Origin of the sequence: Anaerococcus sp. Marseille-Q5996, from assembly GCF_946893725.1 — a bacterium.
In the GTDB taxonomy this organism is placed as follows: Bacteria; Bacillota; Clostridia; order Tissierellales; family Peptoniphilaceae; genus Anaerococcus; species Anaerococcus martiniensis.
Map to the genome: position 1 here is coordinate 400,931 of NZ_CAMPPE010000001.1, position 94,912 is coordinate 495,842.

94 protein-coding genes, 2 tRNA genes, 1 rRNA gene, 1 riboswitch and 1 other annotated feature (1 of these 99 only partly in view) are annotated in these 94,912 nt (G+C 32.4%); of the genes, 81 read left to right on the top strand and 16 right to left on the bottom strand.

Annotated elements, in window-relative coordinates; genetic code table 11:
* The 5 genes from OC526_RS01875 to OC526_RS01895 form a co-directional block, all read left to right on the top strand.
* A protein-coding gene (locus tag OC526_RS01875) for a hypothetical protein (protein WP_262121753.1) crosses the window boundary here: on the top strand, positions 1-633 show its 3' portion. It extends 2,124 nt beyond the left edge of the window; only the last 633 of its 2,757 coding nucleotides appear in the window; its start codon lies off the left edge, out of view; the stop codon is at positions 631-633.
* On the top strand, positions 620-1,138 hold the full coding sequence (locus OC526_RS01880) for a hypothetical protein (protein ID WP_262121755.1): 519 nt from the start codon (positions 620-622) through the stop codon (positions 1,136-1,138). Before OC526_RS01875 ends, OC526_RS01880 begins: the two co-directional genes overlap by 14 nt.
* A 100-nt stretch (positions 1,139-1,238) precedes the next feature.
* Positions 1,239-2,288, top strand: coding sequence for a hypothetical protein (locus OC526_RS01885; protein ID WP_262121756.1), 1,050 nt, complete (start codon positions 1,239-1,241; stop codon positions 2,286-2,288).
* Positions 2,289-2,310: 22 nt separating this feature from the next.
* Positions 2,311-2,886, top strand: coding sequence for a hypothetical protein (locus OC526_RS01890; RefSeq protein ID WP_262121758.1), 576 nt, complete (start codon positions 2,311-2,313; stop codon positions 2,884-2,886).
* 116 nt (positions 2,887-3,002) lie between these two features.
* The gene (locus OC526_RS01895) at positions 3,003-4,124 is read left to right on the top strand and encodes a transglutaminase domain-containing protein (protein ID WP_262121759.1); all 1,122 of its coding nucleotides are present in this window, start codon (positions 3,003-3,005) and stop codon (positions 4,122-4,124) included.
* 75 nt (positions 4,125-4,199) lie between these two features.
* On the opposite strand, the gene murJ (OC526_RS01900) is transcribed toward OC526_RS01895, so the two are convergent.
* The 4 genes from murJ (OC526_RS01900) to OC526_RS01915 are packed head-to-tail and all read right to left on the bottom strand — an operon-like array spanning position 4,200 to position 8,533.
* The gene (gene murJ / locus OC526_RS01900; protein ID WP_262121761.1) at positions 4,200-5,708 is read right to left on the bottom strand and encodes a murein biosynthesis integral membrane protein MurJ; all 1,509 of its coding nucleotides are present in this window, start codon (positions 5,706-5,708) and stop codon (positions 4,200-4,202) included.
* A complete protein-coding gene (locus tag OC526_RS01905; protein WP_262121764.1) occupies positions 5,705-6,217 on the bottom strand; it encodes a hypothetical protein in 513 nt (170 codons plus the stop codon). Before OC526_RS01905 ends, murJ (OC526_RS01900) begins: the two co-directional genes overlap by 4 nt.
* Before the next feature lie 8 nt (positions 6,218-6,225).
* The gene (locus tag OC526_RS01910) at positions 6,226-6,960 is read right to left on the bottom strand and encodes an amino acid ABC transporter ATP-binding protein (protein ID WP_316043764.1); all 735 of its coding nucleotides are present in this window, start codon (positions 6,958-6,960) and stop codon (positions 6,226-6,228) included.
* On the bottom strand, positions 6,947-8,533 hold the full coding sequence (locus OC526_RS01915) for an ABC transporter substrate-binding protein/permease (protein ID WP_262121767.1): 1,587 nt from the start codon (positions 8,531-8,533) through the stop codon (positions 6,947-6,949). Before OC526_RS01915 ends, OC526_RS01910 begins: the two co-directional genes overlap by 14 nt.
* A 58-nt stretch (positions 8,534-8,591) precedes the next feature.
* Positions 8,592-8,818 (bottom strand) — a binding site (T-box leader).
* 67 nt (positions 8,819-8,885) lie between these two features.
* Here OC526_RS01915 and OC526_RS01920 point away from each other — a divergent pair.
* The 4 genes from OC526_RS01920 to OC526_RS01935 all read left to right on the top strand — a co-directional run bounded on the left by OC526_RS01920 (position 8,886) and on the right by OC526_RS01935 (position 12,356).
* A complete protein-coding gene (locus OC526_RS01920) occupies positions 8,886-9,383 on the top strand; it encodes a transcription repressor NadR (RefSeq protein WP_262121769.1) in 498 nt (165 codons plus the stop codon).
* Between the two features lie 70 nt (positions 9,384-9,453).
* Positions 9,454-10,473 (top strand): PTS transporter subunit IIC, encoded by a 1,020-nt coding sequence (locus OC526_RS01925; protein WP_262121771.1) that lies wholly within the window; start codon positions 9,454-9,456, stop codon positions 10,471-10,473.
* A 114-nt stretch (positions 10,474-10,587) separates the two neighbouring features.
* The gene (locus OC526_RS01930; RefSeq protein ID WP_262121773.1) at positions 10,588-11,373 is read left to right on the top strand and encodes an Mrp/NBP35 family ATP-binding protein; all 786 of its coding nucleotides are present in this window, start codon (positions 10,588-10,590) and stop codon (positions 11,371-11,373) included.
* Positions 11,374-11,381: 8 nt separating this feature from the next.
* Entirely contained in the window at positions 11,382-12,356 is a 975-nt protein-coding gene (locus tag OC526_RS01935) for a DUF1002 domain-containing protein (protein WP_262121775.1), read from the top strand.
* A gap of 38 nt (positions 12,357-12,394) precedes the next feature.
* Here the strand turns inward: OC526_RS01935 and OC526_RS01940 are convergent, their stop codons facing one another.
* Positions 12,395-13,678: a C40 family peptidase gene (locus tag OC526_RS01940; RefSeq protein ID WP_262121778.1), complete on the bottom strand. Its 1,284-nt coding sequence runs from the start codon at positions 13,676-13,678 to the stop codon at positions 12,395-12,397.
* 134 nt (positions 13,679-13,812) lie between these two features.
* On the opposite strand from OC526_RS01940, the gene glsA reads away from it, so the two are divergent.
* Entirely contained in the window at positions 13,813-14,745 is a 933-nt protein-coding gene (gene glsA, locus OC526_RS01945; protein ID WP_262121781.1) for a glutaminase A, read from the top strand.
* Positions 14,746-14,768: 23 nt separating this feature from the next.
* On the opposite strand, the gene OC526_RS01950 is transcribed toward glsA, so the two are convergent.
* Together OC526_RS01950 and OC526_RS01955 are read right to left on the bottom strand one after the other, a co-directional pair.
* The gene (locus OC526_RS01950; RefSeq protein ID WP_262121782.1) at positions 14,769-15,911 is read right to left on the bottom strand and encodes an MFS transporter; all 1,143 of its coding nucleotides are present in this window, start codon (positions 15,909-15,911) and stop codon (positions 14,769-14,771) included.
* Between the two features lie 130 nt (positions 15,912-16,041).
* Entirely contained in the window at positions 16,042-16,326 is a 285-nt protein-coding gene (locus tag OC526_RS01955) for a GNAT family N-acetyltransferase (protein WP_262121783.1), read from the bottom strand.
* Between the two features lie 79 nt (positions 16,327-16,405).
* Between OC526_RS01955 and OC526_RS01960 the strand changes: the two genes are divergently transcribed.
* From OC526_RS01960 to OC526_RS02040, 17 genes are all read left to right on the top strand, one after another.
* Entirely contained in the window at positions 16,406-17,176 is a 771-nt protein-coding gene (locus OC526_RS01960) for a hypothetical protein (RefSeq protein WP_262121785.1), read from the top strand.
* A gap of 8 nt (positions 17,177-17,184) precedes the next feature.
* Positions 17,185-17,958 carry a hypothetical protein gene (locus tag OC526_RS01965; protein WP_262121787.1) on the top strand — a complete coding sequence of 258 codons (774 nt, stop codon included), beginning with the start codon at positions 17,185-17,187 and terminating at the stop codon, positions 17,956-17,958.
* A 35-nt stretch (positions 17,959-17,993) separates the two neighbouring features.
* Entirely contained in the window at positions 17,994-19,193 is a 1,200-nt protein-coding gene (locus OC526_RS01970; RefSeq protein WP_262121788.1) for a M20 family metallopeptidase, read from the top strand.
* Positions 19,194-19,358: 165 nt separating this feature from the next.
* A complete protein-coding gene (gene trkA / locus OC526_RS01975; RefSeq protein WP_262121790.1) occupies positions 19,359-20,729 on the top strand; it encodes a Trk system potassium transporter TrkA in 1,371 nt (456 codons plus the stop codon).
* Positions 20,730-20,731: 2 nt separating this feature from the next.
* Positions 20,732-22,192 carry a TrkH family potassium uptake protein gene (locus tag OC526_RS01980; RefSeq protein WP_262121793.1) on the top strand — a complete coding sequence of 487 codons (1,461 nt, stop codon included), beginning with the start codon at positions 20,732-20,734 and terminating at the stop codon, positions 22,190-22,192.
* 41 nt (positions 22,193-22,233) lie between these two features.
* A riboswitch (TPP riboswitch) is annotated at positions 22,234-22,337 on the top strand.
* A 50-nt stretch (positions 22,338-22,387) separates the two neighbouring features.
* Positions 22,388-23,191: a bifunctional hydroxymethylpyrimidine kinase/phosphomethylpyrimidine kinase gene (gene thiD / locus OC526_RS01985; protein ID WP_262121797.1), complete on the top strand. Its 804-nt coding sequence runs from the start codon at positions 22,388-22,390 to the stop codon at positions 23,189-23,191.
* 369 nt (positions 23,192-23,560) lie between these two features.
* Complete coding sequence (locus tag OC526_RS01990; RefSeq protein ID WP_262121801.1) at positions 23,561-24,595, top strand: PotD/PotF family extracellular solute-binding protein; 1,035 nt, start codon at positions 23,561-23,563, stop codon at positions 24,593-24,595.
* A gap of 9 nt (positions 24,596-24,604) precedes the next feature.
* Entirely contained in the window at positions 24,605-25,672 is a 1,068-nt protein-coding gene (locus OC526_RS01995; RefSeq protein WP_262121804.1) for an ABC transporter ATP-binding protein, read from the top strand.
* On the top strand, positions 25,669-26,493 hold the full coding sequence (locus OC526_RS02000) for an ABC transporter permease (protein WP_262121807.1): 825 nt from the start codon (positions 25,669-25,671) through the stop codon (positions 26,491-26,493). The genes OC526_RS01995 and OC526_RS02000 overlap by 4 nt, the downstream gene beginning before the upstream one ends.
* A complete protein-coding gene (locus tag OC526_RS02005) occupies positions 26,490-27,284 on the top strand; it encodes an ABC transporter permease (RefSeq protein ID WP_262121810.1) in 795 nt (264 codons plus the stop codon). The genes OC526_RS02000 and OC526_RS02005 overlap by 4 nt, the downstream gene beginning before the upstream one ends.
* A 190-nt stretch (positions 27,285-27,474) precedes the next feature.
* Positions 27,475-27,915 (top strand): 50S ribosomal protein L13, encoded by a 441-nt coding sequence (gene rplM / locus OC526_RS02010; RefSeq protein WP_262121812.1) that lies wholly within the window; start codon positions 27,475-27,477, stop codon positions 27,913-27,915.
* Between the two features lie 10 nt (positions 27,916-27,925).
* Positions 27,926-28,318 carry a 30S ribosomal protein S9 gene (gene rpsI / locus OC526_RS02015; RefSeq protein ID WP_262121815.1) on the top strand — a complete coding sequence of 131 codons (393 nt, stop codon included), beginning with the start codon at positions 27,926-27,928 and terminating at the stop codon, positions 28,316-28,318.
* A 73-nt stretch (positions 28,319-28,391) separates the two neighbouring features.
* A complete protein-coding gene (locus OC526_RS02020) occupies positions 28,392-29,042 on the top strand; it encodes an epoxyqueuosine reductase QueH (RefSeq protein WP_262121817.1) in 651 nt (216 codons plus the stop codon).
* Between the two features lie 60 nt (positions 29,043-29,102).
* Entirely contained in the window at positions 29,103-29,402 is a 300-nt protein-coding gene (locus tag OC526_RS02025; RefSeq protein ID WP_262121819.1) for a hypothetical protein, read from the top strand.
* Positions 29,403-29,405: 3 nt separating this feature from the next.
* On the top strand, positions 29,406-29,921 hold the full coding sequence (locus OC526_RS02030) for a ferritin (RefSeq protein WP_262121821.1): 516 nt from the start codon (positions 29,406-29,408) through the stop codon (positions 29,919-29,921).
* Entirely contained in the window at positions 29,918-30,625 is a 708-nt protein-coding gene (locus OC526_RS02035; RefSeq protein ID WP_262121824.1) for an aldose epimerase, read from the top strand. The genes OC526_RS02030 and OC526_RS02035 overlap by 4 nt, the downstream gene beginning before the upstream one ends.
* A gap of 115 nt (positions 30,626-30,740) precedes the next feature.
* Positions 30,741-31,019, top strand: coding sequence for a hypothetical protein (locus OC526_RS02040; protein WP_262121827.1), 279 nt, complete (start codon positions 30,741-30,743; stop codon positions 31,017-31,019).
* A gap of 31 nt (positions 31,020-31,050) precedes the next feature.
* Here the strand turns inward: OC526_RS02040 and OC526_RS02045 are convergent, their stop codons facing one another.
* Together OC526_RS02045 and OC526_RS02050 are read right to left on the bottom strand one after the other, a co-directional pair.
* Positions 31,051-31,872, bottom strand: a complete 822-nt coding sequence (locus OC526_RS02045; protein WP_262121829.1) for an HAD family hydrolase — start codon at positions 31,870-31,872, stop codon at positions 31,051-31,053.
* 48 nt (positions 31,873-31,920) lie between these two features.
* Positions 31,921-32,154: a glutaredoxin family protein gene (locus OC526_RS02050; protein WP_262121831.1), complete on the bottom strand. Its 234-nt coding sequence runs from the start codon at positions 32,152-32,154 to the stop codon at positions 31,921-31,923.
* An 84-nt stretch (positions 32,155-32,238) separates the two neighbouring features.
* On the opposite strand from OC526_RS02050, the gene srtB reads away from it, so the two are divergent.
* The 14 genes from srtB (at position 32,239) to recQ (ending at position 46,070) form a co-directional block, all read left to right on the top strand.
* On the top strand, positions 32,239-33,027 hold the full coding sequence (srtB, locus tag OC526_RS02055; RefSeq protein ID WP_262121833.1) for a class B sortase: 789 nt from the start codon (positions 32,239-32,241) through the stop codon (positions 33,025-33,027).
* Complete coding sequence (locus OC526_RS02060; protein ID WP_410050264.1) at positions 33,024-33,929, top strand: DNA-3-methyladenine glycosylase family protein; 906 nt, start codon at positions 33,024-33,026, stop codon at positions 33,927-33,929. The genes srtB and OC526_RS02060 overlap by 4 nt, the downstream gene beginning before the upstream one ends.
* A gap of 72 nt (positions 33,930-34,001) precedes the next feature.
* Complete coding sequence (locus OC526_RS02065) at positions 34,002-34,547, top strand: TIGR01440 family protein (RefSeq protein ID WP_262121838.1); 546 nt, start codon at positions 34,002-34,004, stop codon at positions 34,545-34,547.
* Between the two features lie 67 nt (positions 34,548-34,614).
* Positions 34,615-35,991, top strand: coding sequence for an NAD(P)/FAD-dependent oxidoreductase (locus OC526_RS02070; RefSeq protein WP_262121972.1), 1,377 nt, complete (start codon positions 34,615-34,617; stop codon positions 35,989-35,991).
* A 1-nt stretch (position 35,992) separates the two neighbouring features.
* Positions 35,993-36,811 carry an alpha/beta hydrolase family protein gene (locus OC526_RS02075; RefSeq protein WP_262121840.1) on the top strand — a complete coding sequence of 273 codons (819 nt, stop codon included), beginning with the start codon at positions 35,993-35,995 and terminating at the stop codon, positions 36,809-36,811.
* Between the two features lie 91 nt (positions 36,812-36,902).
* Positions 36,903-38,042: a class I SAM-dependent RNA methyltransferase gene (locus tag OC526_RS02080; RefSeq protein WP_262121842.1), complete on the top strand. Its 1,140-nt coding sequence runs from the start codon at positions 36,903-36,905 to the stop codon at positions 38,040-38,042.
* Complete coding sequence (locus OC526_RS02085) at positions 38,039-39,457, top strand: L,D-transpeptidase/peptidoglycan binding protein (RefSeq protein WP_262121844.1); 1,419 nt, start codon at positions 38,039-38,041, stop codon at positions 39,455-39,457. The genes OC526_RS02080 and OC526_RS02085 overlap by 4 nt, the downstream gene beginning before the upstream one ends.
* Positions 39,458-39,465: 8 nt before the next feature.
* Positions 39,466-40,287, top strand: coding sequence for an energy-coupling factor transporter ATPase (locus OC526_RS02090; protein WP_262121845.1), 822 nt, complete (start codon positions 39,466-39,468; stop codon positions 40,285-40,287).
* Positions 40,284-41,141 (top strand): energy-coupling factor transporter ATPase, encoded by an 858-nt coding sequence (locus tag OC526_RS02095; protein ID WP_262121848.1) that lies wholly within the window; start codon positions 40,284-40,286, stop codon positions 41,139-41,141. The genes OC526_RS02090 and OC526_RS02095 overlap by 4 nt, the downstream gene beginning before the upstream one ends.
* A complete protein-coding gene (locus OC526_RS02100) occupies positions 41,134-41,931 on the top strand; it encodes an energy-coupling factor transporter transmembrane component T family protein (protein WP_262121850.1) in 798 nt (265 codons plus the stop codon). The genes OC526_RS02095 and OC526_RS02100 overlap by 8 nt, the downstream gene beginning before the upstream one ends.
* Positions 41,925-42,668, top strand: a complete 744-nt coding sequence (gene truA / locus OC526_RS02105; protein ID WP_262121851.1) for a tRNA pseudouridine(38-40) synthase TruA — start codon at positions 41,925-41,927, stop codon at positions 42,666-42,668. The genes OC526_RS02100 and truA overlap by 7 nt, the downstream gene beginning before the upstream one ends.
* The gene (locus OC526_RS02110) at positions 42,661-43,083 is read left to right on the top strand and encodes a hypothetical protein (RefSeq protein WP_262121853.1); all 423 of its coding nucleotides are present in this window, start codon (positions 42,661-42,663) and stop codon (positions 43,081-43,083) included. Before truA ends, OC526_RS02110 begins: the two co-directional genes overlap by 8 nt.
* Positions 43,073-44,224: a DUF4097 domain-containing protein gene (locus tag OC526_RS02115; RefSeq protein ID WP_262121854.1), complete on the top strand. Its 1,152-nt coding sequence runs from the start codon at positions 43,073-43,075 to the stop codon at positions 44,222-44,224. The genes OC526_RS02110 and OC526_RS02115 overlap by 11 nt, the downstream gene beginning before the upstream one ends.
* Positions 44,225-44,261: 37 nt before the next feature.
* Positions 44,262-46,070 carry a DNA helicase RecQ gene (gene recQ, locus OC526_RS02120; protein WP_262121855.1) on the top strand — a complete coding sequence of 603 codons (1,809 nt, stop codon included), beginning with the start codon at positions 44,262-44,264 and terminating at the stop codon, positions 46,068-46,070.
* Positions 46,071-46,107: 37 nt separating this feature from the next.
* On the opposite strand, the gene asnA is transcribed toward recQ, so the two are convergent.
* Complete coding sequence (asnA, locus tag OC526_RS02125) at positions 46,108-47,121, bottom strand: aspartate--ammonia ligase (protein ID WP_262121856.1); 1,014 nt, start codon at positions 47,119-47,121, stop codon at positions 46,108-46,110.
* Between the two features lie 227 nt (positions 47,122-47,348).
* On the opposite strand from asnA, the gene OC526_RS02130 reads away from it, so the two are divergent.
* The 14 genes from OC526_RS02130 to murJ (OC526_RS02195) all read left to right on the top strand — a co-directional run bounded on the left by OC526_RS02130 (position 47,349) and on the right by murJ (OC526_RS02195) (position 61,449).
* Complete coding sequence (locus tag OC526_RS02130) at positions 47,349-48,710, top strand: uracil-xanthine permease family protein (RefSeq protein WP_262121857.1); 1,362 nt, start codon at positions 47,349-47,351, stop codon at positions 48,708-48,710.
* 145 nt (positions 48,711-48,855) lie between these two features.
* Complete coding sequence (locus OC526_RS02135) at positions 48,856-49,884, top strand: substrate-binding domain-containing protein (RefSeq protein ID WP_262121858.1); 1,029 nt, start codon at positions 48,856-48,858, stop codon at positions 49,882-49,884.
* Positions 49,885-49,888: 4 nt separating this feature from the next.
* Positions 49,889-50,749, top strand: a complete 861-nt coding sequence (gene pstC / locus OC526_RS02140) for a phosphate ABC transporter permease subunit PstC (protein WP_262121861.1) — start codon at positions 49,889-49,891, stop codon at positions 50,747-50,749.
* Between the two features lie 19 nt (positions 50,750-50,768).
* Entirely contained in the window at positions 50,769-51,581 is an 813-nt protein-coding gene (gene pstA, locus OC526_RS02145) for a phosphate ABC transporter permease PstA (RefSeq protein WP_262121863.1), read from the top strand.
* A 153-nt stretch (positions 51,582-51,734) separates the two neighbouring features.
* Positions 51,735-52,574 (top strand): phosphate ABC transporter ATP-binding protein PstB, encoded by an 840-nt coding sequence (pstB, locus tag OC526_RS02150; protein WP_410050265.1) that lies wholly within the window; start codon positions 51,735-51,737, stop codon positions 52,572-52,574.
* A gap of 3 nt (positions 52,575-52,577) precedes the next feature.
* Positions 52,578-53,195: a phosphate signaling complex PhoU family protein gene (locus OC526_RS02155; protein ID WP_262121865.1), complete on the top strand. Its 618-nt coding sequence runs from the start codon at positions 52,578-52,580 to the stop codon at positions 53,193-53,195.
* 2 nt (positions 53,196-53,197) lie between these two features.
* The gene (locus OC526_RS02160) at positions 53,198-53,857 is read left to right on the top strand and encodes a response regulator transcription factor (protein WP_262121867.1); all 660 of its coding nucleotides are present in this window, start codon (positions 53,198-53,200) and stop codon (positions 53,855-53,857) included.
* Complete coding sequence (locus OC526_RS02165; RefSeq protein WP_262121871.1) at positions 53,854-55,506, top strand: sensor histidine kinase; 1,653 nt, start codon at positions 53,854-53,856, stop codon at positions 55,504-55,506. The genes OC526_RS02160 and OC526_RS02165 overlap by 4 nt, the downstream gene beginning before the upstream one ends.
* A gap of 75 nt (positions 55,507-55,581) precedes the next feature.
* Complete coding sequence (locus tag OC526_RS02170; RefSeq protein ID WP_262121872.1) at positions 55,582-55,872, top strand: hypothetical protein; 291 nt, start codon at positions 55,582-55,584, stop codon at positions 55,870-55,872.
* Positions 55,872-57,395: a 4Fe-4S dicluster domain-containing protein gene (locus OC526_RS02175; RefSeq protein WP_262121874.1), complete on the top strand. Its 1,524-nt coding sequence runs from the start codon at positions 55,872-55,874 to the stop codon at positions 57,393-57,395. Before OC526_RS02170 ends, OC526_RS02175 begins: the two co-directional genes overlap by 1 nt.
* 16 nt (positions 57,396-57,411) lie before the next feature.
* A complete protein-coding gene (locus tag OC526_RS02180; RefSeq protein ID WP_262121875.1) occupies positions 57,412-58,485 on the top strand; it encodes an ABC transporter substrate-binding protein in 1,074 nt (357 codons plus the stop codon).
* A complete protein-coding gene (locus OC526_RS02185) occupies positions 58,463-59,212 on the top strand; it encodes an ABC transporter permease (protein ID WP_262121879.1) in 750 nt (249 codons plus the stop codon). The genes OC526_RS02180 and OC526_RS02185 overlap by 23 nt, the downstream gene beginning before the upstream one ends.
* Entirely contained in the window at positions 59,199-59,759 is a 561-nt protein-coding gene (locus OC526_RS02190) for an ATP-binding cassette domain-containing protein (protein WP_262121882.1), read from the top strand. The genes OC526_RS02185 and OC526_RS02190 overlap by 14 nt, the downstream gene beginning before the upstream one ends.
* Before the next feature lie 58 nt (positions 59,760-59,817).
* On the top strand, positions 59,818-61,449 hold the full coding sequence (murJ, locus tag OC526_RS02195) for a murein biosynthesis integral membrane protein MurJ (protein WP_262121885.1): 1,632 nt from the start codon (positions 59,818-59,820) through the stop codon (positions 61,447-61,449).
* A gap of 19 nt (positions 61,450-61,468) precedes the next feature.
* Here murJ (OC526_RS02195) and OC526_RS02200 read toward each other — a convergent pair whose 3' ends face one another.
* Entirely contained in the window at positions 61,469-63,187 is a 1,719-nt protein-coding gene (locus tag OC526_RS02200) for a hypothetical protein (protein ID WP_262121888.1), read from the bottom strand.
* Positions 63,180-64,085, bottom strand: coding sequence for an AAA family ATPase (locus OC526_RS02205; protein WP_262121891.1), 906 nt, complete (start codon positions 64,083-64,085; stop codon positions 63,180-63,182). Before OC526_RS02205 ends, OC526_RS02200 begins: the two co-directional genes overlap by 8 nt.
* 106 nt (positions 64,086-64,191) lie before the next feature.
* On the opposite strand from OC526_RS02205, the gene OC526_RS02210 reads away from it, so the two are divergent.
* From OC526_RS02210 to OC526_RS02220, 3 genes are read left to right on the top strand one after another with little or no spacing between them, the layout of a single operon-like run.
* Positions 64,192-64,623: a MarR family winged helix-turn-helix transcriptional regulator gene (locus tag OC526_RS02210; RefSeq protein WP_262121893.1), complete on the top strand. Its 432-nt coding sequence runs from the start codon at positions 64,192-64,194 to the stop codon at positions 64,621-64,623.
* Positions 64,624-64,631: 8 nt separating this feature from the next.
* Complete coding sequence (locus OC526_RS02215) at positions 64,632-66,392, top strand: ABC transporter ATP-binding protein (RefSeq protein WP_262121896.1); 1,761 nt, start codon at positions 64,632-64,634, stop codon at positions 66,390-66,392.
* Entirely contained in the window at positions 66,385-68,274 is a 1,890-nt protein-coding gene (locus tag OC526_RS02220) for an ABC transporter ATP-binding protein (protein WP_262121899.1), read from the top strand. The genes OC526_RS02215 and OC526_RS02220 overlap by 8 nt, the downstream gene beginning before the upstream one ends.
* 165 nt (positions 68,275-68,439) lie before the next feature.
* Here OC526_RS02220 and OC526_RS02225 read toward each other — a convergent pair whose 3' ends face one another.
* Both OC526_RS02225 and OC526_RS02230 read right to left on the bottom strand, forming a co-directional pair.
* Entirely contained in the window at positions 68,440-69,231 is a 792-nt protein-coding gene (locus tag OC526_RS02225) for an ABC transporter permease (RefSeq protein WP_262121902.1), read from the bottom strand.
* Positions 69,224-69,853, bottom strand: a complete 630-nt coding sequence (locus OC526_RS02230; protein WP_262121904.1) for an ATP-binding cassette domain-containing protein — start codon at positions 69,851-69,853, stop codon at positions 69,224-69,226. Before OC526_RS02230 ends, OC526_RS02225 begins: the two co-directional genes overlap by 8 nt.
* Before the next feature lie 202 nt (positions 69,854-70,055).
* On the opposite strand from OC526_RS02230, the gene OC526_RS02235 reads away from it, so the two are divergent.
* The 6 genes from OC526_RS02235 to OC526_RS02260 all read left to right on the top strand — a co-directional run bounded on the left by OC526_RS02235 (position 70,056) and on the right by OC526_RS02260 (position 74,375).
* Positions 70,056-70,130, top strand: a tRNA-Gly gene (locus tag OC526_RS02235).
* 323 nt (positions 70,131-70,453) lie between these two features.
* Positions 70,454-70,527: transfer RNA gene (locus OC526_RS02240), tRNA-Cys, on the top strand.
* 50 nt (positions 70,528-70,577) lie between these two features.
* Complete coding sequence (locus OC526_RS02245) at positions 70,578-71,255, top strand: DUF6873 family GME fold protein (protein ID WP_262121906.1); 678 nt, start codon at positions 70,578-70,580, stop codon at positions 71,253-71,255.
* Positions 71,256-71,319: 64 nt separating this feature from the next.
* The gene (brnQ, locus tag OC526_RS02250; protein WP_262121907.1) at positions 71,320-72,603 is read left to right on the top strand and encodes a branched-chain amino acid transport system II carrier protein; all 1,284 of its coding nucleotides are present in this window, start codon (positions 71,320-71,322) and stop codon (positions 72,601-72,603) included.
* Between the two features lie 44 nt (positions 72,604-72,647).
* Complete coding sequence (gene hisS, locus OC526_RS02255) at positions 72,648-73,940, top strand: histidine--tRNA ligase (RefSeq protein WP_262121910.1); 1,293 nt, start codon at positions 72,648-72,650, stop codon at positions 73,938-73,940.
* Between the two features lie 72 nt (positions 73,941-74,012).
* On the top strand, positions 74,013-74,375 hold the full coding sequence (locus tag OC526_RS02260) for a class II SORL domain-containing protein (RefSeq protein WP_262121912.1): 363 nt from the start codon (positions 74,013-74,015) through the stop codon (positions 74,373-74,375).
* Between the two features lie 64 nt (positions 74,376-74,439).
* Here OC526_RS02260 and OC526_RS02265 read toward each other — a convergent pair whose 3' ends face one another.
* Together OC526_RS02265 and OC526_RS02270 are read right to left on the bottom strand one after the other, a co-directional pair.
* A complete protein-coding gene (locus OC526_RS02265; protein ID WP_262121915.1) occupies positions 74,440-75,057 on the bottom strand; it encodes a hypothetical protein in 618 nt (205 codons plus the stop codon).
* Positions 75,050-75,538 (bottom strand): aminoacyl-tRNA deacylase, encoded by a 489-nt coding sequence (locus tag OC526_RS02270; RefSeq protein WP_262121918.1) that lies wholly within the window; start codon positions 75,536-75,538, stop codon positions 75,050-75,052. The genes OC526_RS02265 and OC526_RS02270 overlap by 8 nt, the downstream gene beginning before the upstream one ends.
* Positions 75,539-75,615: 77 nt before the next feature.
* Between OC526_RS02270 and OC526_RS02275 the strand changes: the two genes are divergently transcribed.
* The 17 genes from OC526_RS02275 to OC526_RS02355 form a co-directional block, all read left to right on the top strand.
* On the top strand, positions 75,616-76,395 hold the full coding sequence (locus OC526_RS02275; RefSeq protein WP_262121920.1) for an MBL fold metallo-hydrolase: 780 nt from the start codon (positions 75,616-75,618) through the stop codon (positions 76,393-76,395).
* A gap of 37 nt (positions 76,396-76,432) precedes the next feature.
* Positions 76,433-77,287, top strand: a complete 855-nt coding sequence (locus tag OC526_RS02280) for a DegV family protein (RefSeq protein ID WP_262121922.1) — start codon at positions 76,433-76,435, stop codon at positions 77,285-77,287.
* 221 nt (positions 77,288-77,508) lie between these two features.
* Positions 77,509-78,366 carry a DegV family protein gene (locus tag OC526_RS02285; protein ID WP_262121923.1) on the top strand — a complete coding sequence of 286 codons (858 nt, stop codon included), beginning with the start codon at positions 77,509-77,511 and terminating at the stop codon, positions 78,364-78,366.
* Between the two features lie 166 nt (positions 78,367-78,532).
* Positions 78,533-79,069 carry a translation initiation factor IF-3 gene (infC, locus tag OC526_RS02290; RefSeq protein ID WP_262121977.1) on the top strand — a complete coding sequence of 179 codons (537 nt, stop codon included), beginning with the start codon at positions 78,533-78,535 and terminating at the stop codon, positions 79,067-79,069.
* Entirely contained in the window at positions 79,059-79,256 is a 198-nt protein-coding gene (gene rpmI / locus OC526_RS02295) for a 50S ribosomal protein L35 (RefSeq protein ID WP_262121924.1), read from the top strand. The genes infC and rpmI overlap by 11 nt, the downstream gene beginning before the upstream one ends.
* Positions 79,257-79,274: 18 nt before the next feature.
* The gene (rplT, locus tag OC526_RS02300; RefSeq protein WP_262121926.1) at positions 79,275-79,628 is read left to right on the top strand and encodes a 50S ribosomal protein L20; all 354 of its coding nucleotides are present in this window, start codon (positions 79,275-79,277) and stop codon (positions 79,626-79,628) included.
* Positions 79,628-80,350, top strand: a complete 723-nt coding sequence (locus tag OC526_RS02305; protein ID WP_262121928.1) for a TrmH family RNA methyltransferase — start codon at positions 79,628-79,630, stop codon at positions 80,348-80,350. The genes rplT and OC526_RS02305 overlap by 1 nt, the downstream gene beginning before the upstream one ends.
* Positions 80,351-80,584: 234 nt before the next feature.
* A complete protein-coding gene (gene pheS, locus OC526_RS02310) occupies positions 80,585-81,607 on the top strand; it encodes a phenylalanine--tRNA ligase subunit alpha (protein ID WP_262121930.1) in 1,023 nt (340 codons plus the stop codon).
* Between the two features lie 8 nt (positions 81,608-81,615).
* Positions 81,616-84,003 (top strand): phenylalanine--tRNA ligase subunit beta, encoded by a 2,388-nt coding sequence (gene pheT / locus OC526_RS02315; RefSeq protein WP_262121931.1) that lies wholly within the window; start codon positions 81,616-81,618, stop codon positions 84,001-84,003.
* Positions 84,004-84,011: 8 nt separating this feature from the next.
* Complete coding sequence (gene zapA, locus OC526_RS02320; RefSeq protein WP_262121934.1) at positions 84,012-84,503, top strand: cell division protein ZapA; 492 nt, start codon at positions 84,012-84,014, stop codon at positions 84,501-84,503.
* Positions 84,503-86,707, top strand: a complete 2,205-nt coding sequence (locus tag OC526_RS02325; protein ID WP_262121936.1) for a peptidase U32 family protein — start codon at positions 84,503-84,505, stop codon at positions 86,705-86,707. The genes zapA and OC526_RS02325 overlap by 1 nt, the downstream gene beginning before the upstream one ends.
* Positions 86,707-89,052 carry an endonuclease MutS2 gene (locus OC526_RS02330; protein WP_262121939.1) on the top strand — a complete coding sequence of 782 codons (2,346 nt, stop codon included), beginning with the start codon at positions 86,707-86,709 and terminating at the stop codon, positions 89,050-89,052. Before OC526_RS02325 ends, OC526_RS02330 begins: the two co-directional genes overlap by 1 nt.
* Before the next feature lie 9 nt (positions 89,053-89,061).
* Positions 89,062-90,759 (top strand): arginine--tRNA ligase, encoded by a 1,698-nt coding sequence (argS, locus tag OC526_RS02335; protein WP_262121941.1) that lies wholly within the window; start codon positions 89,062-89,064, stop codon positions 90,757-90,759.
* Positions 90,759-91,445 carry a hypothetical protein gene (locus tag OC526_RS02340; protein WP_262121943.1) on the top strand — a complete coding sequence of 229 codons (687 nt, stop codon included), beginning with the start codon at positions 90,759-90,761 and terminating at the stop codon, positions 91,443-91,445. The genes argS and OC526_RS02340 overlap by 1 nt, the downstream gene beginning before the upstream one ends.
* 1 nt (position 91,446) lies before the next feature.
* Positions 91,447-92,544 carry a tetratricopeptide repeat protein gene (locus OC526_RS02345; protein WP_262121946.1) on the top strand — a complete coding sequence of 366 codons (1,098 nt, stop codon included), beginning with the start codon at positions 91,447-91,449 and terminating at the stop codon, positions 92,542-92,544.
* A gap of 45 nt (positions 92,545-92,589) precedes the next feature.
* Complete coding sequence (locus OC526_RS02350) at positions 92,590-94,140, top strand: NAD(P)/FAD-dependent oxidoreductase (RefSeq protein ID WP_262121949.1); 1,551 nt, start codon at positions 92,590-92,592, stop codon at positions 94,138-94,140.
* A 540-nt stretch (positions 94,141-94,680) separates the two neighbouring features.
* Positions 94,681-94,912, top strand: a 16S ribosomal RNA gene (locus OC526_RS02355); the annotation flags it as partial.

Genomic DNA, 94,912 nt, shown 5'->3' on the forward strand with positions numbered 1-94,912 from the left:
CAAAATATTGAAGATTTTATCAAAGGTGACAAAAGCTTAAGAGATTCTTTAAATTATAAAAAGGCACAAAAAACACTTAGGGATGCCTACGATAAAGCTATCGAAGAAGGTAAAGAAATTCTTAAAAAAGAAGACGCAAGTGAAGAAGAATTAACAGCTGTTGCAAATAAAATTATGGAAGCTATAAATGCTCTCGATGGAAATAAATTTGCAGCCAGAGTTGATCAACTTAAAGAAAATTATAAAAATAAAGGCGGTCAAATTACAGACGCAAATAAGAAAGCAGCTGTGGAAGCAAAATTAAAGGCATTAGAAGATGAAAATGCAACTATGGATGAATTGATAGCTGCAGAAACTGAACTTACAAATGCCTTAAAATTAAATGGAACCAGCACTCCAATTGCAACAACCACCACAACAACACAAGTTCCAACTACAACTACGACACCAGTTACAACAACTAGACAAGTTCCTGCAACAATTAATCCAGGATCTATTGTAAGAACGGGTATAAAGTCTTTAATAGGGGTTGCAGCACTATTAGTAGTGGCCCTTGGAGCCTTTGCTCTAACTAGCAAAAATAAAGATAAGAATGAAAAAACAAAAAGGAGAAAAGACAATGAAATTAAATAAAACACTAGCATCAGCACTATTATTATCAGTAGTATTAACAGGATGCGACAACATGGTAAAAAATGAAAACAATGATGCAAATGCACCAGTTGTAGAAGAAAACACTGCTGAAAACGCAAACGAAGCTCAAAACACAGATGATAATGCACAAGCACCAGCTGAAACAACAGAAAATACAGCTGAAAATGAAAATGCAGAAGAAAACAATGCAGGAGAAGAAGCTACAGAAAATGCTGAGCAAGCAAATACTGAAGAAGATTCAGATGAAGCTAACAATGAATCTGCTTCAACTTCTACAGAAGGCATGACAACAGAACAAAAAGTAGAAGCTTTAGAACAAGCAATTTTTGATAACAGATCAAGTGCACGTGCAGTAGAAATCTTATTTGAACTTTCACCAGAAACTGCAAATGCTCACGCTGACCAACTAAACGAATTATTAGACAATTCAAACTCACTTTTAGAAAGAGCTCAATCAGCTCTAGACCAACTAAAAGCACAATAATCAAAAGACCCTTTGGGGTCTTTTTTACTTGGATTTTAAAAATGCTTCATTAGGGTATAATTAAAGCAAGCAATAATTCTAAAAACTTAAGGAGTTATATATGACAAATAAAATTTTAAAAGCAAGTGCAGCCCTTGCAATAGGTACACTTTTACTAGTACCAAGTACAAAAGAAGTTTATGCTGCTAGCACAGATACAGCTGTCAGCACAGAACTTTCAACAGCTGAAAAAGAATTTAAAGAGGCATTGGATAAGGTAAATACAAAAATTGTAGAATATGAATCATATCTATTAGGTTATGAATTTTTAAATTCAGACGAAAAATTTCAAATGCAATATACCTATGCTCTAAATGGTCTTCAAGCTACATATGAAGAATTAAAAAATACCAAAACTGATAATGCTAGTTTTTATAGACTCTATATCAAAAAACTGAATAACGGAGTACAAATAGTTGAAAATGCTAAGGAAAATCTAAATGGTAGGGAAGTTGACAAAACAGAAATTATCAAGTTAACAACCGAACAATCACAATTTAGGGCAAGCGATGCATACAAAAATGCACCAAAAGAATTAAAAGATAAATATGATTCAGCGGTAGACTATGCTTGGAAAACTCTAGGAGAAAATGGACTTAACCTAACAAACCTACAAAATGAACTAGCTATAAGTGCATTAGAGGAAGCAAAAAAAGAAATAATCACAAATGATCAAAGAACAAAGGCACTAGCAAGCCTTAGAGAAGAAATTGCAAAAATAAATGCAATTAATAATGACAAAAATCTTTATACAGAAAGCTCATATAATAATTATAATAACGCAGCAATCCTTGCAAAATCCACAATAGAAAACCCAAATTCTACATTAGATGAAATCAAATCAGCGAAAGACCTAGTAGAAACTGCAAGAAATAATCTTGTAAAAAGACAAACTGCAAGCGATATAAGCAGAGAAGAACAAATTAAAAGATTAGAAGAAGCTATCAAGGAAAACAATGAAACAAGAAGGGCAGCTGAACTAGTTAAAGAATTATCTCCAAATATTGCAGCAAAAAATATTGATTACCTAAATAAATTAATCAATAATTCTAAAAATATTGTAAGTCGATCAACAAAAGTTTTAAACCAACTAAAGGGAATTAGAGGATAAAACTAATCTCTAAGGAGCTAATATGAATTTTAAGAAAAACATTTTAAAAACATTTTTAATAGCAAATATTGCTTTTTTAGGACTTGGTGGACAAAATGCTTATGCAGCAGAAGCAAATGAAGTCCCAAATGTAGCAGAAAATGCACAAACCTTAACTAGAGACCAAAACTTTACTAACCAAGCCAAACAATTGCAATTGGCAGTTGATGATGTTGTAAATGTAGTAAACTCAAATGCTTATTACAATTATGCTAGCCAAGAAGTAAAGGCAGAGTACGAAGCTGCGATTGCTGAAGCTAAATCTGTACTGGCTAGACTAGATACTGCAAGTTATGAAGAACTAAGAAATGCAATGAATAGAATAAATGTTGCAAAAAACAATGTCAAAACTGAAGTTAACCAAAAAGTAAAAAACCAAAGCAAAAAAAGCAAATTAAATGAAGCTATAAAAAGAAACCAAACTACACTAGCTGCAGCTAGACAACTTAAACAATTAATGCCAAACTATGCCAAAAAATTTGAAAGACAATTAAATGGCCTGATGGCCCAATCAGAAGCTCTAATTGCTAGAGCAAATAAAATGTTAGCAAGCTTATAAAATAATCCCCTACAAGCAAGTCTTGTAGGGATTTTTTTGTCCATAGACCTTTAAAATGTGTAAAAAAAATGTATATTATATAGTGATACAATTTTAAATTAGAGAGGGTTTGCATTTTGAAAAAAAATTTTTTGGGTTTATCTTTGGGCATTATTTTGGCCATAAATCCTATTTTAAATACAAATTTTACGCCAAATATTGCCTATGCAGCAATTGATCAGGCAAAACTGGATAGACTTGACACCAGTGTTTTGGAACGAGAAATCAAGGCTGCAAAATATCTCATAGATAATATGCCAAATATTATCAGTGGAGATAGAAAAAAACGCCTAGAAGATTTGATAAAAAATAGCGAAAATTTAATTGTTAGGATAAATAATTACAAGGCAAGTCTAGCAGTAAATGACAATCTAAATATCAGAGTAAAAAATATTATTAGAGAAAATTTAGATAAGAGAAATACTAGTTTTACTGTAAGTATAAATGCTTACACAACAAATCAACAAATTCAATCTTGGTTTTTGGAAACAGCAAAAGAAGATTGGTATTTTTTCTATAGTATGTATGGCAAAACAAATGTAAAAACCAAGTACGACCCTAAAAAAACCAAGGGAGACAAGATTTACATAGATTCTGCGACTTTTACAGTAAGCTATAGGGAAGACCCAATGATTGATGATCAGATAGAATCATTTGCCAATCAATGGGTAAATCAAAATATAGGTGCTAGTGATAGCGACTATGAAAAAACAAAAAAAATCCATGATTTTATCGTAAAGAAAAATCAATATAATAGAGGCGATAGCTATGATAAAAGCGGTGGATTTTCAATCTATCACCCATCTTCAATTCTTTATGGAAATGGTGGGGTGTGCAATGCTTATGCAACACTTTTTGATAAACTAGCCACAAAATCAGGTCTGGATGTAAGATATGCTACCGGACATTCCAAAAAAAATGGTGAGCCTCACATTTGGAATATGGTAAAGATTGATGGAACTTGGTACAATATTGATGCGACATGGGATGATCCTACCATTACTTTCAATGAAGGTTATGTTCAAAATTTGGGAGATTTTGTAATCTATGATTATTTCCTAAAAAGTGATACAGATATTCAAAAATCTAGAACAATAGATGACAATCCAGACAGGCCAAAAAGCTATTCTACATTAAATACTGGTTTGACTAATACTACAATCCAAAAGATTGATGGAGAATATAGGGTTGTAAATTAAGAAAAATAGACCTTTTTTGGTCTTTTTTTTTGGTCATTAATAAGTTTTTTATAATAAAAAAGAGTAGCTTGCTAACTACTCTTTCTTAATATTCTTTCTTTTCAAAAATGCATTTTTTATATCATCAAATTCATCTACTTTTAAAACATAAATAATTCCAACATATATGATTGCAGAAAAAGCTATAGTTACTAGTAACCAAAGATTTGACGGTCTTAGCTGGTAGAAATATTTTGCAAATACTCCAAGTGCTGCTCCTGCTATTAAGATTTTGCCTATATTTTTAATGATGTATTTATTTTCAAGACTTCCATAGGTTTTTTTGTACATTACAAAAGCCATAAGTACTGATGACAATTGGCTAATTGTTGTGGCCATTGCTAATCCTACTAGGCCATATCTCATTGATAGGGCATAGTCGAGGAAAATATTTATCCCTAGTTGGATAAAGGAAATAACTGTTGGAATTTTTGTATTTTGATTTGAAAAAAATGACAAATACAGCAAATCAACTATGGCTGGCCCCAGTAAATACAAGGTATAGGTAAATAGGACTTGGCTGGTTGCTATCATATCATTGTAGGTAAATTCGCCACGGTAATAAACAAATGAAATTATTGGCTCAGATAAAACCATCATCCCAATTATAGATGGGATAAATAATATCATTATTTTTACCAAGGTCTTGCTTGTTAAGTTTTTCATTCCCTTTATGTCATTATCAGCAACTAATTTTCCTATTATTGGATAAGCTGTGATTTGAAATGGCACAATAAATGTTGAGCTTACAATTCTTAGGATTTTTAAGGCGTAATTTATAATTGACACCCCACCATCAGTTGCAACTAGAGAAGCAAATGATTGGTCGACAATGGTTGAAATATAAACTGCAGCCATGGAAAATGTTGTAGGTAGGGATAGGATTATAATTTTTTTGACATTTTCATCAAAAGAAAATTTTATTTTGCTACGCTTAAAACCAGTTTTTTGTATAGCCCTTGGAAATATTATAAATTGTAGAAAATACGCCCAAAATATTCCAATAGTCATTATCCATACATTGCCATTTGAAATTGCAACTGTAATTGCAAGAATTGTATTTAATATTATTAGAGGCAAGGCAGGAGTCAAGAAATCTCCTTTTATTTGCAAGTATGCAGAAAAAATAGCTGCATAGATATTTGGATAAATGGTTAAAATTATGGCACGCATAAAACTTGATGCAATTTTTAATTTTTCTCCGCTATATCCTGCTGCAAATAGTTTTACGATGGCTGGTGCAAAAGCAAAGCCCAGTATCATAATCGCAGTGGTCAAAAATAGGGAGAAGTTTAAAAGATTATTTGTAAATTTGTCTCCCGACTCTTCTCCGCCCTTTTTTAAAACTTCATTGTAGGTTGGTATGTAAGTTTTGCTTAGGGCATAGGTGATTACAGAAAAAATTAAAGTAGCAGCGGTTGTCGATGTGTTAAAGGCATCTGTGATTGGCCCGGTTCCATAAAAGAAAGAAAAAATCATCTCACGAATAAATGAGAAGATTTTTCCTACTAAATTTAATATTATAAGTATTAGTGTATTGTTCATGATTTTTTGTTGGCATAACCCAATAGGAAATTGTCAATTGATTCAATTTCTAGGGTTATTAGCTCGTCTATTTTTATTTCAAATTGATCAAATACTTGGGCATTTGCCTTATTTATTGCATCTATAATTACGACTTCATCATTGAAATCTCTAACGAAACCTGTTGATACATCATAGTAATTAAAACTTGTTGCAAGAGTTATGATTTTGTTGTGGTCTTTGGCATATTTTATCAAATCCCTAAAGTCAGGTTTTGATTGGTAGATTGCATTGTCGCTATCTCCAATGGAAATATTGCCCCAAAATCCCATGTATTTTTCAATTTTTTTAAGGTATTCTGTATTTCTTTCGATTCCATCTATAGTTGATTTATCAAACAATAGATATCCATCAAATTTGCCTTGGTCATCTACCAAGTGGGTAAATAATCTCTCTGTGTTTTGGTAAATGATGTATCCAACAGCAAAGGAATCTTCGTCTGATGAATAAATTTCTACTAAATCTTTCATTTATTCTCCTAGTTATTTAAAAATCTTGATAAGAATGTTCTAGTCCTGTTATGGGTAGGATTTTCAAAAATTTCTTTTGGAGATCCATCCTCTAAAATTATACCTTTATCCATAAATAAAACTCTAGTAGAAACATCACGGGCAAAGTCCATTTCGTGAGTTACCACAATCATGGTTATACCAGTTTTAGCAAGTTTGGTCATTACTTCCAAAACTTCACCAACCATTTCTGGGTCAAGGGCACTTGTTGGTTCATCAAAAAGCAGCACTTTTGGATTCATACAAAGTGCACGAGCTATTGCTACTCTTTGTTTTTGTCCACCAGATAATTGGGAAGGTCTTGCGTGGATGAAATTTTGCATGCCTACATCTGACAAAAAGCTTATGGCAAGTTCTTCTGCCTCTTTTTTATTTTTGCCAAGAACTAGCTCTTGGCCCAGAGTACAGTTTTCTAAAACATTTTTATTTTCAAAGAGGTTAAAGTTTTGGAAAACCATTCCTACTTGTGAACGATAGTGTCTTTCATCAAATTCATTTTCCAAGATATTCTTACCTTCATATAAGATTTCCCCACTTGTTGGTGTTTCAAGTAGATTTAGACATCTTAAGAGGGTAGATTTTCCAGATCCTGAGGAACCAATTATGGAGACAACTTCATTTTTTTCTACACTAAAATTTATATCTTTTAGGACCTTTAGGTCGCCAAAGCTTTTTTCTAGGTTATTTACATTAATTATTGACATTTTTTGCTCCTGTACTTGATTCTTTGATATATTCTCTGCCCATCATTCTGCGTTCAACTACTAAAAGGATTCTAGTAATTACAAATGTTAGGATGAAATATATTAGGGCTGTTATTAGGTAGGTTGGGAAATATTGGTAGGTAGATCCTGCTACTGACTTACTCATAAAGAATAATTCTGTCACTGATATTACGTTAAGTACTGATGTATCCTTAATGTTTATAACAAATTCGTTACCTAATGATGGCAAGATTGTTCTTACAGTTTGTGGAATTATTACATTTTTCATAGTTTGCCAGTGGGTCATTCCTAAGGCCTTACAAGCTTCAAATTGTCCCTTATTAATTGAATTTATACCGCCGCGGACAACTTCAGATAAATACGCACCTGTATTAATTGATACGATTAAGATTGCCGCAAACATTGTGGATAGGTCTATGCCAAAATATTGTTTTAATCCATAAAAAATAATTACTGATTGAACCATCATTGGTGTACCACGGAAAATTTCTACATAGGCTCCTAAGATAAAGTTAACTATTTTATAGATGGCGTTGCCTATAGGATTTTTTTCTTTATTGACTTCTGTTTTTCTAATAACTGCAACAAGTAATCCGATTAAAAATCCTAATAGAGTAGAAACTATTGCTATGAATAGAGTATTTACAATTCCTTTTAAAAATAGGGAGGAATATCTAGACCAAATGGATTGCATTTCTTGAAAAAATGTTAAATTATCCTTGCTTTGATCTTCGCCAAAGCTTGCGATTTTTATCATATGATCCATAATATCGTCTTGTTCATCTTGAGAAATATTTTTCAAAGCATTATTTATATTATTTTTTAGAGGAGATCCTTTTTTTACACCTACGGCTATAGTTGTAAGCATAGGATCGATATCAAATCCTTCTTCAGGATTAAAATCTCTATAAGATAAATCTGTATTTGCATAAATGGCTATCATTGCACCGGACTTATCAGATACATAGCCATCTATGGTTCCTGCCTTTGTTGCAGCAATCATAGTTGGAAAGGAGTCTAGGGCTTGTTGCTTATTTACTCCATCCATTTGATCGATTAGATCAAGGTGGAAAGTACCAAGCTGTGCAGTGATTTTTGCATCTTTATAGTCGTTGATATCTTTTGCATCGGCATAGGCTGAGTCTTTTCTTGTTACAATACCAATACTTGCATCGTAGTAGCTATCTGTAAAGTCTATTTGTTTTAGACGCTCTTCTGTAGGGCTCATACCAGCAACAATTGCATCAATTTTGCCAGAAGTTAGGGCTGGTATTAGCCCATCCCAGTCTATTTTATAAATTTCTAGTTCTTTGCCTAATTCATCGGCAATTTTTTTTGCAACAGCTACATCATAACCATTGGCATATTCGCCAGGGGAGTTTGCTACTGGGACACCCTCGTTATCCTCATTTACTTCAGAGAAGTTAAAGGGAGCGTAGTTTACTTCCATACCAACTCTTAAAACATCACCTTCCTCACTAGCAAAACTTAAATTTGTAAAGCTTGCTAGGAGAAGGATTAAGCTTAACAAAATTTTTCTTAGTCTTTTCATAATTTTTCCTTCCTTGGGCTTAAAATTTTGTAAAAAAAATACACGCACACTTTCGCATTCTTGGGACGAAAGGCCGTGTTACCACCCAAATTCATGTACTTTTCGCAAAGTACATCTCATTAAGTACCATCATACTCGTTTGCTGTAACGTGCATCACGTCTTTGAATCAAATATCCTCAAAGAAACTCAAAGGCTTTTTTCACTAATCTTCCAAATGTCCCTTTCCACCAGCCGGGACTCTCTAGATTTTTCCAAGTAGCTACTCTTCTTCTCATCGTTGTTTAGGATATAATACAAGATTTTGATAAAAAAGTCAAGCCTTAATGGTATAGTTAAGAAAAGAGGTAAAGTATGAAACTTAGTGAAAGACAAAAAGAAATCATAAATATTCTACAAACTAGCAAAAATCCAATATCTGGAGAGGCTTTGGGAGATAGGTTTGGAGTATCCAGACAAATAATCGTAAAAGACATTGGAGTTTTAAAGGCCTTTGGCATAGAAATAATTTCTACCAATAAGGGATATAAAATAGATAATAGTAAAAAACTAACTCGCATTATCGAATCAAAACATGAGGACTCAGCCATCAAAGATGAATTAAATACAATTGTGGATAATGGTGGAGTGATCATAGATGTATTTATAAATCACCCTGTCTATGGAGTAATCAGAAAAGATTTGAATATCCACTCCCGCAATGGAGTCAGTAATTTTGTAAAAAACATGACAATATCAACACCCCTTAAAAATTTGACGGATAATGTTCATTACCACACCATAAGTGCAAAAAATAGTGAAAGTTTAGAAAGTATTGAAAAGGCATTAAGGGAAAAAGGCTATTTAAATTAATTTTCCCACTGTATATACAATAAATATTTTTTATGTTATACTTTAGCTAAGAAAAATCTAAGGAGAAGACATGAAAAAATATTTACAAGAGCAGGGAATTAATATTTCAGCTAGGGTCTACTTTATAGATGCCCTAGGTGCCATGGCCTTTGGACTTTTTGCCTCCTTACTTGTGGGGACAATTTTAAATTCAATTGGCAATTCTTTTAATATTTTATTTTTAACAGAACGCATTTGGCCATTGGTAACTCAAGCTACTGGAGCTGCAATTGCAGTTTCGATAGCCTATGCCCTAAAAGCACCAAACTTAGTTTTATTTGCATCGACCATTGTAGGTCTAGGAGCCTATGAATTAGGCGGTCCAGTGGGAGTTTATATTGCGACAATTTTTGGAGTGGAATTTGGAAAGCTAGTCTCAAAACGAACAAAATTAGACATAATCATTACACCTGCCATCACGATTTTAATTGGAGTTTTAGTTGGAGATTTGATAGGACCAGGTGTATCAACCTTTATGACAGGTCTTGGAAATATTATTATGCGAGCAACAGAACTACAACCATTTTTAATGGGGATAATTGTTTCGGTTTTGGTCGGCATGGCCTTAACTTTGCCAATTTCATCAGCTGCAATTTGTATGATGCTTTCATTATCAGGACTTGCAGGTGGGGCAGCAACGGTTGGTTGTGCTGCACAAATGATTGGATTTGCAGTTATTTCTTATAAGGATAATGGTCTGGAGGGTTTACTTGCCCAAGGACTAGGTACATCGATGTTTCAAGTGCCAAACATTATCAAAAATCCATGGATATGGATCCCACCAACACTTGCAGGAGCTATTTTAGGACCTATCTCTACTTTAGTTTTTAAAATGGAAAATACTCCCCTAGGATCTGGCATGGGAACAAGTGGCCTTGTAGGACAAATTTCAACACTAAATGCCATGGCAGATGGCAGAAGTATTTCACTTTTACTGATCCAAATTTTATTTTTACACTTCATACTGCCAGCTGTTCTTTCTTTTATAATTTATAAGATAATGTATAAGCAAGGATTAATAAAAGATAATGATATGAAAATTAATTTCTAATGGCTAAATATAGCGGTATTGCTATAAGTTTATGGCAATTTAATAAAAAATAGATATAATTAAGGAAGAAGCATTAAATAAATAATGCTTTTTTCTTTTATAAAGGAGAGTTCAATGGAAAAACAAAGAAATTTTGACCAATTTAAAGTAAACCTAAACGAAGGTTCTTCAGTTGGTAAAGTTATAGCAGTAATGAGTGGTAAGGGTGGAGTAGGAAAATCATCTGTAACCAGCATGCTAGCTAATAAATTAAATAAAAAAGGCTACAAGGTAGCAGTTTTTGATGCCGACATTACAGGTCCATCAATCCCACAAGCTTTTGGCATTGATGAAAGTGTAACCGGTACCAAAGAAGGAATCATGTATCCAGGTGTGACCCGTGATGGAATTAAAATCATATCTGTAAATATGATTTTACCAAATAAAACTGACCCAGTAGTTTGGAGATCATCTATTGTAACTGGTGTTATCAAACAATTCTACACAGACGTAGACTGGGGAGAAATCGACTACATGCTTATCGATATGCCACCGGGAACAAGTGATGTGCCACTTACAGTTTTCCAATCATTACCAATAGATGGAATTGTCGCAGTAGCAACTCCACAAGATTTAGTGGGTATGGTTGTAGAAAAATCATTAAAAATGTCAAAAATGATGGGTAAAAAGGTAATAGGAATAGTAGAAAATATGTCATATTTTAAATGCCCAGATTGTGGATCAGATCACAAAATTTTTGGAGATAGCCATGTTGAAGAAGTAGCAAGCAAATACGATATTCAGACAATTGCAAAACTACCAATCAACCCAAAAATTGCAAGCAAAATTGATGCTGGTCTTGTAGAAGATGTAAACTTAGAAGAGCTAAATCCAATAATCGAGAAAATCGAATCATTATAGGAGGGTTTATGAAAAAAAGACTCTTAGCACTCTTATGTGCCTTAAGTATTTTTGTACCATCGCTAGCATTTGCAGCAAATGATGCAAATAAGGATGCTGTAGTATATGGTGCAGCCTTAAATAATGAACAAATTAGTCAAATGAACCAAGCCTTTGGTGTAAATAGCAATGATCCAAACCTAGCTTATAAAACAGCTACTGGAGAGGACCTAGAAAAATATTTAGGATACTATACTGATAACACAAATATGATTTCATCAGTATATATCAAAAAACTACCAGAAAATTCTGGAATTAAGGTAAATATAGTAACACCTGCAAATATCACATCTATTACCCAAGGCCAATACACAAATGCGGCCATTACAGCAGGGATTTCAGATGCAGATATTTATGTAGCAAGTCCAAAACCAGTAACCGGTGAGTCAGCCCTAGTTGGTGTTTATGCAGCACTTGCAGATTCTGGAAAAGATATAGATCCAGAAAGAGCAAAGGTTGCCCAAGAAGAGTTAGAAACTGTAAATGAAATTGCAGTAGAAAACAAAGATAAGGCAAATTTTGACCCAGCAGAATTAGATAAGGTTGTAATTGAAGTTAAGCAAAAACTTGCTGAACACAAGGAAGAAACAGGTCAGGCAGCAGATGCAAATCAAATTGCAATTTATATTCAAGATGCCCTAAAAAATGTAAATCTTGAAAATGTTTTAAGTGATAACAACATAAATATTTTGATTAATTTCTTTGATAAATATCAAAATTCATCTGCAATTGATAGCAAGGAAGTAAGAGAAAATCTTATCAAATTTGGAAATGAACTAGCAGATAATGCTGGCAAATTTTACAATGAAAACAAAGAATCTATTGATAATATAGCTAAAGAAGCCCAAGATAGTGGACTTTTGGATTCTATTATTAATTTCTTACAATCAATTGTAAATTCGTTTTTAAATATTTTTGCTAATTCATCAAATGAAAACCAATAATTAGATAAAAAAGAGGAGCATCTTTGTATGCTCCTTTTTTAATATACAATTCTTCTAATTGAGATAGGATTTCTTATAGGTCCTATTATAATGCCGTAGCGTGGGCTTGATGCGTGGATCATATTTCCATTTCCATCTGCCATTCCTACGTGGGTTATATTATTTAAACTAGTTCCAAAAAATACTAAATCTCCAGCTTTTTCTTGGCCAAATGGGATTTCTACCCCATATCTTTGCTGGCTTTGAGCAAAGTGTGGGAGATTGATGCCAATTTGACGGTAGGCTTGCATGGTAAAACCAGAACAATCTATACCACGGACTGGATCAATACCGCCCCAAACATAAGGATTTCCTAGATATTGAGTAGCCCATTTGTAAAGCTTATTGCCAGTTTCAGTACCAGTAACTGGGACCATAACTGAGTTTGGACTTTGATTTTGACTAGTATTTAAAACTTGATCTTGGTATGTAGTTGTGCTTACATATGAAACTTCTGTTATCTGTCTAACTGCATTTCTAGCTTCTTCTTCACGGGCCAATTGGTCCTTGATGAAAGTATTCATTTCATTATAAGACTCAGTCATATTTTCCAAATCACTAGGGTCTTTTTTTGAAATTGCAAGGTCTTCTAGTTTTACATAGCCTTCTTTTATTGTAGGTTCATTGGAAGACCCGCTTTCATCTTCTCCGCTCGGAGTAGTTCTATCCAAAGCTACAGTTTCAGGAGTTTCGTTTTCATTTAAGGTTACTACACTTGGAATTTCTGGATTTTCATCTCCGAGCGTTACAGTTTTAACCTCAACCTGCTCATTTGTATCTGCTAGATCATAAAGCAGTGAGCTATTTTCAAGCTCTTTTATGTCAATAGTATTTAGTTTTTTATTATCTTTAAAATCTTCATCATAGGAAACTTTTACGAAATCACTGTCAGGGTCAAATTCTAAAATTGTGACCTTAGTTTTTTCTTTTAGTTTTTGATTAGTAAGATTATTTGAATTGCTATCGGCTTTTTCTTTTAGGTTTGTTTCTGCTAAAAGGCTGGTGTGATTTATTTTATAAAACCATTGTTTAGCTACATAAGCTTTTTTGCCTTCAAATTCTATTTCATACCAATCATCAGTTTCACTTTTTATTTCATAAGGTGTAAAGTCCTCAATCCCACCTAGGATTTCGCTATTTACATCCTCTTTTATACGCACATTTACCCCGTCAGTTGTATTTTTGTTTAAAATAATGGAATCTGCTTGGGAAATAGCGGGATTTATAAAAATTTGAGAAAATATCAATGAAGTAATAAAGGCTTTTTGAAATCTTTTTGCCACATTAATCTCCCGTATATATTATTCTAATATAATTCTAAAAGAAATTGCTGGCAATGTCAATTTTTAAGGGATATTTGCATATTTTCATAAAAAGAAAATAAAATTTGGGTATATTTTAAAAACGAGGTGGAATTATGTTATATAACAGAGATTTTATTGATGAAAAAATAAAAACGGCTATAAAGTCCAGTGAAAATTTGATTGGAGAAGGAAAACTTGCAAATTACATACCGGAACTTGCAAATGTAGATCCAGATAACTTTGCCCTTAGCATCATGTCAGTGACAGGAGATTGCTTTAATTATGGCAATTACAATTACGAATTTTCCCTCCAATCTATTTCAAAGGTCTTGCTACTAATTATGGCCCTTCACGATAATGACCCGGAAGCAGTATTTGAAAAAGTAGGGACAGAGCCAACCAGATACGAATTTAATTCCCTGGTACCCATAGATGAAAAGGCAGCAAATCCCTTTATAAATGCCGGAGCTATGACAACAAGCTCAATGATTTTGGGCAATGATGTTGATGAAAAATTTGCTAGAATTCTAGAGTATTATCAAAAAATGTCCCAATACGAAAAAGCAGCACTTATGAGTGAAGTTTATAAATCAGAAATGGATACAACCGTTAGAAACAAGGCCATTGCTTATTATCTTAAAAGCAAGGAAATTTTTACCGATGATCCAGAAAAAGTTTTGGATTTATATATCAGAGCCTGCTCCATTTCTACAAATGTAGGTGCCCTTGCTAGAATGGGGGCAGTTCTTGCAAATAAAGGCATTGATTTAGATAGCCATTACAATTTATTATCCAAATCTGAAGTACAAATTGTAGTCAGCCAAATGGCAACTTGCGGAATGTATGAAAATTCTGGAAAGTATTTAATGAATGTAGGCATTCCATCAAAATCTGGAGTATCTGGCGGAATTTTGGGAGTTGTACCTGGGGTTTGCGGAATAGGAGTCTATTCTCCAAGGCTTGATGCAACTGGAAATAGCGTTCGTGGTAAGGAAATTTTTAATATACTAGGTCAAGAACTGGATTTAAGTATTTTTATCCACTAAAAAAGAGCAGTCATTCTGCTCTTTTAGTTTGCAATTGATTTTTTATATTCATAAGTATTTATGATTAGCATTATGGCATAAATCAAGCTAAATGCTGTAAAGGCTAGGGTAAGTGAATCTGTATTTAAAATATCATTTACTCCCTTAAGGAAAAAGGGAGCAACAAATCCACCGACATTACAACCTATAAAAATTAAATTATTTGCAATTCTAGCATGGGATCCTTTTACAAATCTAGATACTTCTGCAAAAAGATATGGAATACACAGGGATTGAGAAAAGGCAACAATAACCATGCAAAGCAAAAATATATACATATCATTGCCAAAAAAAGCCAGGATAAGATTTACGATTACATAAAGGCCAAGGCCAAGTAAAATAGTCTTTTGACGCAAGATACGGTTGATAATACCAAATAAAAATCCAAAAATCATCCCTGACATTGGCAGGATTATCATGTATAAATTTGCATCAACGCCTATACCTTTTTGAATAGTAGCAATAGTTGGAAAACGTACGCTAAGTGCTGTTACATTCATAATCATGACTGCAGCAAAAAATACATAGAAAAATATTTGCCTATTTATAGTAAATTTTCCAAGGTCTGATCTATCCTTTATGTCTACTTCTGGAATTATTTTATTGAAGTATCCCATTATAAAAAAGGCAAAAAAGTAAACTAAAAAGGCATATTTCCAATGGATCTTAATCAAAATACCTGCTATAAATAAAAATACCATTTGGGAAATAAATTCTGTGGAGTTTCTTATACCATGAAGCTTATAAGCCTTATCACCCTCATAGAAAACATTTATATAATTTGCACTGTGGCCATTAAACAGACCAACTCCAGCACCCATTATCAGACGGCTGATAAAAACTGAAGGATAAGTGGTATTTATAATTGGCAAAATAGAAGAAATTCCAACTAAAAAAAGCCCAATCAAAACACATTTTTTCATGCCGATTTTCTGAGTGATTTTTTCGCTAAGAAAAATTGTTACAATGGTAGCTATGGATGAAATTGTTATTAAGGATTCTGCGTTTGTTATAGAAATCCCAAAGTCCCTTTGCATAAAAACAAGGGTACCTGAGACTACACTGTTGCTGGCTACATAAAGAGCAATGGTTAGGATTGCTATTTGTATTTTTAAATCTTTTTTCAAAATATTCCCTCAATCATATTTTCTTTTAAAATATGATACCAAATAGAAAGATTTTGGTAAAGATTTATTTTTTGTTTGCAATTAAAAAAGGACAAAGAAAAACTGAGGAAAATCCTCAGCTTAATAAAATTTATGCTCTTGCATCAACATCGCCATATTTTTCTGGCTCTTCGTCAAATTTTTTGACAGCGTATGAACAAATTGGAAGAATTTTTTTATAATTTCCACGAGCTTGCTCACAGACTTTATCAATTAAATCTTCGGCAATTCCTTGTCCCCTATATTCTTCATCAACAACTGTATGTGTAATTGCCCATGTGCTATCAATTTTTTCTTCTACTTCGCAATAACCAACTTGGTCATCTCCATCAAAAGCTAATGCCTTTAATTGGTCTTCATCAAATCTAATAATCATATTTATCACCTCTTATTATATAAGTACCCAGATTTGGGTAAATTAATAATGGAAGCAGAATCTTTTTTAGGAGGTGGATATGAAAAGAGAATATAAATTATGGCCGCTTATTGGTGTTTCGTTAATAGCAATAGTAATTAGTATATTATTAATTTTTTTAAATGATGCTGTTGGGCATAACCCTGTCTCTAATTTGATCTTTACCTTTTTATCAACACTGGTAACAATTTCGACAAATTATATGATTGCTTATGGTCTTATAAATAATAGGATGGGAGATTTAAAAGATTATTTACATAATATAAAGTACATAACATTTAAAACCATGGGAGCATTTCTCTTATTAGAATTGATTGAGGCAGTCATTGCTTTTTTTGCTGATAGTGATAATACACTTGAATTTTTATATAGGATGTTTACAGAGTCAAGTTTATTAAATGGGGTTGGTCTACTGGTTTACTTACTTATTTTAATCCTATTTTTAATTTTTAAAATTTTTACAAATTACAGATTTTTTGTAGTTGCCCACAGAGACGATTTAACATTTACCCAGCTTATTGGCAAAATTTTCAAAACCGGTAAAGATTTGACTTCTAAGACTATAAAAATATTTATGATATATATTTTCTTACCTGCCGTTTTCATAGGATTATTTTTCCTACCAAACATATTAAGCACCACTGTCTTGGATGTTGGCGGAGTACCGTTACTTTCATTAATTATTGTAATAGCAGCTGGAATTTGGGGATTAATTATTATTATAAAATATTCTGACATATATTTAGATTACATAGAAGATGAATCTACTGGAGTCAAAGAAGATATATTACCGAAAGAGGAAAAAGTCTAGGAGAAACAATGCAAAGAGATTATAAATTTTCATCAGTATTTATAATACAAGTAATATCTGCCGTTCTTATTTTTTTAATAACTCTATTTTTGGCAGGCAATACTTCAGATACAGGAGCCTTGGTTCAAACAGGAGGCAATATTTTATTAAATATTATAATCACAAGTCTTATAATTATTTTCCAATTTATTATTGCCAGAGGCTTGATTTTTAATAGGATGGGCAGCTTAGGAGAATATTTTGATAATATAAATCATTTAAATTTTAAGGCCTTCTTACTTTGCTTTTTAATTTTATTTATACCATCTATAGTGGTATTTATTTTATCAGCGGGAGTAGTAGTTTCAATTATGTTTATCCTAGCCAGTGGAGGTATAGGAGAGGCCATAAAAATGGGACTTGGATTTCTTCTTATAGGAGGATTATTTACCCTAATTTATGGAGCCCTTACTAATTATCAATATTTTGTAGTAGCAGATTATCCAGACCTAGTTTTTGGAGATCTTTTCAAAAAAACCCTTAAAACTGGTAAGGATTTATTTGGTAAAACCGTATTAACGTATGTAAAATGGTATGTGTTGCCATTAATTATATTTATTTTAATAGTTTATGGAATTTTTTCTTATGGAGAAGGTATGCTTGTTTTTGCTACTATGCTGGTATTGGCTATAGCATTTATTCTTTATGTTATTATCTCATCAATATTGGTAATTGGGGAGCTTTCCAACAATTATTTGAATTATAAAGCTCAAACAATAAGCAAAGAAGAAAAAGATTATTAAAACTAGGGGTAATAATAATCTAAAGGAGAGAAAAAATGGTAAATGAAAAACTTAAAGAATTGATATATAAAGACGAAGAAAAAATAATTGAACAAAGACGTAAGCTTCACCAAAATCCAGAATTATCCATGGAAGAAAAACAAACAAATGACTTTATCAAAAAAGAATTGGAGTCTTATGGACTAGAAGTAAAACAACTTGAACCAACTGGATTAGTTGCAGAAATAAATCCAAATAGTGATGGCAAAATAGTTTTATTGCGTGCTGACTTTGACGCTTTGCCAATCGAGGAAACAAATGATTTTGATTTTAAATCCAAAAATCCAGGCAAATCTCACGCTTGCGGCCACGATACCCATACTGCCATGCTTTTGGCAGCAACTCGTGCACTTTTGGAAATAAAAGATGAATTAAATGGTACAGTTAGACTTTTATTTCAACCAGGAGAAGAAACTGGTGATGGAGGAAAGGCAGTTGTAAAACAAGGAGTTACCAAGGATGTGGATAGTGGATTTGCAATTCATATTTTCACAAACATTCCGCTTGGATACGCAGCTACTGGATATGACCAAGTAATGGCTGGAAATTACTTTTTTGAAGCAAATTTCAAGGGAAAATCTGCCCACGGATCCACCCCATTTGAAGGTCACGATGCAATTATGATGCTTAACACCTTTATGAATGCTGCTAATGGAGCAGTTGCTAGAAAAGTTGATGCCTTAAATGAGCCAATAGTTTTAAATTATGGTATTATTTCAGGTGGATCGGTTGCAAATGCAGTTGCAAGCCAAGCAAAATTGGTTGGTAGTTTCAGGTTTTTCACTAATGAATCTGCTGATAAATTTTTAAATGACCTAAAGGAAATAGCAGAATCATCAGCAAAACTTTATGGGGGAAGTGCAGGATTTACCTTTAACCAAGGAGCAGGTCCGGTTATAAATGAAAAAACTTCTACAGACATAGCTGTAAAAGTTGCCAGAGATTTATTTGGAGATGACCATGTCAAAACTGACATGAAGGTAGCAGGATCCGAAGATTTTGGATTTTTACTTGCAGGCTATGAAGATTTTGCCGGCATGCCAGGAGCTTATATGTGCATAGGTGCAAAAAATCCAGAAGACCCATCTACATTTCCTATCAACCACGCCCAAAATTTTAACCCAGATGAAAGTGTCTTTAAAGATGGGGCATTATTATTAGCCCAATATGCCTACGAATTTTTGAATCAAGATTAGAAATAAAAAAACAAAGAGGCCTTGTGCCTCTTTTTGTGTTGCAAAATCTAGAAAACATAATCATCGACATATAAATAAGTTAGGGTATAAAAAGACTAATTGCATAATATATTAATTTGATTTTATAGGCAAGAGTGCTATACTTATTAGGCCTAGGAGGACTTTATGAATATTATAATTTTGGGAGCAGGTAAGGTGGGCTCTCATCTAACAAATGAATTATCTTTGCAAGATCATAATATTTTGGTAATTGATAAAAACAAAGAAGTTTTAAATAGATTATTAGAACAAAATGATGTTATGGCCTTGGTTGGAGATGGTCGTGATGTTGATGTTTTGGAAGAGGCTGACGTTGCTAACTGTGATTTATTTATAGCACTTACCATGAGTGATGATGTAAATTTGATAGCTTCATCTCTAGCAAAATCCCTTGGAGCTAGCAATATTATTATCAGACTAAGGGATCCCAAATATGTAAATCATTTTGACCGTATCCAAGATGTGACAAATTCAAACTTAATCATAAATCCTGAGTACTTGGCAGCAAAAGAAATTCAAAGGTCTATTAAGTATTCCCATGCCAGAAATGTACAGGGTTTTGTGGATGAGAAAGCACTTATGATAGAGATTTCCATCGGTGAGAATTCAAAATTAGCAGGTAAAAGTCTAATGGAGGCAAATTCTTATCTTAGACAATTTGACATTATAATTGGAATTGTAGTTGATAATGGAGAAATCACTATCCCTAAGGGAAACTTTATCATAAAAAGTGGACAAAAAATATATATTATGGGCACAAAAGAGGGGATAGACAAGTTTTACAAGTCAGAAATTCCTGAAAGTGTCAGGATAAAGGACATTTTAATAATAGGAGCTAGTTCCATAACCCTCCAATTAACAGCCTTACTTTTGGAAAGAAACTTCAATGTAACCATAATTGAAATAAATAAAGAAAAAGCAATGGCAATCCAAGAGCAATTTGGTGATGCTGTTGTTATTAATGCTGATGGTTCAGATCCAGATATACTAGAAGAAGTACGTATAGATTCTTTTGATGCCCTAGTTTCATTAACAGGAATTGATGAAGAAAATATACTTATTGCTCTGATGGCAGAACATTATGGCATTGAAAAAATAATTGCAAAGGTAAATAGAACAAATCTTTTAAAAATCACAGGGATTTTGGATATAGACGCTACCTTTACTCCAAAAACAGCAGCAAGTAATTATATTAATAGGCTAATAAGATCAAAAGAAAATGCCAAGGATCTTTCTACTTTAAATAACTTATATAAACTCGAAGAAGACCAGGTTGAAGTTTTAGAATTTGAAGTAAATGAACATTCAAATTTATTTAATCATAAATTAAAAGATTTAAATGTGAAACCGGATACACTAGTGGCTATTATTGAGCATCATGAATATGGAGGAGCAATCGAAGTTGCAACTGGTAACTCAATGATAGATAGGGGAGATAGAGTATTGATAATTACAAAAAGCAAAAACATCACCCAAATAGATGATATATTGGTGTAAAAATGAATTTAAAAATAGTTAACAATGCTATAGGTAGGCTATTACAGGTATTAGCCTTATTAATGCTTGTACCATTAATCGTAGCCTTTATCTATAATGAAACATTAAATGACAAACTAAATTTTATAATACCTATTATAATAGCGGTAATATTAGGATCTGTAATGGTAAAATTTGGATCTGAAAAGGGTCATATCTATACCAGAGAAGCTATGTTTACAACAGCATTTTGCTGGGTGCTTTACTCTGTTATAGGTGCAATTCCACTTTTTTTGACAGGATCAAATTTTCCAAGATTTATAGACGCATTTTTTGAAATGGCAAGTGGATTTACTACTTGTGGGGCATCTGTTGCGGCTGATGTAGAATTGCTGCCACATTCAATTATTTTTTGGAGATCATTTTCACATTTGATTGGGGGAATGGGGATTTTGGTTTTTACCCTTGCAATTTTACCAAAGGCCCATAACGAGTCGACAAATTTGATGCAGGCAGAAGTTCCAGGACCGACTTTTGGCAAAATTATGCCAAGGCTTTCACAAACTGCTAGAGTCTTATATATTATTTACTTATCAATGACTGCGATAACCACAATTTTTCTACTTTTTGGTGGCATGAACTTATTTGATAGTTTGATTTTTGCCTTTGGAACAGCTGGAACAGGTGGATTTGCAAATTATGGTCTATCAGTTGGACACTATGATTCTAGATATATAGAAATAGTCCTAGGGATAGCAATGCTTATGTTTGGAATTAACTTTAACTTATATTATTTTGCTATTTTCAAATCCATAAAAGAAAGTTTCAAATCTGAGGAATTGTATTGGTATTTGGGGATTATTGGTCTATCATCCTTACTTATTTTTATAAACATAGCACCAATGTCAGATGATCTGTATTATTCTGGAGTAAACTCGTTTTTTACAGTTTCTTCCATAATTACAACTACAGGCTATGTCACTGCAGATTTTGGGCAGTGGCCAATGTTTGCTAGAAATATTTTGATACTACTCATGTTTATAGGTGGTTGTGCAGGATCAACTGGTGGAGGCATAAAAGTTTCTAGAATAGTTATACTTATAAAATCAGCAATAAATCACATAAAACAAACCATAAATCCAATGAGGGTAACAGTTACTAAGCTTGACCATAAAAAAATTGATGATGAAGTTGAAGAATCAGTTTTAAAATACCTAGTAATTTATATAATTTTATTTATCATTTTTATGCTATTTATAACTTTAGACACCCACGATTTAGAATCAGCCTTTGTAGCGGTAGCCACAACATTTAATAACATTGGACCAGGACTTGGAGTATTAGGACCTATGAATAACTTTATGGATATGACCTATCTTTCAAAATTTGTCCTAACACTGGCAATGCTATTTGGTAGACTTGAATTGTACCCAATGATATTATTATTTTCACCTGCAACCTACAAAAACCTTAAAAACAAATAGATTGACAAAAATTAGTGGATTTTATACAATGAAAATATAAATAAAATCTCATAGGGAGTTCTAATTTAGGGGCTGAGAGGATGGTAGACCATCGACCTTACCTGATTTGGGTAATGCCAACGTAGGAAAATTAATTTTTGATCTTTAGAATACCCCTTGTGGTATTCTTTTTTTATAAAATTTTAGGAGGAAAATATGAAAACAGCATTAACAATTGCAGGATCAGATTCATCTGGAGGAGCAGGCATACAAGCTGATTTAAAGGCTATGACACTTAATGGAGTTTTTGCAATGTCTGCCATAACAGCGCTAACTGCCCAAAACACAACAGGCGTTACAGACATCATGGATGTAAGTCCAGAATTTTTGAAATCTCAATTAGATGCAGTATTTACTGACATTTATCCAGATGCAATCAAAATAGGAATGGTATCTGATAAAGATTTAATCATAGCAATTGCAGAAAAATTAGAAGAATATCAAGCAAAAAACATAGTTCTTGATCCAGTTATGGTTGCAACAAGTGGGTCAAAACTTTTAAAAGATGATGCAATTGATACTTTAAAAGAAAGATTAATTCCTCTAGCTGATCTTATTACACCAAATATTCCAGAAGCAGAAATTTTAGCGAATATGCAAATTAAAAATGAAATAGATATGGAAGTGGCTGCAGAAAAGATGGCTAATGAACTGGGAGTAAGTGTGCTTGTAAAGGGTGGACACTCAATAAATGATGCAAATGATGTATTATTTGAAATTGATTCACTAAATATTACATGGATTAATGGAAAACGTATAAAAAACGAAAATACCCATGGTACTGGGTGTACACTTTCATCAGCAATTGCTGCAAATCTTGCAAAAGATAAGAGCCTAGAAGAATCTGTTAGAAATGCGAAAAAATATCTAGAAGGCGCCTTAAATGATGGTCTAGATTTAGGAAAAGGTAGTGGACCAATGAACCATGCCTTTGATATAAAAGAAGCCTATAAAAGTTGATTTTAGAATTAAGTTTAAATATTAAAATTGCAATGATTATCACTATCATTTTCATTTGATAAACCAAAAAAATAGTTTGACATTTGAAATATTTAACCTTATAATTGGGGTAGTTACAATATAATAAATTTAAAAATACATTAAGAACACCTGTGGGGTAAGAACTGGTGGGGCAACTCACATTTAGCCATACTTTAGACTCATTTATATGGTTAAAACTCACAACCACAGGGGGCAAATTGCCAAATCCTGATAATAAACTTCATACCTAGAGGGTTTAAATAATGAGTAAATAGGTATGATTATAAAATCCTTGTTCAAAATAATGTGCAAGGACTTTTTTTGTCTATTTTTAAAAAAGGAGGAATTATGAAAAAGAAAATTTTTTTGATGGGCTTTATTTTACTAGTCCTAACATCATGTTCCAGCAAAGATAAAAATCAAGTTGTTGTTTTTAACGCTGGTGAATACCTGGATATGGATCTGATACCAGAATTTGAAAAAGAAACTGGCATTGATGTAGTATATGAAACTTTTACATCTGATGAGGAAATGTTTATAAAACTTTCCCAATCATCAAATAATTATGATGTGATAGTTCCAAGTGATTATATGGTGGAAAGACTACTTAAAAATGATATGCTTGAAAAAATTGATTTTTCAAATGTTCCTAATTTTAAATACATAGAAGATCAGTACAAGGGATTGCCATTTGATTCTAAAAATGAATACACAGTTCCATATTTCACTTCACATTTTGGTATAGTTTATAATACAGACATTATCAAAGAGCCAATTACAAAATGGGCAGATCTTTGGGATCCAAAATACAAGGGTGAGATTATAATGTATGATTTGCCAAGGCTATCAATGTCAGTTGCCTTGCAAAAATTGGGATATTCTATAAATACTCAAGACATGGACCAACTAACTCAAGCAAAAAATGAATTAATTAAACAAAAACCCTTGGTTTATGCTTATCTTACAGACGAAGCTCGTGATTTGGTTATCCAAGGTGATGCAGCAATAACTGTTATGTATTCTGGTGATGCACTTTTGATGAGAAACCAAAACCCAAATCTAAAATTTGTTATTCCAGAAGAGGGAATGAATCTTCAAGTAGATTCATTGGCTATCCCAAAGGGGGCTAAAAATAAAAAGAATGCTGAAATATTTATAAATTATTTTACAAATCCAGAAATTGCTGCAGCAAATGCAGAATGGATGGAGGGTTTTACCTGCGTTGTTGAAGGTGTTCGTGAACAATTACCTGATTATATTAGATATGCAGAGGAAGCCTATCCGGATTTTTCAAAGCTACCAGAACCTGAAATGTTTAAGGATTTGGAAGACTATATGCAGGTTTACAATGATTCTTGGGTGGAAGTCCTAGCGGCTTATTAGGAGGAGATAATGAGCGAAGTTTTACAATTAAGAAACATAGATAAATTTTACGATGAAAAACAAATACTAAAATCTATTAATTTAGATGTAGAAAGAGGCGAGTTTTTAACCCTAATTGGTCCATCTGGTTGCGGAAAAACAACTACATTAAGAATCATAGGCGGATTTGAAAAACCTGATAGTGGAGAAGTGATTTTTGAGGGCAAGGATATATCAAACATTCCACCGAATGAAAGAAATATCAATACAGTTTTTCAAAATTATGCACTTTTTCCTCATTTAAATGTTTTTGATAATGTAGCCTTTGGTTTAAGAATCAAAAAGACCAAGGAAAGTGAAATCAAGAAAAAAGTAGAAAAAGCCTTAGACTTAGTTGATCTTGCAAAATATGGCAATAGAGATATTTCAAGATTATCTGGTGGGCAAAAACAAAGGGTTGCTATTGCAAGAGCCTTAGTTAATGAGCCAGAAATAATTTTATTTGATGAGCCTCTTGGTGCCCTTGACTTAAAGCTAAGAAAAAGAATGCAAATAGAACTTAAAAATATACAAAAAGAAGTGGGTATCACATTTATCTATGTAACCCACGACCAAGAAGAAGCCCTTTCCATGTCAGATAAAATAGCAGTTATGAATAAGGGAATCATAGAGCAATTTGGAACTCCTCAGTATATTTACGAAGAACCAGTAAATGCCTTTGTTGCAAACTTCTTGGGTGATTCAAATATTTTCCATGGCAAAATGGTCGACCGTTCCAAGGTAAATTTCCTAGGCCATGATTATCCGTGCGTGGATAAGGTAAAACCAGGAAAAAATGTTAGTGTTATGCTTCGCCCAGAGTATTTATATCTGGCTGAAGATGCTAGTTTAAAAGGAAGCGTTCAAAATTCAATGTTTAAGGGGACTTACTATGATATAAGAGTTTGTGGTAAAGATTTTGCCATAAATGTTCACAATCCCGAAGATGTTGCAATTGGAACAAATGTAAGCGTTGCCATAGATCCAGATGCCATCCACGTAATGGAAGAAAGATCAGATTCACAAACAAATATTGAGCCTGGGGGGATAAGAGTATGAAAAAATATTTAAATATTTACCTGGTATGGGCTGGAGTTTTCATAATTTTGCCCCTAGTACTGATACTTTTATATTCATTTAACGGGTCAGGATCTATTGCCTTTGATAATTTTAGCTTTAGTTTAAAAAATTATTCCAGATTTTTTGAACCTATTTATTTAAAAATGCTTGGGATTACCCTTCTTATTTCATTTTTAGCAACTCTAGGTTGCTTAATAATTGGATACCCTGTGGCTTATATTATTTCAAGAATGGATGAGGCAGTAGCATCTTCATTAATTTTTGTTTTTATAATGCCAATGTGGATTAATCTTTTGCTTAGAACCTACGGTTGGATTACTCTTTTAGGTAGAAATGGGGTTTTAAATAGGTTTTTGGGCTCAATGGGGGCTGAGACATTGGGAATAATGTACACACCAACTGCCGTAATACTAGGTATGATTTATGAATTTTTGCCATTTATGGTTATACAAATTTATAATGCCCTTAAAAAAGTTGACAAAAATCTGATAGATGCTGCCCTAGATTTGGGAGCAGATATGAAAACAGTTTTTAAAAAAGTAATATTTCCTCTATCATTGCCGGGAGTTTATACTGGTATAATTATGGTTTTTATTCCTGCCATATCTACCTTTGTAGTTTCAAACCTGCTTGGTGGACAAAAAGTATATATGATAGGAAACTTGATTGACCAACAATTTACCTTTACAGGAGATTGGGGATTTGGTTCAGCAACAGCAATTATTCTTATGCTAATTTTATTCCTAGCCTTATTTATCCAAAGAAGATTTGGCCGTGATTTGGAAGGGGATATTGTATGAGAAAATTTTTAGAACGCCTTTATACAATCATAGTTTTTTTGTTTTTGTATGCTCCAATTGTGGTGATGATAGTTTTTTCATTTAATGATAGTAAACTTCGTGGCCGTTGGGTAGGTTTTACAACTGACTGGTATACAGAACTTTTTTCAAATCCTGAGATAATTTCTGCAGTAAAAACAACTTTGATAGTGGCCGTTGTAGCGACTATTGTTGCGACAATTATCGGTACACTTTCAGCAATCGGTATTTCAGAACTACGTGGCAGAAAGAAAAATGCAATTTTAAATATAAATTATCTGCCAGTCTTAAATCCAGATATAATTACAGCTATATCTTTGATGGGTCTTTATGGATTTTTGAAGTTAAATTTGGGCTATTTAACTATGATTTTATCCCATGTTATGTTCTGCATTCCCTATGTAGTTTTGACAGTACTTCCTGCAGTAGAAGCCATGGATAAGAATATTATAGAAGCTGCCCTAGACCTTGGTGCAACACCTTCATATGCTGTTAGGAAAGTATTAATACCAAATATCAAAAATGGGATTTTTGCGGGGGCCTTGATTTCTTTTACCCTTTCCTTAGATGATTTTGCAATTTCATACTTTACATCGGGAAATGGGGTTTCAAACCTATCAATGACTATTTATTCCATGGCCCGCAGGGGGATAAATCCATCTATAAATGCACTTTCTGCAATAATATTTGTAGTGGTATTTATTTTCTTACTAATCCAAAACAGAAAAGTAATATTTGGCAAGGAGAAAAATCCAACAACTTTTATGCATTAAACCTTGACAAGGTCAAGAATTTATAGTAATATATAGCAGTCGACTATGAAGTTTCTTTTATGAAACTTTTCGATCAAATCGCGCTTCCTGTAAGCGATTTTAAAAATAAATGTCAGGACGAGTACAGCCGCCACCTATCAGCTGCGGTGTCTAAATATGATAGGCGAAAATTTTTATAGGAGGAATATTGATGAAATATCAAAAAACTTACACTCCAAGTGCAAGCGACATCGAAAGAAAATGGTATGTTGTTGATGCAGAAGGAGCTGTATTAGGACGTCTTGCTACACAAGTAGCAGCAATTTTAAGAGGAAAACACAAAGCTACATTTACTCCAAATATGGATATGGGAGATTATGTAATTGTTGTTAACGCTGATAAAGTTAGACTTACAGGTAACAAAGAAAACCAAAAAGAATACAAAAGATATTCAGGTTATACAGGTGGTTTAAAAATCACATCTTACAAAGATATGATGAACAAACACCCAGAAAGAATCGTTGAACATGCAGTTATCGGTATGCTTCCACACAACAAACTAGGTCGCCAAATGGCTAAAAAACTTAGAGTTGTAGCAGGCCCTGACCACAATCACGAAGCTCAAATGCCTGAAAAATTGGAATTACAGTAAGGAGACTTAAATGGCAGATACAATTATTCAATCAACAGGACGTAGAAAATCCGCAGTTGCCAGAGTTACAATGAGACCAGGTAGCGGAAATATTGTAGTAAATGGTAGAAATATCGAAGAATATTTTGATTTTGAAACTTTAAGAATCGTTGCAAAATCACCACTTGCACTAACAGAAAATGAAAATAGCTTTGACATCAAAGTAAACGTAAACGGTGGTGGATACAACGGACAAGCAGGAGCTATCAGACACGCTATTGCTAGAGCCCTTCTTGAAGTAAACCCTGATTACAGACAAGCTCTAAAAAGAGCAGGATTTCTTACACGTGACCCACGTAAAAAAGAAAGATACAAACCAGGTCAAAAGAAAGCAAGAAAATCTTCACAATTCTCAAAGAGATAATATTACAGAAATTACAAGCACATATATTATATGTGCTTTTTTTATTTGAAATTTTAAAGGTATAATCATTTTTATGAATAATATAAACTACAATCTAGAAATGGAAAAAATAATAGATAAAAATCGAAAAGAAGGATTAAAACCAAAACTTTTAATGCAAGTATGCTGTGCTCCGTGCTCGACAACAGTTATGCATAGAATAAAAGATGATTTTGATATAGATATGTATTTTTACAATCCTATGATATATCCAAGGACAGAATTAGAAAAAAGAAGTGATTATGTTGGTGTCTTGGCCAAAAGAATCGGCATAGATGGCAAAGTAATTGTCCCAGAAAATGATGTAAGAGACTTTTATGATGTAGCAAAAAAAAGAAAAGACTCAGCTGAAGGTAGCGAGGCTTGCTATGATTGCTACAAGCTAAGGCTTAGAGAAACTGCGAAATATGCAAAAGAGCACGGCTATGATTATTTTTGTACAACACTTTCAATTTCTCCATACAAAAAATCTAAATGGATAAATGAAATTGGCAGGGAATTAGAAGAAGAATATGGAGTAAAATACTTATACTCCGACTTTAAAAAACGAAATGGCTACCAAATGTCCATTGAATTATCAAAAAAATATCAATTATATAGGCAGTCATACTGCGGTTGCGTATTTTCTTATAATGAAATGAAAGAACACAATGAAAAAATGAAAAATGATGACACAGGATTATAATCCTGTGTTTTTTTGTAAGAATTGGGTAATTGTATAATAGAAAAAATATGAGGCTTGTTTATGAATAATGTATCTTTAATCAAAAAAATAGAATATGAAGATGATTTATCAAAAACATATCCGGTGACCTTTGCTTTGGATCATGATTTTGATAGGTCAAAGGCAAAAAAATTTTTTAATGAAATTAAAGAACAATCATTACTTGCCCACGATAAAATAAATGTGGGCAATAATTCATTTACAGTCGAGATTTCACTAAAGAACATAGGCCAGATTACTAAAATCTTATTAAAAAATAATTTAGATTTTTATGGGGTATATGTTTTATATGACAATTTTTTAGAAATGAAAGAGGTATAAGAAATGAGCAATGTATTAGATTTACTAAATGAACAAATGAACTTTGAATATGAATCAGCTTATATTTATAAAGCAATGAGTGCATATACTGATGACCTAGACCTAGATGGTTTTACAAAATGGTTAGATATTCAAGTAGAAGAAGAAATCATGCATGGTGAAGGTATGAGAAAGTTCCTTCAATCTGTAGGTTACAAACCACACTATAAAGCAATTGCAGAACCAAAAGATGATTACTCCTCAGTACTTGAAGTATTAAAAACAGCCCTAGATCATGAAAAAGAAGTAACTAGAAGAATTATAGAAATTTCAAATGCAGCTCGTGAAGAAGATGCAAGAGTATTTTCATTTATCCAATGGTATATCGATGAGCAAGTAGAAGAAGAAGAAAACTTCACAAAAATGATTACAAGAATGGAAAGAGTTGGAGATGACTGGCACTCAATCTATATGCTTGACCAAGAATTAGGTCAAAGAGGACCAGCGGAATCACCAGATATTCCAAATGTAAATCTATGAAAGTAAAGCTTGAAAACTCAATTGCTAGATTAGAAGTAAATACAAATGGTGCCTACATCGACAATTTTGAAGTAAAAGGCAATCCAATATTTTTTCCAAAAGTAATGGTAAAAATTGGGGAACAATTAAAAATTCGCGGTGGAATGCATATTTGTGCTCCTAATTTTGGCCTTGATAATACATTAAAATCCCTTCCCTCTCATGGATTTGGAAGGGATTTGTTGTGGGAAGTTTTGGAGCAGAGGGAAGATTTTATAAAATTATCCCTAGATGGAGTCGATACTTATAAAGAGGTCAGATTTATTGTAAGCTATAAGCTAGATGGCCCAAATCTATTATTAAATTTAGAAATAGAAAATAATTCTAACGAAGAAAAACTAATTGCTCCAGGTTTTCACCCATATTTTTACGCTGATCATAGGCCGGTTACCATAAATGATAAAAATATAGATAAGGCTGATTTGCCAAAAAGTATTTATGAAAGGGGCCAAAATCAAAAATTTACTATAAATTCTAATGATGTTGAAATCTTAGGCTTAAAAAATATTAATAGATACGTCTTTTGGTCTGATTTTAAGGGAGATTATATTTGTATTGAGCCAACCTATAATGGCAATGCCTTTGAGGATGAAAAAAAAGAAATATATCAGTTAAAATCTAAAGAAATTTTTGAAATGGCTTGTGAAATTAAAGTACACTTTTAATATATTTAAAAGCTAAGTTAAATATACAATAGAATTGTTGATTTATTTAAAATTGTGGTATAATATTATTAGGATATTGAAATAGGATTTTAACTTATTTCGAAAGGGGAAAGATATGTTAACTACAATTTTTACATTTGCACTAGGTGCTTTTATATTTTCACTAGTCTTTAAAATTATTTTTGCTGTTATTGGCCTAGTAATAAAGATAGTTGGAAAAGCCTTATTATTGCCATTTTTATTAATTGGCGGCATACTTTTCCTACCACTAATTATTTTTGGACTAGGGATTGGACTTATAGTTCAGTTTTTACCAGTAATTTTAGCTGGTGGAGTTATCTATTTGGTCTACAAAAAGTTTTTTAATGATAAAGAGAAATATTGGTACAATTAAAAAGAACTGACTTTATTAGTCAGCTCTTTTTTTATTTCTTATTAAAGGCGTATTTTTCGATTGCTTCTGCAACTGCACCCTCTTCATTGTTTGATTTTGTTACAAAATCTGCCACTTCTTTTACCTGCAAGTGGGCATTTGCTACTGCTACACCAATACCTGCAGCCTCTATCATTGCTACATCATTATAATTATCACCAATTACTAAAGTATTTTCCATATCTATGCCATAATGGTCGCAAACTTTTCTTAAGGCTGTGGCCTTATTTACATTTTTTGCGTTTATTTCCATATACATATCAGAAGAATAAGCTATTTCACAACTATAATCTGTGATTGCTGCTACATCTACCTCTAATGAATGGAGGAAGTCTATATCATTATTTTTTATTAAGGCCTTTAATATGATTTTATCTTTTAAAAAATCGATATTTGTACCTTGGATTTCCTCAATACAGGTATCATTTGTGTAGGCGTTTGATTTTTCAATTGGGTCTAGATTTATAGCATACTTGCAATCTAAGGTGTATACAAAAAATTCTAAATTATTTTTGTAAGCATATTCAAAGACGTTTTTGGCATATTCAAATTCTAGTGGCAATGAGTCAACTATTTGTCTATCTTCTGCCTTTAGAGTGATTGCACCATTACAACAGATTATAAATCTATCTTCTTTTATGACTCCAGCTTGATCTGGAATTTCATTTAGTTCGTAAGGGCCTCTGCCTGTTGCAAGAATTACTTTCATGCCATTGTCTTCTGCTTTGGCAATTGCTTTTGTATTGATTTCTGGGACATTTTTTAAATTGTCCACCAAAGTTTCATCAATATCAGATGTTATCAGTTTTATCATAAATGCTCCTTATACAAATTATTCCCATTTGAGCAAAATTTATGACAATTATTTATTTTCTCTCAAAAATTCGATTATATCATCTGATTCGTATAGATATTCGCCATCGTGGTATAGGCATGGAATTTGTCTTTTTCCACCATTATCTATTAATTCACGCATTGCTTCGCGGTCTTGGTCTATATTTACAATTTCAATTTCTATATCATTTTCTTTCATAAAATTTTCTACTTTTTGGCAATAAGGGCAAATTGTCCCTACAAATAATTTATAATCATTCATTATTTTTTCTCCTTAAATTTATTTTCATATTATCTTCATTATGGTATATTATACTAATAGTAACAAAATTTTAAAGGTGGTAAGATGAAATCTAAAGTAATGAGTGTCATTAGGTTTTTCCTAATTCTTATAATCCTTGCTTGTATTGCGATTTTAGGAAAAAGACTACTAGATTACAGAACTAATGCAAATAATAACAAAGAACTAGCAAATGTGGTTAAAGAAGTTGAGTCAGAAATGCAGCATGAAAGCGATGATAATCCTGATCAAAACTCAAATATTGATCCATGGGAGCAAAAACGCCAACACTATTTAAAAGTAATGGATGCTCTTGCTCAAAAATATAACAATGATGACATAATTGGCTTTATAGATATTCCGGATGTGGGTATTTCCTATCCAATAGTTCAAGGACCTGATAATGATTTTTACCTTCGCCGTGGAATAAATAAAGAATATGACATTGCTGGGTCTATATTCATTGACATGAATAATAAACCAGATTTTAACGATGATAATACTGTAATTTATGGTCACCATTTGGAGATAAACTCAATGTTTACTCCACTTGACCAATATAGAAAACAAGAATTTGCAGAAAATCACACAACTATATATCTTGCAACAAAAACAGAATTACGTGAGTACCAAATATTCTCAGCATACGGAATTCCTGCAGACTATGCATACAGGACTCTTTATTTTACAAATAGAGATGATGTTGTTCCTTACTTTAATCAATTAAGAAGCAATTCTGAGGTAGTTATGCCAGATGTAACATTTAAGCCAGATGATCAAATCATCACACTTTCTACCTGCCAATACGATTATGCTGACCAAAGACTAGCTATCCATGCAGTTAGGGTTAAATAATGAGATATATTTTTGAAGAAAAAAACCAAATTGATATAAGTGAAGTTAGTGGAGGATTAGTTTTAAGACACGAATCATTCAACCCAACCCATATTTTTGAATGTGGCCAATGTTTTAATTTTAATATCGAAGAAGACGGCTCATATACGGCTGTTCACCTAGGAAGAATTATAAATGTCCTTCAAAAAGAAGACCATGTTCTAATTAGAAATGTTTCCCTAGATGAGTTTTATGAAATTTTTTATGATTACTTTGATCTTGGCACTGATTACAGTGCGATAAGAGAAAAATTATCAGAAAATGAAATTTTAAAAACAGCATCCGATTATGGCTATGGAATCAGGATTTTAAACCAAGAAATGTTTGAAACAGTTATTTCATTTATAATTTCAGCAAATAATGGAATCACTAGGATAAAAAATTCTATAAAAATCATTAGTGAAAGATATGGTGACTATATTGGCGAATATATGGGACGCAAATACTATGCATTTCCAAGACCAGAAGTTTTAGCAAAGGTAGACCCTTTAGAACTACGTGAATTTGCCAGAGTTGGTTTTCGTGATGTAAGAATAGTTGAAGCTAGCAAGATGGTTGCTGATGGATATTTAGATTTTGATATTGATCAGACATTATCAACTGAGGATTTAAAAGAAAAACTAATGCAAATGCCAGGAATTGGTCCAAAGGTTGCTGATTGCATTTTACTTTTTACCTACCATAGAAGAGAAACTTTCCCGGTAGATGTTTGGATAAAACGTGTAATGGAAACTCTTTTTATAGGCCATGAAGTGCCAAAAAAACTGGTGGATGACTATGCAAGAGAATATTTTGGAAAGCTAGCTGGCTATGCTCAACAATATTTATTTTATTACGGACGAGAAGAAAAAATAGGAAAATAACCTTAAGTAAAGCTTAGGGTTATTTTTTTGGATATATTTAAAGTTGTATAATATATTTAAGGAGCTTTATATATGGAAAATTTAGAGAAAATTAAAGATCAAACTAGAAATGCTATCGATGAATTTATTATAGAGGCAGATTTAGAAGAAAATGACATCCTAGTTTTAGGTGGATCAACTAGTGAAATTAATGGCGGATCTATAGGAAAAGATTCTAGCTTAGAAATCGGAAATGCAGTAATAGAAACGGTATTAGAAATTCTAGATGAAAAAAATATAAAACTTGCTGTCCAATGCTGCGAGCATATAAATCGTGCCATAGTCATTGAAAAAGAAGTAGCTTTAAAAAACAACTTTGAAATTGTATCGGTAGTTCCTGCCCTAAATGCAGGTGGGGCAATGAGTGTGGCTGCCTTTAGTCAAATGAAAAATCCAGTTGTAATTGAACATGTAATAGCAAAAGCAGGCATTGACATTGGTGATACAGAAATCGGTATGCATGTAAAATTTGTCCAAGTACCTCTTAGACTAGCAGAAAAGTACATAGGCAAGGCAAGAGTAACAGCCTTAAAATCTCGTTCAAAATTAATTGGAGGTGCCCGTGCTATATATGAATAATATCCTTGTTATTTATAATTAATCTTGTATAGTACTTTAGGCTAAAATAGAGAAAAGAGGGTTAATGATGGAAAATTATGATGTTATAGTAGTTGGCGCTGGAGCCGCTGGGGCTTTTATGGCCTACGAATTTAAAAAACTAAATACTGACAAAAAAGTTTTGGTAATAGATGGGGGTAGACAAGTAGCAAATAGATCTTGTCCAATCACAGAAGGAAAAGTTGACCACTGCATCCACTGCAATCCTTGCAATATTATGTATGGTTTTGGAGGAGCAGGTACACTTTCCGACGGAAAATACAATATTACAACCAATTTTGGCGGAGATTTACACGAGTACATAGGCGAAAAAAAGGCCATGGATCTAATGGAATATGTGGATTCAGTTTTGATGGATTTTGATGGTGGAGAATTAGAATTATATTCTACAGACAAGAATGATTTGAAAACCAAGTGTCTCCAACACGATTTGCACCTATTAGATGCAAAAGTTCGTCACTTTGGTACTGAAAGAAATAAAATCATTCTTCAAAAAATCTATGACTACGTAAAAGATGAAATAGACTTTAAATTTAAAACTATGGTTACTGAAGTTTCTTATGAAAATGAGATTTATACTTTAAAAACAAATGATGGAGAAACTTATACCTGCAAGGACTTGGTGCTTGCAGCGGGTCGTTCAGGGTCAAAATGGATTTCAAAAATTTGCGACCAATTTGAAGTCCCTACTCGCAAAAACCGTGTAGACATTGGTGTGCGTGTTGAAGTTCCAGCAGAAGTTTTTAAACACATCACAGATGATGTTTATGAAGCAAAAATAATGTATCAAACCAAACAATATAACGATGTAGTTCGTACATTTTGTATGAATCCTTATGGCCAAGTAGTTGTTGAAAATACAAATGGAATCCAAACTGTAAATGGTCACTCATTTACAGATCCTAATCTTCAATCACCAAACACAAACTTCGCACTTTTAGTAACCAACAAATTTACAGAACCATTTGAAGATTCAAATGAATATGGTGAATCAATTGCTAGACTTTCAAATATGCTAGGTGGTGGAGTATTGATGCAAAGATTTGGAGATTTAGTAAAAGGGCGTCGTTCATCAGAAAGACGCATGGCAAAATCATTTACAAAACCAACCTTAAATGCAACTGCTGGTGATCTTTCACTAGTAATGCCAAAAAGACAGCTAGATGATATTATCGAAATGATTTATCAATTAGATAAGATTGCCCCAGGTATGGCAAATGATGACACACTTTTATATGGTATAGAAGTTAAATTCTACAATTCAGTTGTGGATGTGGACAGCAATTTTGAAACAAGCCAAGAAGGCCTTTACTGCCTAGGAGATGGTTCAGGAGTGACCCACTCACTTTCTCAAGCATCAGCTTCTGGCGTAGAAATGGCTAGGATTTTAAATTCTAGGGCTTAAAATGAAATATTTTTACGAACAAATTTCAAAAAAAGATGGCATAATTTTAAGGGGAGTAATAAACACTCCTGATGACTTTGACCCGACCAAAAAATACGCAACGGTAATTTTCTACCACGGTTTTGGTGGCGACCGCAATGGAAGCGCTTGGTTTCGCGGGCAAAATTCAAAATATTTAACTGATAGGGGATATATAACATTTCGCTTTGATTTTTCTGGAACAAATGAATCCGACGGCGACTTTTATGACATGACAGTAAGCCGTAAAGAAGAAGAAGCTATAATGATTTATGATTTTACAAGGCTACGTAAATTTGTAGATAGAAGCAGAATTTACCTAGTAGGGCATTCGTTGGGTGGAGTTATTTCTACCCTGATTGCCCCAAAAGTAAATCCAAAAGCCATGGTACTTTTAGCTCCTGCCAGCGATATGAATAATCCTGAGTACCTAAAAATAGCAGGAATGACCTATTTTGATCCAAAAACTGATAAGCAAAATTTGGATAAAATCGAAATGGCAAAAAAACTAAGAGAAACCCAGGATGTAGATATAGGCGGAGTAAAACTTCACAAAGGATTTTTGCTAGACTTTTTGCCAAAGGATATTTATGGCGAGGCCAGCAAATATAAGGGCAATGTTTTGATTTTGCGTGGGACCCAGGATGATTTGGTATTTAATGATGCCAATGAAAAACTTCAAAAAGCCTATAATCATGCAAAATATGAGCAGATAATAGATGCTGATCATTCCTTTAAAAACTTTGACCATAGGCAGATAGTTTTTGAAAAAATGTATAATTTTTTAGAAGAGAACCAATAATTTACCACCTAAGGGTGGTTTTTTATTGTTAATGACCAAAATACCTTAAAAATCAAGATGAAATATTAGTTTTTAAAGTTATAATAAAAGTATGACTAAATTTTTGATTACAACTAGTTTCGGTCTTGAAGCCCTTGTTAAAAGACAACTTTTGGACATGGGATATGAAGATTTTGAAGTTAGTGATGGGATGATTAGCTTAAATGCTAATTTATCTGATATTTCAAAACTAAATATAAATTTACGACAGGCAGATAGGGTATATCTTGTTGTTGATGAATTTATGGCAAATGACTTTGACCAGCTTTTTGAAGGGGTGAAGAAAATCTCTTGGCCTGATTACTTGGCTAAGGATAGCAATTTTATGGTGGCTGCTAGGACTCATAAGTCAAAATTATTTTCTGTTCCTAGCATTCAATCTGTCACAGAAAAAGCTATTGTCGATTCAATGAGAAAAAGATTCAATATCAAGCACTTTGATAAATCTGGCCATAGGGTTCAAATTGAGGTAATGCTTAAAAATGACATTGCTACAATTGCAATTGATACTTCTGGAGAAGGTCTTCATAAGCGTGGTTACCGCGAAGAAAGTGTAAAAGCACCGCTTCGTGAAAACTTGGCAGCAGCCCTTGTGGACTTATCTTTTTATAATCCTGATAGGTTTTTGTTTGATGGGTTTTGCGGCTCTGGAACTATTTTGATAGAAGCTGCTAGAAAGGCTCGCAATATTGCTCCTGGCATAGACCGTAATTTTGATTTTGAAAACTTTATTTTCATTGACAAAGACCAACATAAACTGACCAAAAAACAAGCCTTGGAAGTAATTGATTATGACAAAAAATTAAACTTGCTAGGTTCAGATATTTCTGGTAGAGCAATTTCCCTTGCCAAAAACAATGCCATAAATGCTGGTGTTGGTGAGGATATTTCATTTCTGACTCGAGATTTTTCAAATGTTGCTATTAAGGATGATTTTGGGATTATGATTTCAAATCCTCCTTATGGAGAGAGATTATCTAACATTGATACAGATGAGATTTATGCAAAAATAAATGACAAATTTAAAAACAAAGACACTTGGTCCTTGTATTTTATTAGCAGTGATGAAAAATTTGATCAAAAATTTAAGAGAAAACTTTCAAAAAAGAGAAAATTATATAACGGTGGAGAAAAAGTAGATTTTTACCAATATTACGGAAAGAAACCTGATAAAAATGGAGGAAATAATTGACTGCAAGGAAAGAAAACACTGACGGGAAAAGAATAGCTATTCTGATTCTATCTGTTATTGTGGCTATTTATCTAATTGGAACTGTAATTTTTTCATATATTGCCCTGCCAGGGACAATTTTAAATGGCAAGGACATCTCATATGCTTCTAAAAAAGAAGCTTTGGCAGCAGCGCCGGATGATTTTGGATTAAAAGTTACAGGACGTGATGGCAGAGAACTAACTATAAATCCTAAAGACATTGACTACACTGCTGAGTTGCCTAAAGATGCAAAAATAGATCAAAATCCATTTGCATGGCCAGGTGCAGTGATGAATAAAAAAGAGCAAGATTATAACTTTGACTACAAAGTTCACTATAATCAAGAAAAACTAAATAAAAAAATTGATGATTCAAATTTAATGAATGGTATTACTGAGCCTCAAGATGCAAAAATTGCCATAAAAAATGGTGAATTTGTAATTGATAAAGAGGTTGAGGGTAACAAAATCGATAAGGAAAAACTTAAAAAATCAATTATCGATAGTATAAATACCAAAAATAAAGAAGTAACTTTGGATAATAACTATTACTTTGCACCTGAAGTAAAAAGCAATGATCCTGAATTACAAAAAATTATAGAAGATGCTGACCATATCAAGGATATGACAATTTCATTTAACTTTAATGGCTTTGATTTCAAACTAGAAGGTGATTCTTTATTAGAATTATTTGATATGAATGAACATGGTCTTGAATTAAACTATGACAAAGTCCATGAATACGTAAAATATCTAGCAAGTGAAACTGATACTTATGGGAAAAATCGTAAATTTAATGCTACTGGCATTGGTGAAATAGTTGTTGGACCTGGAGTTTATGGTTTTAGATTAGATATTGATGGAATGATTGATAAAATTTATGAACAAATTAATTCTAGAAAAAGTGGAGATATAGAGCCAGTTTATGCAAATATTGCTTATGTAAGAACAGAAACTGGTGAAGATATTGGTGATACTTATGTAGAAGTAGATATTTCTCGCCAACATATGTGGTTTTACAAAAATGGTGAGTTAATTTTAGAATCTGATTTAGTATCAGGAAGACCGGTTGATGGCTGGGCAAGTAATGTTGGTGTAGGACAAATTTTAAATAAGGCTGCAAATACCAAGCTAAAAGGATTAAACTTTGACGGAGTAACAGAATATGAAACTCCGGTTGACTATTGGATGCCAATTGGATGGGATGGAGAAGGATTCCATGATGCACCATGGCGTGGAGCCTTTGGTGGAGAACTTTATGTGCAAAATGGATCTCATGGTTGCTACAACCTACCACCATCAGTTGCAAAAGCTTTATTTGAAAATGTTGATTATGTAACACCAGTTATAGTTTACGAATCAAGCACTAACAATTCGCCAGCTATGGCTTATTAAGAGAGAATATGATAAAAATTGAAAATCTAAGTTATGCTTATTCAACAAGTGAGGATGAACAAAGCCATTTTGCTCTAAGAGGACTTGATCTTGACATAAATAAAGGAGATTTTGTTGCCGTACTAGGACACAATGGCTCTGGTAAATCCACTCTGGGAAAACTTATGAATGCGCAAATTTTCCCGACAGAGGGTAATATTTGGATAGACGACTTAAATACAAATGATGAAAATTTAATATGGGATGTAAGGGGCAAATGCTCCATGGTTTTCCAAAACCCTGATAACCAGATGGTTGCAACTACTGTTGAAGAAGAAGTGGCCTTTGGTGTAGAAAATTTACGAATCCCAAACCCAGAGCTGCGTGAAAGAGTCGATAATGCCATAGAATTAGTTGGCATGAGTGATTTTAAGACTAGAAACCCAGCTTCTCTTTCAGGTGGGCAAAAACAAAGAGTTTCCATAGCTGGTGTTATTGCAATGATGAGTGATTATATCATCTTTGATGAACCAACAGCTATGCTTGATCCTCAGGGTAGAAAAGATGTTATAAAACTTGTTGAAGACCTAAATAAAAATTATGGCAAGACAATTATTTATATAACCCATTATATGGAAGAGGCTATAATTGCTGATAAAATAGTGGTTTTGGACAAGGGTCAAAAAGCCCTTGAGGGTTCAGCGCGTGAGGTCTTTTCTAAGGTAGATCAAATGAAATACCTAGGTCTTTCTGTACCCCAAGTAACAGAGGTAGCCTACGAACTTAGACAAAAAGGTGTAAAGTTTGATAGACTACCATTGAGTATTGATGAATTTTTGGAGAGCATATGAACTTAGATATAAAAAATGTTGATTTTATTTACAATCAAGAGTTACCGTCTGAAGTATATGCTCTAAAAGATATCAATCTTCATATAGGAAACCATGAGATAATAGGCCTAATAGGGCAAACAGGATCGGGAAAATCAACCCTGGTCCAATTATTAAATGGACTTCTAATTCCAACAAATGGAGATGTTATTGTTGATGGTATTAGTACAAAAGATAAGGAAAAACGTAGGGACATTAGATTTAAGGTGGGTCTAGTATTTCAATATCCAGAACACCAACTTTTTGAAGAATCTATTGCAAAAGACATTGCCTTTGGTCCTACAAATATGAAATTAACTGAAGAAGAGGTTGATATAAGGGTGAAAGAGGCAATGGCAAAAGTTGGCCTTGATTATGAAAAATATAAGGACGTATCGCCTTTTGAAATCTCTGGAGGCCAGCAAAGAAGAGTTGCAGTTGCAGGTATTATTTCAATGAATCCTAAGGTTTTGGTTTTAGATGAGCTGACAGCAGGGCTTGATCCAGTGGGTCGTGAAGAAATTTTTGAAGAAATTATTAATATTTATAATAATGACCCAGAACTGACAATCGTCTTAGTAAGCCATTCCATGGAAGATGTGGCAGAGTATGTAGATAGGGTTATTGTTATGAACAAGGGACAAATATATAGCGATGCTTCAACTTATGATACATTTACCAAGGTGGATTTAGAAAAAATTGGCCTAGATGTTCCTCAAATTTCAAAATTTATGAAAGCTTATAAGGAAAAGGGCCATGATGTACGTGATGACATCTACACAATAGAAGATGCAGTAAAGGAACTTAGCAGATATTTAGGAGCAGCCAATGAATAGAGTAACAATTGGTCAATATTTACCCTTTGATACCTTTATACATAGGCTAGATCCTAGGGTAAAGCTTATTGGAGTATTTGCATATATAATTACAGTATTTTTTGTAGAAGATTTTGTAAGTTTCATTCCCTTTGCCTTATTACTTGTGGCCATGCTTTTTATTGCCAAAATCCCTATTAAATCTGTTTTTAAATCCCTAAAACCCCTACTATTTATTATCATAGTAACTGCGCTTATAAATTTATTTACAGCTCCGGGCAATGTGATTTTTAATATTGGTCCACTAACTATTACTGATGAAGGGGTCTATAGAACTCTTTTTACAGTTATCAGACTAATATTAATTATTCTTACAACATCTATTTTAACTTACACAACAAGTCCCATGGAACTTACAGATGGTTTAGAAAAATTATTTTCACCCCTAAAAAGATTTGGTTTTCCGGCAGGAGAACTTGCTATGATGATTAGTATCTCTCTAAGATTTATCCCAACCTTATTTGAAGAAGCAAATAAAATTAGAATGGCTCAAATGGCTAGAGGGGCAGATTTTGAATCGGGAAATATTATAAATCGTGCTACAGCTATGATTCCACTTCTAGTACCACTTTTTATAAATTCCTTTAAAAGATCGGATGAATTAGCAACAGCCATGGAAGCTAGGATGTATAGGATAGGGGAAGAACGCACAAAATTAAATGAGATTTTTATGGATAAAACAGACTATATTACCTTATTCTCGTTTTTAGGATTTTGTGCACTGATAATACTTAAAAAATATTTATGGTAAAAAATATACTTTTAAAAATTGGCTATGATGGGACAAATTTTCATGGTTTTCAGTACCAAGAAGATCTTAGAAATATAGAAACTGAAGTAAAAAAAGCCGTTCACAAAGTAACAAATGAAAATAATCGCATAATTGCAGCGGGCAGGACTGATGCAGGAGTCCATGCCTATGCTCAATATGTAAATTTTCTTACAGCAACAAATATAAATCCAAAGGCCTTTAAATTTCATATTGAACCTCACTTGCCAGATGATATAATTTCTATAGAATCAAAAGAAGTAGACTTGGGTTTTCATGCTAGATTTGCTGCAAAAACAAAAACCTACCAGTACCTTATTTGTAGGGATAAAATGATGCATCCTATTTATAGAAATTATATGGAGCAAGTTACATATCCCTTGGATTTGGAAAAACTTCAAAAGGGACTTGGTATATTAAAAGGCGAACATGATTTTAAGGCCTTTATGCGAGTGGATAAGGACTTAGAAATCAATACAGTCCGTACAATAGATGATGCTTACTTTGTAGAAAATGAAAATAAAGTAGAAATTTATTTTAAGGCCAATAGTTTTTTGCACAATCAAGTAAGGATAATGTCCGGGGCTCTGATTGAGCTAGCCCGTGGCAAAATATCCCTTGAAGAATTTGAAAGTTTTTTTGATCCAGCAAATACAAAAAAGGCAAATCCAGCCCTTTCTGCAAGTGGACTATATTTATGGAGTATAGATTATGAGTAAAACAAAGACAAAAAAATCTGATTTTATAAAAGAATTTAAGGCCTTTGTCTTAATTTTTATGGTAGTATTTGGTTTTTTTAATATAGGCTATGAAAAATTAATATACTTTATGATTGTAGCAAGTGTTTTGCTTTTTGCAGCAGTGATTTATATAAAGGAAAATGATTTGACCTTTACCAAAAACTTGCTCAATATAATTATAGCTTTCTATAATATAATTACTTTATTTTTTATGGTACAATATTTTATAGGCGGCATAGAGGAAAATAGAGTTTTTGAAGTATTATTAAAACCATTTTATGATGGAGAAATATTTAATATTGCTTCTATTATTTGGGTTTTTATCCTGACTTTATTTTTACAAATGCTACAATTCAACTCAAATAGACCTAGTGGGGAAAACTATGGAAGATAATAATCAAAAAATAAAAGATGAAGAGCTTTATGATCCTGAGCTTGAAGAAATTTTAGATGAAGAAAATAAAAGACCGGGAAAAAGAAAAAAAAGATATAAGAGACTAAATCCAAAAAAATTATTAATAGCTTTGCTTTTAGTAATCTTGCTAGCAGGAGCTCTTTACTATATAAATAAAAATCAAAATACAGCTAACAAGGAAATACAAACAGCAGAATCTATTGACCAAAATTCTTACAATGGATCTACAATCATGAGAGTAGATTTAAATCAAATTAACAAAATCAATATTGATTTAAAAACTGCTGATGTTCGTATTCAACGTTCAAATACCAATCCTTATATCGAATACACCCGCCTTTATAGGGGAGATGAGGATGAATACACTATCGACGTTTCCTACGAAAATGGTGTTTTAAATCTAAAATCAAACATCAAGGGTAGGGAATTAAATATGAAAAATAAGGTACAAATCCTTAGAATTTTCTTACCGATGGATAAAAATCTTGAAGAAATCAAAGCAAATATCGATGCTGGAGATGTAAAAATAACTGACCTTGAGGTTAGAAATCTAGATTTAAATGTTAGATCAGGTCATATTAGCTTTGAAAATTCATTTTTCGGTGGAAGTGTGACAAATGAAGCTGGTGACATCAAACTAGATAAGTCTGAACTATTAAATACAAAACTTACAACAAATGCTGGTGATATTATCATTAATGAAAGTAAGCTAGGTAACAGATCAGACTTTACAACCCAAACTGGCGATATAATTATAGGATCCCAAGACAGCGTTGATAATTACAATGTCAAAGCAAATCTTGAAGTTGGAAACTTTGTTCTAGGCAATATATCTTATAGAAATATAAAAGATGGTTTTAGCAAAAATAATAAGGCCCAAAAAGACATTAGCCTAAAAACAAAAGTTGGAGATATAACCTTCAATAAGGGAGAAGGGGCAATTCTTGAAGAAGAAGAATATATCACCAATCAAACACCAACTGATGATGATGAAGAAGACCAAACAAATACAGAAGAAGATGAAAATGAGGATGAGCCTACTGAGGAAACTGATGCTGAAGTTTCTGAGGAAAATCTAGAAGGAGAAACGGCTGATCCAAACCAAGGAAATAATAATTAAGTTCATTTGAGCTTAATTATTTTTTTTAGGATTTAAAATGACAGAAAATTTACTAATTGAAAAATTAAAAAAATATTTTGGCTATGAGACCTTTAGGCCTGGCCAAGAGGAAATAATAAAGAATATTTTGGATGGCAAGGATGTTTTAGGAGTCTTGCCAACTGGTGGTGGAAAATCAATTTGCTATCAATTGCCAGCACTTATAATGGAAGGAATTACCCTTGTGATTTCGCCATTAATATCACTAATGAAAGACCAAGTCGATGCCCTAAAGGAAAATGGTATTAGTGCAAGTTTTATAAATTCTTCTATGACTAGCCAAGAATACAAAGATAGCCTTAGTGAAATTAGCCGAGGTAGGGTAAAACTTTTATATATTTCCCCAGAAAGACTTGAAAATGATTTTTTTATGGATTTTATCAAGGGGCTAAATATTAATTTTCTAGCCATAGATGAGGCACACTGTATAAGCCAATGGGGACATGATTTTAGGCCAGCCTATAAGTTAATACCAAATATTTATGATGCCTTAGGAGATATACCAGTTGCAGCCTTTACAGCAACAGCAACCAAGGAAGTACGAGATGATATAATAAACAATCTTCAGTTAAAAAATCCCTTTGTAAAAGTAACTGGTTTTGATAGGGAAAACCTAACTTATATTGTAGAAAAACCAAATGATAAACTAAAATTTTTAAAAGGATTTCTAAAAGACCATGATAATGAATCAGGAATCATCTACGCATCAACACGTAAAAAAGTAGATGAAGTTCATAAGTCTCTCAAAAAAATGGGGATGGATGTTGCAAAATACCATGCAGGCATTGCTGAAAAAACTAGAATAAAAAACCAAGATGACTTTATATATGATAGGAAAAAAATAATCGTTGCAACCAATGCCTTTGGTATGGGCATTGATAAAAGTAATGTCCGTTTTGTAATTCACTATAATATGCCAAAGGATATGGAGTCCTACTATCAAGAAGCCGGACGTGCTGGTCGTGATGGTGAAGATGCCGATTGTATTTTACTTTATAATGCCCAAGACATAATTATCAACAAGTTTTTAATAAATCAAAGCCACAATTTTACTTTTAAGAAATACCAGCTAGAAAAACTTCAAATTATAATAAATTATGTAAATACCAGTAATTGCTTGAGGGCTTTTATACTGGATTATTTTGGAAGTGAATCCATGGACTCTTGTGATAATTGCTCAAATTGTCTAAGTGATTCTAAAAAAACTGATGCAACAGTAGACAGTCAAAAAATTCTATCTTGTATTTATAGGCTGGACCAAAGATATGGGTCAAAAACAGTTGTGGATTGCCTAAAGGGTTCACAAAATAAAAATGCCCGCGATAAAAATTTGTCTGAACTTTCTACCTTCGGTATTATGAAGGCCAATGATGAAAAATATATAAAGGATTTGATAGGAACATTAATTGCAGATGGCTATATTAGAGTAAGTGGTGGACAGTATCCTATTTTAAAATTAACAGAAAAATCAAAGCAAGTCCTTTTTCACAATGAAAAAGTATTTGTCATTGAAAATAAAAAAGATCCTGTCAAGAAAAAAGAAAAAAAATCTAGGTCTATTGACCCATTTGACTATGATGATAAATTATTTAATCACCTGAAAAAAGTAAGATTAGACTTATCAAAGGATAGGAATATTCCTCCCTTTATCATTTTTTCAGATGCATCCTTAAAAGACATGGCAACCCTAAAACCTCAAAGTGAGGAGAAATTTTTAGAAGTCAAGGGTGTGGGGGACAAAAAATTAGTCCAATATGGGGACATATTTATAGCTGAAATATCAGAATTTTTGGCAGCAAGTAAGTAAATAAAAAATCTCACAATTAAGTGAGATTTTTTTATTTCTATAATAAGTTTATTCCTTTATTTTCTAGGGCCATCCTATAATCATCTGGCCAGTAAGAAACTTGAACTTCGCCAATATGGGCTTTTTGCAAGAAGAACATACAAATTCTAGATTGGCCTATACCTCCACCAACAGTTTGTGGTAGCTTGCCATCAATTAATAATTTGTGATATTCAAATTTTAAGCGGTCAAGATTATCTGATTGCTTTAGTTGTTCGTTTAATCTATCAGGGTTTACACGAATACCCATAGAAGATAATTCCAATTGGTCATCTAAAACTGGATTGTAAACGATGATGTCACCATTTAGTAGCCAATCATCATAGTCAGGGGCTCTGTTATCGTGTTTTTGACCATTTGAAAGTGTTGTTCCAATTTGCATTAAAAATATTGCCCCATATTCTTTTACTGCAAGTCTTTCACGTTCTGTGCTATCTTCTACATCTGGATATTTATCTAAGAGCTCTTGGCTGGTTATAAATGTGATTTGATCTTTTAATAGCTTGTGTCTTTGTGGAATTAAGCTACAAAGATATTCATCAAGAGACTTTAGGGTGCGGTAGATTACATTTACTACTCTTTTTAAATATTCGACACTTCGCTCTTCTTCGTCCATTATTAATTCCCAGTCCCATTGGTCAACATAAAATGAATGAGTATTATCTGGAACTTCGCAGCGGCGAATAGCGTTCATATCTGTATATAAGCCCTCGTGGGATTTAAAATTGTATTTTTTTAGGGCGTAGCGTTTCCATTTTGCAAGGGAGTGTACTATTTCTAATTCCTCATTATTTGCTTCTGGTACGTCAAAAACAACTGGTCCTTCAAAACCATTTAAGTTATCATTTAAACCTGAATCTGTAGAAACAAAAAGTGGGGCTGAAACCCTTTTTAAATTTAAATTATTTGCTAAATTTATTTGAAAATAATCTTTTATTTCTTTTATTAATAGTTGTGTAGTGTATAAATCTGGATCTGATGTGTACCCTTCAGGCACGATAATTTTGCTCATGTAATACCTCTTTTTTCTATAATTACTTAATAATTATAATTTTTTAAGATTTGTTGTCAAGGATAACGTTTTTGGCTAATTTATTTTAAGAAAATTTTTAATTTTGCCAATTAACTTAAAATAATTATTGCAAAATTGTTATAAAATTAAAACATCATTTATTAATCGTCCTATATGAGGAGGTTAATTGGGTCGGTTGTTTCTTATTTTTATGTTAAGGAGAGAAGATGGATAAAAATTATTCTAATTTATTTACTGTTGATGGACCAGTGAGTCTAAAACAATCATTGCCTTTAGCTTTTGAACATCTTATTGCAATGATTGCAGGATGTATCGCTCCAACTTTAATTTTTGCTGGAGCGGCAGGACTTGACTATGCAGATTCCATACTTTTGGTTCAAATGTCACTTATTGGTTCTGCACTTACTACCCTTTTAATTATATTAGCACCTGTGCATCTGATAGGTAATAAGCTTCCTATGATATATGGGGTTAGTTTTTCCTATGTGCCAACCATGATTGCACTTTCAAACCAATTTCAAAGTTTGGGAGCTAAAAATATTGTGGCCATAGTCTTAGGTGCCCAATTAATAGCAGCTATTGTTTCATTTATATTTGGTTATGCTCTAAAATTCGTATTGCCTTATTTTCCGCCTCTTGTAGCAGGTACTGTTGTTTTATCAATAGGACTTTCACTTTATCCTGTTGCTCTTAATTATATGGGTGGGGGTGGAGACCTCTCCATGCCAGGATGGGGAGCTTGGCAATATTGGTTTATTGCAGGGGTAACTCTCCTTGCAAATATAATTTTCACTCACTTTGGCAAGGGGATGTTTTCTCTAGCTTCAGTTTTGCTTTCTATGATTGTAGGTTATATTTTAGCTTATTTTATGGGATATGTTGATTTAAACCCAGTAAGTGAAGCTACTTGGTTTTCTGTAATAAGACCTATGTATTTTGGAATTAGCTTTGAACCTTCAGCAATTGCAGCTTTTATAATAATTTTCATAGTTACTTGTATTGAGGGAATAGGTGATATGAATTCTGCTACAATCGGAGGTCTAGATAGACCAGCAACAGAAGATGAGCTACGTGGGGGCATCATGGGATTCTCATTTGCCAACATAATCGGTTCATTTTTAGGAACTTTGCCTACATCAACTTTTTCACAAAATGCGGGCATTGTTTCTATTAATAAAGTAATTAATAAAAAAGTATTTATTACATCAGCTATGATGATTCTAATTGCAGGGCTGGTTCCAAAGTTTTCTTCCCTATTGCTTACAATTCCGTTTCCAGTCATAGGTGGAGCTACAATTTCAGTTTTTGCAGCTATTACTATGAATGGTATTAGAATGATAACCAGTCAGCCATTGTCAATGAGAAATACTTATATAGTCGGTGTTTCGGTAGCAATTGGTTTTGGATTTACGCAAGTGGTAACTGCAGCAAATAATGCAGGAGTTACTTTCATGCCACAAAGCTTAGAAGTAGCCATAGGATCATCTCCAGTGGTACTAACAACCATATTTGCATTTTTAATGAACTTACTAATACCAGAAAAAGAAGAAGATAAGGCTAAATCTTGATGTTTAAATATATTTAAGTGGGTATAATGATAATGTAGGAGAAGCAAATTTTACATAAACTTTACAATTATTTAAAATAATCTAAATAATGTTTATGTAGAATGAACAAGAAAACAAATATATGAAAACTATAAGGAGATTTTTCATGACACTTAAAAATTCAAAAATTATCGCAGCAGCACTATCATTAGGATTAGTATTAACAGCATGTGGTAACGATAACGCGACAACTACAGAAGAAAAACCAGCTGAAACAGCTCAAACTGAAACAGCTGAAACTACTGAAGAAGAAGCAACAGAAGAAGAAAAACCAGAAGAAGAAGCGGCTCCAGAAGCTGAAGAAGCAACAGAAGAAGAAAATGCAGAAGAAGCTGATACAGCTAACGCTGAAGACTATGACTTCACAGTAGTATCAAGAGAAGACGGTTCTGGTACTAGAGGGGCTTTCATCGAAATCGTTGGACTTGAAGAAAAAAATGACGCTGGTGAAAAAGAAGACAAAACAACAGTTGACGCTGTAGTTCAAAACTCAACAAACGGGGTTATGACATCAGTAGCACAAGATCCATCGGCTATTGGATACATCTCACTTGGTTCTCTAAACGACACAGTTAAAGCAGTCAAAGTTGAAGGTGCAGAAGCAACAGAAGAAAACATCGAATCAGGAGATTACAAAATCTCAAGACCATTCAACCTTGCATACAAAGAAGAAGGTCTAGATGAAATTTCAGAAGACTTCTTAAAATTCGCTCTTTCTAAACAAGCTCAAGACATAGTAGTGGAAGAAGGATATGTACCTTTAAAAGATACTGAAGAATACACAGCTGCAGAAGGACTTAGCGGATCAATCACAGTTGCTGGTTCTACATCAGTAACACCTCTAATGGAAAAATTCATCGAAGCATACCAAGAACTTAACCCAGAAGTAAGAATTGAACTTCAATCAAACGGTTCATCAGCTGGTATCGAAGCAGTAATCGACGGAGCAGCTCAAATCGCTATGGCTTCAAGAGAACTTAAAGATGAAGAAAAAGAACAACTTAAACCAGAAGTTATCGCAACAGACGGAATCGCTGTTATCGTAAACAAAGACAGCAAAGTTGAAGATTTAACAGTTGAACAATTAAAACAAATCTTCGCTGGTGAAATCAAAAACACCGGAGAATTAAACTAGAAAAATGAAGAATACTAAGGAAAGATTTGGAGAAATCTTATTCCTTATATCAGCAGCAATGTCCGTAGTACTTATACTATTAATTATATTCTTTATCTTTAGATCAGGAATAGGTTTCGTAAGTAAATACGGACTTGTTCCGTTTTTAACGGGTCAAAAATGGGCGCCTACAGCAAAACCAGCAAGCTTTGGAATCTTGCCTATGATTGTAGGCTCTCTTATTGTAACCGCAGTATCTACACTTATAGCCCTACCTTTTGGGCTAGCGGTGTCAATATTTATGGCTTACTATGCTGATAAAAGTTATAACTTTCTTAAATCATTAATAAATTTATTGGCAGCTATCCCTTCAGTTGTATATGGTTTCTTTGCCATGGTTGTACTTGCGCCAAGGATTGGTAAAATTTTCCATACACAACAATATAATATGCTTACAGCATCTATATTACTTAGTATTATGATATTGCCTACTATGGTAAATATCTCAGAAAACTCTCTTCGCCAAGTACCAAAAGTATTTTATACTGGATCATTAGCACTTGGAGCTACAAAAGAAGAAACTATTCATCATGTTATGATTCCTTACGCTAAAAGCGGTATCTTTTCTTCAATTATCCTTGCTATAGGTCGTGCAATTGGTGAGACAATGGCAGTTTACCTAGTAGTTGGTAACCAACCTAGAATGCCAGAATCTATCTTAAAGGGTGCTCGTACTCTTACTACAAACATCGTTCTTGAGATGGGTTATGCATCCGGAATGCATAGAGAGTCACTTATAGCCACAGGTATGGTTCTATTCTTCTTTATTTTGATTATTAACATACTTTTCAATATTATAAGAAGTAAAAGTGAATCGAAATATTAATTATTGACTAGGAGTATATATGACTACAGCTTATAAAATTTTTGTATGGCTATTTACTGTGTTGGCATATGCTTTTGGTGGAATAATTATTTTATATATCCTTTTTCAGGGTATACCAAACATATCACCTTCACTTTTTGAATGGAATTATACATCAACAAACGTTTCAATAATGCCGGCTTTAATATCGACATTATTTACAATTATATTAACATTATTAATCACACTACCAGTAGGAATTTTTACAGCAATTTATTTATCAAATTATGCTGAAAATAAATATTTTATAAAAGCAGTAAGATTTGCTACAGAAATCCTATCATCAATCCCATCAATTGTTTATGGTCTTTTCGGTTACTTATTCTTTGTAACTAACGTAAACATGGGACTTGGTATGGGCTATTCGCTAATAGCAGGTTGTTTAACAGTTGCTATTATGATTTTACCAACTATTATCAGAACTACTGAAGAAGCTATTCTTACAGTAAATCCACTTCAGGCCCATGCTTCTTTAGCCCTAGGTGCAACTAAAATTCAAACTATATTTAAAGTTGTTATCCCAGAGGCTATGGATGGTATTCTAGGTGGTATTTTCCTTGCTACAGGAAGAATCGTTGGAGAATCAGCAGCATTAATTTATACAATGGGTACTCAACCTTCTATCCCAAAAAGCCTTGGAAACTCAGCTAGAACATTAGCTGTACACATGTATATGCTGTCATCTGAAGGTTTCCACGTAGCCGAAGCTTATGCTACTGCCGTATTACTATTGATATTTGTTATCTTAATTAACTGGATATCAGCAAAAATTACTAAAACCTTAGTTAACTAAGAGGAGAAATAAATGGATAAAAAAACATTTGAGTCTTCTGACAACAGCAAGACTAATGCAAATGAAAATCTATCTACAAAAGAAGTTTCTAGCCAAGATATAAAAACAGAAGCATCAGAAGCTGAAGTAAAAGATGCTAGCAAAACAAATGAGATGGATTATAGCATAGATTATGATCACAGAGATGACAGTAATCACGAGGTTCATACTCTTGATCGTAAAAATAAATATTCTGATCTAGAAACAGCAATTTTAGTTAAAGACCTTGATTTATATTACGGAGATTTCCAAGCTCTTAAAGGCGTGAATATGGATATCAAAAAAGGTCAAGTAACAGCATTTATCGGACCATCAGGCTGTGGTAAATCTACAACACTAAAATGCTTTAATAGAATGAATGACCTCGTAAAATCATGTAAAATCGATGGACTTATTGAGATAAATGGTAGAGATATTTACAAACCAGATGTTGACGTTGTAAATTTACGTCGTAATGTCGGCATGGTTTTTCAAACACCTAACCCATTCTCAAAATCAGTTTACGATAACTTAACTTATGGACCAAAACTTGATGGTATCAAAGATAAAGATGCCCTAGATGAAATAGTAGAAACATCTTTAAAGCAAGCTGCAATATGGGATGAAGTTAAAGATAAACTTGACCAAAACGCACTTTCATTTTCAGGTGGACAACAGCAAAGAATTTGTATTGCAAGAACTCTTTCTGTCAAACCAGAAATAGTACTAATGGATGAGCCTACATCAGCTCTTGACCCTATTTCTACATCATCTATCGAAGATTTAATGCAAGACTTAAAGGAACAATACACAATAGTAATCGTAACTCACAATATGCAGCAAGCTGCTCGTATCTCTGACCAAACAGCTTTCTTCCTTACAGGAGAAGTTATTGAAATGGATGATACAACAAAAATCTTTGAAGATCCAAGAGATAAGAGAACAGAAGATTACATTACAGGAAGGTTTGGTTAGACTATGAGAACTAGGTATAGACAAGATCTTGATTCTGTAAGAAATATGAGTAATGAGCTTATGGAACTTGTCATCCTATGTTACGATAAGCTCGACTTATACTTAGAAAATCATAATAACAAAAATCTTGAAGAAGTAATTGAACTTAACGATGATATTAGACGCAATGCTGCAGATGTAGAAAGATTTTGCTTTGAGCTACTAGCCTTACAACAACCAGTTGCTAAAGACTTAAGATTTTTACAAATGAGCATAAAACTTGCTTCAACATATAAGAGAATAGCTAGCCACTTAGCCCAAGCGTCAATGATTATGATTGAATATTCTTTAAATGATGAAGAAGTTGATTTTGTAAAAAGATTCATTGCTAATCAAAAACAAATGTCAGCAGATAGTATAGCTGCCTTCATTCACAATGATAATGACTTGGGACTAAAAACTATCGAAGATGACGAAGTAAATAATAAATTATTTGAAGAAGCAGTAAATTATATTGCAGACTTAAATAAAAATAATAGCATAGGTGCTATCGAGCTTTCTGAAAAAGTTCTACTTTATAAATATTTTGAAAGACTAGGTGATCGTCTAGCAAGAGTAGGCGATCTAGCTACGAGGCTTTAGGAATGATTTATGTAGTTGAAGATGATAAGTCTATAAGAAATTTAGTAGACTATGCTTTAACTGAAAAAGGATACAAGGTAGCCACTTTTGAAGATGGCTTAGATATAGTAGAACTAATAAAAAATAAAGGCGGCCAACTTTTAATACTTGATATAATGCTTCCTGAAAAAGATGGTATAGAAATTCTAGAAGAAATCAGAGAATTTTCTGATATTCCAGTCATACTATTAACAGCTAGGACTGACGAGTTCGACAAAGTTTTAGGCCTAGAATCAGGGGCAGATGATTATATTACAAAACCATTTTCTATCCTAGAACTAATTTCAAGGGTAAAGGCGGTTTTAAGAAGGTCTGTAAAAAAAGATAGTGACCATATCAACTATGAGGATATATCTATAAATACCAGAAAAAGAACCGTTAAAGTATCTGGCCAACTAATCGATTTAACCTTTAAAGAATTTGAAATGCTATTATTATTTATGAATAATATAGGCAATGTAATAACTAGAGAAGACTTTCTTTTAAAAATATGGGGCTATGATTATGAAGGAGAAACTAGAACAGTAGATGTTCATATAGCATCCCTGCGTAACAAACTCCTTAGCGAAGGAAAGCATATAAAAACTGTAAGAAACTTAGGATATAAGTTTGGAGAAATATGAAACAACTTGCAAGATACTCCATGAAAAGATTGGCATTTATACTTTTAATCCTATCTTTTCTAATCAGCAACAGTATTTCTTATAAAACAAGGGAAAAAGCTCAAAGTGATTTTGCGAAAAATGCTTTGGGCTTTCTTTTAATGGAAGAAGAAGACGCTGATTTTTTTGATACTCTAGAAAAATTTAATAGTAGCCATAAGGACTTATCTCTTGTTTACTTGGATAATAATCGACAAACCTTGTTTAATCCAGATAGGATAAAAATAAAAAATTATGATGACTTCAATTTTAATAAAGAATCCTATAATAAAAATACTAGCTCATATGAGGCCTTTACCAAGCAAACTGTTTATGGGGCAAGGGGTGAAAATATTTTGCTAATTTCCTATGTTCACAATTTAGGATTTTATATCAATATATTTTTGCTTATATTACATATTGGACTAGCTCTGCTTTTAAATTATCTGATAAATAAATTTGTAAGTGAAAATGTCGATCATTATATCAAAAAAATATCCTATACAAATTATGACAGGCTTATAAAAGATAGTCGCTATGAAGATCTTAAAGTACCCTTAAAAACTTATGCTGATAGGATTGATGAGTTGACTATTGCATCAGAAAATCTAAAGTCAAGGCTCGCTGAGTTTACAAATATTACCAGCAATATGAAAGAAGGTTTTATCCTCTTTGATGGAGATGGTAATGTGGAGCTGATGAATAATTCTGCTAAAAATTATTTGGGAGCTGATGAAAAATCTCACATTAATAATCTAATAGACGATAGGGAATATAATTTGGCCCTAAGAGAAGCTTCCATTCTAAAACGTAGCAAGATTTTGGATATAAAATTAAACGGCTATTATCTAAGAATCTTTATCGATCCATTATCAACTAGCACCCAAAAGGCCTATGCGATGATTATAATCGATAATTCTGAAGATATGCAGGCAGAAAAAATGCGTCGTGAGTTTTCTGCAAATGTCACCCACGAACTTAAAAGTCCACTAACATCCATAAACGGTTATGCAGAACTTATAGCGACAGGCATTGCAAAAGAAGATGATGTAAATAAATTTGCTAAAATCATCTACAAAGAGGGCAATAGACTCTTGGAAATAATTGATGATATACTTAAAATTTCAAGACTAGATGAGAATAACTTTGACAAGGACTTTGTAGAAGTAGACATAGGTGAAGTTGTAAATGCTACTGTCGAAAAATACTTAAGGCTAACTGACAATAAAGAAATAAAAGTTATCAATAATATTAAGCCTTATAAAATCAAGACTTCAAAATCCTTATTTTATGACTTAGTTTCAAATATTTATGAAAATGCTATAAAATATAATAAAGTTGGCGGGACTATTACAGTATCATATGATTTGGGAGAAAATTCGTATTTTCTATCAATAGCTGATACGGGAGTAGGAATTGCTCCAGCAGATACAAAAAGAATATTTGAGAGATTTTATGTGGTAGATAAGTCTAGAAAAAGAAATCAAAAATCTACTGGCCTTGGCCTATCTATTGTAAAACACATAGTTAGTTACCTAGGTTACAATATAAAAGTTGAATCAAAAATTAATGAAGGTACAAAATTTATAATAGAAATACCCCTAGGCCTTGATCGAAAAGATAGTTTATAGGTACTGATAATTTTTTATCATTGCTTATAAACTTTTTCTTTGTTATAATTTATATAGAACCAGTAAGGAGGTTTTATGAAAATTGTAATATGTTCGTGTGCAAGATGCACCGCAGCAGGCAATGAATTTCTTCTTGATGCTGTAGATGAAGTGAAAGCTGACTTAATAAAAGCTTATTCCTTCGATAAGATAGAAAAAAAACCGGAAATAGAAGTTGAGTACATAAATATAATGGATGATATAGAAGATTCAGATAATATCGCACCACTAGCAAAAGTAGATGATACATATTTAGAAAAAGTTATGCCAGAAGAATTAATGGAGCATATCTTTAATGCACATTCACCAATAGAAGAGGCCAACTAATGAAAGAAACATACATAGACATATTAAACATAAGAAGAATGGCCTTTGAACATATAGCAAAAATTGCTTATGAAAATAGACCAATAACAGACATAGGCCTAGAAGTATATGACATATTGCCAGGAGAAGAGGCAAAATACAGAGAATCCATATTCCTAGATAGGGCAGTAATGGGTGAAAGACTTAGAATGGGTATAGGTCTTGATGCAAGAACTGCAGATAAAACTGATGCTATTACTGAAGGTCTTGATAAAATGGATGTAAGCCACAGAATCTACAATCCACCTTTAGTAAGTGTAATAAAAATTGCCTGCCATGCTTGTGCAGAAAATAAAGTTACAGTAACAGACCAATGTATGGCATGTATTGGCCATCCATGTGTGAATGTTTGTCCAAAAAATGCTGTTTCTTACACAAGAGAAGGATCGGTAATTGATCAAGAAAAATGTATTAAATGCGGTAAATGTGTTGAAGCTTGCCCATATAATGCAATCAACCACCAAAAAAGACCATGTGCAGCTAGCTGTGGGGTAAATGCTATCCATTCTGATGAACTTGGCCGTGCAGAAATTGATGCTGAAACTTGTGTAGCTTGTGGAAAATGTATTTCTACATGTCCATTTGGCGCTATTTCTGATAAATCTGAGATTTACCAGTTAGTAAAATCTATCCAATCAAAAAAGAAAACCTATGCTATAGTAGCTCCATCTTTTGTGGGTCAATTTGGTCCAGATGTTAGCCCAGAACAAACAAGAGAAGCTATCAAACAATTAGGTTTTGATGAAGTAATAGAAGTTGGATTAGGGGCTGACCTTACAACTATGAATGAAGCTCACGAGTACTTAGAAAAAGTTCCTACTGGAGAATTTCCATTTATGGGAACATCTTGCTGCTTCTCATGGAAGATGATGGTAAGAAAGAAATTCCCAGATATCAATGAATACATATCAGAATCATCTACACCAATGATTTATACAGGATTACAACTTAAGAAAAAAGATCCAAACTGCGAAATAACCTTTATAGGACCATGTATTTCTAAAAAATTAGAAGCTTTAGAGCCACAAGTAGCAGAAATAATAGACTTTGTAATAACCTATGAAGAACTTCTAGGAATGTTCCTCGCAAAAGGTATAGAACCATCAGAAATCGAAGTAGATGAAGTTATGATGGATGCTTCAGAAACAGGTAGATACTACGCAGTAGGTGGTGGAGTAGCTGAAGCAGTTGTAAGACGTGCTAAAGAAATAAGACCAGGCATAGAAATAGATGTAGAAGCTGCAGATGGACTAGCAAATTGTGTAAAACTTGCACAAATGGCAAAACTTGGCCGTATGGATGGTAAACTTATCGAAGGTATGGCTTGCCAAGGCGGATGTGTTGGTGGTCCTGGAGTAGTAATAGCTGATAACAAAACTGCCAAAGCTGTAAAAGCATTTTCAAAAGCATCAGACTTTAAATCTCCAGCTGATAATATCAATATTCCAGCAGAAGATAGACCAAATGATGAATTATTAAAATAAGACAAGGAATTAGTAATTGAAATTAAAATCTAAATCATTAGTTATCCTATTAGCTCTTGGGCTAATAGGATGTTCTAATAATACAGCAAATCAAAATACTGAGAAAACACAAACAACAAAAGTAGAAGAAGCAGAAACTAATAAGCAAGCTCAAAAGCCTGAGCAAATAAAAAAAGAAGAGACTGATGATAGCAGTAAGGCCCACTATGATGTAAATATTGCCATGCTAAAAGGACCTACAAGTGCTGGAGCTATAAATATGCTAGATTCATCTAAAAATGATGGGTCAAACTTTAGCTTTAACGAGTCAGTAGAAGGAGCTCCAGATGCAGTAGTTCCACAACTAGTTTCAGGAGAGACCGATATTGCAATCATTCCTCCAAATCTTGCTGCTACAGTTTATAATAAAACTGGTGGCAAGATAAAAGTATTGGCTATAAATAATCTTGGAGTTTTATATTTAGTTGAAAATGGAGACCTTAATATAAACTCTATAGAAGATTTAGTAAATAGTGGAGAAACTATATATACAGCAGCTAAGGGCGCAACTCCAGATTTGGCTATAAATGAAGTTATAAAAAATGCTGGATTTAATCAAGGTGATGTAAAAATAGAATATCTAGCAGAAGCCAGTGAAGTAGCTCAAAAAATGATAGCAGGAGAAGCAAAGCTTGCCCTTCTTCCAGAGCCAATGGTAACAAATGTTTTGATGAAAAATGAAAATGCAAAAGTTGCCATTGATGTAAATAAACTTTACGAACAAGCAACATCTAGCCCACTAATTTCAGCTGTACTTGTTGGAAGAAGTGAGTATCTAGATGAAATAGATGTTCCACTTCTACTAGATTCCTATAAGGATTCAATTGATCAAGCAAAGCAAAATGTAGATGATACAGCAGCTCTTTTAGGTCAGTATGACATTATGCCAGAGCCAGTAGCTAAAAAAGCATTACCAAATCTTGCTTTAAAATATATTGATGGCCAAGAGATGAAATCTATGCTCGAAAAACACCTAGATTATCTTTACCAAAGTAATCCCCAACTAGTGGGTGGGTCCCTACCAGAAGATGACTTCTACTACAAAAAATAGATTTAGAAAAATAATTATAGCTATAATTTGGCTTATGCTATGGCAAATTATGGCAAGTCTTATAAAAGAGGAGATACTATTACCATCTCCTCTTCTTGTATTTAAAAGTTTTATATCACTTTTAGGGCAAGCAGCATTTTATAAGACGATACTTACTTCTACAATAAAAATACTAGTAGGATTTATAATATCTATTGCAATTGGGACGATTTTTGCCTATCTATCCTATAGATACAAATTATTTTATGATTTTATAAGTCCTATTATTCGTGTATTTAGGTCTATACCCTTGGCAAGTATAGTTATATTTTTATTGTTTTGGGCAGATAAATCACTCCTTTCTATATATGTTAGTTTTATAATGGCTATGCCTTTAATCTTTCAAAATTTATATGATGGACTAGAAAGTATTGATAGAAAAATTTTAGAAATGGCTGATGTGTATAAGGTAAGTGAAATTAAGAAAATAAGATATATTTATAAAGTAAAGGCAAAATATTTTCTGTATTCCTCTATCATTAGTGTATCAGGCTTGGTTTTTAAGGCTGGGATAGCTGCAGAAGTAATAGGACTGCCACAAAACTCTATCGGTAATAATCTCTATAATGCTAAAGTTTACCTAGATATGCCAAATTTATTTGCTTGGACTATATCAATATTATTAATATCATCTATTTTTGAATACATGCTTAAAAGATTTTTAGGAGTAGATTATGCTAGAATTTAAAGGTGTTTATAAATCCTATAATCATCCTATCTTAGAGAATCTTTCTTTTATACTTAAAGATGGAGAAAATTTAGGGATTTTTGGTAAATCTGGTATTGGTAAAACGACTATTATAAACCTTATCTTAGGTTTAGAAAAACCTGACCATGGATTTATAAAAAGAGACTTTAAAAAAGCTTCTGTAGTTTTTCAAGAAAACAGACTTATAGATGAAATATCAGCCCTGGATAATTTGAAGATACTTTCAGATAATATAGATTTAGCTAAATCAATTCTAAATAAATTTGGAATTTTTGATGTAGATAAAAGTGTAAATCTATTTAGTGGGGGCATGCAACGAAGAGTAGCCCTTGCCCGTGCTTATTTATTTGATGGAGATATCTTAATAATGGATGAGCCTTTTACAGGTCTTGATTTTAATAGCAAAAAAGATTTGGCTAGGTTAATAAAGCAAAAGTTTAAAGATAAATCTATAATAATAGTTTCCCACAATCTTGATGATTACAAGCTTTTTGATATAAGCAATGAAAATATAATCTTTTTATAGTTGTATTTAATTTTTATTATAGATATAATAAATAGATGAATTAATAAGAGAGGTTATTATGGGTCAAACGGCATTTATGCTCATGTTCATAACCATTATCTCAAAAATCTTTGGATTTATAAGAGAAGCGGTTATGGCAAATTATATTGGGGCAGGTGAACTAAAATCCATCTACACAACAGCAAACACACTTCCAGTGGTGGTTGCAAACTTTGTAGCAGTGGGTATTATTTCTGGTTTTATCCCAATTTATAATAGGGCAAAAAACGAAGAGGGTCAGGCTTCTGCTGAGAAGTTTACCTCAAATATATTTAATATTTTAATGGTATTTGCCACTGTTGCCCTAATTTTGGGCCTGATTTTTGCAAAACCATTTTCAAAGATACTCTCTCCAGACTTAGATGGCCAGTGGCTAGATTTAGCAGCTAATTATACTAGGATAATGATGTTTGCAGTTTATGCTTATCTTTATTCAGCAGTATTTAGGGGCTATTTAAATATTAAGGGAGATTTCTTCAATCCTGCAATAACTGGGATAATTATGAATATAATAATCATAATATTTACAGTACTTACCGGAAAAACTGGTAATGTCTATTTACTAATCATTGGGGCTCTTTTAGGGAACATCTTCCAATATATACTATTTCCAAGGGCGACAAAAAAGGCTGGCTACCATCATGAAAAGGTTATTGATCTATCGAACAAATATGTAAGGCAGCTGATGATTATCGCTATACCGGTAATTGTGTCATCTGCAGCTGGTGAGATTTCAATAATAGTAGACAACTCTATGGCTTCAGCATTTTTTGGTAAAGCCGCTATTTCTAAACTATTTTATGCAAAAACAATGCTAACATTGATTACAGGGGTAATTACAGTTTCAGTAACAACAGCACTTTTCCCACAAATTGCAGAGCTGGGACAATCTGGCAAGATAAATGCTATGAAAAAATCTATTTCATCATCAGTTGTAACAACACTATTGCTAGTTGTACCAGCAACTATTGGTATGTCAGTGCTTTCACAGCCAATTATCGAGTTAGTTTTCCAAAGAAATGCTTTCACTCAAGAAGATACAATAATAGTAGCAAGTTTATTATCATCCTACGCACCATATATAATTTTCCAATCTATATCTGATGTAGTTGACCGAGGATTTTATGCCGTGGGAGATTCCAAAACTCCAGTTATAATTGTGGTTATCCAACAAGTTATAAATGTTATTTTCAATGTGATTTTGATTAATTTCTTTGCTATAAATGGTCTTGCATTATCGACAGTTGTTTCAACAATAGTTGGTTCAGCCCTTATGATTTATAAATTTAGGGCTAATTTTGGGGCCTTTAACTTTAAAACCGCCCTTATATCTATAATAAAAATTACAATTGCAACATCCCTAATGGCTCTAACTGCAAGGGGTATTTATGGTTTAACAAGTGGAAATATGCCACATATCTTGGCTTTATTTATAGCAATAATAGTGGCAGCTATTGTTTATGGATTTTTAATTTTAATTGCAAGAATACCAGAAGTAATGAATTTGGTAAATATTATTTACCACAAGGTCTTTAAGAAAAAAAAGGCTCAAAAACATATCCAAGCACCAAATCAAAAAGGTGACACACTTGGAGAATTTAATAGACGCAAGTCTTCTAAAAGACAATCTAGGACAAAAATTAAGCAGTAGGTAAAAAACCTCCTGCTTTTTAATTTAATATTTGATTTTTCATAAAGATTGAAACGATTTTACTAAAGTTTTCTAAATTTGTAATCCTAACAAAATCCCTATTATAAATTAGTTTTGCATTTTCCACATCTTCGTCCTCTCCGGTAAATACTCCTAGGACTGAGACATTATCATTTCTTAAATTACGAACCTCAAAGGCAGTATCATCAACGGCTATTTGGTCCTTATACTGGTCTTTTTCTTTAACTTTTATAGTATTAATATTGGCTCTCTCATCATTTGGTTTTCCATCCGAAAGGACAATTACAATGTGTCTTACATCTTCTTGGGTGTCTATTATGTGGTGGAGGGTTTTAAAGGCAAGTCCATCACGGTTGGATCCAGCTGCAAAATATTTGTAAATCTCAGTATTCTTATGTTTTTCATTATAGTCACGAAAAACATTAAAAATTGTATGGTCACGTAGGGTAGAAAAGCTTGTTACTCTTATAGGAATGCCTGCTTCATCCATTGATTTTTCTATGATATAGGCTTGATTTGCAACTATATGCTGGCGCTCTATTTGGCTTGCTGATGCATCAAGGATTAAGTCTACCTTAAATTTGGTAATATCATCATTTTCTTGGTTTAAAAACACGTCATAATCATGAATTACAGGTGCCTTCCAAACTTTAGATGGATCTATTATCCCGTAATCTTTACTTACATCTACAAAATCTTCAAAGGTTGCTAATGAGTTTTTAATTGCTAGGGATAGTTCATTTATATTCCTATGATTGATTGCAAAATTATTTTCTATATAACGCTTATTTCTTTCGTATTGCTCGCGTCTATTTTCTTTATAGAACCTTGCATTTGGTTTTTGGCTGTATTCACCCTTGGTAAAGTAAAGTTTTTTGTGGGCATGGATGCCAGTTGCTACTTCTTTTTCGATTTTTTCTATCTGCCCTAGTGGTAAAATTGGTTTTCCGAAAAAATCTTCGATAAATTCGCTAGATGAATGGTAGTCATCTTGGGAAGAATTCATAAACATTAAGTTTTTATTTAAGTCTTCTTTTCTATCTTCATAGTAGATTAGGCCGGTAAATTCTGCAGCCCCTATGCCAAATTGCTCATCTATATTCTCATCGCTATATTCTTTTGGGCTATCCTCATCAGTTTTAAATTCTTGTGGTTGATTTTCCTCAACCATTTTTTCAAAAAGTTCTTCGTCTTCCTTTGCTCTTTCAAAATTGAAAAAAGTTTTAAAAACGTCATTAAGTTCATCTATTAAAACATTTGTATCTGTAGTGTAGATCTTAAAAATTGCTTCATAAATTGACCTAAAAACTGGCCCTTCTACTATTGGTTTATTAAAAACTTTGCCATAATATGCTTTTTCCATTTGCTCTATAAGATTATCTGGCTGGTGGTAGTTGTACCTGTGGAGTTTTTTTCTAGCATACTCTTTTTGCAAGTCGCCTATGACTAAATTTTGTTTGCTAATCTCTTTAAAAGAAATTTCTTCTATTAATAGATTTGTTATGAATTTGAATTCTTCATAAAAAGGATTTTCCCTATTTAAATAAGCAAAAAATGAATTTAGCATCCTGGTATCAAAAGTTTTATAGGTATATCCAAATATTATATTTTTGTAGACCTCATCCATGGGATAGGATTTATTAGGTGTGAACCTATAATTTTTTGCAAAATCCCAAATAATATTATATTCGCGGATTTTATCAAGGGATTCAGTCATTAAATACACTCTCTTCTATGCTTGGTGGTACTTTTGTTTTTATGGTGTCGATTACAATTTGTCTTTCAAATTCATCAAAAGATTTATTGGCAAGCCCCATAAGAATAGCATCAAATGGATTTAATCCCACTTGCATGGTTTCAATTGCAGAAATCAATCCACGAAGGTCTACGGATTTGGTAGAAATTTCATTGTTCTCACTTTTAAATTGAAGGGAGATAAACATATCCAAAAATGCATTTCTATATTTTTCTTTTAGTTTTGGGAAAGTATCCATTAATAATTGATTTAAGTTCTCGCGAGTAATATTTGGCATATTTATAATCATAAATCTTGAGGCAAGAGCTTCGTTTACCTCACGAGTGCCCACATATCCGTAGTTCATTGTTGCAATAAATCTGGTGTTTGGATCTAGATTTATTTTTTCATAACCAGGTAAATCTATAATTCTTCTGTGGTCTAGGGTTGCGTGCAAAACAGAAATTGCTTCGTTTTTTGCCATATTTATCTCATCAAGTACTGCAAAGCCACCCTTTGTTGCTGCTTCATAGATAGGTCCTTTTCTAAAAACAACTTCTCCATCCTTAAAAGTATCAGAACCAATAAGTGAGTTAAAATCAGTATTTACGTGGAAGGAAACATTCCAAGATGGTCTGGCAAATAAATATGCTAGATTTGATGAAAGTACGTTTTTACCTGTAGCTTTTGCACCTGTTAGCAAAATATTTTTGCCTGCTAGGATGGCTGAAATCGCTTGTTCTAGTACTTCCTTACCATAATATTTGAATTCTGGTTCGCTCACTCTTGGATCATCCAACAAACCGTTTTTTTCTCTATATATTTCAACTTGTTTTATAAGATTTTTATCAACATTTTGTTTCTCTAAATATTCAATCATTTTTACTCCTTTTAACCATAATATTATACAATTTATTTGCAAAAATTCACTTGACAAAGTCCATTTATAGACTATATTATATTAGTATTTATGAGGAGGTCTCAAATTGGACGAAAAATCATGCGAAATATTTAATATTTTCTCAATGCTTAGGAAGATTAATGTACTAAATAAGCAGAGAGTAGAGAGATTTGGATTGAATAATCTTGAAAGTATTATCTTATTTCATATAGACAAAATCGAAAACTTAACCCAAAAGGATTTGGTAAATAAACTTCAAATGCCCAAGCAAACTATAAATAGTATAATTTTAAATTTAAAAGAACATGATCTTATTACTATGGAGGGGTCAGAATTTGATAAGCGTGTAAAAACATTGGTTTTGACAAAAAAAGGAGAAGATGAAGTAAGAAAAATAAATGAAGCCTTATCCTTATCCAACCAAAAAATATATGATGACTTGGGAGAAACAGATATAAAATTAATCAAAGAAAATCTAAATCAATTAATAGCAACTTTAGAAAATAATATAAATTAGGAGGTAATATGAACAGCTTAAAAGAATTTAATGATGCTTATTCCTATCTAAAGCAGTATTTAAATCAATATAGGAAAAACAGAATAATTTCTATGCTTATGACAGTTTTAGAAACTATTTTTGAACTTTTAATTCCTGCTGTAATGGGGATTATTTTAAATGAAGTAATTTATCAAAAAGATCCAAGCCAGGCTTTAAAATATGGTCTTATAATTATTGTTTTATCCCTATTATCTATGTTTACAGGTACAAAAGCTTCAAAAAATGCAGGTCTTACATCTACTGGACTTTCTAATAATGTTAGAAAGGCACAATTTAGACAAATTCAAGATTTTGCTTTTGAGGATTTTGAATATTTTGGAGTACCATCACTTTTAACAAGATTAACAACAGATATGCAGTCCCTATCCCAATCAACCTTTATGACAACAAGATTTATTATAAAAACTATAGTAATGGCGATAGTTTCCTTTATACTTGCCTTTAATACTAGCTCAAAGTTATCAATTATATTTTTGATATTAATGCCTATATTAGTACTTATTTTATTAAGTATCACGTCAAGGGCTATACCAAAGTTTAGGCAAACTCGTAAGCAATATGACAAATTAAACCAGGTTATTGAAGAAAACTTAAGCAATATGAGGGTTGTAAAAGCCTTTGTTAGAAAAAAATATGAAATAGAAAAATTTGCCGGGGCAAATGAAGAAATGTTTAAATTAGCTGATAGCTCTGAGGGATCAGTTTCTTATGTTTTCCCAACAGCAAATGCAATTTTATATGCAGCTTTTGTTGCCTTAACTTGGTTTGGTGGGATTGAAATTATAAATGGAAGACTTGGAGTAGGAGACCTTGTTTCGTTTAATATGTATGCCATGATGCTATTAGGTTCCCTAATTGGTTTATCAATGGTAGTCACCATGTTAATGGCAGCCTCTCCATCAGTTACCCGTGTAAAAGAAGTATTGACCCGTGAAATTTCTATGGATAATAGAGACAAGGTAGAAGGCCTAAGCTTAGAGGATGGATCAATTGATTTTGACAATGTAAGTTTTAAATACGAAGAAGATTCTGAAAACTATCAGCTAAAAAATATCGATTTGCATATAAAATCAGGCGAGGTAATCGGGATTTTAGGTCCAACTGGTTCAGCCAAATCAACTCTTGTCCAATTAATTCCTAGACTTTATGACATCACAGAAGGTAGCCTGAGGGTAGGTGGTTGTGACATTAAAGACTATGACTTAAAAACTTTAAGAGATGCTGTAACCATAGTTTTACAAAAAAATACCTTATTTTCTGGAACAATTATCGACAACTTAAAATGGGGAGACCCAGATGCTAGTTTTGATGAAGTAGTAGCAATGGGGCAAATTGCCCAAGCAGATGAATTTATCAAGGAAAGAAATGATGGATACGAATCAGAACTTGGCCAAGGTGGTACAGGAGTATCAGGTGGTCAAAAACAAAGACTAACCATTGCAAGATCTCTACTTAAAAAACCGAAAGTATTAATCCTTGATAACTCAACAAGTGCAGTTGATACTAAAACAGAAGCTAAACTGCTAGATGGATTTAATAAACTAAATCAGGATATGACACAAATTATCATTTCTCAAAGACTTTCATCATTTGACCATGCAGATAGGATTGTTATCATGGATAATGGCCAAATATCTGATATTGGAACTGCTGATGAGCTTTATCATAGAAATGAAATTTATAGAATGACTTATGATATACAACAAAAAGGAGGGGAAGATGAGTAAAGAAAATTTAGAAAACAAAACAAAAGAATTTGAAATGTCTACCGACAAAAAATCTCATGGTTTCGATTGGACTTCCCTAAAAAAACTTTTTGCTTACCTATTTGAACAAAAGTGGCAATTAGTAGTTGTTTTTGTATGTGTAATATTATCTGCAATCACCCAAGTTTGGGGCATTTCTATGTTGCAACCTATCATAGACAATAGCATTTTAAAGGGGGATATAGACGGGCTAAAAGCTGGCGTAATAAAAATGGCCATTATTTATCTGGTTTCAGTAATAACTACATTTATTTACAATAGGCTAATGATCCGCATAGGTCAAAGATCAATTAGAAATCTAAGAAATGATTTATTTATCAAAATCCAAAAGATGCCTATAAACTTTTTTGATACAAACCAACATGGCCAAATAATGAGTAGGTTTACAAATGATACTGACATACTTTCTCAGTCACTATCATCAACATTACCAACACTTATAAGATCGATTTTGATGATTATCGGTACAGTTGTGGTTATGATTAGCCTTTCTCCAATACTTACCCTCATAATGTTTGTAGGACTTATTATTATGGTTTTGGTCTTAAAAAATATTGTAAGCAAGACTGGAAGATTATTTAAAGAATCACAAAAAAATGTATCAATACTCCATGGCTTTGATGAAGAAATGCTGTCTGGTCAAAAAGTTATCAAAGTTTTTAATAAGGAAAATGACATAATTAATGAATTTGACCAAAAATCAGAAAACCTAAGATCATCAATGGCAGAAGCAATGGTAAATGCAGGAAAAATGATGCCATTTTTAGTAAACTCAATAAATATTATGTATGCAATACTTGCGGTAAGTGGGGTTATTCTCACTATAAATGGAAATATTACAGTTGGTATTTTAGCAACATTTTTAACAACAGCTAGACAACTTCAAGCACCTATTTCAAATATTTCCCAACAAGCAAATGCAGTATTTTCTGCAATGGCTGGAGCAAGTCGTATATTTGAAATAATCGATATGCCAATTGAAGAAGACACTGGTTATATAGAACTAGTAAATGCACGTATAGATGAAAATGGCAATGCTATTGAGTGTACAGGAGACAGATGCTATTCTTGGACATGGCTTGAAGATGGAAAGAGAGTTTATAAACAACTTGAGGGTAGAATTGACTTTGAAAATGTAGATTTTTCTTATAATGGAAAAGATAAAATCCTTAAAGATGTAACATTTTATGCAAATCCAGGTGAAAAAATCGCCTTTGTAGGCTCAACTGGAGCTGGAAAAACTACCATAACCAATGTAATAACTAGATTTTACGAAATCGATGAGGGTTCAATTAAGATTGATGGCATTGATACAAGAAATATTAAAAAAGACCATCTAAGAAAAGCCTTTGGTATGGTGCTTCAAGATGTCAATTTATTTACAGAAAATGTTAATGAAAATATCAGATACGGAAAATTAGATGCAAGCCAAGAAGAAATCTTAGAAGCAGCTAAACTTGCAGGAGCAAATGGATTTATAAGTAGACTGCCAGAGGGATATGAAACAGAAATTAATGGAGATGGATCATCACTTTCAGATGGACAAAACCAGTTAATATCTATATCAAGAGCAGCGGTTGCAAATCCTCCAATGCTTATTTTGGATGAGGCGACAAGCTCAATTGACACAACAACTGAAATAAAAGTTACAAAAGCTATGGACAAACTTATGGAAGGATCTACTTCTATAGTTATAGCCCACAGACTTTCTACAATTCAAAATGCTGATGTAATCATGGTTATGGAGCAAGGTAGAATTATAGAAAGAGGTAGCCACGATGAATTAATCAAAAAACGCGGCACATATTATCAATTATATACTGGTGCTTTGGAACTTGACTAAAAAATCGCTCATTTTTGGGCGATTTTTTACATAAGTTTTATATTGTTTTTACCATAATTTTACTTATTAAGTGTGTAATTCGGATATATAAATAATGTAAGGACAAAGAATTTCGCAACCCTATGACTTACATAAAAAGAGCACCCTTAGGTGCTCTTTTGTGTTTTATTTTTCATTTGCCACTAATTGGCATTGGTTGTTAAAGAATCTTTTATAACCAAAACGTAAGAAAAAGAATACGCAAATTGTTACAGAACTTAAAATCGCAGTCATAATTGCAATTTGGTATCTTATGGCGATTAGGGGAGAAACACCACCTAAAATCTGACCGGTCATCATACCAGGTAGAGTAATAATTCCCATATTCTTTATCCCATTTAGGCTTGGAGTAATAGCCGTATCAAAAGCATCTTGGATAATCTTATCCATAGCCATGCGAGGAGATGCTCCAAGCATCAAAGCTCCTTCTATATTTACTCTTTTATTTTCAATTGATTTTAACATTTGATTTAGGGCAAGATTTATACCAGTCATTGAGTTTCCGATAATCATTCCCCCAAGTGGTATTAAATATTGTGGGTCATAAATTGGATTTGGTCTTACAACAAGTATTAGGAAAAATATTAGGGTAAAAATTGTACCTATAAGTTGGGCAATAACTATTGATCCGATTAAGCCTTTTGATAATTGGCCCTTTTTAGTTGAAACAATATTAAAGATTGCAAAAAATTCCATTAAAAGAATCATCAGTGTTGATAAAACAATAGATGAGCTATCAAAAATATAAACTAAAACAAAACCAGCTATAAAAAGCTGTACGGTCATCCTAATAGTGCCTATTATAAATTCTTTATTTCTATTTAGCCCATTAAAGGATGTAATAACCATGGCTATAATTACAAATACATAGGTTAAAAGCATTTGGCTATTGGTCAAATTTATTACTGACTTATCCATTATAAACCCTCCCATCAACAATTTTTATAATTCTATCGCTATATTTATCTGCCATAGAGTTTGAGTGTGTGACATAGATAATAGTTTTATTTTGAGATTTAGCCATGTCGACCATTGATTTTATAACAAAATCTTCGGTGATATCATCGAGGGCAGATGAAGGCTCATCTAGCAAATAAATATCAGAATCTAAAAGCATTAGCCTTGCAATAGAAACCCTTTGTTGCTCACCACCAGATAAATTTTCGATATTTTTATCAAGGGGTTCATCAAGACTAACTTTATCCAAGGCTTTTTCAAGCTCACTATCAGCCAGATCATCTTTACCTTGAAATTTTCTACCCATTAGTAGATTTTCACGAATGCTTCCAGGAAAGCTTACAGGACTTTGGGAAAGCATAGGAATTTTTCTCCTATATTCAACCGAGTTCATATGTGCAATATTTTCCCCATTTAGACTGATAGTCCCTGATGTTGGAGAAATTAATTTATTTATAAGTCTAAGCAAAGTTGACTTGCCAGACCCACTGGGTCCTATGATACAAGTAACCTCACCGAGATTGATAGTCAGATCATCAATATCGATGATGTCCTTATATTTAACATGTTCAAATTTAAACATAATATCCTCAATTCATTTATAATATTTATCTAATATATTGTATAATAATCAGGGTAAATTGCAAGAATAGAATTTGACAAATAAACTTATAAAGCTTAGAATAAATAGGTATTCAAATTTAAGAAAACATCAAATTTAAATTAAGAAAAAATCAAAAAAACTTTACAAAAGCGAATTTTAGTTGTATACTATATTAGTACATGCGGATGTGGCTCAGTGGTAGAGCATCGCCTTGCCAAGGCGAGGGTCGCGAGTTCGAATCTCGTCATCCGCTCCATTTCACGCCAAATGGCGGTCGATATTTTATTATAATAGTAGAATATCAATTAATCGAAAATACCAGGTGGCGTTAATTGTTCTTATGATAGAATAATTGCTCGTTTCTTGGTTGTTTTTGTTTTTAAAAGAAGATAGTCCTTAACTAGGTAAATGGACTTTCGTGCTTTGCACGACCATTCCATGGAGGGTCCTCAACTAGCCGGACGGGCTTCGAGCTTTGCACGACCATTCCATGGAGGGTCCTCACCTAGCCGGACGGGCTTCGTGCTTTGCACGACCATTCCATGGAGGGTCCTCATTTAGCCGGACGGGCTTTTTTATGGCGCCATAGCCAAGTGGTAAGGCAGAGGTCTGCAACACCTTTATCCCCAGTTCAAATCTGGGTGGCGCCTCCAAATTTCAACTCTCATTTTGAATAATGAGAGTTTTTTTATTGAGGAGCTTTATGTTTATTATCAGTCACAAATCTACAAATGAATTTAAAGAATTTTTACAAAAAAATAATTTTGACTTTATTGAAACAATAGACAATCCAAATCTTGATCCTAGGATTGCTGACCATCCTGATTTGTCGATTTTTAGACTTGATGGTGAAAATATGATTGTTGATAAGAATGTTTTTAACTACTATCAAGATAAAATTTCTCATATAAATCTTATAGCTGGAGAGAGTGTGGCATGTAAATATCCCTATGATTCTATCTATAATATTTATAAGGGATCTGACTTTTATATACATAATGATATTAGCGAAAAAAACATATTAGCTTTTCTAAGAGATAATAGTTTTAAACATTATTTTGTAAAACAAGCTTATAGTCGTTGCTCAATAGTTCCTATGGGGGATAAAGTTTTGACAAGTGATTTTGGAATCTATAAGGCTCTTAAAGATAAAATCGACCTTGTCCTGCTAAAAAAAGAAAATATTCCCCTTGATGGATTTGATAATGGATTTTTGGGTGGGACCTGTGGATTTTTTGATAATACTTTGATTTTTAATGGAAATATAGAAAAATTAAATAGTTATGAAATAATTAGAGATGAAGCTAGCAAATCTGGTATTGATCTTTTATATCCAAAAAACTGCGACTTAATTGATACTGGATCAATTTTATTTTGCTAACAATAGATAATTATAAAAATAAAAGTATAATTATAAATATTTTTATAATTGTAGGAGTTTTATTTTGGATATTTTATTTATAGGATTTGCATTATTTTCTTTATTTTTTGGAGCAGGAAACCTAATTTTCCCGCCATTTTTGGGTAGGACTTACGGGTCAAATTGGCTTATTGCGAGCATTGGATTTATATTAACAGGAGTAGGGCTTGCTTCAGTTGCTGTTTACTCCATGGCAAAGAAAAATGGAAATATAAAAGAATTTACAAAGATTGGTGGAGAAAAATTAGGCAATCTTATTTTATTAATAATTGCTGTTGTTATTGGACCTCTTGGGGCGATTCCACGTACCGGGGCCACTAGTGGTGAGGTTATGATGGCCTCAGGAATAAATATTTCCTATAATTTATTTATAATTTTATTTTTTTCTCTAACGTTAATATTTATACTAACTGATAACAAGGTAATTGATGTAATTGGAAAATATCTGACACCACTTTTACTAATAGTTTTATTTTTTATGATTATTTCTGGGATTTTGAATCCTATTGGAAAGCCTGAGATGAGCTCACTAACTAAGCCATTTACTTTTACAAAATCAATTATAGAAGGCTATAACACTATGGATGCCTTGGCTGCAATTGTATTTGCTCCAATCATAATTAAATCGCTAGTTGAAAAAGGATATGGAAACAACTTAAAGAAAAAATCTATCCAGGTAATCTTAATTGCGGCAGCAGGTCTGATTTTAGTTTATCTATCACTTACATACCTTGGGGCAACTAGTACTGAATATCATCCAGAAATTAATTCTCGTGTTGAACTTTTAATTGTAATTGCAAATACAATAATGGGTTCTTTTGGAAAATATGTCTTGGCTGCAATTATAGTTTTGGCCTGTTTTACAACTTCTGTAGGACTTACTAGTTCAATTTCAGATATGTTTATCAAAATTTTTAATGATAAAATTTCCTACAATATTACAGCGATAATAATAACAATTTGTTCAATAATTCTTTCAATGGTTGGGGTTGATGGGATAATTAATTTTACACTGCCACTTTTAACCTTTGTTTATCCCTTAGTTTTGCTAATGATTATATTTAATTTGCTAAATTATGATTTTAATAAAAATCTAAGAAAAATTATATTTACTGTAACAGGAATTATTTCTTTTCTTCAGACTTTTATCATGTATGTATCAATGTTAGATCAAAACTTAGGAATTAGTATGGAAAATAATTTAGCTTGGCTACCACTGTACGATTATGGTTTTCCTTGGTTGTTGCCATTTATAATTTTATTTATAATAGGGATTTTTAAAAGAGAAAAAAGTCAAACTTTAGTCTAATATTTATTTATGTTATAATTGAAAAAAAGCCTAGGAGAGAATAGATGGATATTATTAAACCTTCAACAATTGCTGGTGTAATGGAGCTACTTCCAGATAGCCAAGCAGTTTTTGACAGGATGAAAAATACAATTGAAGATACTTTTAAAGATTATGGATTTTTAGCAATAGATACACCTGTAATAGAAAAAAATGAAATTTTATTTGCAAAAGGTGGTGGAGAAACTGAAAAGCAAATTTTTGAAATAGCAAGTGATTCAAAAGATATGAGCTTACGTTTTGACCTTACAGTTCCACTTGCAAGATATGTTTCAGAACACTTATCAGACCTAAATTTCCCTTTTAAACGCTATCAAATTGGCAAAGTTTACCGTGGGGAGCGTAATCAAAAGGGTAGGTACAAGGAATTTTACCAAGCTGATATTGATATTATTGGTCACAATGACCTAGCTATCTATAATGATGCATTGCTTGCTAGGGTAATCTTTGAAGCCTTTAATAGAATAAATTTTCCAAATATTACGTTTCACATCAATAATAGAAAATTATTAAATGGATTTTTCAAATCTCTTGAAATTGAGGATAGCACTGAGGTTTTAAGAACTATTGATAAAAAAGATAAGATTGGAATAGATAAAACCAAGACACTTCTTACAGAAATAATTGGCGAAGATAAGGCTAATAAAACCCTAGAATTTATAAATGCAGATAATCAAAATACTGAGATTTTAGATAATTTAGCAGGTTTTGCTGATAATGATTTATTTAAAGAAGGCCTGGAAGAATTAAAAACCCTTTATGATTACATGATCAAATTTGGAATAGATGATAAAAATATCAAAATCGATTTAGCCATTACTCGTGGTCTTGATTATTACACATCTACAGTTTATGAAACCTTTATAAATGGTTACGAATCAATAGGTTCAGTATGTTCAGGTGGTAGATATGAAAATCTTGCTAGCAACTTTACCAAACAAAACTTACCAGGAGTTGGAATGTCAATAGGACTTACAAGATTATTTTACCAACTTCAAGAACTTGGATTGGTTGAAGAAGAAAAATCATCAAAAATTGATTTTCTTATCCTACCAATGGATAAGGAATATCATTTTTATGCAATAGATGTTCTAAAGAAGCTGAAAGACCAAGGCAAAAAGGCAGATATTTTCTTAGAAGATGGTAAATTTAAGAAAAAAATAAATTATGCAGATAAAATAAATGCAAAATATGCCGTAATAATTGGTGAAGAAGAAGTATCCAAAAATCAAGTATCCATCAAAAATATGGAAAGTGGAGAACAGTTTAATAAAAATATAGAGGAATTGGATTTTTAGGATTGATTTTATTTCCAATTCCTGATATATTGGTAATGGATAATAATTTATCAAAAATTTTTGGAGGTACATATGAGTAAATTAACAGAAACAGTACAAACTGGTGATTGGGCAAGCGAAAAACACGTACCAGAAATTGATTTTGAAAGTGTTGACAACGGCAAAGTAAGAATAAGAGCATCAGTTGGTAGTGAAATCGAACACCCAAATACTTTTGAACACCACATTGCATGGATTAAAGTTTTCTTCAAACCAGAAGGATCACAATTCCCAGTTGAAATTGCATCATCTGAATTTACAGCTCACGGCGAAGAAGATTTATTTACAGTTCCATGTGCAACAGGATACATAAAAGCAGATAAAAAAGGTACAATCTACGCTCTAAGCTACTGCAATATTCACGGCTTATGGGAAAATTCTGCAGAATTAAACTAATTTAGTTTTTAAAGTCAGGCAAGAAATTCTTGTCTGATTTTTTAATGCAAAAAATCTCCCAAAACTAATTTACTGGGAGATTTATATTGCTATCTTTAATTGTCTTCAAATTGCTTGAAAGTTCATAAATAGGGATAAGATTTTGATAATATTCTGGATTATTTATTTTTATATAGTCGCACAAGTCTATCATCCAAACCAAAACGTATTTGTTTAAGTAAAATCCTTGGATACCATTTGCAAGAATTGATCTTCTGCCATTAATTACAATATCATTGCGGATTTTTTTAAAAAACTCTGTCCAATATTTATTTGATTTTTCGTTTATAATTAATGATTCAATTAGAGTTTTCAGGGCAACTATATATTTTTCATCCATGGGATTTATATAAAAATCTATAAATCCATCAGGATTTAAAATTATATCTTCATTTGGACTTAGTTTACTATAGTCTTCGAAATATTTTTTCTTAGAAAATTCTTCAAAAAAATTCGGATAAAGTCCGTAGGTAAAATTTGAATTTTTAATTGTATCTTTTAAAAACTCCAATTCTTCATTGCCATTATCAAAGCAAGCTATAAATATCGGGGATAGGGTAACTAAAAGCCTTAACCTAAAATTATTTTCATCATTATTAAAAGAAAATTTTATATAGTCTTTATGTTTTTTTATATCAATCATTATTTTGTATTACATCAAAAAATTTTCCGCCATTTGCCTTGGCCAAATCATCTGCTTTTATTTTTATACTATGGCCAACTTTTCCAGCAGAAACTTTTATGAATTCGTGGTATTTGGCGCTTTCATCAATTACAACTTCATATTCTTTTTTCATTGCAAGACTTGTTGTCGCTCCTCTTTCATAGCCGATTTTAGATTTAAGATCTTTTAGTGGTAGCATTTCAAGAGATTTTACTCCTACACATTTGCTGGCCTTTTTAAAATCTATATTTTCAGCTCCTGGTATTACAAAAATATAAATATCTTTAGTATTTGAAATTGTAGCTAGAGTTTTATAAACCAAACTGATGTCTTGGTGGGTTTCTTCTGTAAGCTCAACGGTAGATTTAAATTCTCCTTCAAAACCATAATCTATGTGTTCATAGGGAATATCTAAATTATCCAAGGTACGCATTGCATTTGTTTTTACTTCTTTTTTCATAAAAATCACTTCCTTTTTCACATTATACTCGAATATTAATCTCTTTATGGGTATAAATTTTTAAAGAATGGAGAGATATGATGAATAACGGAATTATAATTACCTATGTTTACCACTCTTGCTATACTGTGGAAACTAAAGATTTATTTATTATTTTTGATTATTACAAGGGTCTTTTAGATATTCCTGAAAATAAGCAAGTGGTATTTGTTTCAACCCACGCCCATAGCGACCACTACACATCTGAAATCCTAAAAGTACCAAATATGGAGAACAAAACTTATATTTTAAGCTCAGATATTGGTAAATTGCCTTCCAATGAAAATATTATATATATAAGGGACAACAAGCTTTCTATGGACCAGTTAAAAAGCTTGTATAATTCTAAAAATGTACACTTTGTAAACAAAAATAAGACCTTTAATATAAAATTAAATAATGGAGAAAAACTAAAAATTAAAACTTTTGGTTCAACCGATAGAGGTATCTCTATTTTACTTTATGTAGATGATATGAGTATTTTCCATGCTGGTGACTTAAATTTTTGGGCTTGGCCACGCAATGACAAAGAAACTATGCAAAAAGAACATGATGATTTTATGATAGAAGTAGAAAAAATCAAAAATCAACCAGTTGATATTGCATTTTTCCCAGTAGATCCGAGGCTTGAAGAAAATTACTTTAAAGGTGGAGATATATTTATAAAAGAAGTAGAACCTCAAATATTTTTTCCGATGCATTTTGCTGACAATTTTGAAATTAGCAAGAAATTTAAAGGAGATTTTTCTTATGAAAACACTGATGTTAGGGAGATAACTAAGGAAAATCAAAAATTTGTTATAGACACAGATAACTAGGAATAATATGATATAGTTATTGAACTTAAGGAGTATTATGGAAAAGATAGCAATATTAACAGATACTGCATCTGATATAGATATAAAATTAGCAGAAGAAATGGGGATTTATCTTTTGCCTTTGTATGTAAATCTGGATAGCAAGTACTATAAAGATAGAAAAGAAATTAGCCCAGATGAATTTTATACTTGGATGAAAGAGTCCGACTCTATTCCAAAAACAAGTACGGCATCACCTGGAGATTTACATGAAATTTTAGAACAAATTAAAAATGATGGCTATGAAAAAGTGATAGCAATCAGTATTGGTGCGAATTTTTCATCAACCTACAATTTATTTAATATGATGAAAATGGATGGGCTTGAAATCTATGTTTTTGATAGCGGAAACCTAACCTTATCTGAGGGAATTTTTGCAATTTATGCAAAAGAACTTGTAGATGAGGGTTATGGATTTGAGCAAATAATAGAAAAGCTCAATGCAAAAAAAGAAGATTCTAAAGTATTTTTTGCCCTAGACACTTTCAAATATTTAGTAGCTGGGGGACGTGTGCCAAGATCTTTTGGTAAAATTGGAGACGCCTTATCAGTAAAGCCAATCATATGTATAAATCCAGAAGAAAGTCATTTTAAACTTTTTAAAATAACTAGAGGTGAGAAAAAAGTTTTAAATGAATTTAAAAAAATAGCGGCAAGAGAGTTAGAAAATGTAAAAGACTATTACTTTTATATAGGCCATGGTGGTTATGAAGAAGGAATGGAAAAGTTAGAAGACATATTTTCAGATGTAATAGCTAGCGCAAGAAGAACATATAGGATTCAAATCTCACCAACCCTAGGAGCCAATACCGGACCAGGACTTTTTGGTTTTGGATTATTCAAATTAGATTAATTAAAAATACAAGTTAACTATTATGAAAAAATTGTATTAATTATTAATTGACAGGAATTAATAAAAATTAGTATAATAATATAAAGTAATGCAATAGTTGATTGTAAGACTAAAAAATAAAATATACTTTGAAATATTCATGGCCATGGCCATGAGTATTTTTGTATACAGAGAAATATCATAATTTAGATTAAATGTATTTCATAATCAAAGGAGGGTTTATGGAAAAGATAGCTCTTATTACTGACTCGGGAGCAGATTTATCAGAGACATTTATAAAAGAAAATAATATATATGTAGCAAATTTATATGTAATAGTAGATGATCAATACTACGAAGATAGGGTGGAAATTAGTCCTGCTGACCTAGATAGAAGAAATAAAGAAAATTCATCTTTCACAGCAAAAACAACCTCGCCTGCACCGGCAGATTTTTCTAAGGTTTTTAAAAAGGTTGCTGAAGACGGTTATAAAAAAGCAATTTATGTTGGTTTAAACCCACGACTATCTTCTACTTTTTCAAATGCTGAGTTAGCTGAAAAACATGGGCTAGAAATAGCCATGGTAAATAGCGGCTCGGTTACTCTTTTAGAAGGGTTGATGGTAATCTATGCAAATGACCTTATAAAAGAGGGATTTGATTTTGAAAAAATAGTAGCAAAGCTAAATAAGAATGTTGGTAACCAAAAGGCCTATGTTTGGTTTGATACTCTAAAATACTTAAAAGCAGGTGGTAGACTTGGTAAAGTTGCTAAAAGAGCCTCATCCATTTTAAATTTTAAACCAGTATTGTCTTTAGACGGCAAGGGGGATTTTGACCTTATAAAACTAAAAGTTAAAAAGGAAAAATCCTATGCTATTATAGAAGAAAAAATCAGAGAAGATTTAGCAAATGTTAAAAAATATTATATGACCTATATTTCGGGAACAGACAATAGTCTACTTGAAGAAATAAAAAATAGATTAGATAATATAGAACAAAATGCAGAACTTGCCCTAACAAGCCAATTTGGCTCTGCAATTTCTGCCCATGCAGGTAGTAAGGCCTATTCTGTAGGGTATTTAAAAATTGATGAATAAAATATTTGACAAAATCAAATAAAGATAGTATTATATACGACATAGACAACAAAGAAGTACCCAGATACTCACCTGCCGATATAAATTTGTAGGTTAATAATTTTTAAAGATAAGATTTAAAAATTGGAACGGGTACTTTGTGCCCGCTTTTTTTATGTAATTATACATTGGAGGTATAACTATAAAAGATTTAAGAATAAATAATGAAATTAGAGCTGACCAAGTAAGATTAATCGATGAAAATGGTAACCAAGTTGGTATTACAACTTTAAAAGATGCACAAAATCGTGCAGATGATGCAAAACTTGACCTAGTTTTGATGAGTCCAAATGCAAAACCACCTGTTACAAGAATCATGGATTATGGTAAGTACAAATACGATCAAGAAAAAAAGGAAAAAGAAAATAAGAAAAAACAAAAAAATGCTCAATTAAAAGAGACAAGATTTTCCTTAAATATCGAAGACAATGATTTACAAACCAAGGCAAATCAAACCATTAAATTCTTAAACAACGGGGATAAGGTAAAAGTTTCTATAAGATTTAGAGGTCGTGAACTTGGCCGTAAAGAACCAGGTTATGAATTGATGGATAAATTTAAAGAAATGCTAGGAGATAGCGCCGTGGTTGATAAAAAACCAAAAATGGAAGGCAGATCCCTAGTAATGTTTCTAGAACCAAAAGGAGAAGAAAATGGCAAATAAAAATAAAACAAGAAGAGCTGCTGCAAAAAGATTTAAAGTAACAGGTAGCGGAAAAATCGTAAGAAGAAAAGCATACAAAGGTCACTTAACAGCTAAAAAATCACCAGCTAGAAAAAGAAACCTTAGAAAAGCAACATTAGTTTCAAAAGCTGATGAAAGAAATGTTAAACAATTATTAGGAATGTAATTAGGAGGCAGATAGAAAATGGCAAGAGTAAAAAGAGCAATCAACGCTAAGAAAAAACACAAAAAAGTATTAAGACAAGCAAAAGGATACTACGGTTCAAAAAGCCTTCTATATAGAACAGCCAACCAAGCTGTAATGAAATCTTTAAACTATGCTTATATTGGACGTAAACATAGAAAAAGAGACTTCAGAAAATTATGGATTGCAAGAATCAACGCTGCAGCTAGACTTAACGGTACAACATACTCAAAACTTATGGGTAACCTTAAAAAAGCAAACATTGATATCAACAGAAAAATGCTTGCAGAAATTGCTGTAGAAAATCCAGCAGAATTTAGCAAAATTGTAGAATTAGCTAACCAAAACGCTTAATGGTAATAAATTCTACATCCAATCAAAAATACAAATATATATCAAAACTAAAAAATAAAAAGTATAGGGATATAGAAGATAAATTCATTATAGAATCTAAAAAATTAGTAGAAGAGGCCATCTCTTCTGCTGATGTAGATTTTATTTTTTTATCAGAATCTAAAAAGGATTATCAAACTAATTTTGAAAAAATAATTTTTGATGACAAGCTATTTAACAAACTGTCAAACCTTAAATCTCCAGATGGATTTGCAGCAGTGGTTAAAAAGAAAAAGGAAAATGAAATCTCATCAAAAAGAGTATTACTTTTAGATGGCCTAAATGATCCAGGCAATATGGGAACTATTATCCGTTCTGCAGAAGCTTTTGGTTTTAATGACATTCTTCTAGGACCAAATACTGTTGATATATATAATGAAAAAACTTTAAGAGCCTCAATGGGCTCAATTTTTAGATTAAATATAAAACAAACAAGCTATGAAGATCTTGATTTGTTAAAAAAATCTTACAAATTGGTAGCAGCCGACATGAGCGGGTATGATATTAATAAATGTAAGATAGAGGACGATATTGTCCTTGTTATAGGAAATGAAGCAAATGGTCTATCTGATACCATAAGGTCAATGACAGATATATATGTGAAAATTCCTATGAAAGGGCAAATAGAATCCTTAAATGCAGCTATTGCAGCTAGCATTTTGATGAATAATCTTAGCTTATGATTCGGAAAAAACTTTAGTTATTCTTTACCAGCAAGAGGAGATGATGGAAGCCCTCAAAGTTCCGGCTAAATATATTCACCGATGAAGCTTGATATGAAATTAGTAATTGATACGATTTGCTGCGTTATAAGCTATTAAGTGGGTTAATATTAACCAATTAAGGTGGTACCGCAGGTAAATTCTGTCCTTTTATAGGGCAGGATTTTTTTATTACAAAAATTGAAAGGGAAAACAATGGAAGAAAATTTAAAGCAAAGCTTAACCAAGGCCCAAAATGAAATTGAAGCTGCAAAAAGTTTAGATGAGCTTGAGAAAATAAGAATTACATACCTTGGTAAAAAAGGTGTGATGACAGATTTAAAGAAAAATATTTCAAAACTGCCAAATGAAGAAAAGCCAATGGCAGGAAAACTTATAAATGAAACTAGTACTCAAATTGAAACTGCCCTTGCTGAAAAATCTGATTCGCTTAAAAAAGAACTATTAAAAGAAAAAATAGCAGAAGAAACAATCGATGTTACTGCTCATTTTGAAAAACATGATAGCGGACACTTAGCATTAATAAATCAAACACTAGAAGAACTTGAAACTATTTTCCAAAATATGGGCTTTGATGTTGTGGAAGGACCAGAAATAGATACTGTTAAAAATGTTTTTGATGATCTTAATTCACCAGCAGACCACCCAGCAAGGTCAACTTCCGATACTTTTTATATAACAGATGATATTCTACTTCGCCCGCACACATCATCCATGCAAATTAGAGTTATGGAAGAAGGAAAATTACCAATCAAAATGGTATCAGCAGGAAGAGTATTTAGAAATGATGAGGTAGATGCTACTCACTCGCCAATGTTCCACCAATTAGAATGCTTGGTTGTAGATGAAAATGTATCAATGGCAAATTTAAAAGCAACACTCGAAACATTCATAAAAGAAATGTTTGGAGATGACATGGAGCTTAGATACCGTCCTCACCATTTTCCATTTACAGAACCATCTTTAGAAGTAGATGCAACTTGTCCTATTTGCCGTGGCGAAGGGTGCCCAGCTTGTGGAAATACAGGTTGGTCAATGGAGCTTTTAGGTGGGGGAATGGTACATCCAAATGTACTAGAAGCTTGTGGAATCGATAGCGAAAAATATACTGGATTTGCTTTTGGTCTGGGAGTTGATAGGATTGCCATGGTTAAATATGGCCTAGATGATATCAGATTACTTTATGACAACGACAAAAGATTTTTAGAAGAATTTTAGGAGAAATAATGTTAGTACCTTTAGTTTGGCAAGATAATTACGTAAAAATAGATAAAGATTTAAAAACTATTACAGATAGACTTTCAGAAACTGGTTCCCATGTTGAAGAAGTGACAATTACAACCAGTGCACTAGAAAGTGTAGTTGTAGGTCATGTTCTAGAACAAGAAAAGCATCCAGATGCTGATAGGCTAAAAGTTTTAAAAATAGATATAGGACGTGAAAAACCCGCAACAATTATAACTGCAGCAGAAAATACAAAAAAAGGTGATTACTTATTTGTAATCACTTCTGGTACAAAGATGGATAATGGTGATTTTATTGGTGATCATGAATTTTTCGGTATAAATTCTGAAGGTATGCTTACATCGTACGCAGAGCTAGGCTATCCTGATAATGTAATTCCAAAAGAATTTAAAGATGGTGTTATTATTTTAAATGAAGAATACAAACCAGGAACACCAGTAAGTGAAGTTTTATCTTCAAACACTCCAGTAATTGAATATGAAATCACACCAAATAGACCAGATTGTCTATCAATCATTGGTATGGCAAGAGAAACGGCTGCAAGTTTTGGCGAAAAAATAACTATGCCATCAATAGATTTTAAAGAAAGTAATGAAGACATAAGTGATTACTTTAATGGCGTTAGCATTGAAAGTGATAAATGTGATAAATTTACAGCTAGACTAGTAAGAAATGTTACTATAGGCAAGTCACCTCAATGGCTACAAAATTATTTGATTTTTGCAGGTATGCGTCCAATAAATAATATTGTAGATATAACAAATTTTGTAATGCTTGAAACAGGTCAACCACTCCATGCCTATGATTTGGACAAATTAGCTGATAAAAAATTGATAGCGCGTCAAGCCAAAGATGGTGAAGTTTTAAAAACTCTGGATGGAGAGGAAAGAAAGCTTGATTCTGAAATGCTAGTTATCGCCGATGGAGCAAATCCAGTTGGCATAGCAGGGGTAATGGGAGGATTTGATACAGAAGTTACTGATGAAACTACAAATATAGTCCTTGAAGCAGCAAATTTTGATGGAGTGAGTATTAGAGAAACATCAAAAAAATTAGGTCTAAGAAGTGAAGCATCAACACGTTTTGAAAAAGGACTTCCACTTGAGATGGCAGATTTTGCAAGCCGACGTGCTATGAAATTAATATCTGATTTAGGAATTGGAGAAATTGTTGGTGGCTATATAGAAGAAGGTAAAGAAAATTCTAATGAAAAAACAGTAGATCTTCGTATTTCCAGATTAAACTCTCTAACAGGAGTAGAATTTAGCAAAAAAGAAGCTATCAAAAACTTAGAGCTTTTAGAGTTTGAAATAGAAGATATAGATGAAGATACAATCCGTGCCAAGGTTCCATTTTTTAGAACCGATGTTGCAATCGAAGCAGATTTAATAGAAGAAATTGTAAGACTTTATGGTATGGGGAATATTAAACCAAAACCACTTTATTCAAGCCTACAAAGAGGACTTAGATCAGATGCTAGAATTTTAAGAGATGATTTAAAAAGAGAACTAGCTGGTCAAAAATTTTCTGAACTAACTACTTATTCTTTCATTTCTCCTAGAGAATTTGACAGAATGGGAGTTTTAAAAGATTCACACCTAAGAAAATATATAAAATTAACAAACCCGCTAGGTGAAGATTTCTCTGTAATGAGAACCACACAAATTTCTAATATGCTAGATGTTATTTCGAAAAATATCAATCGTGGTCAAAAAGACTTAAAATTATTCGAACTTGGAAAGACCTTTGAAAAAACAGAGTTAGATTTACCAAATGAAAATGATACATTGACCATGGGACTTTATGGTTCATATAATTTCTATGATTTAAAAGATATATTTGAAGTAGCTATGGACCGTGTTGGATTTGTTGGATTTACTTATAAGACTCAAAAAGAAAATCCTATTTTCCATGCGGGAAGATGTGCTGACATTTATTATGGTGATGAATTTATCGGTACTATGGGAAAAATTTCCTATGAAGTGCGTGATGAATACGACATTAAAAAAGGAGCCTTAATTTTAGAAATTAATATATCTCAGATAGGAGATCAAAGGATAAAAGATAGAAAATATATGGCTCTTCCAAAATACCCAGCAATCACCCGAGATTACTCATTTGTAACAGATAGAAATCTTGAATCTAAATTTATAGAAGATACAATTATAAATAATGGGGGAGAACTTGTTAAAAATATCGATTTATTTGATATTTACACAGGTGACCAAATTCAAAATGACAAAAAATCTATATCCTACAAGGTAGAGTTTAGATCAGATGATAAGACCCTAAAAGAAGAAGATATAAAAGATATTGAAGAAAATATCTTAAATGATTTGGAAAAATCAAACATAGTTTTACGTAGTTAGGAGTAAAAGTGAGCGAGAAAAAGGTTCAGGTAGAAATTGACGGGGCAACATATACCCTATTAACTGACGAAAATGAAGAACAAATAAGAGATATTGCTGATTATGTAAGTGGGAAAATCGCAGAAGTAAAATCAAATAAACTAAGCTATGACAGAGAATTGGTTTTAGCAAGTGTAAATATTGCCAATGATTTATATAATGTAGGCAATAGATATAAAAGACTAAAAGAAGAATCAAGTGAGGCTATGGAAAAATTCCCTGGCCTTGTAGAAAATTACAAAAAATCCGTAGCCCACAATGATGAATTGATAGAAAAAATTGACCAACTTTCTGAAGAAAATAATGAACTTAAAGCAGAAAATGAGTCATTAAACAAAAAAATAATTGTTAATGAACAAAGCGATAAAACTATTGAAAAATTGAGAGCTGAACTTGAAAGACTACAAAAAGAAGTTGTAAGCCTTAAATCAGAAAATGACCAATTGAAAGGGTCTATTTAATGAAAAAACCTGAAATATTAGCTCCTGTCGGTAATTCAGATATGCTTTTTGCAGGAATTGCCGCTGGAGCTGATAGTTTTTACTTAGCTCTAGATGATTTTGGGGCTCGTGCTTATGCGGAAAATTTTACTTTAGAAAACATAAAAGAAACCATCGATTACATTCATCTTTTTGGAAGACGTGTCTTCATTACAATGAATACGCTTATAAAAGATCACGAAATGGCAAAAGCTATTTCCTATGTAGAGAAACTTTATGAGTATGGAGTAGATGGTCTTATCATCCAAGATTTAGGATTTTTTTCTATTATTAAAAATCAAGTCCCAGGCATGGAATTACACGCATCAACCCAAATGGCCGTAAGAGAATATTTTGGAGCAAAATACCTTGCTGACATTGGTTTTGATAGAATTGTCATAGCCCGCGAAACTCCAATAGAAGAAATAGGAAAAATCGCAAGCTTACCCGTAGAAACAGAAGTATTTGTTCACGGGTCACTTTGCGTGAGTTTTTCAGGTGAATGCTTGATGAGTTCTTATTACGGAGGTAGATCTGCAAACAGAGGTAGGTGTGCTGGACCATGTAGGCAAAAATATAAATTAATCTCTGACGGTAAAATTTTAGGAGATGATTACTATCTAAATATGAAAGACCTAAACGCCATTGATAATTTAGATGAACTTTTAGAAATAGGTGTAGATTGCCTAAAAATTGAAGGTCGAATGAAAACTCCAGAATATGTATTCTCAGCAGTTTCCAATTACAAAAGTAAAATAGAAAATAACTCTTATGACAAAAACGAAATGCTAGATAGCTCAAATAGAGGATACACAAAAGGATTTATTTTTGGTCAAAACAAAGATTATATTAGCCTAAGAGATGATAATAAACATAGAAGTATCGGTAAGGTAGAAAATAGTAAAAATAAAAAATATTTTATTACTAATTCAGATTTATATCTGGGTGATAATCTTGAGATTACAACAGAAAAGGGCAAAAAACTTCCATTTACCACTACTAGGGATTACATAGTAGGAGAGAAAATTTTCCTAGAAAAATATCCTGATGCAAAAGTTTTATCTGATGTTCTAATTGTAAATTCTAGCAAAGTAGCAAAAAACAAAGAACGATCACTTAGTAATTATCGTAATCTTCCGGTTAATATTTATTTTAAGGCTAGACTTGGAGAAAATCCTCAAATAACACTTGAATACAGAAATGTTTCATCAACTTATAATCATAATGCAATTGTTGAACAAGCAAAAAATATTGCGATTTCTGAAGCTGATATTAGAGAAAATCTATCAAAATTTAATGACGAAATATTTACTCCAGACCAAATAAATATTGAAATGGATGATGGGATTTTTCTTAGGAAAAAAGATATAAATGAATGCCGCCGCATGGGAGTGGCTGCTTTAAAAGAAGAGATTTTAAATAATTATTACAGAAAAGAAATAAAAATCAATTTGCCAGAATTAGAAAAAAATCAAGATCATATTGTAGAAAAAAATGTTGAACTTCTAAGCAACAATATATCCCCTGAGCTTTTAGAAGATTTTGATAATGTTTATATTAGAAATTTTGATCCAAAATATAGTGGCCATAATTTATATTTAAATTTGGATGCCCATGATGAATACCAAATAGATAGTCTGATTGAATTTGTAAAAGAAAATAAAATAAAAGGCGTAATTTGCAACAATTATAGAGATTTAGCCTTTATAAATTATTTTATTGCAAATGACATAAAAATTAGAATAGGCAGGGATTTAAATATTTTCAATTCTTATAGTGCATATTTTTATAAGAACTTTGCAGAAAATATTTGTGTTTCAAGCGAAATAGATTTGGATATTTTAAATAATATAAGTAAGAATCAAGCCATTGAAGCCCTAGTTTTTGCAAGGCCAGTTTTAATGAATATGCGTCATTGCCCATTTTCTGTAATAAAAAAATGTGGATTGTCTGGTTGTAAAACTTGTAGATTTAATAAAGGCGAATTAGAATCACACGATGGCGAAAAGATGAAAGTCATTCGTTATGGGACATATTCTAAAATTTACCCAGACCAGGCTATCATCTTTAAACACGATGAGTTTTCAGAGAATGTTTCACTTTTATATTCAGTTTTAGAAGATTATGACATTTTAAATATAAGTAAGGCTAAATTTAGAGACGATTATAGGAAAGGAGTGATTTAATGCAAGAATGTACCTTAGAAGTATTAGAATATCAGAAAATTTTAGAGCAACTATCTATCCAAGCACGTTCAAACATAGTTAAAGATCAAATTTTAAATCTAACTCCTATGACAGATGCAGATGATATTAAAGAAGAACTTGAAAAAACTGCCCAAATGGCAGGAGTGATTTCAAGATTTGGAAATATAGATCTTTTTGGCCTCTATGATTTTACTGATATGATTGGCTATGTCAGAAAAAATGGGATTTTAGAACCCTATGAACTTTTACAAATCAATGATCTTTTAAGGGTAGCTGATTATTTAAAAGAATACGGCAAGGAAATCGAAGAACCATATATCAAAGATTTATTTAACCGAATTTCAACCAATGATTTTATAAAAAATGAAATAGAAAGGTCAATTATTAGCGAAGATGAGATTGCTGATAATGCATCAAGCGAGCTTAGAAATATCCGCAGGTCAAAGGCCAGAAAAGAAGCTGACATAAAGGCAAAATTAAATTCTTATATTACAAACGATAGATACGATGATGCCTTGCAAGACAAAGTTGTTTCCATGAGAGATGGCCGTTATGTTGTACCAGTAAAAACCAATAAAAAATCAGTTATTGGCGGGATTATCCACGATAAATCATCTTCAGGAAATACAATTTTTGTTGAGCCTGCAGCTATTGTCGAGCTTAATAATCAATTAAAAGATTTAGAACTTAAGGAAGAAGATGAAATTAGAAGAATCCTAGACAGACTTTCTAGATTTGTTCAGCAATTTGATGTAGAAATTTTAGAAAATCAAAAGCTAATATCTCGTATAGATTTTTTAGCTGCCAAGGCAAAATATGCTATAAATAACGAACACAGCCTTCCAAAGGTAACTACAGATAAAATTATAAAACTAAATCAAGCCCGCCATCCTCTATTAACTGGAAAAGTTGTGCCAATAGATGTAGCAATCGGTGGTGATTACAAAACTTTAATAATTACAGGACCAAACACAGGGGGTAAAACTGTTTCTTTAAAAACAGTTGGTTTAGTAACATTAATGGCCCAAAGTGGCTTATATATTCCGGCTGATGAAAATAGTATAATAAATGTTTTTGATGATATTTTTGTAGACATAGGTGATACCCAGTCTCTAGAGATGAGTTTATCAACATTTTCTGCATCCCTTACAAAAATTGTAAATATATTAGAAAATGCAACTGACAAATCATTAGTTTTACTAGATGAACTAGGATCTGGAACTGACCCTACAGAAGGGGCAGCCCTTGCTATTTCTATCCTAGATTATTTACGTAAAAAAGAAATAATGACCTTTGCAACAACCCACTACAGCGAGCTAAAATACTATGCTGTTGAAACAAATGGTGTGATGAATGCATCTGTAGAATTTGATGTAAATACCCTATCTCCAACATATAAACTAGAGATAGGTACTCCGGGAAAATCAAATGCCTTTGAGATTTCAAGAAGACTTGGTCTTGCTGAAGAAATTTTGAAAAATGCCCAAAATTTACTTGGTGAAGATACCAAAAATGTTAACAAAATCTTAGAAGAAATAGAAGAAAATAAAGAAGAAATCGAAGCGAAAAACGCTGAAATAGACCGTTACAAAAGACAAATACAAAAGGCTAAAAGAGATTTAGAAGAAAAATCAAAAGAAGTAGAAAAACAAAGAGCAGCTATTATTAGAGAAGCTGAAGATAAGGCAAATGAAATTTTAGAAAAAGCAAATACAGAGTCTCAAGAAATGCTAAAAGAAGCTAAAAAATCTAAAAATGCCAATACTTCAGATATAGACCGTAGCTTAAATAATATTAGAAATAGATATAAATCTAGTAAAATCGAGAGAAAACAAAAAGGTCTTAACATTGGAAGATCTGATGATGCTCCAGAAGATTTAAAACTAGGTGATATTGTAATTATCGAAGGAATTAATGAACGTGCTGAAGTAATATCTGAGCCAGATGATAAGGGTAATATAAAGCTACAAATGGGTATCTTGAAAATGGATTCTAATATCAAAAATGTCACCAAAGTAGAAAGTGATAGCAAAACAGAAAAAAATATTCAAAAAGTGTATAATGCTAAAAAAGCAATGAATATTTCACCAACCCTTGATTTGCGTGGACAAAGATATGATGAAGCCATGAGAAATCTTGATAAATATTTAGACGATGCAATGCTTGCAGGACTTTCAAAAGCTAAAATCATCCACGGTAAGGGAACAGGTGCTTTAATAAATGGAGTTACTGAAACTTTAAAAACAGACAAAAGAATTGCAGATTTTAGACTAGGTGATGACAAAGAAGGCGGCTATGGAGTAACAATAGTTAGCTTTGAGTAGGGAGGATTAATGAAAGATTTTAAAGATATAATTGCTAAAAAATTGGAGAATGAGGATTTAAACTTATCCTATGATGAGATTTATAATCTAATCGAGATTCCACCACAAGATGATATGGGGGATTTTTCCTTCCCTTGCTTTACTCTAGCAAAAGTACTAAGAAAAAATCCAGCACAAATTGCAAGTGATTTGGCAGAAAAATTACAAATCGAAGAATTTGAAAAAATTACTAATCTAAATGCCTATTTAAACTTTTTTGTAGATAGAAATCTTTATGAAAACTCTGTTTTAAATGAGATTTTAGAAAAAAAAGAAGACTATGGAAAATCTGATGAAGGCAATGGGAAAAATATTGTAATTGATTTTTCATCTGTAAATATTGCAAAGCCATTCCATATAGGCCACATTCGATCAACTGTCCAAGGTGATGCTATTAGAAATATCCATGAGTTTTTAGGATATAATGTCATTGCTACAAATTACCTAGGTGATTATGGTACACAATTTGGGACTATGATTGCAGCCTACAAACTTTGGGGAGATGAAGATGCAATTAATGCCGATCCTATCAATGAACTTTTAAAACTTTATGTAAGATATAACTCAGAAGCTAGCGAAAATAAAGAAATGATGGATGCTGCCCGTGTTGAATTTAAAAACTTAGAAGATGGAGATCCTGAAGCTACAAAATTATGGCAATGGTTTAAGGACATTTCCCTTCGCGAATTTGAAAGAGTATATGGGCTACTAGATATCCGATTTGATGATTATAATGGAGAAAGCTACAATTCACAATTCATACCAGAAAGCATCGAGCTTTTAAAAGAGAAAAATCTTTTAGTAGAAAGTGATGGGGCACAAATAGTTGATTTAAGTCCATATGACTTAACTCCAGCAATCATCATAAAATCAAATGGCTCTAGCTCATATATTACTCGTGATATAGGTACTGCTATAAACCGTAAAAGAAAATATAATTTTGAAGAAAACTTATACGTTGTAGCCACCCAACAAAACCTACATTACCAACAGTTAAGAAAAATCTTAGAACTAATGGGATATGAATGGTGGGATGATAATAAGCACATTGCCTTTGGTATGGTAAGTCTAAAAGATCAAACCATGTCAACTCGTAAGGGCCAAGTAGTTTTTCTTGAGGATGTTTTAAATAAAGCAATTGATAAAACAAAATCAATTATGGAAGAGCGTGGTGCAAAGATAGAAGATATAGAAGAAACTGCAAAAATTGTGGGTATTGGTGCAGTAAAATTCCAAGAATTATACAATAACCGCATCAAAGACTATGTTTTTGACTGGGATGAAGTTTTAAACTTCGACGGAGAAACAGGACCATATGTTCAATACACCTATGCACGCGCAAAATCTGTTTTAAGAAAAGCAGGATTAGAAACTTTTGAAACTTTTGACTTTAAAAATATAAATACAGATGAAGAATTTGCCTTAGTAAAAACCTTAGCAGAATTTGGCAATGTGGTTACAAAAGCTTGCGAAAAATACGAACCATCTCTTTTAACAAGGCATTTAACAGAAATTGCCAAAGCCTTTAACAAATTCTACAATGCATCTCAAATAATGGTAGATGATGAAAATATTAAGAATGAGCGTTTAGCTTTAACTTATGCAACATCAATTGTTATCAAATCTGGACTTAACTTACTTGGAATAAAAACTGTGGAGAAAATGTAATGAATGATAAATTAAAAGATTTTATGGAAGTGACATCCCAAGCTTTTAAGGAAAGTTTTAGCAAAATAAATAAAGTTTATGTAGCATTTATTGTTATTTTAATCAGAGCCTTTTTAATAAATTCTAGATCGACCAGCATTCTTGGTGGAGGATTTATTGGTGGTTTGATAAATTATTTTATCGAAGTCGCCCTACTTTGCTTTGTTGCCCAAGCCATGAGATCGGTTGTTGTTTATGGCAATACAGGCAAAAAATCCATAATGAATTCTATAAACAATTTTTGGCAACCAATCTTATCAGCATATTTCTTCTTTTATCTAATAGAAATGCTAATAAGCGGATTGCCAGGCTTATCTGACATGAAAATTATATTATATGTAGGATTTAACTTCCTTATGTCTGCCTTATTAGAAGAAATTTATATAAACGGCAATGCGGGATTTGATGCACTTAAAAAATCTGCAAAATTTGTATGCGATAATTTCTTTACCTATGGATTATTTTCCTTAATTTGCATAATAATCATTACAAATTTAACATTTACAATCACTTATGGAATTTTAGGACATGTAATTTATGTACTTTTAATTGCAATAACTGATTTGATTTTCTACTTGGTTAGAGGACATTTATTTAAATACTTAGACAAACATTCCTACCGCCAAAGAAAATTTATGAGAGGTTAGGATGAGATTAGACAATTATTTTATACAATTTACCGAAAATCTCGCTTACCTTGACCTAAAAGATTCATCAGCCTATCCAATTTTAGAAGATGTTCCACTTCCAATCTATGTCGATGACATACAAAGTGGGATTATGACAGGCGCCATGAGTGAAAAAATTGAACTTGAAAATTTCCTAGATGGGATGATTATAAATATTGGAGCGGACAAGGACTTTCTTCATAACGAGGAATATAAAATTATCCTAGCGAATTTCATAGATGATATTAGTAAATATGCTTCAAGTAAGGCCATAGGAATTGCTGATGATGACATCAACAAAGCTCTTTTACTCTTAAGAGGTGGCTATATTTTAAATCCAACTGATAATTACAATGTATATTTACTTGCAAGATTTTTATGGCCAAGAGCCTTTGAAGTTAACGATAAGTATAAAGAAGATTTTATCAGAGAGGCCTTAGATATCTTGCAAAATATTATTTCAAATGATGAAAACTTTGCTATTTCATACTATGAACTAGGAAATATCTATACAAATCTTGGCGAATATATTAAAGCACGAAGTTATTATAATAATGCCCTTCAAAAAACTGATTCTATCGAAGCCCAAGATGAAATTAGGGACAAGCTAACCGAAATTAATGATAATGCAGAAATCGAAGAAGCCCTCTATTTCATAGGCAAAAGTGATTACAATGGTGCAATCAAGAAATTGACAGGCCTACTTTCAAATAAAAAACGCGCTGATGCTTATTATTATTTGGGAGTTGCCTACCAAAATATTGGCCAATATGAAAATTCAATAATGGCCTTTGAAAACTCACTCGATGCTGGAGCTGAATTTAGAGAACTTTACAATGATTATGCAGTTTCTCTTTATCTAAATGAAAGACAAATCGATGCTTTAAAAATAATCGAAGAAGGCTTAAGTAAATATCCCCAAGACCCAAGATTGGTTTATAACAAAATTCAGATAAACCTTACTCTTGGCAATATTGGCAGGGCAAAAGAAGAAATAGATGAACTTTTGACCTATGATGATTTAAGCGATGAGATTAGGTCAAACTTACTAACAATTAAAGATCAATTCAAAATTTAAAGACCCTTAGAGGTCTTTTAAAATGAGTAAAATGAAAGAGGCTATATGATTATAATAAGAAATATCATTTTAGAATCAGATAATCCCGATAAATTAAGACAAAAAATATCCAAGCTAATAAATAAAAAAGACTTTGATTACGAGATATATAGAAAGTCTATAGATTCCAGAAAAGGCATTAAATTCTCCTACCAAGTTCTTGTTGATATCGACCCAAGTGACAAAGAATTAAAAAGAATAAAAAATGCGGATAGGTTTGAATTTAGACAATCAAATATAAAAATTAATAATCCACCCAAAGAAGTTTCTATAATAGGAGCAGGCCCATCTGGCTTATTTACAGCCTACGTCCTTGCTCAGAATGGTGTAAAAGTAAAAGTTTATGAACGTGGTGAGTCCATAGAAGACAGGATAAAAACCATAGAAAACTTTAAAAAAACCGGAAAATTAAATCCTGAATCAAATATCCAGTTTGGAGAAGGTGGGGCTGGAACATATTCTGATGGAAAATTAACCGCCCGTAGCAAAGACCCGAGAGTTAGAATGGTTTTAGAAACTTTTCATAAGCATGGTGCTCCAGATGATATTATGATAGATGCAAAGCCACACATTGGTACAGATTTACTTCGCGATGTAATTATAAATATGCGTGAAGAAATAAAAGAAAATGGTGGAGAGTTTTACTTTTCCCACCACTTGGATGATATAAATCTTTCAGATCAAAGTGTAGAAAATATAATTGTCAATGGAAAAAAGATTAAAAGTGGGGCATATGTCTTAGCTGTCGGACACTCAGCTCGTGATACTTTTGAAATGTTAAGTGATAAAATTTCTATGGAAAATAAAAATTTTGCAGTTGGATTTAGAATTGAACACAAAAGACAAACTATAAATGATGCCCAATATAATGGTAAAAAATCTGATATAGAAGGCAATTTATTGCCAGCAGCATCTTATAATCTATCTTATAATGACAAAGAAAGCGGTCTTTCTGCATATACATTTTGTATGTGTCCAGGAGGATATGTGGTAAATGCCAGCAGCGAAGAAAATATGACCTGTGTAAACGGGATGAGCTACCATGACAGAGATGGAGAAAATTCAAATGCAGCGATTATTGTAACTATAGGAGAAGAAATCTATGGCAATAATTTGCTAGATGGAATGAGATTTCAAAGAGAAATTGAAAAAAAGACCTATAACTTAACAAAGGGAGATGTTCCAGTACAAAAATTTATAGACTTTAAAGAAAACATAGAAACAACAGATTTAGGTGATGTAAAACCATCAATAGAATCTGCCTATAAATTAGCAAATCTAAGGGGCATCTATCCAGCAGCAATTGATAAAATGGTTATAAAAGCAATAGATTATATGGGAAATAGATTATCTGGATTTTCAGATGATGATGCAATACTATCGGGAGTAGAAACCAGGTCTTCATCACCTATAAGGATGATTAGGGATGAAGAAAATAAATCTAAAGACATAAACAATTTATATGTAATTGGAGAAGGTAGCGGGCATTCAGGAGGAATAGTATCCTCAGCAGTAGACGGAATTAAAACATCAGAGGCTATTTTAGCAAGAAAATAAAAAAAACTAGAAAAAATTTGACAAGGTAAAAAATAGGGTGTATACTTCTATAGTCACTACGAAAGAACTTGAGCTTTTAAAAAGCTTTTTAAGAACTTTTAAAAAACACTTGACAAGTTCAAAAAATAGTAGTACACTATAAAAGTCGTTAAAAACAACGACACAATGAACCGGATGTTTAAACAAACATCTAAAATGAAATTTAATATCAATGATTATGTAAAATAAAAACATAATCAACCTATCAATAAATAACAAACAAGTTATTGACAACTTTAACCAAGTTGATTCTTTTGATAAAAGGACGATTAACAGGCCAGTCCGGCCAGAAGATGACAAAGTGTGTCTCCACATCATGAGACCCACGGAGTGGTCGCAGGACGGAACGGCCGAGAAAATGATTCTTATCTATATTATATAGAAAAGGATAAATTTAAATCACGCATTGATTTTAAAATCAGTGTAAATGAAAAGAGCTTGAATCAAAAAGCTTTTATGAATTAAACTAAAAACTACTATTTAAAATAGTAGCCAAATATTTTTCATGAGAGTTTGATCCTGGCTCAGGATTAACGCTGGCGGCGTGCATAACACATGCAAGTCGAACGATGAAACTTTACTGACTTCTTCGGAATGATTTAAAGCGGATTAGTGGCGAACGGGTGAGTAACGCGTGAGTAACCTGCCTTACACAAGGGGATAGCCTCTGGAAACGGAGAATAATACCCTATGAAATTACATTCTCGCATGAGGAAATAATCAAAATGTTTAG

Bases quoted from the DNA above. Each gene is read 5' to 3' on its own strand.
- OC526_RS01880 (WP_262121755.1), top strand. From the start codon at position 620: ATGAAATTAAATAAAACACTAGCATCAGCACTATTATTATCAGTAGTA.
- OC526_RS01885 (WP_262121756.1), top strand. From the start codon at position 1,239: ATGACAAATAAAATTTTAAAAGCAAGTGCAGCCCTTGCAATAGGTACA.
- OC526_RS01890 (WP_262121758.1), top strand. From the start codon at position 2,311: ATGAATTTTAAGAAAAACATTTTAAAAACATTTTTAATAGCAAATATT.
- murJ (WP_262121761.1), bottom strand. From the start codon at position 5,708: ATGAACAATACACTAATACTTATAATATTAAATTTAGTAGGAAAAATC.
- OC526_RS01905 (WP_262121764.1), bottom strand. From the start codon at position 6,217: ATGAAAGATTTAGTAGAAATTTATTCATCAGACGAAGATTCCTTTGCT.
- OC526_RS01910 (WP_316043764.1), bottom strand. From the start codon at position 6,960: ATGTCAATAATTAATGTAAATAACCTAGAAAAAAGCTTTGGCGACCTA.
- OC526_RS01915 (WP_262121767.1), bottom strand. From the start codon at position 8,533: ATGAAAAGACTAAGAAAAATTTTGTTAAGCTTAATCCTTCTCCTAGCA.
- OC526_RS01920 (WP_262121769.1), top strand. From the start codon at position 8,886: ATGAAACTTAGTGAAAGACAAAAAGAAATCATAAATATTCTACAAACT.
- OC526_RS01925 (WP_262121771.1), top strand. From the start codon at position 9,454: ATGAAAAAATATTTACAAGAGCAGGGAATTAATATTTCAGCTAGGGTC.
- OC526_RS01930 (WP_262121773.1), top strand. From the start codon at position 10,588: ATGGAAAAACAAAGAAATTTTGACCAATTTAAAGTAAACCTAAACGAA.
- OC526_RS01935 (WP_262121775.1), top strand. From the start codon at position 11,382: ATGAAAAAAAGACTCTTAGCACTCTTATGTGCCTTAAGTATTTTTGTA.
- glsA (WP_262121781.1), top strand. From the start codon at position 13,813: ATGTTATATAACAGAGATTTTATTGATGAAAAAATAAAAACGGCTATA.
- OC526_RS01955 (WP_262121783.1), bottom strand. From the start codon at position 16,326: ATGATTATTAGATTTGATGAAGACCAATTAAAGGCATTAGCTTTTGAT.
- OC526_RS01960 (WP_262121785.1), top strand. From the start codon at position 16,406: ATGAAAAGAGAATATAAATTATGGCCGCTTATTGGTGTTTCGTTAATA.
- OC526_RS01965 (WP_262121787.1), top strand. From the start codon at position 17,185: ATGCAAAGAGATTATAAATTTTCATCAGTATTTATAATACAAGTAATA.
- OC526_RS01970 (WP_262121788.1), top strand. From the start codon at position 17,994: ATGGTAAATGAAAAACTTAAAGAATTGATATATAAAGACGAAGAAAAA.
- trkA (WP_262121790.1), top strand. From the start codon at position 19,359: ATGAATATTATAATTTTGGGAGCAGGTAAGGTGGGCTCTCATCTAACA.
- OC526_RS01980 (WP_262121793.1), top strand. From the start codon at position 20,732: ATGAATTTAAAAATAGTTAACAATGCTATAGGTAGGCTATTACAGGTA.
- thiD (WP_262121797.1), top strand. From the start codon at position 22,388: ATGAAAACAGCATTAACAATTGCAGGATCAGATTCATCTGGAGGAGCA.
- OC526_RS01990 (WP_262121801.1), top strand. From the start codon at position 23,561: ATGAAAAAGAAAATTTTTTTGATGGGCTTTATTTTACTAGTCCTAACA.
- OC526_RS01995 (WP_262121804.1), top strand. From the start codon at position 24,605: ATGAGCGAAGTTTTACAATTAAGAAACATAGATAAATTTTACGATGAA.
- OC526_RS02000 (WP_262121807.1), top strand. From the start codon at position 25,669: ATGAAAAAATATTTAAATATTTACCTGGTATGGGCTGGAGTTTTCATA.
- OC526_RS02005 (WP_262121810.1), top strand. From the start codon at position 26,490: ATGAGAAAATTTTTAGAACGCCTTTATACAATCATAGTTTTTTTGTTT.
- rplM (WP_262121812.1), top strand. From the start codon at position 27,475: ATGAAATATCAAAAAACTTACACTCCAAGTGCAAGCGACATCGAAAGA.
- rpsI (WP_262121815.1), top strand. From the start codon at position 27,926: ATGGCAGATACAATTATTCAATCAACAGGACGTAGAAAATCCGCAGTT.
- OC526_RS02020 (WP_262121817.1), top strand. From the start codon at position 28,392: ATGAATAATATAAACTACAATCTAGAAATGGAAAAAATAATAGATAAA.
- OC526_RS02025 (WP_262121819.1), top strand. From the start codon at position 29,103: ATGAATAATGTATCTTTAATCAAAAAAATAGAATATGAAGATGATTTA.
- OC526_RS02030 (WP_262121821.1), top strand. From the start codon at position 29,406: ATGAGCAATGTATTAGATTTACTAAATGAACAAATGAACTTTGAATAT.
- OC526_RS02035 (WP_262121824.1), top strand. From the start codon at position 29,918: ATGAAAGTAAAGCTTGAAAACTCAATTGCTAGATTAGAAGTAAATACA.
- OC526_RS02040 (WP_262121827.1), top strand. From the start codon at position 30,741: ATGTTAACTACAATTTTTACATTTGCACTAGGTGCTTTTATATTTTCA.
- OC526_RS02045 (WP_262121829.1), bottom strand. From the start codon at position 31,872: ATGATAAAACTGATAACATCTGATATTGATGAAACTTTGGTGGACAAT.
- OC526_RS02050 (WP_262121831.1), bottom strand. From the start codon at position 32,154: ATGAATGATTATAAATTATTTGTAGGGACAATTTGCCCTTATTGCCAA.
- srtB (WP_262121833.1), top strand. From the start codon at position 32,239: ATGAAATCTAAAGTAATGAGTGTCATTAGGTTTTTCCTAATTCTTATA.
- OC526_RS02065 (WP_262121838.1), top strand. From the start codon at position 34,002: ATGGAAAATTTAGAGAAAATTAAAGATCAAACTAGAAATGCTATCGAT.
- OC526_RS02070 (WP_262121972.1), top strand. From the start codon at position 34,615: ATGGAAAATTATGATGTTATAGTAGTTGGCGCTGGAGCCGCTGGGGCT.
- OC526_RS02075 (WP_262121840.1), top strand. From the start codon at position 35,993: ATGAAATATTTTTACGAACAAATTTCAAAAAAAGATGGCATAATTTTA.
- OC526_RS02080 (WP_262121842.1), top strand. From the start codon at position 36,903: ATGACTAAATTTTTGATTACAACTAGTTTCGGTCTTGAAGCCCTTGTT.
- OC526_RS02090 (WP_262121845.1), top strand. From the start codon at position 39,466: ATGATAAAAATTGAAAATCTAAGTTATGCTTATTCAACAAGTGAGGAT.
- OC526_RS02095 (WP_262121848.1), top strand. From the start codon at position 40,284: ATGAACTTAGATATAAAAAATGTTGATTTTATTTACAATCAAGAGTTA.
- OC526_RS02100 (WP_262121850.1), top strand. From the start codon at position 41,134: ATGAATAGAGTAACAATTGGTCAATATTTACCCTTTGATACCTTTATA.
- truA (WP_262121851.1), top strand. From the start codon at position 41,925: ATGGTAAAAAATATACTTTTAAAAATTGGCTATGATGGGACAAATTTT.
- OC526_RS02110 (WP_262121853.1), top strand. From the start codon at position 42,661: ATGAGTAAAACAAAGACAAAAAAATCTGATTTTATAAAAGAATTTAAG.
- OC526_RS02115 (WP_262121854.1), top strand. From the start codon at position 43,073: ATGGAAGATAATAATCAAAAAATAAAAGATGAAGAGCTTTATGATCCT.
- recQ (WP_262121855.1), top strand. From the start codon at position 44,262: ATGACAGAAAATTTACTAATTGAAAAATTAAAAAAATATTTTGGCTAT.
- asnA (WP_262121856.1), bottom strand. From the start codon at position 47,121: ATGAGCAAAATTATCGTGCCTGAAGGGTACACATCAGATCCAGATTTA.
- OC526_RS02130 (WP_262121857.1), top strand. From the start codon at position 47,349: ATGGATAAAAATTATTCTAATTTATTTACTGTTGATGGACCAGTGAGT.
- OC526_RS02135 (WP_262121858.1), top strand. From the start codon at position 48,856: ATGACACTTAAAAATTCAAAAATTATCGCAGCAGCACTATCATTAGGA.
- pstC (WP_262121861.1), top strand. From the start codon at position 49,889: ATGAAGAATACTAAGGAAAGATTTGGAGAAATCTTATTCCTTATATCA.
- pstA (WP_262121863.1), top strand. From the start codon at position 50,769: ATGACTACAGCTTATAAAATTTTTGTATGGCTATTTACTGTGTTGGCA.
- pstB (WP_410050265.1), top strand. From the start codon at position 51,735: ATGGATTATAGCATAGATTATGATCACAGAGATGACAGTAATCACGAG.
- OC526_RS02155 (WP_262121865.1), top strand. From the start codon at position 52,578: ATGAGAACTAGGTATAGACAAGATCTTGATTCTGTAAGAAATATGAGT.
- OC526_RS02160 (WP_262121867.1), top strand. From the start codon at position 53,198: ATGATTTATGTAGTTGAAGATGATAAGTCTATAAGAAATTTAGTAGAC.
- OC526_RS02165 (WP_262121871.1), top strand. From the start codon at position 53,854: ATGAAACAACTTGCAAGATACTCCATGAAAAGATTGGCATTTATACTT.
- OC526_RS02170 (WP_262121872.1), top strand. From the start codon at position 55,582: ATGAAAATTGTAATATGTTCGTGTGCAAGATGCACCGCAGCAGGCAAT.
- OC526_RS02175 (WP_262121874.1), top strand. From the start codon at position 55,872: ATGAAAGAAACATACATAGACATATTAAACATAAGAAGAATGGCCTTT.
- OC526_RS02185 (WP_262121879.1), top strand. From the start codon at position 58,463: ATGACTTCTACTACAAAAAATAGATTTAGAAAAATAATTATAGCTATA.
- OC526_RS02190 (WP_262121882.1), top strand. From the start codon at position 59,199: ATGCTAGAATTTAAAGGTGTTTATAAATCCTATAATCATCCTATCTTA.
- murJ (WP_262121885.1), top strand. From the start codon at position 59,818: ATGGGTCAAACGGCATTTATGCTCATGTTCATAACCATTATCTCAAAA.
- OC526_RS02200 (WP_262121888.1), bottom strand. From the start codon at position 63,187: ATGACTGAATCCCTTGATAAAATCCGCGAATATAATATTATTTGGGAT.
- OC526_RS02205 (WP_262121891.1), bottom strand. From the start codon at position 64,085: ATGATTGAATATTTAGAGAAACAAAATGTTGATAAAAATCTTATAAAA.
- OC526_RS02215 (WP_262121896.1), top strand. From the start codon at position 64,632: ATGAACAGCTTAAAAGAATTTAATGATGCTTATTCCTATCTAAAGCAG.
- OC526_RS02220 (WP_262121899.1), top strand. From the start codon at position 66,385: ATGAGTAAAGAAAATTTAGAAAACAAAACAAAAGAATTTGAAATGTCT.
- OC526_RS02225 (WP_262121902.1), bottom strand. From the start codon at position 69,231: ATGGATAAGTCAGTAATAAATTTGACCAATAGCCAAATGCTTTTAACC.
- OC526_RS02230 (WP_262121904.1), bottom strand. From the start codon at position 69,853: ATGTTTAAATTTGAACATGTTAAATATAAGGACATCATCGATATTGAT.
- OC526_RS02245 (WP_262121906.1), top strand. From the start codon at position 70,578: ATGTTTATTATCAGTCACAAATCTACAAATGAATTTAAAGAATTTTTA.
- hisS (WP_262121910.1), top strand. From the start codon at position 72,648: ATGGATATTATTAAACCTTCAACAATTGCTGGTGTAATGGAGCTACTT.
- OC526_RS02260 (WP_262121912.1), top strand. From the start codon at position 74,013: ATGAGTAAATTAACAGAAACAGTACAAACTGGTGATTGGGCAAGCGAA.
- OC526_RS02265 (WP_262121915.1), bottom strand. From the start codon at position 75,057: ATGATTGATATAAAAAAACATAAAGACTATATAAAATTTTCTTTTAAT.
- OC526_RS02270 (WP_262121918.1), bottom strand. From the start codon at position 75,538: ATGAAAAAAGAAGTAAAAACAAATGCAATGCGTACCTTGGATAATTTA.
- OC526_RS02275 (WP_262121920.1), top strand. From the start codon at position 75,616: ATGATGAATAACGGAATTATAATTACCTATGTTTACCACTCTTGCTAT.
- OC526_RS02280 (WP_262121922.1), top strand. From the start codon at position 76,433: ATGGAAAAGATAGCAATATTAACAGATACTGCATCTGATATAGATATA.
- OC526_RS02285 (WP_262121923.1), top strand. From the start codon at position 77,509: ATGGAAAAGATAGCTCTTATTACTGACTCGGGAGCAGATTTATCAGAG.
- rpmI (WP_262121924.1), top strand. From the start codon at position 79,059: ATGGCAAATAAAAATAAAACAAGAAGAGCTGCTGCAAAAAGATTTAAA.
- rplT (WP_262121926.1), top strand. From the start codon at position 79,275: ATGGCAAGAGTAAAAAGAGCAATCAACGCTAAGAAAAAACACAAAAAA.
- OC526_RS02305 (WP_262121928.1), top strand. From the start codon at position 79,628: ATGGTAATAAATTCTACATCCAATCAAAAATACAAATATATATCAAAA.
- pheS (WP_262121930.1), top strand. From the start codon at position 80,585: ATGGAAGAAAATTTAAAGCAAAGCTTAACCAAGGCCCAAAATGAAATT.
- pheT (WP_262121931.1), top strand. From the start codon at position 81,616: ATGTTAGTACCTTTAGTTTGGCAAGATAATTACGTAAAAATAGATAAA.
- OC526_RS02325 (WP_262121936.1), top strand. From the start codon at position 84,503: ATGAAAAAACCTGAAATATTAGCTCCTGTCGGTAATTCAGATATGCTT.
- OC526_RS02330 (WP_262121939.1), top strand. From the start codon at position 86,707: ATGCAAGAATGTACCTTAGAAGTATTAGAATATCAGAAAATTTTAGAG.
- argS (WP_262121941.1), top strand. From the start codon at position 89,062: ATGAAAGATTTTAAAGATATAATTGCTAAAAAATTGGAGAATGAGGAT.
- OC526_RS02340 (WP_262121943.1), top strand. From the start codon at position 90,759: ATGAATGATAAATTAAAAGATTTTATGGAAGTGACATCCCAAGCTTTT.
- OC526_RS02345 (WP_262121946.1), top strand. From the start codon at position 91,447: ATGAGATTAGACAATTATTTTATACAATTTACCGAAAATCTCGCTTAC.
- OC526_RS02350 (WP_262121949.1), top strand. From the start codon at position 92,590: ATGATTATAATAAGAAATATCATTTTAGAATCAGATAATCCCGATAAA.